Genomic DNA, 115,343 nt, shown 5'->3' on the forward strand with positions numbered 1-115,343 from the left:
GGTTACGACAAAGTCCGCTATCGAGGCTTGGCCAAGAACAAGAGCCGGCTCTATCTGTTGGCGGCCTTCAGCAATCTGCTGATGGCAAGGAAAGAGCTGCAGGTATAGGGGCAGTGAGCCCAGATGACGCCCCACAGGGGGGGAAGATCCAAAATGGCCGGAAAAACACTCTGAATATTCGGCCATATATCGTCGAGAGTTTGAATTACCTCAGAACCTTGGGGTTATTCAGACTCTCCCTAGGCCTCAATTCAGTTATAATACGGCCACCTTAACTCATCAGGAACACCTTCCAAGGAACAGATGATTCTCTCCGAAGATCAATACCAATATATGAATCGTAAGACCGCCGGGAAATCTTTCTAGAACGAATAGATAAACCGGTTCCTTGTATATCCTTCAAAAAGAATGTCATCCATTATTGCCCCAGTGCTGAGAACTGGCCACCCACCCTATGCACGATAATTGTAATTACCAAAATTTCTGCGGCCTACATCGACAACGAGTCAACTTCTCTAATCAAATGCCCGTCCTGCAGACGATAGCTTTTACTCATTTCCCTGGCTAACGCCGGATCATGAGTTACCAGAACAAAAGCGGTCTGATTATCTTTCACCAGTTCCCACAGTAATGCCTGCACCGAATCTGCTGATTCAGGATCCAGATTACCGGTAGGCTCGTCCATCAGCACACATGAAGGCCTTGGTGCTATCGCTCGTGCAATTGCCACTCGCTGGCGCTCTCCACCGGACAATTGACCGGGCTTATGAGATAGCCGATGCCCCAACCCCACTCTCTCCAGCCAGGTCGCGGCCTCTTTCTGGGCTCGCGCGGGAGACTCGCCTTTGATGACCAAGGGCATAGCGACATTCTCCAACGCGGTAAATTCAGGAAGTAAATGATGAAACTGGTAAACAAACCCCACGTGTGCATTACGCAGTTTAGCCTTGGCTTTTTCTTTCAAAGAAGCGGCTTTCTGGCCCGCGATGCTTACTTCACCGCTTGTAGGCGCATCCAGCGCACCGAGTATGTTCAGCAATGTGGATTTCCCGGAACCTGAGGCTCCAACGATGGCGAGCGTCTCACCAGCGACCACATCCAGATCTATCCCTCGCAGGATGTCGATAGTCTCTTTACCCTGCACGTATGACTTGCGCACATTCTGACAGCTAAGCACCAGTTGATTACTCATAACGCAGCGCCTCCGCAGGTTCTATTTTGGACGCCCGATAGGCTGGATAGATTGTGGCAAGGAAACTGATCGACAACGTACAGGCGCTGATTATCCCAACATCCGCCCATTGCAACTCAGATGGCAGATAGCTGATGAAATAAACATCCGAGCTCAAAAATTGCGTACCAAGCATATCTTCAATGCCAGCGATCATTCCGCTGATATTGGTGGCCAGAAGTACACCAAGCAATACTCCAATTCCAGTTCCGATCACGCCGATGAAGGTGCCCTGCACCATAAAGATTTTCAGAATTTCTCCCGGCGTAGCTCCCATGGTCCTCAGAATGGCAATATCCGCCTTTTTATCGGTTACCACCATGACCAGCGTCGACACAATATTGAATGCGGCTACCGCAATGATAAACATGAGCAAAAGGCCCACCATGGTCTTTTCCATCCGGATCGCCTGGAACAGATTGCCGTGTGTTCTGGTCCAATCGCTTGCGTAGTATCCACTGCCCAACTCACTGGCAATTCCCCAAGCGACCTTCTGAGATGCAAACAGATTTTCCATCCGTAAACGCAACCCTTCGATAGAATTCCCAAGCCGTTTGAGCTTGGCGGCGTCGTCAATGTGGATCATCGCCAAAGTACCATCGAGCTCTGCCCCTACGCTGAAAATTCCCACTACGGTTAAACGCTTCATTCGAGGAAAGACGCCTGCAGGAGTGATCGAGGCTTCCGGTAGAATTACGGTGACTTTATCGCCAACCCGCGCTCGAAGCGACCGGGCCAGAAGATCGCCAACAATAATACCGAACTCTCCGGGTTTAAGATCCGTCAGACTTCCCTGCATCATATGATTCTGGACAATGGAAACATCCTGTTCGGCGACAGGGTCAATACCGTTCATCAGAATCCCATGCACGTTACCTTCAGCTGTGGCCATCCCCTGGGCCTGAATAAACGGAGCCACCCCCTCTACACCGGGAGTCTCCCCGATCCTGCATTTCAGCTCCTGCCAGTTAGTCATTGGAGAATAACTTTTCACCACTGCATGAGGCACCATACCAAGAATTCTCTGCCGCAGTTCACGGTCAAACCCATTCATCACAGACATCACGGTAATCAATACCAGAACTCCCAGTATCAATCCGATCATTGATGTGAGTGATATAAATGAAATGAAGTGGTTATCGCGCTTTGCCGCGGTATATCGCAAGCCAATAAACAGGCTCAGGGGTTTATACATTAACTATCAACTTTTCAATGTTAATTAATCGATATAGATCCATTGGTTCGCTCGATTCCAGGTGCATCTTTCCCGAATCCGGGTAAATTTATCCAGAACTTCAAACAAGGAGTTCCAGACAAAAGGTCGTCTGAAATAGACCAATGTGATTTCCCAAAATGGCGTAAGACTATAATCTATTGGAATTCCAAGCACTACTACGGTTAGTTAATTTCGTCCTAGACTGTATAAGAGACAGTAAAAAAGCTTGGCGCTTCAAGATTAATGATGTTTTATATTCAGATTACACCGAAGGACTGTTCATGACACAAAGAGGTATGCCTGATAATCGTCGGGATTTTTTTCGCATCAAGGACAAAGGCCTTGTAGATTACGTCCTTTACGATGATCTCGCCCCGGGCTTTGAAAAGTTCTTCAGGCACCCGGCATACTTTGAGCTGATTAATGAGCTACAGGCATTGGATGTAGAGTTCCAGCACATGCTCACCCATATTCCTGATAGCGACCGAACAGCGGCAGCGCTTATCAAAATATTGAACAAGAAGGTCGACCTGATCGCCAGAACCGTGACCATGGTGGAATCAGAGATTTCTGAAGACAGTATTCAGGAAATGGATATCAGTGAAGGAGGAATGGCATTCTTTTCCTCTTCGGAGCTTCGAATCGGCCAAAAAATGGCAATTAAGTTCACCGCCATTCCTGCATATCTTTCGGTTGCCTCTCTGGCTGAGGTTGTATCTTGCGATCCTCTCACTACAGAAGAAACCTCTTCCTCTAGCAGATACCAGATACGCGTCAATTTTATTGATCTTGATGAGCACCAACGTCAGTTGATTGCCAGACATATATTGAAAACGCAGCAGCAGGCACGTCGCAGACAGTTATCAGAAAATTGAGACGACTGAATCAGGGTGAACAAAGCTGACCCTAAATGTTAGACAAACATGCGACAGTTCAAAAGTTTAAGGCTACACTCTAATAAGATTGTTAAGATTTCCATTATAGTACCCGGTAAGTACCGCATATTTAGTAACAAACTGTTTTAATAGGAAAAACCGATGCAACCTCAACACACATTCAAGCTGGGTCGAGCTCTGGCCTGTTGTCTGCTGGTAGCAGCCTCATTGACCACAAATGCCGACGAAATCAAAACTCCGGTAATGAACCAGGCTGACCGACAGATGGTTAACCTTCCCAGAACCGGCCAGGACATGAATTCCGTAGAATCCCAGTTCGGCAATCCGGTTTCAAGAAAAGGCCCGGTTGGCACCCCGCCGATCACTGTGTGGGAATATCCTGGCTATACGGTTTATTTTGAAGGCCAGCATGTGATACACACAGTTCTTAAGCCGTCCAAGTAACCCTGAAAGACATCAATATCGACCAATTATCATTTCGGAAGTATCAGTGAGCAATATCGTCTTACCCGCTGAATGGGCCCCCCAATGCGCCGTACTATTAACCTGGCCGCACGAACAGACAGATTGGGCAGATAATCTGGCTCAAGTCGAAAACACTTTTCTTGAGATAGCCAGAGCGATATGCAAGTACCAAAATCTCATCATCAGCTGCCAGTCTTTCGACAGTCTGGAGAGAATTGCCGACGCACTATCCGCCGCCAACATTCCTCCGGAAAAAGTGGGACTATTCTGCGTTCCGTCCAATGACAGCTGGTGTCGTGATCACGGCCCGATCACCGTCTATGACGGCCACACTCCCGTGCTGCTGGACTTCCGTTTTAATGCTTGGGGTGGAAAGTTTGATTATGAAAAGGATGACCAGATTACCACCAGTCTGCTAGAACTCGGCGCCTTCGATGGAGCTGCCATTCGCCATATTCCTTACATTCTTGAGGGCGGCTCGGTTGAATCTGATGGCAAAGGCACCATCATGACAGCCTCCGAGTGTGTCCTGACATCCACCCGTAATCCGGACGCCACTAAAGCCTCCGTGGAATCCAGTTTCAAGGAATATTTTGGCGCTAACCGAGTCCTCTGGCTTGATCACGGCTATTTGGCAGGTGACGATACGGACAGCCATATCGACACTTTGGCCAGATTTTGCGATGAAGAAACCATCTGCTACGTTCAGTGTAATGACACGGAAGACGAACATTACGACGCACTGAAGAAAATGGAGCAACAGCTCCAGGCAGCCAGAACCGCCGACAACAGACCCTACAGGCTGGTTCCTCTTCCTATGGCAGAAGCCTGTTTTGATGACGAAGGTCAGCGGTTGCCTGCTACCTATGCCAACTTCCTTATTATCAACGGTGCAGTATTACTCCCCGTCTACGGCGTACCTCAAGACCAGGAAGCAATCAGCCAAATAAAGTTCTGCTTTCCGGATCGAACAATTGAGACAATTGATTGCCGCAGCTTGATAGAACAACACGGCAGCCTCCACTGTGTCACCATGCAGCTTCCTGATGGCGTCATTTAAACAGTCAAAGACTTGATCGGTTAACCATGACAACATTAATCAACAGGACGATAGACCAGATTGGAACCATTGTTCTGGGCAAACATCAGCAAATAAAGCTGGCACTGGCCTGCCTGTTGTGTGAAGGACATTTGCTCATTGAAGATCTGCCCGGTATGGGAAAGACCACACTCTCCCATGCCATAGCACAAAGTCTGGGTCTGAGCTACAACAGAATACAGTTCACCAGTGACCTACTTCCTTCAGATCTTATTGGTATTAATCTGTTTGATCGCAATAAATCAGAGTTCACTTTTCACAAGGGTCCATTATTTGCACAGCTGGTATTGGCCGATGAAATCAACCGGTCAACCCCCAAAGCACAAAGTGCTCTGCTGGAAGCCATGGAAGAGAGGCAGATTAGCGTTGAAGGGACAACCTACCCTCTACCCCGACCATTCTTTGTGATCGCGACACAAAATCCGACGGAACAATCCGGTACGTTTTTACTGCCGGAATCGCAAATGGATCGCTTTTTCATGCGTATCCATCTGGGATATCCCACACCGGAAGCAGAGAGGGAATTGCTGCTTGGTCATGACAGAACCGCCTTACTCCAGGCATTAACCCCCAGCATGACCTCCGAGGAACTCATGAGCCTTCAACTCCTGGTACCACAGGTGAAATGTACTGACGCGCTGATTGACTATGTACAGCGTATTATCAGTTACACCCGGCAGGATGCAGAGTTTAAGGACGGACTTTCCCCGCGAGGAGGTATCGCCCTTCTTAGAGCGGCAAAGGCCTGGGCCTTGATAGAAGGGCGCGAGCACGTTCTTCCCGATGACATCCAGGTCGTTCTCCCATCGGTTATAGAGCATCGGCTCGGCGGCTCCAGCAAATCTGACCACTACCCTCTAAGCACCAAAGTCTTGAGAGAAGTGGAAGTAGTCTAGGAAATCACCGATATTACCCTTCGTCAGTAGCCCTAAACGCCAGGGAATCTCTGCAAATCCAACTACCAGATTTTCAACACTTTGCTTTCCTTTTCAGGCCCGCTCATTCATGTCCCGGACTTTCTGCTGTGCAGATAGATTGCTCCAACCAATATGGTTCATTGGTTAAATTTATCAATTCTCTCTTGGAATTGTGATACCTTTACCGCATTTATTTAGGGGGTACTGGTGCACACCATTCCCGAAACAACCACTTTTCGTTAGGAAGGAAATGTATTCATGAGCGAAACCCGGCACATCAAACTGCTGATTCTGGGATCAGGTCCTGCCGGCTATACCGCTGCGGTATATGCTGCCCGCGCCAACCTGGACCCTGTCATTATCACCGGCATGCAAATGGGGGGGCAGCTGACCACCACCACTGATGTCGACAACTGGCCTGGTGACGATGCCGGCGTACAGGGCCCGGAGCTGATGCAACGCATGCAGAAACATGCCGAGCGCTTTGATACAGAGGTTGTTTTCGACCACATCCACACCGCGGATCTGAGCAAAAAGCCATTCACTTTAATTGGCGACCAGAGCACCTATACATGCGATGCACTGATCATCGCCACCGGAGCCTCCGCCCAATACATCGGCCTTGAATCCGAAGAAGCATTCAAAGGAAAAGGCGTCAGCGCTTGCGCTACCTGTGATGGATTTTTTTATCGCAAGCAGAAGGTGGCTGTGGTTGGTGGCGGCAATACGGCTGTCGAAGAGGCCCTTTACCTTTCCAACATCGCCTCTGAAGTCTATCTGGTTCACCGCCGCGATTCGCTTCGCGCGGAAAAAATTCTTCAGGACAAGCTTTTCGAAAAAGAAAAGAACGGTAATATCCGCATTGTCTGGGATCACGTGGTCGATGAGGTATTAGGTGATGACTCTGGCGTTACCGGACTTCGAGTCAAGAGTACCAAAGGCGGGGACTCTCAAGATCTGGACGTCAGCGGCGTGTTCATTGCCATTGGCCACAAGCCAAACACTGACATATTTGACGGCCAGCTCGAAATGAAAGACGGCTACCTGAAAATCCAGTCGGGCACTGAAGGTAATGCAACACAAACCAGCGTCGAAGGGGTGTTTGCTGCCGGCGATGTCGCCGACCACGTATATCGCCAGGCTGTCACATCAGCCGGATTTGGCTGTATGGCCGCTCTCGACGCAGAAAAATTCCTGGATAAATAATGCCTCAGAGCCGACCTGCAGAGTTTAGATTCTTTAACTGAATAGAATCGCTTCAGCTCTGGACACAACTACCGGCTCCCCCTATCCTTCCCGACCGGAGTTGCATTACGCATCTCCGGTTTCCTTTTTAAAATAGCCAGACCTACTGATATTCTGTCTACAGTTACTATTAATAAAACTCTATTGACTCAAAATGACTGAACTCGCATGGCTTGACCGAGAGATAATGTTCCCGCATCCGAGTACAGCTCTGGAAGACCCCAACGGTCTGCTCTGTATGGGAGGGGATCTCAGCCCAGAGAGACTGCTCCGGGCGTACAGAATGGGAATATTCCCCTGGTTCAGCGATGACCAGCCCATTCTTTGGTGGTCCCCGGACCCTCGCTGCACCCTTGAATTTAATAACCTTCATATATCCAGGAGCATGCGTAGAACTTTCAATAGTCAGCGGTTTCAATTCTCATTTGATACATCATTTGAAAGTGTCATTCAGGCCTGCGCCGAGCCACGAAGTTACTGCTCTGACACCTGGATCACTCATGATATGCAACTGGCCTACATTTACCTGGCAAGGCTCGGATTTGCCCACTGCATAGAAGTCTGGGAGGGAGAAAACCTTGTAGGGGGGTTATATGGCATTGCCATGGGAAGATGCTTTTTCGGAGAATCCATGTTTTCCAGGCAAACCAACGCTTCTAAAGCCGCTTTTATTGTACTGGCCAAACACTTAGAGGCTTGGGGCTACAGCCTATTTGACTGCCAGGTTCCCAACCCCCATCTGCTCAGCCTGGGAGCCACATCTACCCCGAGGGACAAGTTTTTGACTATACTTGCAGAAAATATCGATCATAACCTGAGCCATGAGTGGTTGATCGATCGGAACCTCATTTGATAGAGCCAGAGGCTCTGCAATACATATGAGTAGCGCAGCGTCTCCCGCCAATAAAAAACAGGCTCCCGATGCAGAGCATCGCTATCCAATGATAGTTTCGGCCCATGTGCCCGAGAACCAGCGAGAGTAAGTTCCATGTCAAACATGCGCACACTGGTGTTTTACGCAACTCCGGAACATCCATGCAGTTATCTAGAGGATCGGCTAGCCACCACAATGTTTGTTGATCCAAAAGCCAATGTGGATCAGACACTTTACACAAGACTATCGCAGCTCGGTTTTCGCCGTAGCGGCCACCATTACTACAAACCACGGTGCAACGGATGCAACGCCTGCATTCCGGTTAGAATACCAGTCGAGAAGTTTGAACCAAGTCGCAGCCAGACAAGAACCTGGAACAAAAACCAGGACCTGGAAGTTATTCGATGCGAACCCCGCTTCTACCAGGATCATTTTTCGCTATACCAGCGCTACATCAATGAACGTCATCGTGATGGAGACATGTTTCCGCCCACGCTCGATCAATATGAATCCTTTCTACTTGAGTCACGCAAGGAAACTCAATTTGTAGAGTTTCGATATGAGTCGAAACTGATGGGAGTCGCAGTGACCGATACCACTGAAGACGGCCTATCATCGATTTATACTTTTTTTGATCCCGCCGAGACAAAACGGGCATTAGGCGTGTTCGGAATACTCTGGCAGATTGAAGAAGCCAAACGTAGACATCTACCCTACCTTTACCTGGGATACTGGATAAGAAACTGCGACAAAATGTCCTATAAAACCAATTACCGGCCAATTGAGGTACTGGTCAGGGACAATTGGGTCAGCATTTAACGCCTCTTCTCAGATTGCACTTTGCACTTTGGTTATAATTAAGGCAAAATTCGCACTCCTAAATTTAGGCCGTGCTGTATCGTTATATATTTCACAACCTTTATAACTGGTTAATATGTTATAATTGACCTATTGACGACAGCGCTTATGTATCATCATTAACGAGGATTCTGCTGAATGGCGAAAGAAGGCAATATAGAAATGGAAGGGACCATTATCGACACCCTTCCCAATACGATGTTTCGGGTTGAGCTGGAAAACGGCCACGTCGTAACCGCTCACATTTCAGGCAAAATGCGGAAAAACTACATCCGTATTCTGACTGGCGATAAAGTCAAAGTTGAAATGACTCCTTACGACCTGAGCAAAGGCAGGATCGTATACCGCGCCCGTTAATATCTCGCCTTTTCAGCATTAAAAAAGGGGCTTTTCAGCCCCTTTTTTATTTTCCCTATCCCATTAACTGGGACTCACCAACAAAGACCAGTCACGAGGACTGATCTTCCAAAGTGCGCTCCTGTACAAACTTGAAAACAAGCTTGTCTTCTGACACAGACACCAGAACGGATCCACCCTCATCTGACAATTCACCGAACAGGATATGCTCTGCCAGTGGCTTCTTGATGTGTTCCTGAATCAGACGAGCCATGGGACGTGCACCCATTTTCTCGTCATATCCATGAACAGCCAGCCAGGCTTTGGCCTCGGTATCCAAATCCAGCAATACACGCTTCTCATCAAGCTGCGCCTGCAACTCGGTGAGGAACTTGTCTACGACATGCGTGATGGTTGTGGTTGTCAGTGGTTTGAACTGAATAATGGCATCCAGACGGTTTCTAAACTCAGGTGAAAATGTCTTGGTAATAATTTCCATACCATCAGTCGTGTGATCCTGGTAATTAAAACCAATGGACCGGCGACTCATTTCCTCAGCACCAGCATTGGTTGTCATGACCAGAATGACGTGTCGGAAATCCGCCTTACGGCCATTATTATCCGTCAGGGTCCCATGATCCATCACCTGCAGCAACAGGTTAAAGACTTCAGGATGTGCCTTCTCGATCTCATCCAGCAATAACACACAGTGCGGATTCTTATTCACTGCCTCGGTCAGTAACCCGCCCTGATCAAAGCCGACATATCCAGGAGGAGCTCCGATCAGTCTGGATACAGTGTGACGCTCCATATACTCAGACATATCGAAACGAACCAGCTCCACACCGAGAATCTTGGCCAACTGACGGGTCACTTCCGTCTTACCGACCCCTGTAGGCCCAGCGAACAGGAAGGAGCCTTCGGGCTTACCTTCGGTCTTCAGACCTGCACGGGACAGTTTGATCGCCGTAGACAGCGCCTCGATAGCAGGATCCTGCCCAAATACCACCATTTTGAGATCCCGCTGCAGATTACGGATTTTATCCTTATCTGTAGCAGAAACAGTTTTCGGCGGAATTCTGGCAATACTGGCCACGACCGACTCGATAATATAAGTATCGATTATCTTGGCCCTATCTTCCTCGGCTTTAAGGCGCTGACTAGCTCCAGCTTCATCAATGACATCAATGGCCTTGTCCGGCATGTGACGATCATTGATATAGCGATCTGCCAGCTCAGCCGCAGAACGCAGGGCATCATCGGTATATTCTACCTCATGGTGCTTCTCAAACTGACGCTTCAGACCTTTCAGGATTTGATAAGTATCCTGCACATTAGGTTCAACCACATCAATTTTCTGGAACCTGCGTGCCAAAGCACTGTCTTTCTCAAAAATGCCGCGAAACTCCGTAAAGGTTGTGGAACCGATACAGCGAATTTCACCAGAACTCAGCAAGGGCTTCAGCAGGTTGGAAGCATCCATGACACCACCGGAAGCAGAACCTGCTCCAATAATCGTATGAATCTCATCAATAAACAGAATGGATTTATGCTGCCGCTTCAGCTCTTTCAATAATGCCTTGAAGCGCTTTTCGAAATCCCCCCGATATTTTGTACCTGCAAGCAATGCCCCCAAATCCAGGGAATACACCACAGCGTCTTTGATCACATCAGGAACATTGCCTTCCACAATCTGTTTTGCCAAACCTTCAGCAATGGCCGTTTTACCGACGCCTGCTTCACCCACCAGCAAAGGATTGTTTTTCCTGCGCCGGGAGAGGATCTGCATTACCCTTTCAATTTCTTTCTCACGGCCAATCAAAGGGTCAATACGCCCTTGCCTGGCCTGCTCATTCAAATTGGTCGCATACGACTCCAGAGGCTTTGAACCGCCGGACTCTTCCATAGCTTCATCCTGATGCTCATGTTCTTCGTCCTGCTCATTATCACCGGCGACCTTGGAGATGCCGTGACTGATGTAGTTCACCACATCAATACGAGCCACGTTCTGTTTCTTCAGCATATACACAGCCTGACTTTCCTGTTCGCTGAAGATTGCCACCAGCACATTGGCGCCGGTAACTTCTTTTTTGCCGGAAGACTGCACATGAAACACTGCTCTTTGCAGCACCCGCTGGAATCCCAAGGTAGGCTGGGTTTCGCGATCAGGGTCATTGGTGGGGATCAATGGCGTAGTTGAGTCGACAAATTCCGAGAGTTCCTCACGAAGCTGAGACAATTCCGCACCACAGGCACCCAGCACTTTAATGGCTGACTCATTGTCCAAAAGCGCTAACAGCAGATGCTCCACGGTCATAAATTCGTGGCACTTCTCCCGAGCGTTTTTGAATGCCGCATTTAAGGTCAATTCGAGGTCTTTACTAAGCATCTCTGCACCTCAGCTCCGAGCTAATCCGCTCTTTCAATTTCACATAACAGCGGATGTTCACATTCTGAGGAATACTGATTGACCTGAGCCGCCTTTGACTCGGCAATGTCCCTCGTGAACACGCCACATACGGCCCTTCCCTGGGTATGCACAGTCAACATGATCTGAGTCGCTTTCGGCTCAGGCATGTTGAAAAACGTCATCAAAACCTCCACCACAAAATCCATGGGTGTGAAGTCATCATTCAACATGATGACGCTGTATAGAGAAGGACGCTTAAGTGCTGGTTTTTCCGGCGCAACCGCCAGATTTCCATGGCGATCCCGATCCGGATCATTCTGCCCTTCGTCATCCTGTCCCTGATTTAATATTAGTAGACTATCTTCAAGTTTACCCATAGGTGAAATGAATAATTTGGTTAAATCTTCTTGAGATTTGTTTGACTGACGTAAACCTCAAATATACGGCTGACACTATACAATTTTCAGACCAGCGCGACAGAATTTAATTCACTTTGCCAACAATTTCTCACCGCGTCGAGTACTCGCCTCTCAGAATATGAATGTGGAGACTCTATCCCCTTTCTTCAAGCATTCCAGACGGATTTATTCGATTACTTTCAATGTAATTCGCTTTATAATACTATCGCTATGGGAAGCAAACTAGGTCAATCTCCTAAGGTAGTGGTACTTCTGCTTCCCATTTGAAGTTGCCAGGGAGTAATGGCCGCGGAAACAACTAACAAAAAAAATAGGGCACAAGCCCATTCTTTGAGACAAGGGAGTCGATCATGCCTCAAGGTAAAGTAAAGTGGTTTAACAATGCCAAGGGCTACGGCTTTATTATCGCTGATGAAGGAAATGGAGATCTGTGTAAAGAAGACCTTTTCGTGCACTTCTCCTCCATCCAAATGGAAGGTTATAAAACTTTAAAAGCGGGACAAGCTGTAGCATTCGAAGCACAACCAAGTGGAAAGGGATTCCACGCTGTCAATATCACGCCGCTGGATTCACCTCAGCGAAGTGAGATGACAACTGCCGAAGACAAATCATCGCAACGATCCGAGGAAGACAGTACAGCCGAGTCGTCTTCCGAAAAACCTCAGTCAATTGCTGCAAGCGCCTAGTCTTTAAACTCACGTTTTAAGCTAAACGCTCGCTATTGACCATCCGCTGTGCCTCCATTCTCGTGGGGGCAGAGCTTAGGCCGTGCCTAAAAACAGGCTTCTGGGCCATCTACAACCCAAAACGGTGCATACGGTTTGGTGCACTGCCCCCTTATGCTCCCTGTTATCCTATTTCCCCCATTTTCTATACATTTACCACCTGCAGCCGTCACCTCATGTGCTTAATCACCGCATCACCAAATTGAGAAGTGCTCAATAATGTGGCATCCGGCATCAACCGTTCAAAATCGTAAGTCACGGTCTTAGCTTCTATCGCGCCGGCCATTCCCTGAAGAATCAGGTCAGCGGCTTCAATCCAGCCAATATGACGCAACAGCATTTCCGCAGACAGGATCAGTGAACCGGGATTGACCTTATTTTGTCCGGCATATTTTGGTGCAGTGCCATGAGTTGCCTCGAATAATGCGACACTCCCACCAATATTGGCCCCGGGCGCAATCCCAATGCCTCCGACTTCTGCTGCAAGTGCGTCAGAAATGTAATCCCCGTTCAGATTCAGTGTCGCAATCACACTGTAATCTTCCGGACGCATGAGAATCTGCTGAAGAAATGCATCAGCAATAACATCCTTTATGACAATATCTGTACCTGTTCGGGGATTCTGAAAATGATGCCAGGGACCACCGTCGAGCGGCTCCGCGGCGAATCGCTCTCTGGCCAGCTCATACCCCCATTCCTTAAAGGCGCCTTCGGTGTACTTCATAATGTTGCCTTTATGTACCAAGGTCACTGAAGGACAATCATTTTCAATGGCATACTGAATCGCCTTTCTCACCAATCGCTTGGTCCCCTCCTCTGACACCGGCTTAATGCCAATGCCACAGTTATCAGGAAACCGGATTTTTGTAACCCCCATTTCCTCTCTGAGAAAATTGATTATCTTACGGGCGTCGTCACTGTTGGCCTGCCACTCAATACCCGCATAGATATCTTCTGAGTTCTCCCTGAAGATCACCATATCTGTTTTTTCCGGAGCAACGACTGGGCTCGGCACACCTTCGAACCAGCGCACTGGCCTCATACAGACATATAGGTCCAGCTCTTGCCGCAATGCCACATTCAATGAGCGAATCCCGCCTCCGACCGGCGTAGTCAAGGGGCCCTTTATGCCAACAGAAAACTCACGCAACGCTTCCATGGTTTCTTCTGGCAGCCATTCATCCGCACCATAGACCTGAGTGGCTTTTTCACCACAATAAATTTCCATCCATGCGATAGCCCTGCGCACTCCATAGGCTTTTTCGACAGCAGCATTGACCACTTTCAACATCGGCGGCGTAATATCGACACCGATACCATCCCCTTCGATATAGGGCACAATTGGGTGGTTAGGAACGTTTAGGGTCAGGTCAGCGTTGACGGTAATTTTGTCACCATCATCCGGCACTCGGATCTTTTGGTATCCCATGAGATTGACTCCTGCGGCATCATTCAACTCGCCTGCCCTGATAACAGGCACTGAAAATTATTTATTGTTTTATCGGAGATCTTTTTTGGCGCACGAAGACACACTTTTCCATGCATCCTGAATTTCGAGTATAGCAGCTGCACTATTATGAGGCCGTTCGCATCATTCTCATTTCGGGTTAAAGCAACTATTCGCAGCAACGATCCAAGAACAAAATGGACGCCCAGTGACAGGAATGAGAAAATTTCATTTCTGTTACCGGAACTTATAGAAGGTCTTCTTAGTGGCTAAGCTTGTTGCATTCAACAAACCCATGAACGTGCTCTCCCAGTTTACTGACACTCAGGGACGCAAAACACTCAAGGATTATATCCACGAAACCGGGCTTTATCCCGCCGGGCGACTTGACTACGATTCAGAGGGGCTACTGGTGCTGACCGACGACGGAGCATTGCAGGCGAAAATATCCCACCCACGCCATAAACAACCCAAAACCTACTGGGTTCAGGTAGAAGGGTGCATTTCCCAGGACGCCTTATCTCGCCTTGAAAAAGGCATTTTGCTAAACGACGGTCCGACAAAACCTGCTAACGCCACCATCATCGAACCACCCGAAATCTGGGAAAGAGATCCGCCGGTAAGACAAAGACGCAACATTCCAACCAGTTGGATTGCACTAACCATCATGGAAGGTCGAAACCGTCAGGTTCGCCGTATGACCGCCGCTGTCGGATTCCCGACTTTGCGGTTAATCCGTTACAGTATCGGCCCCTGGAGTATTGATAACTTGCCCTCCGGGGAATACAGGTATGAAACGATCCACATGCCAACCCCGACGCGGCGCAAATCTGGAGTGCAACAGCGCAAAAACGTTAAAAAAATGGCAGACTTCCGTCAAAGGAAAAAACGCTAAAGGAGTTCCTCATGTCAGTCTGGTGCCCCAGGGCCACTGTCGCAATTATCATCCCGGAAAGCAGCCGTATTTCTTCCAATGGCAGACTACTTTTTGTTGAAGAGTTCATTCAGGAGAAGAGGGTGATCAATCAACCGGCCGGCCATATTGAGAAAAACGAATCGATTCTTGAAGCCGTACACCGGGAAACACTTGAGGAGACAGGATGGACAGTGGAGCTGACAGGATTCACCGGCATCTATACCCTGCGCATCCCCAATCAGGATCTTACCTATCATCGCTATTGTTTTGTCGGCAACCCGGTCGATAAAACATCGAAGACGCTGGATTCAGACATTCTTGCCACCCACTGGCTGTCTCCAGAAGCGATGACTTCCGGTCAATTTGCCTTGCGCAGTCCGCTGGTCAGAAAGTGTGTTGAAGATTATCTTGCAGGTAAGATTTACCCCCTGGACTTAATCTACGAGTCACATAAGTGAGAATGAGACGGCTTCAACCTATAAAAACCTGCAATCTGCTCCCTTTGCCGGTATAATACCGCGCCCTTTTATATGGTATTTTCAGTGTCCGGGTGTTTTCAGTGTCCGGGCATATGCCGGTGCCAAGACAGTTGCCGGCGCGGGATTTGATACGGTTATTTTAATATGACGCCAATACGCAAACAGAAAGTGATCGTCGGGCTCTCCGGAGGCGTGGACTCTTCAGTGTCCGCTTACATCCTAAAATCCCTTGGATATGAGGTCGAGGGCCTCTTCATGAAAAACTGGGACGAAGATGACGGCACAGAGTATTGCACAGCCCTGGCAGACCTGGAAGATGCGAAAAAAGTCGCCGACAGGCTCGGTATCAAGCTTCATACCGCCAGCTTTTCAGCCGAATATTGGGATCGTGTATTTGAGCACTTTCTGGACGAATACCGTGCCGGAAGAACCCCCAATCCGGATATTCTCTGCAACAAAGAGATCAAATTCAAAGCCTTTCTGGAATATGCGCAACACCTGGGCGGAGATTTTATTGCCACCGGACATTATGCCCAACGCGGAAAATTCGGAAATGATATAGCTCTGATGAAAGGAGCCGACCCCAGCAAAGAACAAAGTTACTTTCTGCATGCTGTACCAGGCGATGCAGTCGCCAAAACACTGTTCCCGGTCGGTGGATTACTTAAAAAAGAGATTCGTCGCATTGCTACAGTGCAGGGATTTGTGACCGCAGACAAAAAAGACAGTACCGGCATCTGCTTTATCGGTGAGCGCAAGTTTTCTGACTTCCTTAAGACCTACATACCCGCTCAGCCTGGCCGTATCCTGACTGATCAGGGTGACGAAATTGGTCAACATCAGGGGTTAATGTACCACACCATTGGCCAGCGTCAGGGCTTGGGAATCGGCGGGCTCAAAGATTATGATGACGCGCCATGGTATGTCATCGATAAAGACCTGGAGAGCAATATTCTCTATGTCGCTCAAGGCAGCGACCATCCACACCTATTCCAACAAACACTGACGGCCAGCAAGCTTGAGTGGATCAACGGCGCTCCACAATACGGCGCCTCCCCGGGTCAATTCCGCTGTTTTGCCAAGACACGCTACCGTCAACCTGACCAGGCGTGCACCGTGCATTACCGTAAAGAGAAGGTGGAAGTTGTATTCGATCAGCCCCAGCGGGCAATCACTCCCGGGCAGTCCGTCGTATTCTATGACGGCTTGAGATGTCTTGGCGGTGGTGTAATAGAGACCCGGGCATCCCAGTTTAATTCAGGGTCAACAAATAACTCAGGCCCATCGGCCGCTCAATCCGGTGTTAATGGAGGATAGTCTTGTCAGGTAGCACTGAAGATCAAGTAATCGCACTAGCAGGTGTCTTTCAGGCTGCATTCCTGGTTGATGAGCTGGCAAAGAAAGGGACCCTTGGGGAAGACGCTTTTGCCACCAGCCTGAACAGTCTGTTAAAAATCGACGCCAGCAACACCGTCGACGTATTCGGTGATCGCTACGGTATCCAGCCGGGGCTGAGAGAACTTATCGCCGTCTTGGAAAAACAACAGAACCGTAGCAAAACCGAAATGGTGCGCTATGCTCTGACTCTGCTTTATCTGGAAGGCAAGCTGAGAAAACGTGGCGACCTGCTGGAGGTCATGGCAAAGAGAATCCAGCAGATACAGACCCAGACTAATCACTTTGAAGTGACACACCCCAACATCGTCGGCGCGTTCGCTTCTTTGTACAAAGACACCGTCAGCACTTTCCCACAAAGAATTCAGGTCACCGGCGATCCAAAATACCTCAGGGTCGATGAAAATGCCGACAAAATTCGCGCGATACTATTGGCCGGCATTCGCGCGGCAGTGTTGTGGCGACAGGTCGGCGGACGACGCTGGAAACTGCTGTTCATGCGCAAACAGATTCTTCAGGTGGCTCGACGTCTGGCCGGTTAGACGTCGTACGCGCCCTGATATAATAAACTATTTACTGATAACCAACCTCCGAAGGGAGTACCAACATGATACTGAACGAGCTTACCGCGCTCTCTCCTGTTGACGGCCGCTACGCCGGAAAAACCAATGACCTGCGTCCGGTATTCAGCGAATATGGCTTGATCAAAGCCAGGATCGAGGTGGAAATCTGCTGGTTGCTCCGATTGTCAGAGAATTCAGATATCCCAGAGGTACCGGCATTTGATGAGGAGACCCGGAAATTCCTGACCGCCATCTACGCCAATCTGACCCCGGAAAAAGCACAACGGGTGAAGGATATTGAAGCCACAACAAACCATGATGTTAAGGCAGTGGAATACTACATCAAGGAACAGTTCAAGGTGTCCGGCGCGCCAGCGATATTGGACAGCATTAACGAGTTTGTCCACTTCGCCTGCACGTCAGAAGATATCAACAATCTTTCTTACGCCCTGATGCTGAAGCGCGGATTACAGGACGTTACCCTCCCGTTGATGGAAAAAGTCGCGGATAAAATCCAGTCACTGGCATTACAATTTGCCGATCAACCCATGCTATCTCGTACCCACGGCCAAACCGCCTCTCCCACTACAGTTGGTAAGGAACTGGCAAACGTTGTGGCACGACTTAAGCGCCAACTACAACTGATCCGCAGCCAGAAAATGTTGGGGAAAATCAACGGCGCAGTGGGTAATTACAACGCTCATTTGAGTGCCTACCCGAATGTAGACTGGGAAGAAAATGCCCGCATTCTGATAGAAAGCCTGGGTCTTGAGTGGAATCCTTATACCACCCAGATCGAACCCCACGACTTTATCGCTGAAGCCTTTGATGCGGTCTGCCGTTTCAACACCATCCTGATTGATCTGGACCGTGATATCTGGGGTTACATTTCGCTGGGCTATTTCAAGCAGAAAGCTGTAGCAGGTGAAGTGGGATCTTCGACGATGCCTCACAAGGTGAATCCAATTGATTTTGAAAACTCTGAAGGCAACCTGGGCATCGCCAATGCCATCATGGAACACTTGAGCCGCAAACTTCCCGTTTCCCGCTGGCAGCGAGATCTGACCGATTCAACTGTCTTGCGTAATCTTGGGGTTGGGCTGGCACAGTCGCAAATCGCCTATCACGCCACCCTGAAGGGACTCGGCAAACTCGAATTGAATGCCTCTCGCCTAGAAGAGGACTTGGATAATAGCTGGGAAGTACTGGCTGAGCCGATCCAGACAGTAATGCGCCGCTACAACATTGAAGGCGCCTATGAAAAACTCAAAGAATTGACTCGAGGGAAATCGATTACCCGGGAAAGTCTGAAGCCGTTTATTGACAGCCTCGACATTCCTGCGGAAGCCAAACAGCAGCTGGCAACCCTCGAACCTCGAACTTACATCGGTAACGCTGCTGAGCAAACCCGGCGCATCGAACAGTTCTGAGTTCGGCGCCTAACCGGCCCTTTAGCAAGCTGTTGAAAACGTTGATGAGGCGGCCGATGCATGGCAAAAACGACCGAAAACGCGGAGTTTACAAAGGCGTAAATGAGCATTGGAGGTCGTTTTGAACGCTGCGGCGGCAACGCAGTTAGTTTTCCAGGGCTTGCCAGTATGGGTCGATAACTCCCCCCACTTTGTCAGGATCTCTTATGCTCCAATCTTTGGGCTCTGTCAGTATTGAAGAATTTTTATCGAACTACTGGCAAAAGAAGCCGCTACTGATCAAAAACCTGTTTCCGGACTTTGAGTGTCCGTTGGACCACAACGATCTTGCAGGCCTTTCCCTGGAAGAAGAAGTCGAATCACGCATTGTTTTTGAAAACCTTAACGGCAAACCCTGGCAACTTAAACACGGCCCTTTTGAAGCAGAATTTCTGGAATCGCTACCAGACGAAGACTGGACTTTACTGGTTCAGGGACTTGATCACTGGGTTCCGGAAGTTGCAGATTTGCTAGACCAATTTCGATTTCTACCAAACTGGCGCGTAGACGATATCATGGCCAGTTTTGCACCTGTTGGTGGAAGTGTTGGCCCTCATTACGACCAATATGATGTATTTCTGATACAGGCCGAGGGCCGTCGACGTTGGCAGATCGGCCCAGTATGTACAGCCAGTACAGAACGCCTGGATGGGACTCCCTTACGCATTATCAAGAACATGGAGATTACCGAGGATTGGGTACTTGAACCTGGGGATGCGCTTTATCTCCCTCCCGGTGTCGCCCACTTCGGTGTTGCACTCGAGCATTGCATTACGTTATCGGTCGGGTTTCGATCGCCCACCAAAGCCGAGCTGTTTTCTTCCTTCACAGACTATTGCTGTGATCAGCCTTCTGCGAACCAACACCTCACGGACCACACCACGAAACCGCTGAAGAATCCGGGTAAAATTCAGGATGACGCCATTAATGATTTCAAAACGTATCTAGAAGAAATCATTGAAGATGAACAGATGCTGAGAACCTGGTTTGGTGAATTTGTCACCAGTCCGAAACATGATGGAATCGTTGAGCCGGTGTCAGAGGAAGAGTACATATCTGAGCATGAGCTGGAGGAACTGTTTCTGGTTCCGGAAGTAAGATTCCGTTGGAATGAAGGCTCAAGATTCAGTTTTCTTCCTCTGAAGGACAGCCTGATCCTGGCGGTTGATGGCCACTCGTATCCGCTTAACAGCGCGAATCAACCCTGGATTGAGCTTCTGTGCTCATCCAACCAGGTCGATAAAGAAAAGCTCAGGGAGCTGATTTCGGACAGTGAACTGAAGTTATTGGCAACGCTATTCAATCAGGGTAGCTTGAGAATTAGTACCGACGACGAATTGGATGATTGGGGCGATGACGCTTAAGTACACCAAAATTACGACATGGCAGGAAAGCGAAAAAGAACTAAAGGATATTCGCAAAAAAGTCTTTGTAGAAGAGCAAAATGTTCCAGAGGATTTGGAATGGGATGAATATGATGCGCAAGCCACTCATTTCCTGGTCCGTGATATGGACGGACTCTGTTATGGAGTCGCACGCCTCATTCATGATGGCAAACACAAAGCCAAAGTAGGTAGATTCGCCGTACCTCAGGAGTTCAGAGGGCAAGGCATTGCCGGTAGCCTGCTTAAATTTGTCATCGGCTATGCCCGTTCTCAAGGCATCATAGAAGTGAACCTCAGTGCGCAATGCTATATTCAATCCCTCTATATGCAGGAAGGATTTGAACCGGTTGGAGAGCCCTATGATGAAGCCGGCATTCCGCATATTCGCATGAGACTGGTACTGGGAACGCTCAAACCCGAAACCCAGAACAAGTTATCCGAAGACGAAACCGTTTGTCGAGTCAACTCGCAGGAAGAGTATCTCAAGCATCTGTGCGCCCTGCTCAGACAGGCAAAACACTCGGTTCAGATACTGACTTACGACCTTGAAAAAGGCACCCTGGATATCCCCGACGTCCTCGACGCCATTTCCAACCTTGCCCGCAAAGGCAGAGGCACCTCCATTCAGGTTGTACTTGGAGACCCAAGACCGGCAGTTACCTACAGTAATCAGTTTCTGACTCTGGCAAGGCGCCTGACAACCTCGATTGACATCAAAACACTGAATGCCGAATTATCCTTCCCTGACCAGGTATTCGTTCTGATAGATGATCACGGCGTTGCCTTGCGCCACAGCCATGACAAATGGGAAGGTTTCTGCTGTTACTCTGATCCTGGGACAGTCAAAAGACTTAAAGATGAGTTTCAACGCCTGCTGAATCACAGTCATGTCTCTCAGGAACTGCGCCAGTTTTCGCTCTAGCCGGCATTGGCAACCAGCCAGCTTATGTCTCAAAAGAGAGAGTCCTAGTCCCGGGCCCTGATTTCCACATCATCCGGGCCTTCGGCTGCCTGGGTGATTAACTGACGCAACCATCGATGATCCGAGTTATTCTGCAGCAGGGGGCTCCAGGCCATTTTCAACTCAAAAGAAGGAATGGGAAATGGCGGTTCTTTAATCACCAGATTTGGGTTGTCCAGCATCAACTTCGCCGCCCGGGAAGGCAGAGTCGCAATCAGATCGCGTTGCTGGGATAGCAGCATAGCCACCTGATAATGACGGGTAAATACACTGATATCCCGCTTTTTATCCAGCTTGGCTAACGCTTCATCCACCCAGCCCAATCGTTGCACATCTTTCGGGTTGACGCCCACACCGACCCCAAAACCAGTCTTGCTGACCCAGATATGATGCGCGTTAAGATAAGCATCCAACGTAAAATCATATACAAGCGGGTTATGTACACTTAACAGACAGGAAAAACTATCCTCCCAGATTGTTCGTTGATGAAATGACTGGGGGATTTTATCAAACCGGTTGATCGCCATATCCACGCGACCCTGCTCTACATCAAGAAATGACACATCACTTGGAGTCAGGACATCCAGGATAACTCCGGGGGCTTCCGCGCGAAGCCGTTTCAACACGGCTGGAATCAGTGCGCTTTCAGCATAATCGCTGGCCATGATTCTGAACACTTTTTTGCTGGTCATGGCATCGAACTCTTCACGAGGCTGCACGACCTGATCAATTTCCGTCAGCACAGTCCTGATCAACGGCTGAAGCTCAAGAGCTCTTGCAGTAGCCGTCATTCCCTCGCTCGTTCGCACCAGCAAAGGATCGCCAAACATATCTCGTAATCTGCGCAGTCCATTACTCATTGCCGGTTGGGTAATACCGAGGTGATTAGCGGCTTTAGTGACACTTTTTTCTCGTAGTAGGACGTCCAAGTAAACAAGCAGGTTAAGATCTATTCGAGCAAGATTCATTCAATAAATACCAAAGCAGCATTACATACATTAGGTAAATTATGGACCCAATTAACCTGGAATGTCATTGGTTTATTGCAAACTATTGAAGTTAGATGGATTGTTAGTCTGTGAGATGAATAATTCAACAACAGGACAGAAGGCTGAAAGGAGAGGAGGCAGTCAACCAACTGCCCCTGTTTGACGGCTTGGTATGTCAGCCGTCAGAGACGCTGAATCGCTTGATTGTCATAGTCAGAGGCCTGTATAGGCGAATGCTGGCTTAAAAATGTCTTAAGCACTTCCGCATCGACAAAGCCACTATTAACGTAGCCCGGGTGAGATGACAAATCAGGATATCCATCCCCACCGGCAGCAATATAACTGTTCACCGCTAGGCGATAAACATGATCGGAATCTATCGGTTTATTCCCGACCAGGGCATTCGTCAGTTTGCCGTCGACAATTTCCAGAGCAACCCCTGCGAACTGAGCAAAAGCACCCGTATCGACAGGTTTGGACGCAACAATAGATAAATACTCCATCAGCTCTTTGCCCGTTAAATCAACTGAGGCAACGGTATTCGAGAAGGGCTGAACCATGAGTACTTCTTTATAAGTGATTTCGCCAGCCTCAATACTGTCCCTGATACCTCCAGAGTTCATGACGGCTAGATCCGCCTTGACCTTCTCCATCTGTGCCGTCGCAATCAAGTGACCAAGATTGGTGGGCTGAAAACGGACGACACTGCGATCCCCCTCCAGCCTGTCATCCACATTGCCTATCGGAATATTCAATTCATCCTGTCCCTGATCCTGAAAAGGCTGAAGGAAATCGAGCATGCCAGCATCTTCGGGAATAGCTTCTGCGACGAGCACTCTTTCCGATTTGCCTTCTGCATTCTTCACTTTCTTTTTGAGATTGACCGGAATGAGCTGGTAACTGAGTAGTGTCAGTTCACCATCTTGATACTCTAGGTCAGCTCGCCCCACATACTTACCCCATTCATGGGCCTGCATGATCAAAGTACCGTTCTGGGAATCAGGAAGACAGGGATCGCCGGCCTGGTAGGCCATATTGGAAAGATTTTCTGCTGACATACACACAGGGTCCTGCGAGTGCCCCCCTACGATGATGTCGATCCCGGAAACACGACGAGCCAGAGATACATCACCAGGGGCATTTACGCCATAAGCGGCATTATCATAATGACCCATGTGAGTGGCTGCGATCACGATATCCGATTTCTTCTTCAGCTCCGGCACCAAAACTGCCGCTTCAACCGAAGGCAGAGAAAATTCAATATCGCCCATAAACTCTGGATTTCCCAGCTTTTTGGTATCCTCGGTTATCAGTCCGATAACGGCGACTTTCAGTCCGTCGAGATCAAATACTTTGTACGGCTCAAAAAGCCGCTCTCCAGTATTGCTATCATAGATATTTGCCGCAAGAAAAGGAAAACCAGCCCATTCCTGCTGTTGGCGGATGATATCCAACGGATTATCAAATTCATGATTACCCACCGCCATAGCATCATAACCCAGATGCCTCATACCCTTGAAATCAGGCTCTGCGTCCTGCAGATCAGATTCAGGCACGCCGGTGTTAATATCTCCACCGGAAAGCAGCAATACCTGGCCGCCCTCTTCCTCAACTTCAGCCCTGATCTGATCAATCAGGGTTTTACGGGCAGCCATCCCATACTCGCCATGGGAGTTTTTCCAGAACCTCCCATGGTGATCGTTAGTATGAAGTAACGTCAGCCTGTAATGCGGATCTGCATCTGATTCGGATTGAATCGAGCTGCAACCGGTCACCAGCGCCGTAAAAGCCAGTGCCAGGACACCTGTACTTTTACTTTGAGCTGAGAATATGAACGTTAGGCGCTGAGCTGGATATTTCATGGTTTCACTCCCCGCAATTCCTTTTTTGCTGTGGATTATTGAAACTTAAACTCTGTATTTCTATGACGCGTCGCAAATTGTCTGAAGAAACAACTCGATCAGTTTCGCGTCATCCGCTTCCATACAGACAGTCACAGGAGACCGATTTTCCCAGTATTTGAGCAGATAGGTATACCCCTTCCGATTGATTGTCAATTGTCCGGCCCCTATTCCTTCGGGTACCACCCTGGCCGGACCACAGATCACATCAAACAATTCTGGCGCCACCACATAGGCCACCGCTGCAGCATCATGCATACAGCACCCAGGTTCATCCTGTCCGGAAGCTGCACCAATGTTGGAATAGTAATTGACATAGAAACGACTGGAATCCCAGAGCAGCTTACCAACCTCTCCCCCGTTATCCCGTAAATGCCTCAGTGACGTATCTGTGAGTATCACCTTATGAGTAACGTCCAGACCAACAACAACGACATTAGCCCCCGATCCCATCACAATATCCGCACTATGCGGATCAGAGAGGAAGTTGGCTTCGGCTACCGGTGATACATTGCCTGGTTCATCGACGGCACCGCCCATTATGACCAATTGCTTCAGCTTCTTCGGCAGCTCCGGATCCAGTCTTAACGCCAAAGCCACATTGGTAAGCGGCCCGATGGCAACCAAAGTCAGTTCTCCACCATATTCATTGGCTTTATCCACAATGAACTGAGCAGCAGACTCTGATACCGGTGCCCGGCCTCCGGAAGGCTGGATATCAATGTTGCCCAGACCGTCTTTTCCGTGCACAAAATCAGGATGAGGGAACGGTGGTTGAATCAAAGGAACCGCAGCACCCTTCGCTACGGGCACCTGAGGTGCACCAAAGGATTCAAGTAAAGCAAGCGCGTTGCTGGTAGCCTGGTTAACCGACACATTGCCGAATACAGTCGTAATACCAGCAAGCTCAATCTCGGGATGCCCCAGGGCAAAGGCAATCGCCATTGCATCGTCGACCCCGGGATCTGTATCAATAATGATAGGTTGAATCATTCAGTTACCTCACTGGCATAGGGAATACTGGTAGATGCACCAGCTCGGGTTACAGCAATGGCCGAAGCGGATATCGCCCGGTTTAAAGCAGCTTCATGGGACAGCCCTTGAATGACACTTGCCAGGAAATATCCGACAAATGTATCCCCCGCCCCTGTCGTGTCTACAGCCTGGACGGATTTGGCTGGCAACCGGATATGCTCGCTGGAGGATGACAGCAAAGCGCCTTCCCCTCCCAGCGTCATGACCAGTGTCGTTTCTGGGTATCGCTCGTTCAAAAAACGGAGCGCGTCCTGAGCCGAATCCGTACCGGCAAGATCAGAGGCTTCGATCTGATTGACAAACAGCAGATCAACAGCCTCCAATGGAAGTTGAGCAACGTCTGGAGTCATAGGTGCAGGGTTAAACGCAATATTCACCCCCCGCTCGCGGGCAGCCTCTATCGCCCAAACAATGCCATTACACTCATTCTGAATCAGCAGCCAGTCATCAGAGCCAAGTTGACTTACAGCTGATTCAATCCGCTCCCGGGCAAAACAGCGATTTGCTCCACCATAAAGCAGGATCGCGTTCTCTGCGTCCTGATCCACCTGAATAATGGCATGCCCGCTAGGTCCATCAACCTTTTCAATCCAGGAGGTGCCTACCTGATTTTCAGCCAGATAATCGATAATCCAGTCGTCAGACTGGCCGATAGCACCTAGATGTTGGACTGTAACCCCAGCTCGCGCCAGAGCGATAGACTGGTTGGCCCCCTTGCCTCCCAGCACCGTATCCAATTGAGCCGCACTTAAGGTTTCTCCAGGGCGGACAAAGTGAGGCACCTGATAAACATAGTCGATATTGATCGACCCGAAATTCAACACTTTCACAGGCTGTCTCCCGGTTTCATTGAGTAGTCCATGCTGTCATCCTTTTCTGATAACAGATCCTTGTTCTTGTTAATTACAACAAGACTTGTATTGACGATAAGCCTGTCAACGACAACATTAATAAAGACGACAGGCTCGTTGGTTACAAAATAATGTTGGTCACGAAAAAAAACTGCCAATCACCATCAAAGAGAAGCTACCTCTCTTTTACGTAAGGTACACCGATGGCTTTTGGAGCAACAGCCTTACCAAAGAACCCTGCCAGTAACACAACCGTCAGGATATACGGCATTGCTTCAATAAACTGGACAGGAATTACACCAATCCCGGGAAGCTCAGTCCCCTGCAGTCTGACCGCAATTGCATCAAGCAGGCCGAATAACAGGCAAGCCCCCAATACCGGCAATGGACGCCATTTGCCGAAGATAAGAGCGGCAAGGGCTATAAACCCCTGGCCAGCAGTCATATCTCTGACAAATTGCGCATTATGTGCAGCGGAGATATAGGTGCCTGCAAGGCCACATAATATCCCTGCAAATACCAATGCTGAATAGCGCAAACGGGTGACAGAGATACCCGCAGTATCTACGGCTTTCGGATTCTCCCCCACTGCCCGCAGGCGTAGTCCGTATCGGGTACGAAACAGAATCCACCAGGCCAAAGGCACCATCATGAAAGCCATATACACCAGAATATTGTGACCACTGAGCAGCTCAGAGTAGAGCCCACCCAATAATGGGAGATCCCGCAGGGTTTCTGCAAAGGGAAAGTGAATTGAAGTAAAGCGCGCTTCATCCGGCAATAGGGGCGTCTGCCCGCCCTGGCGGAACCAGCTCAGTCCCAGCGACATTGTCAAACCCGCCGCCAGAATATTAATGGCAACCCCGCTGACAACCTGATTACCCCGGAATGTAATACAGGCAACACCGTGCAACATCGCCAATGAAATAGAAACCAGAATTGCTGCCCCAAGGCCCAACCAGGCAGACTCTGTCGTATAAGCCACCGCTGCGGCTGTGAAAGCTCCGGCCAGCATCTTGCCCTCAAGACTGATGTCGATCACGCCTGATCTTTCGGAAAACATTCCCGCAAACGCTGCAAAAATTAACGGCGTTGACACCCTCAGGGTAGCGTCCAAAGTCAGTAAAATAGTATCAATCATGCTGCTTTCTCCCTGAAGAACTTCGCCAGCAGAGGTTTATAGAGGAACTCCAGAGCGCCACAGAACAAAATAACGAGCCCCTGCATGACCACAACGATATCCCGGTTGATATTGGACATTTCAAACGCCAACTCCGCACCACCCTGATACAGCACGCCAAACAGCAGAGCAGCCAAAATGATTCCGACCGGATGGTTACGCCCCATCAATGCCACCGCAATACCGGCAAATCCATAACCATAATGAAAATCGAGTATCAGACGATGCTGAACACCGGCAATTTCATTAACACCGACCATTCCAGCCATGGCACCGGCAATTGCCATGGCCAGAACCATGACATAAGCAGGCTTGATGCCGGCATATACGGCGGCATCACGATTGAAGCCAACGGTACGAATCTCGAACCCCCATTTGGTTTTCCAGATCAGCAGCCAAGTAAACAACGCACAGAGCAATGCCAGAATAATGGAAAGGTTCAGCGGCGAAGATTCAAACTCTATCCCTATTCCAGCCAATACATTATGAACGAACGGCATCCAGGAATTTTCATCCAGCAGCCGACTTTGCGGGGTCATCTGGCCCGGCTCACGCAGGACATTGACCATCAGATACACCATCAAAGAGGATGCAATAAAGTTGAACATAATGGTGGTAATAACAATATGACTACCACGATAGGCCTGGAGCCAACCTGGAATAAAGGCCCAGGCCGCACCGAACAGACCCGCGGATACAACGCATAACAGTAGTAGCACAGGCCCCGGAAGGGTGGTATCCAACGCCAGGCATAACAGGCCAACACCCAATCCGCCGATATAAGCCTGCCCCTCTCCACCGATGTTGAACAACCCGACGTGAAAAGCGATAGCGACTGCCAGACCGGTAAAGATGAAGTTCGTCGTATAATACAGCGTAAAGCCAAACCCTTCCTGATAGCCGAAAGCGCCATACAGTAGTATTTCCGCCGCTTCCAGAGGGTTTACGTCAATCAGGAGAAAAACCAGTGCTGACGCCGCCAATGCTGTCAGAACATTAAGTAGCGGCAGCAATCCAATGTTTACCCAACGAGGCAATGCATGATCGAGTCCCTTCATTCTGCCTGCTCCTCTGTCGAGGTGGAGGAAGAATCAGAGGTGGCACTCATCATAAGACCAAGCGTTCTCTCATCAGCATCCTTCGCGGATACCTCTCCAGTGATACAGCCATCACACATCACAATAATCCGGTCACTTAATGCCAGAATTTCATCCAGCTCAACTGATATAAGCAAAATAGCGCCACCACGGTTACGCATTTTCAGTAATTGGGTATGGATGAATTCGATTGCCCCAATATCCACTCCCCGAGTGGGCTGACCAACCAACAGGACTTTAGGTTCACAGTCCAGTTCGCGTGCAAGAATAAGCTTTTGCTGGTTGCCACCGGAAAAATTGGCACTTTTCAGCTTGGGATCCTGGGGACGGACATCGAACCCCGCCATCAATCCAGCACAGTGCTTTTCGACCAGTGCTGGTTTCAGCAAGCCTTGCTGGTTCCAGGTATCATCACGGTGGTAGCCGAGAATACTGTTCTCACTGGCAGACATGGCGGTTACCAGTCCGACTCTGTGTCGATCTTCCGGAACATGGGCAATACCTGCGTGACGAAGATCGTCCGGTCCGATACTGGTCCCCGGTGATATTTTCAGGTTGCCATAGCTGATCGTCCCCGCATCCACCGGCCTCATGCCGGAAAGCGCTTCCATCAATTCAGTCTGACCGTTGCCGGAAACCCCGGCTACACCCACAATTTCACCAGCGGCCACACTGAAAGAGACTTTTTTAACACGCTCAACATTCTGACTATCGACGACGCTCAGTCCTTCAACGGTCAAAACCGGCTCTCCGGCTTCATTCGAAGGTTTTTCCAGCTGGGTCACCACTTTGCGCCCGACCATGAGCTCAGCGAGCTCTTCGGGACTGGTGTCTTCCGTGGACAGATGAGCCACCATTTCACCATGACGCATAACAGAAACATTGTCTGTGACTGCCATGATTTCTTTGAGTTTGTGCGTGATCAGCAGAACCGTGACGCCCTGCTCTTTTAAACCTTCCAGGATCTGAAGCAGATCATCGGTCTCCTGGGGGGTAAGCACTCCGGTGGGTTCATCGAGAATCAGGATTCTGGCGCCTTTATACAAGGCTTTGAGGATTTCCACCCGCTGTTGCAGTCCTACTGGTAAATCGCCAACAACCGCGTCCGGATCCACTTTCAGATTGTAATCAGAGGACAGATCTTGCAGAACTTTTCGAGCTTTGGCCTGGCTATGGGTCAGCAACGCGCTGCCTTCATTACCCAGGATAACGTTTTCGAGCACCGTAAAGGGTTCTACCAGCATAAAATGCTGATGGACCATCCCGATCCCGGCCGCAATTGCCGCATGGGAATTTGGGATATCAGTGGTCTTACCAAAAACCTTTATCGATCCACTATCGGCTTGATAGAAGCCATAGAGGATGCTCATGAGAGTGGACTTGCCGGCACCATTTTCCCCGACAATACCGTGAATACTTCCCTTTACCACATTCAGGCTTACGTCTTTATTAGCCTGTACGGCTCCAAAGCGCTTGCTGACACGGTCTAGTTCGAGTGCATAGTCAGTCATGACAAACAGATTGTCCCGTGTAATTTTCTTATATTAACTATTGGTTTATATGAGGCAGGTAAGAAAGGCACACCGCTGGGCCAACCCAGACGCTGTGCCTTTCTTTCTATACATGAATATCAGCACTATACCTTGATATCAGTAATTACAACTGTTGTCCGACATATAGTCATGTACGCTGATTTTGCCAGCAATGATGTCAGCTTTAATCTGGTTGACCTTCGACTCCATATCAGCACTTACCAGATCACGGTTGTTTTCATCCAGAGCCCAGTCCACACCATTCTCTGCCAGACCAAGAACTTCCACACCAGGGGCCCACTGACCGTCTTTGGCCGATTTCCAGGTATTGTATGCCGCCACGTCAATACGCTTGACCATGGAAGTCAGCATAGTGCCTGGATGAATGTAGTTCTGATTACTGTCCACACCGATCGCATACTTCTTACGATCTTTGGCAGCCTGATAAACACCACTACCGGAACTTCCCGCTGCAGCGAACAGAACGTCTGCTCCGCTGTCGATCTGACTCTTGGCCAGTTCGTTAGCCTTGCCAGGGTTATTGAAAGCGGCGCCGGTTGAACCAATCATGTTGGTGAAAACCTGCACGTCAGGATTAACATGCTTAGCGCCCTGCTCAAAACCACATCCGAACTTGCGGATCAGAGGGATATCCATACCGCCGATAAAGCCAACCTTTCCGGTTTCTGACTTTAATGCCGCCAGAGCTCCAACAAGGAAGGAGCCTTCGTGCTCTTTGAACACAATTGAGCGAACATTAGGCTTGTCCACTACCATATCAATCAGAGTGAACTGTGTTTCAGGATACTTTTCTGCAGCAGTGGCCACGGCGTTAGCCTGACTGAAACCAACCGCCACTATCGGGCTGGAACCGCGGCGGGCAAGTTTAACCAAACCCTGTTCAACCTGTGCTTCGTTGGTCGGTTCTACTTCTTTGATCTCAACATCAAAGTCCTTCTGAAATTTCTGAACTCCCTGAAACGCAGCCTCGTTAAAGGATTTATCAAATTTACCTGCCTTGTCGTATACCACTGCCGGTTTAAAATCCGCAGCCTGAACGCTGGCTACAGTGGTGAGCCCCAATACGGTGGCAAATAAAACATTCTTCATCGGTTATCCTTATGGTCTATGCCTGTTATGTAATTATGAACCGGTTACGGCCATGAAATTTATCCTGTCAAAGACAAAGCTTCAGAAAGTGCCGGTTTTCATGGCAGTCAGCCATTTTCGCAAATCCTATTACAAAATGTTATCCAAGCCTATGCCTGAACAGCTATTTACAGTATTCCCGCATACGTACAAACCGAAACCAAGCTGCAATTTTGTCGTCATGAGACAAATTTCCCGTCGCTTTTAGATAATCTCCTTTTTATCCGCCGACTTTTATCCAAGCCGACACAGCGCTATTCTTGACTTATTCGCGATTTGCGGCCGCAGTATAACCTGCCATTTGACATACATGTCAGGAAATTTGCAAATGGAAGCTGAAATTCATTTCAAGTAGCCCTTATGATAACAAAGACCCTCACCCTGATTCGTCACGCCAAATCGTCCTGGTCAGACCCCAACCTGCCTGACAGGCAACGTCCTCTGAACAAGCGGGGAATACGGGACCTGGCAAAAATGAACCATTTACTGAGCCACATGCATCTTCAGCCTGACTTGGTCCTGTGCAGCACCGCCAAAAGGACATTGGAAACCATGGAAGGCCTGAAAAGTGCTCTGGCAGTTGATGAGGACAATCTGAAGTTTGTGGAGCACCTTTACGAAGCGGATGCTTCCCAATTAATTTCTGAAATCATCCTGAGGCCTGATGCAGTTGAACACCTCGCTCTGATAGGTCACAACCCTGGCCTGACAGACCTGTTGAATCAACTTTGCGGCATTCACTTCAGCAATCTGGCCACATGCGCCATCGCGCAAATGAGATTTGATTGTGTGCATTGGAGTGAAATCACTCAACAACAGGGCATTTTGCAGCTATTAATCTCTCCCAAGGCAGTGGATGCAGATAGCTGATGAACGAACTTTCTTTTAACTGGTACACATTTGCCCTTCAGTGCCCCTCGTTTAAGAGAAAGTGTGATCTTTGTGCAGCCAAATTGTTTTCTTCATCTATACTTTCATCAGAGCAATAAAATCCTAAGTCACGATAAACTAAGGCGATTTTAACTGTCCATGTCAGCTACCTATATCACAGCAATTATCGGCGGCATCATTATCACCGTTCTTATGCTGATTTATGCCTATCAATGGCGTGAAAAAAGCCGGGACGCAAGACAGCGGGACCTGAACACTCTGGGCGATCGGTCGCGCCGTTTAAGAGCAATAGCGACGGGCATTCCATCACAATACATGCCCAAGGAAATCGGCGCACTGCTGGTCGTCCGTGGCAGAGATACCTTGAAAGAACTTGCCGGATACGGAGCCAGGGATCGTCTCGATGAAAAACTTGAAGAATGGGAAATCATCAGGCAGGGCATTGAAAAAGGTAACCTTGTACCGATGCCAAACCCTCAGGATGAACCGGCACAGGTAGAACTTCGCAAAAATCTGCAGATGCTGTTCAAGTTCATTGAAATTCAGATCAAACGAAATCGCATCGATAAAAAACTCGGCAACAAATATCTGATGCAGACACAGTATCTATTGAGCAAGACGCTGGCCGACAGCCATGTCAATAAAGCCAAGCATGCGCATAAGGCTGGCAAACTCAGAGTGGCCATTCACCACTACCACGATGCAGTTCATGCCCTGGCCAAACTTGACAATAATCCACTGGCTCAAAAAGCGGTGACGAACTATCGCCACCATATTAAAGAGCTTGATAAGCTGGCAACACAACAGGCAATGTCAAAAACCCAACAGAAAGCGTCCAAAGAAACAGCATCCAACAAACTCAGCAGCCAGCTTGACGAAATGATTGGTGAAGAGGAAAAGTGGAAGCGTAAGCAGAACTATGATGATTAAACTACCTAACTTCATTTGCTTATTACCGGTTCTGTAATACCATCACATGGTTCTGAAATACCGGCAATGATGAAAAGGTTAACTCTTTGAAGATTAACGCATACAACCGTCTTTCCTTTCGGTTAGCCCGAAACACAGTGCTGTTGGCCTTGTTTCTGGGCATGATGCTGAGCCTTATCCAGGTCGTCATTGATTACGTTAACGAAAAAAACTCCCTGGATATTGAAATCCGGGCCATCATCACCATCAGCCATGCCCCAGCCTCGCAGATCGCCTATAATATCGATTCACGCCTTGCCGCTGAACTGCTTGAAGGCTTACTGGAACACCCCGCGATTATTCACGCGGAAATCATTGATACCGACAACCGGATTCTCTCCAGTCGCGAACGCCGGGCGCAGGAATCACCTTATCGCTGGCTGAACGACATATTGTTCCAGCCGACCCGTACTTACAGCGAGACACTGTTCGTTCCTCAGCTAAACGATTTCGTTCTCGGCAACCTTAACGTGGTTGTCGACACCTATCCCAGTGGGGCTGAGTTCCTCTCCCGCGCCACTTTTACTCTGGTTTCAGGATTTGTGCGCAGTCTGATTCTGTCTGCGGTACTCCTGATCCTGTTCTATGTCATGCTGACCCAGCCATTGGTCAAGGTCATCTCCTCTGTCAGTGAGGTCGACCCGGAAACCCCGGAAAAAGTCCGTCTGCCGGTACCCAAAGGTCATGAACTCGATGAAATTGGCGTGCTGGTTAACTCGACCAACAACCAGTTGCAGGCTATTGATGCCAATCTGGAAAAACTACGGAAGGCTGAAGCGAGACTGAAAACCTACTCCGAACAGTTGGAGCAGATCGTAGACAGCAGGACCAAAGAACTTTCTGAGAAAAACAAACAGCTTATCAAGAGTAATCACGATCTTCGTGTGGCCAAGGAAGAAGCCGTCCGCCGCGCCAAAGCCCGAGCCGATTTCCTGGCCAACATGAGTCACGAAATCCGTACTCCGTTCAATGGTGTCTTGGGCATGATCAGCCTCACCCTGGAAGAGCCGTTGTCCGAGAAACAGAAAGAACAGTTGAATGTGGCCTATAGCTCAGGGGTTTCCCTGCTCGAGCTATTGAACGACATTCTGGATATTTCCAAGGTGGAAGCAGGCAAACTGACCCTGGAGAACATCAGTTTCAGCTTGCGTAAAACAACCGAGGACGTGTCCCGGTTATTGGCACAGAATGCCCATGCCAAGCATGTAGCGCTATACAGCGATATTGATCCGGAATTTCCAGAACAGGTCTTTGGTGATCCCACACGAATACGTCAGGTCATCAGCAATCTGGCCGGTAACGCGATCAAATTCACCGATTCCGGCAGCGTCACTCTCAGCTTGAGAATCGCTCACTCACAACAAATAGAAATCCGAGTCAAAGATACCGGCATCGGGATCGAGCCGGACCGGATCGAAAGCATATTTTCTCCCTTTTCCCAGGGCGACACCAACATCACCCGAAAATACGGGGGGACTGGCCTGGGGCTGACGCTATGCCGACAACTTGTTACCCATATGGGAGGCGAAATACGTGTGGAATCACAAATTGGCGTCGGCAGTGAGTTTATCGTCAGTCTGCCTCTAAAAGTGGACGCCACCATCAGCGCCCCAACCATTGACGAAGGATTGCGCGAGTATCAGTTTATTCTGATTTACCAGGAAAATAACCAGACCTGCAAGAGTATCGGGGCAGAACTCAAGCACTGGGGACTAAACCACAGAATACTTCCCTTCCACCAGGTGCAGGATCTCAATCTTCGCAAAGAACCGTTTTCAGAAAACACCATTATTCTGTTTGATAGCCGCTCTGTCGCCCCAATACTGGTGGAGCACCAGGACATTGAGAAGGTGAAGTTAATATTGGTAGCCAGGCAGAACATTCCCTCTGAGACGTCTGCGCTGGCCATGATGCGCATAGAACAAATGATCAGTGCTCCAGTAAGCCGTGAAAGACTTTACGAGTCACTCTGCAGAGTCACCCAACTGACCAGCACACTAAAAGAAGTGGATGACCGTCTGATTGCCCCAGCGCGCAAGATTACTCACCATGTACTGCTGGTGGAGGACAATCAGGTTAATCAGCTGGTCGCAAAAACCATCCTTAAGAAACTGGGGTATGAAGTTTCTATTGCGCAAAACGGTAAAGAAGCCTTGGATATTATCGAGAACGAGGAATTTGATATTGTCCTGATGGACTGCCACATGCCCGTAATGGATGGCTATGAGGCGACCCGGCATATCCGGCAAAATCCCCGCTTTGACGACCTCCCTATCGTGGCGGTGACGGCCAACGTTATGCAGGGAGACAAAGAGCGCTGCATGAGTTGCGGTATGAATGATTACCTGACCAAGCCTTACGAGAAAAAGGCCTTAGCCTTACTGCTGGAGAAATGGCTGACACCTCCGGCTCACGCAGCAAATGAAACTGCCTGATGCCCTTCTGGAGCATCTCTTATCTGAGCATTTGACAGAACATCAGCCAAAATAGTCTAGCGGGAGGTCAGCTCATTCAGCAACTCTCTCAACCCTTCCCTAAGCCCCACTAGATTCTCATTCTTTATAGTGCTACGGCACAACAAGGTGCGAGGAACTTCCGCAGCCTCAACTTTCAGGCCGGTCCCCTTATCTGTCAGTCTGACCAGAACTTTCCGCTCATCATCGGTAGCTCTCTGACGGGACAATAACCCTTGCTGCTCCATTCGCTTGAGTAATGGCGTGAGGGTACCGGAATCCAACATCAATCTGTCTCCGAGGGTTTTGATTGTCACCTCTTCAGATTGCCCCTCCAGCTCCCACATCACCAATAACACCAGGTACTGTGGGTAGGTCAGCCCGAGCTTTTCAAGTAGAGGGCGATAAAGCGCTGTCATCATGCGTGAACTGCTGTACAACAGAAAACAGAGTTGATTATCCAAAGCCAGTAATTCACTGCGACTCTGATCAGCCAACGATTTCATTTTATTTACCGCTCTCTACACTCAGAAATTAATACCCATCCTTCCTACTCGCATGCTCAGGACTTTAGCCTCAGACATACTAACCAACACAGTCAATAGGCCAGTAATGCGCTAAGGCAGCTACTTCCCGAGAAGCTTCTGTAGAGGCTTTTCCAGTTTGGAAGGCTCAGCCGTCGGCGGGAAACGTTCGACGACTTTGCCATCGCGATCTACAAGAAACTTCGTGAAATTCCATTTCACGCCTTCAGAGCCAAGCACTCCTTTCGCTTCCTTTTTAAGAAATTGGTATAGAGGATGAGTATTGTCACCATTAACGTCAATTTTGGCGAACATGGGAAAACTAACCCCATAGTTAAGCTCACAGAACTCAGCGATCTCGCTGTTGGTTCCCGGATCCTGCTGCATAAACTGGTTGCATGGGAAGCCGAGAATCTCAAATCCCTCATCCTTGTGATCATTGTAGAGTTTCTCTAACCCTTTAAACTGAGGGGTAAAACCGCATTTGCTGGCGGTGTTCACTACCAGCAGGACTTTCCCTTTGTAGTCAGCCAGGCTCTTTTCGTTACCTTGAATATCTTCCACTGTGAAATCATAAATTCCCATGAAGCACTCCTTCTGATGATTGAACCTTGATCATTTTTATAGTTCGTACAATTATATTGTGCACAATATATTTAACCAACGACTGGTGATCAATTTTTTAATGAAGAAAATTAATCCTGGCTATAAGCCAGAATCTGGCTCAGTGCAGCCATGCCATATCCGGTATTTTCTCGCCATTCATTGAAAGCAGCCTGCACTTTCTTCAGATCTCTTTTGGATGTCGGGTTCCGATCAACCACACCCAGATTAATCAGGGCGCCACAAACATGGTCCGTCAATTTAAACGTATCTTTGCCCACCATTCTCAGAAAGCTGGGGGCTGACTGGCCACCCAACTGCTTCCCCTGCTTGGCCAAAGTTGTCCACAAAGTCACGATATCGTCAACCGGCCATTCAGCCAGAAACCGTCCGAATCCGCCTGCCGGCCGCCCCAGACTAATGACCATTTGGGCATTCACAGGTATCGCGCTCATCTTGCCCCAATGCCGAATAAGCAATTTGTTTTTCATACGCTCATCCAGGTCGGTATCTGACAACAGCACCATTTTTTCAGGCACAAAGTCGAAGAAGGCTTTTTCAAACTCCGGCCATTTCGAATCAACAAGACTGTGTTTCAATCCAGCACGGAATATTCTTCTGGTGATATTAGAGAGGTAATACGCATCAGATTTCCGGGACAACGCCTCTGCTGTCTCTACCTCAGGCAGCATTTTGGCCAGTTCACTTTCACCTCCAAAGCGTTCTTCCACTTTGGCGATACGATCCGCAATACTGATAGTTACTGGCGAAATATTCATCTTGGGATTCTTTACTTCTGTCATCAATCTCTTCCAACTCTCGTCAGTTCCTGTCAATCCTGCTGCGTATCATCGCTATCCTCAGGGATAAATTTAAGAGAGGCCGAATTGACACAATAACGCTGACCGGTGGGTTGCGGGCCATCCTCAAAGACATGCCCCAGATGGGCATCACAGTGACGACACATAATTTCCGTCCTGACCATCATGTGGCTATGATCCGATCGTTCATCTATATTCTGCTCCACTGAAGGTGCCCAGAAACTCGGCCACCCACAACCAGAGTCGTATTTCTGCTCGGAAGTAAAAAGCTCAGCGCCACAACAGACACAGGTGTACTGTCCTTTCTCCTTATTGGCATAATATTCACCGGTAAACGGACGCTCCGTGCCGGCTTTGCGGGTCACCCGATACTGTTCGTCGGTCAACTGCTCTTTCCATTCTTCATCCGATTTGTGAATTTTATCCATTGTCTACCTCGATTTTATTGTTCGCACCTATTGCCAAACGCCATAGGGTATTTAATATGTACGCCAGATTATCTTGATGGTTCAAGTATGTTAGAAGTCAAAAAATCCAATAAGTTGCAGCACGTATGTTACGAAATTCGCGGCCAGGTTTTGGAAGAAGCCAAGCGCCTGGAAGAAGAAGGCCACCGCATCCTTAAGCTGAACATCGGCAACCCCGCACCTTTCGGTTTTGATGTCCCTGACGAGATTCAGCAGGACGTCATCTATAACCTGAGCCATGCCCAAGGCTATGCCGACTCAAAAGGTCTTTTCTCGGCACGCAAGGCAGTACAGCATTACACTCAGCAGTGCGGTATCGCCAACGTGGACATTGAAGACATATACCTTGGCAATGGCGTCAGTGAACTTATTGTGATGTCAATGCAGGCTCTTCTCAATACTAATGATGAAGTCCTGATCCCCTCTCCAGACTACCCGCTCTGGACAGCAGCCGTCACTCTGTCCAGTGGGCGAGCAGTGCATTATAGCTGTGACGAACAGTCTGACTGGTTTCCCGATGTTGCCGACATTGAAAGCAAGATTACCGACCGTACCCGGGCGATTGTCATTATCAATCCCAACAATCCTACCGGGGCCGTCTACAGCCGGGATATTCTGGAACAAATTCTGGAGGTTGCCAGGCGCCATAAACTGATTGTTCTGGCGGATGAAATCTACGACAAAATTCTTTACGACGGTGCCCAACACATCAGTCTCGCCTCTCTGGCGGATGACCTGCTATTTCTGACCTTCAATGGATTATCCAAAAATTATCGGGCAGCGGGCTATCGTGCCGGCTGGATGATCGTCAGCGGAGCCAAGCTCCGGGCCGGAGACTTCATTGAGGGATTGACGATGCTGAGCTCTATGCGGTTATGCTCTAACGTGCCAGCTCAATTGGGCATACAGACCGCACTTGGGGGCTATCAGAGCATCAATGATCTAGTGGCTCCCGGAGGCAGACTTTATGAACAGCGTAATACCGCCTACGATCTCATCACACAGATTCCGGGTGTCAGCTGCGTCAAACCCAAAGGGGCCATGTACCTGTTTCCCAAGATTGACCCGAATGTCTTGAAAATCAGAAACGATGAGCTCATGGTGTTGGATCTATTGAAGCAGGAGAGAATATTGATTGTCCAGGGATCGGCGTTCAACCTTGACGATCAACAACATTTTCGCCTGGTGTTTCTCCCCAGAGTGGACGAACTGACCTCAGCCGTTGAACGAATAGAACACTTTTTGAAGGGATACGACCAATAAAGCACCGTCCCTTCTCAAATAGTTTTAACTTTGCATCATTTCGGAGCGTTTGATTTGCCGGATCTCCATATTGAAGAATTCTACAAGGACGTAGCTAAAATTCTGCTACAGATGTACAGAAGCTTCCCCCGTAAGTCACAGGTATTCGTGGAAGATATCTCCGGCCCGGATCAGCCCGATGAATATGGCATACACAGTGCCCGCCACCAATCCTGCTTCGCCGCCATGCTGTGGCTGTCGGAGGAAGGCTTTATCCGCTACCAGGACACCATCCGCCAGGAGGCTATTGATCAGGCGGTCATCACCCAGGAAACATTCTTGCGCCTGACAGGCCTTGCTGATATTGAACCAGCCGACTCGGTGCAGCCCACGACGGACACCGCAGTAGTAATGACCAATATAGAACTGATCCAGCTGGCCCTCAGGTCTGCCACCTCTACCAATCTAGCAACCCTGATGGAGCATGTACTGTTCAACCATCGCTAACGACTATTGTTCAGCTACAGCTAACGTCAGGGACCTTAAGTATATTTAATTTCCAGATCGGTTGATTTACCCCCCGATCAAACCTATTTTCGTGAGAGCCTAATCTGTATCTCTGAGGAGACTATGTTAAGAATCTTTCTGTTCATGGCTACGAATATCGCCGTCATTATTGTGGCGAGTGTTACCCTGCGTTTGTTGGGGGTAGAACCCTATCTACAGGGCTCCGGGTTGAACCTGACCTCCCTGCTGATTTTTTGCGCCGTATTCGGTATGTCCGGTGCAATGATCTCGCTATTTCTATCGAAATGGATGGCCAAGAGAGCGACCAGAACTCAGATTATTGAAAAGCCCAATAACGCCGCAGAACACTGGTTGTTGGACACTGTCAGGGAGCTGTCGAACGAAGCCGGCATTAAAATGCCTGAAGTCGGTGTATTCCCGGCCCAACAGTCTAACGCCTTTGCCACCGGCTGGAATAAAAACGATGCGCTGGTCGCAGTCAGCGCAGGACTGCTTAACCGCTTCAGTCGAGACGAAATCCGTGCCGTACTGGCTCACGAGATTGGACATGTCGCTAACGGAGACATGGTAACACTGGCTTTGATACAGGGCGTGATCAATACCTTTGTGATGTTCTTTGCAAGGATTATCGGAAACTTTGTAGACAAAGCCGTCTTTAAAAATGAGAACGGTCACGGCATTGGCTTCTTTATCACGACAATCTTCGCAGAGATTGTGCTGGGTATTTTGGCCCAGATTATCGTCATGTGGTTTTCCAGAAAGCGCGAATTTCGGGCAGACGCCATGGGAGCCAAGTTAGCCGGAACCGGCGCGATGATTGCGGCACTGGAAAAACTCAAGCTTGAAACAGAAGTGCCCAACCAGATGCCCGACACTCTAACTGCGTTAGGTATCACCGAAGGTATGAAGGGGGGCTTGAAAGCATTGTTCTCCAGCCACCCCCCTCTAGACCAGAGGATCGCCACCTTACGCCAGGCCGCCTGAATTATCCCAATCAGCCTGAAGGGCGTTCTTAAGAACTGATCAAAAAGGGCATGCCAATCACTTGGCAGGCCCTTTAAATTTCGACAGAAAACGCTTAGTAGTCCTGAGCCTGCAACTCGTAGATATAGCCGGTAAGCACAATTTTGGCGGCATCAGACAGACCGAGATACTGCAGGCCATAGCTATATTTATAAGGCAATTCCCCGGGGTCCAGTAATGTCTTATTTCGAATAGCGGCAGAGATCTTGAAGGTTTTTGATATTCCCGACACTGTCACAAGAAACTGCAACTTAATCTCTTCACCCACCGAGCCCAAACCTTCCACACTCTTCACACCTGCACCTGACTTACTGATGTCGGTAATGATGGCCTCTTTCGGCCACTCTCCCGTTCCCGGATCAAAATCACTGGTCACCGTAGCCGGTAAGTCCACCTTGAGTCTGGAAGCATTCCGAACTTCAACGGCAATCAACTCTCTTGGGTATTCAAGAAACAAATGAGGAAATGGCTGCATGGAAACATGCTTGATATAACTGCTGAATGCGAAGACGCTGGTTTTCGCCATCGACCGAACTGTAAAAGGCCGGTCTTTCTTCAAAAGAACCTGCTTACCTTCGACCACCGGCATGGTCACAATGACCCCCTGCCCCGGAACAAAACCAACCAGTTTGACGTGATATCGCCCACTGTGATCAACCCCTTCCAGATGCAGCGGATCGCCAATTCGCAGCCCCATTTTTTCAAATGGCAGCTGCATTTCCTGCTCGCTTGAGGGAGATTTATTCTCAGGTGAATCTGCCACTTTAACCACTAAGTCAGCCTAGATAAGTTTCTGAAAAATCTTCAATAAAACATGTTTAAAGTATAGGAGACCGTCAGAATACTGCGAACTATTTTGAAATATTAACCCATGCCTCCAGACCTTCCCAGGACAGAATTTGCATTGATTGACAAATCTCATCCAGCCTCAAGACACCCGATAATTTCTTTGCTTTTCAACCAATAAGAAATCCCGATTAACACCAGCATTCATCCCCGCCAGAGATTTCTCTGAATCATGGGAAGATCAAGACCTGTTCACAGTGCTAGACTACCCATAAGTGACTCAAAGTCACCTAAAAGTTCACACGAACGTCATATGCGATCATTAATCTTCAGCTAAGCAATAAAGGTGAATAAGATGTATGCCCTTAGCAAAGAGAAAAAGGATGATATCGTTTCTGAGAACGGATCTCTCAATGGTGCATCAATGATTGATGAGAACGGCAATGAAGTTCCCATTACCGAAACGATGATCCAGCAGGCATTGAGAGATATGGAACATGCCTGGGAACCCTGGCACGGCAAATGCCGGGTCATCAAAGAAAAGTGACCCGAGTAGACAGGCGACGCGTTAATTACGGAGTCCGGCCCTTATTTACTCTGGATATTAAAGCCAACAGCTGACAGCTTGCTCTGCAGCTCTGCTTTACCGCCTTTGAGCATAATTTTGACCTGCTCGAATCCCCGGCGGACCCGGTATTTTTTACGCAGTTCATCAAATGCCTTCCCTCTCTGCTCAGCGGGCAGCCTTAATGTCCGCCGGAGATTACTGTCATCATGCCGAACGTCATAACAGGTCCTGATGGCAGTGTGTAGAGCCCAGAAGGGGTCAGCACCTGCGGAAAACGCCAGCTTCTTTAACGGTGGCTCAGGCAGGAATTGCCCTAGCTTGTGCCTCTCCGGCAATCCTATGAACCGACACAGGCTTTTGTAAATCATCTCAGTGCCGGCCACTTTTCCATCCAGGGTATAACCGGCTATATGCGGGGTAACGAAGTGGCAAAGACCAGCCAGTTCCACATCGATAACAGGTTCTCCATTGAAGACATCCAACACAACACTGGGCGGATTTTCGGCCTTCAGCCGATCTTTCAAAGCGGCTTCATCCAGAACATCTCCGCGACTGGAATTGATCAGAATTTGATCCCCTCGAAGATTCTCAATAATGTCCCGGCTTAGCAAATGGCGGGTCTGAAACGGGCCATCTTCCACCAACGGGACGTGGATACTGATGACATCACACTGCAGCACTTCTTCCAAAGGAAACAGATTTTCCTCACCCGCCTGCTCCCGAGGCGGATCATTTGACTTAACTGTCATCCCAAGGTTTGCCAGCGCTTTTTCAAGGCGCGAGCCAATCTGCCCCCGCCCTACAATTCCTACTGACTTTTCTTCCAGATCAAATCCAAGATCATCGGCAAGAACAGATAATGTACCCACCACATATTCCACCACCGCACTGGCATTGCAGCCCGGGGCATTACTGTACATGATGCCTGCTGATTCAAGATAGTCTGTATCTACGTGATCAAGACCAATCGTCGCAGTGCCGACAAATTTTACCCGACTCCCCTCCAGTAACTGCCGATTCACTGGTGTAATAGAGCGCACTAGTAGTATATCGGCATCCTGAACATGCTCTGGTGTAATTTCCCTGCCCGGGTATGTCTGGATCTCGCCAACACTGGCAAAAAACTGTGGCACCAGAGGAATATTCTCATCGGCGACAATCTTCATCTCACTTCCTTTTAATTCGGATGAACTTTAATTGAACAGGCTATCGTCCGGATGAATCAGTTTCAGGCTATGTCCCAGATAACCTTCCAGATCCGGAATCAGGAAAGAGTCATCCTCACAGGCAAAGCTGATAGAGATCCCCAAAGCTCCGGCTCGTCCGGTACGCCCAATGCGATGAACATAATCTTCCGGATCATCCGGCAGATTGTAATTTATGACGTGGGTCACCCCTTCAATGTGGATTCCCCGGCCAGCCACATCCGTTGCCACTAACACACTGAAACTCCCCCGACGAAACTTCTCCAGCGTCTTCTGGCGTTTTTGCTGAGGTAATTCTCCCGAAATCATTTCGCTGGAGATGTTATTTTTATTCAGGGTTTCACATAATCTGCGAGTTTCATCCCGCCGGTTACAGAATACGATAACCTTTTCTGCGCCTTCCTCCCGAAGCAGGTTGACCAGAAGCTTCTGTTTGCGCGAACTTTCCACCATGTAGACACGCTGATCCACTGATTCGGCTGGTTTCATCTCGGATACCAGTATGATTTCCTGGGCATCCTCGGTCCAGCGACGGGCCAGGTTAAGAATATCCTCACTGAATGTCGCACTGAACAGCAGAGTTTGACGCGTTCTGGGTGTTGCCCTGACAATCCTTTTGACATCAGGAATAAAGCCCATATCCAGCATACGGTCTGCCTCATCCAACACCAGAACCTCTACCATATCCAGGTAGATGTCCCTGCTGGTTAAATGATCCAGTAGGCGGCCCGGCGTCGCGATCAACAAATCAATCGCCTCGTCCCGCAACTGCCTGCGCTGCCGATCAAGCTGCGTACCACCAATCACCGACATAATATTGACATTCATATGCCTGGCCAACTGCTTGGCATCCTTCTCGATCTGCAGGGCCAGTTCCCGAGTCGGGGCGACTACCAGAGCGCGAGGCTCGCTGGCAAAACGTTCTTCTGTTGGAATCGGGTTAGCCGCAATACGCTGTAGAATTGTAATCAGAAAAGCCGCCGTTTTACCGGTTCCGGTCTGGGCCTGTCCAATCAGGTCCCTGGCTTTTAATGTGTGTGGTAGTGTCTGCCCCTGAATCGGGGTGCAGTGGGAAAAATTCAGCCTGCTGATGGCTTTTTCCAGGAAAGGATGCAAATTCAAGCTGGAAAACGACACTTTTTGCTCTTCAACAGCTGTCGTTTCCTCTGTCATTGTTTTTTCTTCAGTGTCTATCTTATCTTCAACACTGGTCTCATCTTGGATGCCGGCATTACCGGCCACTTCGTTTTCACTCATATATTATTCTGAATTAGTTATTGATTAGGTTATTTAGTACCCATGACATTTTCTGCCACTGATACCGATATCGCGTTCAAATTTTTTCGATGCTGAACCGATCAGCCTCCAGAGACCGACCGTTCAAAAACTCCTGCAGAAACCTTAACATTAATTGCTCTGCGCGAGGAGGTAATCCTCCCTGTAGATACTTGATTGCCTGTTCGGCGACCGCCTTTTTGAACCTTACAGCATTATGGCCGCTTGCCCCGCTGAGGTTATCGAAGCTGACATTAAACTTCTCGCAACAGGCTTCAGTCAAAATCCACTCGATAGCCTGAGGTTTTACCTCAACTTTTTCAAATAAAGCCTGTTGCTCCGCGGTTCTGCCGTCAGGGGCATACCAGTATCCGTAATCCACCAGCGTGCGCCTTTGTTGTCCAGCAAGACACCAGTGAGCAATCTCATGCAAGGCGCTATTGGTATAACCATGAGCGAAATGAATTTCGTTCATTCCTGACAGGCTGCACTCATGCCCTGCTGGCACGTACAGAGGCTCATCACCTCCTGCCACAAGTAAAGTATTTTCTGCCAGCGCAAACATCTGGTTAAACAGCCCCTGCACACGCAGGGCTGCTGTTTCCACAACAATTTCTTTCCCTTCCTGCAGCAGAATCTCCGTCGCAGGCTGGATATCCGGTTCTTCGTAATTCAAAGGTAACTTCTGAGCCTAAATTAACGGTCAATACCAGACTGGTGATCAATTCCGGTTGATGGTTATGTCATCTGCGCAATACTTCTGCAAACAGACTCAACCCGCTGACTTCCTCTGAGCGTGACAAAATAAAACGCCAGATACCGACTTAGCACCACTTAAGACCAATTAAAAGTTGGTAAGTTTACATCAAGGCGGCTGAAGCTTTCACCTTTATGCACTAAACTCCCGACAATAAAGGCAGACTGGTCCGCGTAACCAACTGTAAACCGGGGAATTGGCGCACACAATTGGAACCGGAGCCGGATTAAGATGTCATAGACAGTATTACAGTTTACACAGCTATCAGGCTTTCTCCTATTCAAACTGGAACAGAGACCTATAAAAGATGATGTTAAGGACACTATTTGCCCTGTTGCTTTGCCTACCAGCGCTGGTATACGCAGAGTTCAATCTCGGTGAATCCTCTGATGCTCTTCAGGAACCAGACTTCCTTCCAGTCGATGAAGCCTACGTGTTCACCTCCTCTGTCGAGGGTAACGATCTGGTATTACACTGGAAAATTGCCGATGGCTACTACTTGTACCAGAACCGAATGAAAGTGACGCCTGCAACGTCTGACGCTTCTGTCGGAGAGTTTCAGTACGCCCAGGAAGGGAAAGAGAAGGACGATCCATATTTCGGCCTCGTCAAAGTGTTTTATCACGAGGCAGAGTTCAGAGTTCCCGTCAGCGCCGCCAGCGGACAGGAAGTAGAATTTACAGTCGGCTACCAAGGGTGCGCTGATGCCGGGCTTTGTTACCCGCCGCAAAAACGCCCTGCTCTGTTTATTGCTCCAGACGCAACAACCAACGGTATTTCCAGTACTGGCAGCGATACAACACCACAAAACGGTGGGTCAGGCTCAAAGGCATTTACGACAGAAGCCACCTCACTGACCGGCCTGTTTCTCGCAATCATTTCAGCCTTTGCCGGCGGCCTGATTCTTAACCTGATGCCCTGCGTTTTCCCTGTTCTCTCACTCAAAGCCTTTAAACTGGCCAAAGCTTCCGGCATCGAACGTCGCGAACACAAATTCCAGGCGCTGGCATACACTGCCGGGGTCGTGGCTCTATTTCTGTCAATTGCGACAGCCTTGATTGTACTGCGAGCGGGAGGCGAGAGTGTTGGCTGGGGGTTCCAACTCCAGTCGCCATGGTTTGTTGGTCTGATGGTATACATTCTCTTTCTGCTAGGGTTGAGCCTGTCAGGCTTCATTGAATTCGGTACCAGCCTGATGGGTGCAGGAGAAAGCCTGACAACGAAAGGCGGTAAGCGAGGCGCATTCTTTACCGGTGCGCTGGCAGTGCTCGTTGCCAGTCCATGTACAGCTCCCTTTATGGGAACGGCGATGGGGTATGCGATTACCCAACCACCCGCTGTATCCCTGACGATCTTCGCCAGCCTTGGTCTTGGTATGGCATCTCCTTTTCTTGCCATTGCCTACATTCCAACCCTGGCCAAAGCATTACCGAAGCCCGGCGCATGGATGGACACGTTCAAGCAAATTCTCGCGTTCCCACTTTACTTGTCAGCTCTCTGGTTATTGTGGGTTCTGGGCAGACAAACTGGCGTGAACGGGATGACCTGGGTATTGGCAGGACTGATTGCCCTGACCTTTGCCGCCTGGATTCATCGTCGCGCTCGCTCTCTTTCCGGTGCCGCCAAATGGTTTGAAAGAGCATTTGCGGCGTCTGCTGGTGTATTTGCTATCTGGGTGCTGACCACAACAACCACTCCGCAACGAATTGAACAGGCCGCCGCTTTTCAACAGGACGCCATAGAGCAATATCGCAATGAAGGTAAAACCGTCTTTGTAAATGTAACGGCAGACTGGTGTGTCAGTTGTCTCGTCAATGAAAATGCCGTTTTGAGTCAAAGCCCGGTGGCAGAAGTGCTGGCATCAGAGGAAGTGGCCTACATCAAAGGAGACTGGACTAACAGTGATCCTTTGATCACTGACTACCTTGCCTCTTTCGGCCGTAACGGAGTCCCCCTGTATGTGGTTTACCGGTCAGGCCAGGATCCTATCGTCCTCCCTCAGATACTGACCACGAGCACAGTGATGGACGCACTCTCCAGCATCAACTGATAAACCCACATAAACTAACAAAGCCCGCAGCGGATCAGGGCGACAAAATGGGGTACAACCTAGATTTAAACTATGCTGAGCTCTTTCGAATGTGGTAGTAAAAAAAGTCACCACGTTCTTCACTCAACAGCAGCTCATGCCCCAAAAATTCGCAAAACTTCGGAATATCACGCTGGGTAGAGGGATCCGTGGCCTTCACTTCCAGCACCTGACCCTCCTCGATATCCCTGATCTTGTTGTGCAACATCATTACTGGTTCAGGGCATAACAGGCCTTCGGCATCAAGTGTTGCCTCGACAACATAATCTTGTGGCTTGGTCACTTTGCACACTCTTTTTATCTACATAAACTTTTCGATTTTCATCCTGAAATTTTCAGGATTGTCCTATACTGATATTTAAGATTAATACTGGTAAGTGGTTACCATTGTTAATCTTTTTTGCGGGCACGAAGGATACCGTGACCAGATAGTACTTTCCAACGATAACGATAAAGGGATGACATTATGATTCGAGTCATTATAGAAAGATACGTCGATAACTCCCTCGAAGAGCACTACGAAACAGCGGCTAAAAGAATTCTGCAGGGCGCAGTCCAGGCGAACGGGTTTATTAACGGTGAATCTCTGCGGGATATGCAGGACTCCACTCACCGGGTGTTACTGAGTACCTGGGCAACGGTGCAGCACTGGCAGCAGTGGCATGGGTCTCCTGAGCGCAAGGCATTAATGGCTGAACTCGCCCCCATGCTGAATCAGGAAGAGAAAGTGACCCTACTGGATCACTATGACTAACCTAACCATTTCCCTGTATTCCTATCAGAACTTTTCAGGATTGGAGGCCAAAACTAGCTGACATTGCTTTTATCGGGAAAAGGGGCGGTTAATACAATCACCGTCACCTCTTCCCGGTCATGATACAACTGCTTCACCCTGACCTCAGCCTCCACTTCCGCAGACTCCAGCTTTTGCTGCAGTTTCTGCAGGCAAGCTTCCACCGCATCAAACCTGGACTTCATTGGCAACTTGAGATTAAACAGTGCGTATCGGGTCCAACCATGCACCAGCCAGTCCGCCATCCTTTCCAAAGTCCGCGTGGGTTTGTCCACGATATCACATACCACCCAATCCACTGGCTTGGGCGGCTTGTAAACGAAACCGTCAGAAGCAACATAGGCGACATCCGCATCCTGCATTAAAGAAGGAGCCAGAGCACCGTGATCCACCGCAGTCATCCGCAGCCCCTGGCTGACCATATACCAGGTCCACCCACCCGGCGCAGCTCCCAGATCGACGCCTCGCTGACCACGCTTGAGCACAAAGGCTTTTTCATAAGGCTCAAGCATGACCATAAAGGCTTCTTCAATTTTCAAGGCGGACCTGCTGGGAGCTTCTGGATCAAAACGCAGCCGAGGTATACCTTCTTCAAAATGACTCATGGCAGGTTTGGCACCTGCTGCCACAAGGAAATGCTGTCCCGTCAAGCAGGTGACAAAGCAAACCGGCAGCCGTGAATCTTTTTTCGCCGTCAGCAGTCCGGCCGCCTTCATGGCCGAACTCATCGGAGCTACCAGTTTTTTGCTCAAGCCTCGTAAAGACCCCTGCTCATCATCCCCTGGCGCTTCGATTCTGAGATACCCAAACCGACTGCCGCAATTCTGTAAGGCCTCGACCACCGGGGAGACACGGTCCTTCGCCGACTCTGCTTCCACCTCACCAATTACCAGATACAGCTGACGCACAAACACCATCTGATCGGACCGCAGATCTGCGTACAATTTGTTCGCATTTCCCTGAGAGACCTGCCAGTAAACCCATCCCTGCTGATCCTGTATCCTGCTGTAGCCATAGACAAGATACTGCCCGGCCACCTGCTGCAATTCCTGCAGACATTCTTTTTCGAATCCTTTACGGCAATATGCCAGCAGGCCTGTGGATTTAAGATTGTGAAGCATGCAAATCTACCAACGTGATCAGTTCAGATTAAAAAACATAGAGGAAGAAAACGGCAACGCGCATTATAAGCATCGACTGTATTTTTTTATATCGTTCTCTCTACTTGGACCCAGCAAGAACAAATTCCCTCAACGCCCTTACAGCCAGCGCCAGATTTTCTTCTTTCGTCAGTCCGCTGGATTTTCTCGGGGCAAGATCATGATTACCGTCTTCCGCCCAACACAATTTGATATTCTCGCCCAGGTATGTCTCCACCCCCTCTTCTTTGTTTCCGAAAGGATCCCGACTCCCCTGTACGATCAAACCGGGAACAGGAAGAGCGCTTAGGTGCTCTGTTCTCAATTTTTCCGGCTTGCCTGGCGGATGAAAAGGGTAACCCAAGGCAAACCAACCTTTCAGATGGGGAATTTCATTGGCTTTTTCACTGACCAAAAGACTTGCCATACGCCCCCCCATGGATTTCCCACCGATATAAAGGCAAGCATCTTGGGGACATTCATTCGTCGCCGCCATAAAACTTTCCAGCAACTTGGGTTGTCTGTCCGGCGGACGCTTCCTGCCATCTTCTCGGCGTTTGGCCATGTAATCGAATTCAAACCTCAGCACTCCGATATCATCACTGGCAACGCCTAACGCAATGGCCGACATAAAATCAGTATCCATGGGTGCACCGGCACCGTGTGCCAAGACAACAACATTTCGGGCATGACGGTTGCCGTCATATATACAGGTCATAAACAGCTCCTATATTCTGGTTTTGGAAGGTCAATCTGAAATTAAAAGCGCGAAATATTCTGCAGACAATTTACGCCACCTCCTGCACAACCATCTTCACAATTGCCAATGCGTCAAACCACAGATTCCCACAGTGACTCTCGTCAGCTTTCGCATCAATTGTTCCATGGAGCGCAGAAAGAATGCTCCTGCCGAAAAAATGTCGCTTTCAGATCCCTTGTTAATTAGCCACATTCCAAAGAAAACACTATCATTATCTTCAAAAACACCCCCTCTTGACTCATGTCAAAGTTGAGAAACCTTCAGTATTGATAATGGGTTTGGGCGGTATATTGAGTTGACATGTCTAATGCTCAGCTCTTATGCTTCGCCCCGCTGTCGAGGGGAGACCGCGGAAGACACCCTCTTCCAGCCGCTGATTTTGGCGGTTACCGGGCCACAGGAAGTGCTAATCTTTCCAGCAGCAAGATTTAGCGCCATTCAACCAAAACTCAGGGTATGGAATAATCAGTAATGAATACAGCAAGTGCTAACGAGACCTACAACTATAAGGTGGTACGCCAGTTTGCCATCATGACAGTTGTCTGGGGTATTGTGGGCATGGCCGTCGGTGTGCTCATTGCAGCTCAGCTGGTGTGGCCAGAGCTTAACACACAATATCCATGGTTCCACTTCGGTCGACTGAGGCCGCTTCACACTAATGCCGTCATTTTCGCCTTCGGCGGGTGTGCGCTTTTCGCCACCTCTTATTACGTGGTACAGCGAACGTCCCAAGCTCGACTGTTTTCTGATGGTCTCGCAGCATTTACCTTCTGGGGCTGGCAGGCAGTCATTGTGGCTGCGGCAATTACATTGCCCCTGGGTTACACGACTTCCAAAGAATACGCAGAACTGGAGTGGCCGATTGATATCCTGATCACACTGGTCTGGGTTTCCTACGCCATCGTGTTCTTCGGCACCATTGCCAAGCGTAAGATGAAGCACATCTACGTTGCCAACTGGTTCTTCGGTGCTTTCATCCTGACCGTTGCAGTACTGCACATCGGTAACAGCATGGCAGTTCCTGTGTCCGCAATGAAATCCTACTCTGTATACGCTGGAGCTATCGATGCGATGGTTCAGTGGTGGTATGGACACAACGCGGTTGGTTTCTTCCTGACTGCCGGCTTCCTCGGCATGATGTACTACTTTGTACCCAAACAGGCAGAGCGTCCGGTTTACTCCTACCGTCTGTCGATTGTTCACTTCTGGGCGCTGATCAGTATTTACGTCTGGGCCGGGGCTCACCATCTTCACTACAGCGCACTGCCTGACTGGGCTCAAAGCGCAGGTATGGTCATGTCACTGATTCTGTTGGCGCCATCCTGGGGGGGTATGATCAACGGTATGATGACACTGTCAGGTGCATGGCATAAGCTGCGTACCGATCCAGTTCTTCGCTTCCTCGTGGTGTCCCTGAGTTTCTACGGTATGTCCACCTTTGAAGGCCCGATGATGTCCATCAAGACAGTTAACGCACTGTCCCACAACACCGACTGGACCATCGGTCACGTGCATTCCGGTGCGCTGGGCTGGGTTGCCATGATTTCTATCGGTGCTCTGTATCATCTGATTCCCCGCCTGTATGGACTGAGAAGCATGTTCAGTACCGATCTGGTCAATGTTCACTTCTGGCTGGCAACCATCGGCACAGTGCTTTATATCGCAGCCATGTGGGTCAACGGCATCATGCAAGGTCTGATGTGGCGTGCAGTGAACGCTGACGGCACCCTACAGTACAGCTTTGTTCAGGCGCTTGATGCCAGCTATCCGGGATACGTTATCAGGGTACTTGGTGGCGCTGTGTTCCTGTCTGGTATGCTGCTCATGGCTTACAACGTATATAGAACTATCCGTCAACGTGACGCCGTGGCTGATGATGCCGCAGCTGTTCCGCAGACTGCATAAGAGGGAGACACATCAATGCAACATGAAGTCGTCGAAAAGAATCTGGGGTTAATGATCCCTCTCATTCTGATCGTCATCAGTTTTGGTGTTCTGGTGGAAATTGTCCCTCTGTTCTTCACCAAAGAAGTGACCGAGCCGGTTGAAGGACTTGAGCCTTTGAACGCTCTGGAGCTTGAAGGCCGGGACATTTACATCCGTGAGGGCTGCACCGTCTGCCATACCCAGATGATTCGCCCTTTCCGCGCAGAAACTGAACGCTACGGTCACTACTCCGTCGCTGGCGAGTCCGTTTACGAGCATCCTTTCCTGTGGGGCTCCAAGCGTACCGGTCCAGACCTGGCCCGTGTCGGCGGACGCTACAGTGATGCCTGGCATCGTGCTCACCTGTACAACCCTCGCGACGTTGTACCTGAGTCCAACATGCCGGCATTCCCTTGGCTGTTCACCAGTAAAGTCGACCCATCCGCCACTGCGGCCAAAATGGAAGCGCTGCGCAGCGTCGGTGTACCTTACACTGACGAAGATATCGCCGGTGCCGCCGAAATGGTCGATGGAAAATACGAGATCGAAGCGGTGGTCGCCTACCTTCAACAGCTTGGCACCGTCATTTCGAGCAATCGGTAAGAAGCAATGGATATCAATACTGTCCGCGGCATCATCACCATCCTTTTGATGGTGACCTTTATCGGTCTGGTTATCTGGGCATACAGCAGTAAACGGAAGAAGACTTTCGATGAAGCTGCCAATCTCCCATTTGCCGACGAAGAAACGGACAAAAAAACGTTAAATGAGACGGAGACTAAATAACGATGAATAGTTTCTGGACCGGGTGGATAAGCTTTATCGTACTCGGATCAATATTCGGATGTGCCTGGCTTCTTTGGGCGACACGCAAAAGCCAGCGTTTTCATACAGAAACAGAAGAAACCATGGGACACACCTTCGATGGCATCGAAGAGTATGACAACCCCATGCCCAAGTGGTGGCTCTGGCTTTTCCTGCTGACCATCGTATTCGGCTTGGTTTATTTGGCCCTCTACCCTGGCCTGGGCAGCTATAAAGGCTACTTCGGCTGGACATCTACCGGTCAGTGGGAAGATGAGGTTGCAGCAGCCAAAGCCAAGTATGACCCGATATATGCAGAACTGGCAGCGACGCCCATTGAAGAGCTGGTCCAGAATGACGACGCTCTGATCATGGGGAAACGGCTGTTCCTGAACAACTGTGCCGTATGCCACGGATCTGCCGCTCACGGCGCATTCGGGTTCCCTAACCTGACTGACAATGACTGGTTGTACGGTGGAAGCCCTGACAAGATCAAGGAAACCATTACCAACGGTCGAAATGCAGCCATGCCGGCATGGGAAAGCATTGTAGGTGTAGAAGGCGTTAAGGATTTGGCGCACTACGTTCGCAGCCTGAGTGGTCAGCAGAACATCGACGCGAATAAAGCTGAGGCTGGTGCCGCTCTGTTCCAGGCTAACTGCGTTGCCTGCCACGGCGCTGACGGTAAAGGCAATCATGCCCTGGGTGCTCCCAACCTGACAGATGGCATCTGGCTGTACGGCGGAACTCAGCAAGCAGTGGAAATGACGCTGAAAGCTGGCCGTAATGGTGTCATGCCAAGCTTCAAGCAAACTCTGGGCGATGAACGTATCCATTTGGTTGCCGCCTACGTATACAGCTTGTCCAAAGAGGAAAAGCAGTAATACACATCTTAGGAATCCACCAAGATTCCAGAAGAAAGGGCGGCCCGGCCGCCCTTCTCCAGTCGTTTTAGCGCTGTTTAGCGGGGGTTCCCAAAGACTCTCCAGACAGGTGGGCAGCGCTAAAGTGATTGTGATGAGAGCCCCCTATGAGCGACAAGATCCCGGTTCAGAACCTTGATCATGACTCGGCGGCTGTTTATAAGCCCAAAGCGGTCGAGCTATACGAAAGTCGAAAAAAAATATACGTCAAAGAAATCACCGGCTTTTTCCAGAAAATCAGAACCGTTTCACTGTGGATGCTGATGGGGATGTACTTCCTCTTCTGCTGGATTAGTGTTGATGGCCAGCAGTTGGTTCTCTTTGATCTCCCCAACCGTCAGTTTCACATTTTCGGCACGACCTTCTGGCCACAGGATTTCGTCCTCCTGTCCTGGCTGCTGATCATCTGTGCGTTTGGCCTCTTCTTTGTCACCACGCTGTTTGGGCGAGTATGGTGTGGATACACCTGTCCGCAAACCGTCTGGACATTTATTTTCATGTGGCTGGAAGAAAAAATCGAGGGAAGCCGCAACCAGCGTATCAAGCTGGATCAGGCTCCGATGAGCTCGCAGAAGTTACTCAAGAAAGGTGCCAAACATGCTGCCTGGCTATTCGTGGCTTTTGCGACCGGCCTCACTTTCGTCGGCTACTTCTATCCGATCCGGGAACTGGTACCAGACTTTTTCAGTATCAGCGCCACCTCCGGCTGGGCTTACTTCTGGATTGCTTTCTTCACCGTCGCCACATATCTGAATGCCGGCTGGATGCGTGAACAGGTCTGCCTGTACATGTGCCCCTATGCCCGTTTTCAGTCTGTCATGTTTGATCGTAACACCATGATTGTTTCTTACGATCCTAACCGCGGCGAACCCAGAGGCAGTCGCAAACGCAGTGTTGACCCCAAACAACAGGGATTGGGAGATTGCATCGACTGTGGGATGTGCGTACAGGTCTGCCCCACCGGCATTGATATTCGCGACGGACTACAATACGAGTGCATTGGCTGCGCCCTCTGCATAGATGCCTGTGACTCCATCATGGATAAATTGCAGTATCCCAAGGGGTTGATCAGTTACACCACAGAAAACAACCTCGAAGGAAAAAGCGCCAGTTTACTGCGCCCACGGACCATTGGATATGGGGTCATGCTGCTGGTGATTATTTCCGCATTCGCCGTCAAACTCGGCACCAGAAATCCGGTAGAGCTTGATGTCATCCGCGACCGTGGCGCCCTGTTCACCACCAATAGTAAAGGGTTTGTAGAGAATTCCTACACTCTCAGCATTATGAATATGTCAAATGACGTCCGCACTTTCAGTGTCAGCGTCTCCGGACTGGATAATCTGGCGATTAACGGTAAAACGGATTACACCCTGCAACCCTCTGAGTTGATGACCGTTCCCCTCGCCGTAGAGGTTCCACCAGACTCCATGACAGACCGCAATCACGATATTACCTTCAAGGTCCAGGCGCTGGATGTTGAAGATATAAGTGACGAATCGGAAAGCCGCTTCCTCGGCCCTGCCCCAATTCGTTTCTAGGCTGAGGGCACTTCCCGTACAATAGCGGGATGTGCCTGTTCTGGTCAGGGTAATGGTCAAACGATCTCCCATTACCCGCCATAAGGCTTCCATATGACTTTCTGACGAGAAACCAATGACAGAGATACAAAGCGCTCCCTGGTATAAAGAGAAATGGGTCTGGCTGCTGATTGCCATCCCGGGATCTTCAATACTATTCGGCATATTTATGATTACGATGGCCGTCAGCGGTAAAGACAGCCTGGTGCGGGACGACTATTACAAAGATGGCCTGATGATCAACCAGGAGCTGCAGAGAGACCAGAAAGCCTATGATATGGGATTGACAGCAAGCCTGCAGATTTCAGATCAAACCATCAGTGTGACACTCTCAGACCCAGCAACTGTGCCAGCCGGACAGTTATTGAAACTTCGTCTGCTGCATCCCACACTGGCCGATAATGATCTGGATATTATGCTGGTCCCCAATGGAGACCATTTCAGAGGCTCCTACTCTCAGGCTATCGAAGGTAAACGCTATCTCCAATTATCAGATCAGAACGACGTCTGGCGCCTGAAGGGCGAATCCTGGCTCCCCAGAGAAGACTCCATCCTACTGGAACCGAGTGTCAGCCAAACGAATGAATGACGCTTTACGTTGCTTCCATTGTCACAATCCGGTTCCCCCAGACATTGATATCAAGATTGAGGTCAATGGCGAAACCAGGCCTGTCTGCTGCCACGGCTGCCAGGCAGTTGCCAGACTGGTCCTGGATGGAGGGCTGGAGCAGTTTTATCAGTTCCGTGACGGCGAACTGGAGCAACCCGATGACATCTCCGGGGAAGAAGAGGAAAAGCTTGCTGTTTTTGATCGTCCTGAAGTACTGCAACGCCTTTCCAGTCGGATAGATCAGGACAAGCAGCGGATACAGCTTTCCATAGAAGGCATCACCTGCGCAGCCTGCGTATGGTTGTTGGAACAATATGTTCGTAAGCTTTCCGGTATCGATGAGTTCTGGGTCAATTTGACCACTCATCGGGCAGAGCTCGTGTGGAACCCTGAGCAAGTCCCGTTGAGCCGGATACTGAAAGCAATCAAATCCATCGGATTCACCGCTTACCCCTTTTCTGCCAGCCAGGAAGAAAAACAACTCCAGGATCAGCAGAAAAAAATGTTGATTCGTCTTGGTATCGCCGGCATCGGGATGATGCAGAACATGATGCTGGCCGTTCCCTCTTACTTTGGGTTGCTGGACGATACTCGGGAAATGATCGATCTGTTCCGGTATATCAGCCTGCTGGTTGCCCTCCCAGTCGTCCTGTACTCGGCTCAGCCTTTCTTTACAGCAGCATACCGCGATCTCAGAGTCAGGCACCTGACGATGGACGTTCCAGTCGCTATCGCGATTGCCATTGCCTATCTATCCAGTGTCTGGATAACGTTATTTGGCGGGCCGGAGGTCTATTACGACTCCGTCTGCATGTTTACGTTTTTTCTTCTATTGGGACGCTATCTCGAAAGCCTGGCAAGGATTAATGCCGCAAGAACCAATACTGCACTGCAAAACAAAGCCCCTGTTTTCATCCATCGCGTTGTCAACGAGCAGGAAAACACCATTGAAATGGTCCCCATGGAGGATCTTCAGGTCAATGATCTGATCCAACTGAAACCAGGTGATTTCATACCGGTAGACGGAACCATTGTGAAAGGGAGCACGAAGGTTAACAATGCCGCATTGACAGGAGAGTTTCTTCCGCAGCCTGGACAGGTTGGAGAGAAGGTTCTCTCGGGCAGTGTCAATATCGAAAACACCATTACAGTACGGGTCGACGCATTGGATCAGGATTCTCACCTATCCACGATTAATCGTCTGGTTGACCGAGCCCTTCAGGATCGCCCTCGCCTGTCCACCCTGGCTGATCGTATCGCCAGCTATTTTGTCGCCGGCGTATTGATTACCGCCTGCACTGTCGGCCTGATCTGGTGGCAGATTGACCCAGACCATGCCTTCGCAATTACTCTGGCGGTACTGGTCGTCACCTGTCCGTGCGCGCTCTCTCTGGCCACTCCTACCGCTCTGACAGTTGCCACTACCGCTTTGCGGCAATCCGGGTTCATCCTCAGCCGCGGCCATGTGCTGGAAACGCTCGCCAAAGCCACCCGAGTGGTATTCGATAAGACTGGCACCCTGACCCAGGGTGAGCTCAGCGTTGTCAGAGTCGATAACCACAGCGATTTTTCGGAAGAACAACTTCTGGCACTGGCAGGCGCCCTGGAGTGGGACAGCCCACACCCGATCGCCCGGGCATTCAGGCGTTATGCCAAAGCACCGGCCGACAACATCGCCCATATATCCGGTCAGGGGGTGTCAGGCGAAATATCCGGACAACAGTACCGCCTTGGTAATGCCCAGTTTTCATTACACTCCTCCTTGCATCAGGAGGACCAGGCAGACACTCCCGCGGACCAATATCAACTTGTCTATCTGAGCGATCAACAGTCGTTGCTGGCGGTTTTTCATCTGTCAGATTCATTGAGAAACGGCGCTCTGACGGCCACTGACAGATTTCGCGAACAGGGAATCAAGCTCAGTATTTTAACCGGAGACAGCTCCTCTCACGTGGAAACCATCGCCTCATCTGTCGGCATCACGGATGTCTTCAAGGGGCTGACGCCAGAGCAGAAACTTGAGAAGGCAAGAGAGTGGCAACAGGCCGGAGATACGGTTGTCATGGTCGGAGACGGCATCAACGACGTTCCTGCAATGGCAGGCTCTCACCTGTCCATCGCAATGCAGAATGCCTCTGATCTAACCCAGATAAAGGCGGATGCGGTTATCCTCAATCCTGATCTGAACACGTTGGTATTTGCTCAACAGAAAGCCCGCAAAACGTTTCGGATCATTCGCCAGAATATTGGCTGGGCTTTAATCTATAATCTGGTCGCACTACCACTTGCGGCCTCAGGTTTTATTGCCCCCTGGGCGGCCGCTATTGGTATGTCGGCGAGTTCATTGATCGTGGTACTTAACGCCCTTAGACTGTCTGACTCCAGACTAAAAACCAGCCAGTGACGGAGGCTGTCAGCCATTCATGCAAATACTTTTTGTCCTGATCCCACTATCAATTCTACTGCTTACCATTGCCGTACTGATATTCCGTTGGGCAGTTAAGTCCGGCCAGTATGATGATTTAAAAGGTCCCGCCCATAGCATTCTGTTTGACGATGACAAGCACATGGTGCCTACAGACAAGCCATCAACTGACCCGTCAGCAGACGACTCAACACCTGATTTACCACCCGACTCTTTGTCTCCTGGCACAGAATCACCAGATTCAAATGAGACTCCATCCGATCGGCAGGAAAAGTCTTCGTGATTGCCGATGTCGCTTTGTTCCTTTCTGCTGTCCTGATTGGTCTGATGGGTAGCGGTCATTGTCTGGGAATGTGCGGTGGCATCGCCAGCGCGCATTCATTTAACCTGGACAACCAGCCGCGTGGCACCAAGGCAGAATCCGGGACAGAAACCGGGATAAAGTCGACAGCAACAAGTAGCGCCACCATTGCGACCACTGCGACGGATACTGGCCGAAACGGTCTTATTGGCCCTCTGCTGGTGTTTAACTGTGGCCGCCTGACAAGCTATACCATCATTGGTTTCCTCGCAGGCGGCATTGGCGCAGCGCTTGCGTTAAATATGACGACCTTGATTGTACTTCGATCAATGGCGGGCATTTTGTTGATCATGATGGGGCTGTATGTCGGTCAGTGGTGGGCGGGATTGGTCCATATCGAAAAACTGGGTTCGCGTCTTTGGCAAAAGCTGTCGCCCCTATCCGAACGGCTTCGCCATCGACCGGGAAAAAGTTCAGGGTTCTTGCTCGGCATGATCTGGGGTTGGTTACCTTGCGGTCTGGTATACAGCTCTTTGGCTTGGGCCATGAGTTCTGCCAGTCCAAATATGGCCGCACTACTAATGTTTGGTTTCGGACTGGGAACGCTTCCCAGCATGCTTGCTGCAGGATTGTTCGCCTATCATTTGCGGCGCTGGCTCAGCCGACTTTCCGTCAGACGCATCTTTGCCGTGGGCCTGATAATCTTCGGATTGTGGAGTCTACCTGTAAGCTGGTCCAAGCTGGTGACCGGCCAACCTGACCATGGCGCCCTTCACTCCCAATTAACCTCTCCCGATACAAACCATTCAGCGCACTAGAGAAAACCAGTAATACTCCAGGTATTCTAACAGGTCGACGCATTTGCTGGGGAATCTGCTCTTCCCTCAGAATGACCTAAAATCACTTACAACCGATCTTTAACAAGGCCTGTTGATACACATCAAGGCCCGTCACTCATTAAACCACTACACTCCCTCTTATTTTCTGATAAAGCATCCTGTGGGAGGGGGCGTCGTCGTGGACAATATTTACTGGAATGAGCAACTGATTCGAAAATATGATTTGCAAGGTCCCCGATACACGTCTTACCCCACAGCCATGGAGTTTCAGCCAGGATTCAGTCATCAGGAAGTATTTGATGCTGCGAGCGTTTCCCGGCTTACCGGTAGACCGCTGTCGCTGTACTTCCATGTACCATTTTGCGCCAGGCTTTGCTACTACTGCGCATGCAATAAAATTGTCACCAAGCGACGCGAGCAGGCACAGCCTTATCTGGACGAACTTTACCGGGAAATGACTCTCCAGGCCGCGATGTTTTCACGGACCCAGGATGGCCTGGCACGTCCAGTGGAGCAGTTGCACTGGGGCGGCGGTACTCCGACTTTTCTCAGCCCGGCGCAAATGCGGGAATTGATGGGACGTACAAGGGAATTGTTCCAATTGCTGCCAGATGATAGAGGCGATTACTCCATCGAAATTGACCCTCGCGAAGCCGATGACGAAATCCTGACCGTCTTGAGAGAGATCGGCTTCAACCGAATCAGCCTGGGTGTTCAGGACTTTGATCCCAAAGTGCAAAAAGCAGTTAATCGTATCCAGAGTGAAGAGCTGACCCTGCATGTGCTGAACAAGGCTAGAGAACTCGGCTTCAGGTCTATCAACATTGACTTGATCTACGGTTTGCCGTTCCAGAACGAAGCCAGTTTCGCCAGTACGGTGGAAAAGATTATCGACTTTTCACCTGACCGCCTTTCCGTATTCAACTACGCCCACATGCCAGAGCGTTTCAAACCGCAACGCCGAATTGATGGTGCCACCCTGCCGACGCCACAGCAGAAACTCAGCATCCTGCGAAACACCGTTGACCAGCTCATCCGGCAAGACTACCGATTTATAGGCATGGACCATTTCGCCAAACCTGAAGACGAATTGGCCGTTGCACAATCCGAGGGACATCTGCACCGGAACTTCCAGGGCTATACCACCAGAGGTGATTGCGACCTGATTGCGATGGGTGTCTCCAGCATCAGCATGCTGGACCGTACTTACTATCAGAATGTCTATGACATCCCAGGCTATAGCGACATTCTCGCACAGGGTAAATTACCGGTTCATCGTGGGGTCACTCTGAATGATGACGATGTTCTAAGACGGGAAATCATTATGGAGCTGATCTGCAATTTCAAACTCCATTTCAGTCCCATTGAATCCCGTTACGGCATTTCGTTCCGGGAATATTTCCAGCGGGAGCTTCATGAACTGAAAAACATGGAGGAAGACGGCTTGGTTCAATTCGGCAGTGACGCCGAAGGGGAACATCTGCGGATTCATCCTTCCGGTCGTCTACTCATCAGGGGAATCTGTAAAGTGTTTGACCACTACCGCATTGAGAAAACCACCAGTTTCTCAAGAATCATCTAGGATCAGAAGATACCTCAGGAATTTGCTGGCAGGCACTCACCGGTGCCTGCGGGATATCGAAGTAGAAAATACATCCGCCAGACTCACGATTCTGGTAGTGGATACTGCCACCATGCTTTTCGACAATTGCCTTGGAGATATTCAAACCAAGGCCCGAACCATCTTTGGATCTAGTGGAAGAAGAGTCCGCCTGGGAGAAACGTCCAAAGATTTTTTCAGAAAACTCCTCGGGAATCCCCGGCCCGGTATCGCAAACCTCAATTCGAATGCAATCCCCCTGCCTGGAAGCGTGAATATGGACCTGAGTGTCGGGTTTGGAAAACTTTGCGGCATTTGACATCAGATTCACCATCACCTGGGTCAGATACTCACCATCCCCCCAGAGCACGAGATCATCATCAACATGATCCAACACAAATTCCACATGATACTGGTTAGCAAAAGTCTGGTGAGTGCGACAAATGTCGTTTAACCAATCATGAACCGGAATACAGGCACATCTGAGCATGAAGTCCCCCTCTGTGATTTTCTTGAAGTCCAGTATTCGATTAACCAGCTCCAGCAGCCGCTGACTGTTGCGCTCAGCAATGTCCACCAGATTGTAAGACTTGTCATCCCACTGTATCGGCTGAACTTTTATAAGGCTTAGTGCACCCTTGATTGCTGTAAGCGGCGTGCGCAACTCATGACTGACCGTTGAAATAAACTCGTCCTTAATACGGTCAATTTCAGCTCGCTCCGTAATATCCCTCACCATCACCAAATGATATAGCTGGTTTTCAAGCCCATAGTCAGATACAGAAATGTCGACCGCTATCTGCGCGCCGTTTCGGCGCACGCCAAAGCTCTCCATCACATTTCCAGCACCACTCTGCAAGTCCTCCAACCTGAGATGGAAATTTTTTCCTTCCAGAGAGGGAATCAACTGACTGATTTCCGCCCCCACCAACTCATCCATTGCTCTGAGAAATATTGATTCCGCTGATCGGTTCGCCTGAACAATGACGCCCTCGACATCAACTACGAGCAAGGCGTCAGGCGTATTATCCACTATGGCTTTCAATGAATTTTCGGAGTCTCTCAGAGCCGTTGTCCGCTGCCGAACGATCGTTTCAAGTGCCACAGTCCTGCCGGTGAAGAACAGCGCTACCATACCACTCATCACCGAAAACAATAATCCCAGCACATAAACCAGCCAGGCACTTAGAGAAAGACGACTGATATAGTTGTCACGTGTGGGGGCCACCACAAATACCCATTCCCGATCCGCCACAGTAATCGGGATCTTCCACAGCACTTCAGATTCAAAGACGTCGCTTTCCTTTACCGGCAGAGGTTCGAATTTGCCCAGTTGAGTGATTTTAGACTGGTATAACACTTCGGATTCCTTGCCGGTTTCCTCTGTATCCAGAACACGAACATAGAATCCACTGAAGCCCTGGCTTTCAAAGAATTGTTCAAGCAATTGACCAATTTTAGTCACCGCCGTGAAATAGCCTTCAGCCTCGACACTGTCACCACTGAACTTGGGAAAAAAGATCAGAATTCCCGGCTGCTTTCCATCGTCTTGAACGAGATTGATCCTTTCGGTAATCACCGGCTTCATTATTTTCGACGCTTTTTCCAGAGCCGCCTTTCGTACCGGGTTCGCGGCGGTATCATACCCCAGAGCATTCTCGTTGCCCTTGTAGGGCATTATGAACTGCACCGGAACTGCAACTTCATCCCTTGAAGGTACCAGACGGCCGTCAACTCGTTTTCTAATGCCAGTGTCCACGCCATAGTCTCGCTGCAGGACAAACTCCACGTACTCCCGTAAACGGGAGTTAACCACAGGATTCCAGGACAACGCCTGAAGGTTGTCATAGCGATCCAGTAACCATCCAACCTGCACCTCAAAAGCACCACGGGAACTTCTTTGCAGCAATCCCAGATGTCTCCCCACGGTTTCAAGAACCCCGATCTGCGCTTTCATGGACTGCTCAAAAGTAATCACCATGGCAGAAGCTTCCGTTTCAAGGCGCAGCCGTGCGTTGTTTTCTTCGGAACTTCGGGCGTAGTAGAAACCTACAGTAGCCAGAATAAAGGTAATCACCAGCGTCAGCGACACCACCAAACGTCGGGACTTCCACATGCTCACCGGGCGAAGAGCCCAAACCAAAATCAAAGGTCCGAAGATAGCCGCACCAATCGAATCGCCCAACCACCAGACCGCCCAGTTCTGGGGAAAAGATTCTACAGGCATCAAACCCGCTGTCGTCAGAGCCGTACACCCAACCGTGGCACTCACCAAACAGCTTACAGGTCCCGTTAGTATGATAAACAGAAATATGAGATACAGATCGGAGAGCGTATTAGGATAGCGACCATACCGCATCACCAGATAACGACTCAGCATCGCCTGAATCGCGGCCCCCACGCCAATCAGAGAAAGTAATGCCACCTGATCCAGAGCCACTCCGGTGTTGGAGTTTTCCAGCGTCACTGTGTAATTGACAAGAAAAGATCCAAGCCAGATCCCGAAACCTTGCCGATAACCTCCGATCAATACCGCAGCCAGCGCGATACCGGAAGGAATCCAGACAGCTGTGGCATAAGCACTGTCCGCCGCGAAAGCCAAACCCAGACGCCCGGTCACGAAATAGACAACGGCAGTCAGTAATATCCACGAATTCTGCGGAGGTCGTGTCGTTTCCGACTCGGTCATTGCAAGACTCTTATCAAATGAATGAGACTTTTATTAAATGAAGATTCCTGTCACGTCTTTGTGTAAACATTTAACAGCATCCCTGTCTATCGATCATGCGGGTATTAACTTCTTATCTGCCACGTGAATCGGCATGCTATTAGTTTAGACCCGGATCGAATATTTTCCTGTCGACCCAAGCGATTAATTACGCAACCCGATCGCTCAATACTTGAAATAGATACTTGAATGACCCAGGCAAAATCCAGTTCCGATTCTGGCGAGATTATCATCTGACTTCAGGCTATGATGCCTCCATGAAACTAGATCACAACACATGTTATTCAGCGCTTCTCAGCCGCGATTCAAGGTTCGATGGAAGATTTTTCGTCGGCGTTTCTTCCACCGGTATCTATTGTCGACCTGTTTGCCGAGTGAAAACGCCCAAGCAGATCAATACCCACTATTTCACCAGCGCCGCAGCGGCCGAAAAAGCGGGCTATCGCCCCTGCCTGCGTTGTCGGCCAGAGCTGGCACCTGGGCTCGCCCCTTTGGATAGTGGCAATACTCTTGCCCAGACGGCCAAAGAGATGATTGATAAAGGGGCATTACAGGAACATTCCACCAACCAGTTGGCGGCCAGGCTGGGGATCAGCGATCGCTACCTGAGGAAGATTTTTAATACAGCCTTCGGCGTCAGCCCGCTGGAATACAACCACTCCAGGCGTTTACTGCTGGCCCGGCATCTTCTGCTGGACTCAGGTCTAAGCATTAGCGACATTGCGCTGGCAGCCGGATTTAACAGCATCAGACGATTTAACAGCGCCTTCAAGGAAACCTATCGCCAGGCTCCATCTGCTTTTAAACGCCAGCCAGGAAAGCATGGCAACCATGTAGAGGAATCCATTTACCTCGAACTGGCTTACCGGGCTCCCTTTGCCTGGGAAGCATTCCGGGACTTCCTGAAACCACGCCTGATTACCGGCGTTGAAAACGTGGATGAGCATAGCTATCGCCGCACCCTGCGTTTTATCGATGGTAACGGAACAATCCTTCAGGGATGGCTCGAGATACGCCACTTACCAAAAAAGACCCGATTTGGCATCACCTTGTCACTTTCCCTGCTTCCCCAGCTAAGCTGGCTAAAAAACCGTATTCATCACTTTCTGGATTTATCCAACAATCCACTAGAAACGGCGACATTTTTTCAGGAGAAATCCGAAACCGTGGAGGAATGGGAGGAAGGCTTGCGTGTACCAGGCTGCTTTTCAGGTTTTGAAACTGGCGTCCGCGCGATTCTTGGCCAACAAATTACCGTGGCAGCGGCCATCAAAAAGCTAGGACAGTTCACTGAGGCATTTGGGACTCCCATTGATACGCCATTTCCCGAGTTAAACAGAGCTTTTCCTGCACCATCCGACATCCCGGATATCTCAATTGATCAGATCGCTTCATTGGGCATCATTCGTCAACGAGCTCAGGCAATAAGACTGCTGGCAGAAAAAAATTTCGAGGACTCCATGCTCCTGGAACCAGGACTACACACAGACACCCAGATCCAGCAGTTGCTTGAAATCAAAGGGATTGGCGAGTGGACAGCACAGTATATCGCCATGCGCGGCCTGGGTTGGACAGATGCTTTTCCCGCTGGTGACGTTGGAGTGCTGAAAGCACTTTCCCAACGCCACGGGAGAGAAATAAAAACGCCCGAAGCAAAAACCATGTCAGACCAGTGGCGTCCATGGCGCAGCTATATGACCATGTACCTTTGGCGCCAGTTGGCTAACTGATAACCGGGAACCAGAACCACTAAAGTCGTGATTTACTCAGGCAAAACAGAATGAATACAAAATCGGATCTACAACAGCGCCTTTACCAGGATATAGACTCTCCCCTTGGAAGAATCAGGCTGGTGACTGATGGCCAGGGACTGACAGGCTGCTATTTCCATGGCCAGAAATATTTCCCGGTTCTGACCGAAGGCTGGGAACCTGGCCATCACCATGTGCTGGAACAGACACATAGCTGGCTCCTGCGTTATTTTCATCGCCAACCCGGAGAAGACTTCCCCTCTATGGAAGAACTTTCTCTGACTCCGAAAGGCACCGATTTTCAACAACAGGTCTGGCAGGTACTACTACGCATACAGCCCGGCACCACCTGGATCTATAGTGATCTTGCTGTTGAACTGCATCATCCGTCAGCAACCCGCGCCGTGGCAGCGGCAATCGGTAAGAATCCAATTTCCGTTATTATTCCCTGCCACCGGGTGATCGGCAAAAATCGGTCTTTAACAGGTTACGCCGGTGGACTGGACAGAAAACATGCATTACTGGAACTTGAGGGAGCCTTCTCTCAGTCTTTGCTCTGATCTGAAAAGTAACTATCGTCAGCCTGACTAAACAACAATCTGGCTGATATTTACCAATAGAAACTATCAACATTAGAAGCAACCAACAAGCCGTTAAGGCAAAAAACGATCTATCGGACGACCCTCTACCTACTGATAGATTGCCTATTGATAAAGACATTCATTGATAGCATGTGCATCCAAGAGTGAGATTTTCAAGGTGACAGCAAAAGACAGCCTGACGTTAACCTTCCTGGCTTCTATCTGGGGAGCGTCCTTCCTATTCATGCGTGTATCCGTACCGGATTTTGGCCCTATTGTCATGATCCAACTTAGAATTGGCATCGCCGCAATGTGTCTGTTGCCATTCTTAATCTGGTACTACCGGGACAAAATTGAATGGAAGAAGTTGCCTCATTTCGTTGTCCTTGGTATTACTAACTCTGCCCTCCCCTTTACTTTATTGGGTTTTGCCACTGTCCACGTCAGCGCCGGATACACCTCCCTGCTCAATTCCAGTGTCCCCTTATGGAGCGCTATTGTCGGCGTTATCTGGCTGAACCCGCTGGCAGACCGGCGGTATCATGCTTGGCTTTGCGGGTGTGTTTATTCTGGTGCTCGGTAAAGGCGAGCTTAACTTTTCCGGTCCAACACTGGCCATTATCGCCTGCACTCTGGCAACGATGAGTTATGGTATTTCAGCCAACTACACCAAGCGCTACCTGACCGGTGTCCACCCGATGGTCCTTGCCACTATGAGTCAGGCTACTGCAGCCATTGCCATGTTACCGCTGGCCTGGTACTACTGGCCATCTCAGCCTGTTTCAAGCACTGCCTGGCTGTCTGTGACCGCGCTGGGCTCAGTGTGTACAGCCTTCGCCTACATTCTGTTTTATGGACTGATCTCACGCATTGGCCCTACTCGCACGGTTTCTGTGACATTTCTGGTGCCGGTATTTGCCATGCTCTGGGGATATCTGTTCCTGGCTGAACAGGTGACAACCTACATGATGGTTGGTTGCCTCGTTATTCTGATAGGCACTGCCTTTACCATCGGACTGATTACTCCCGCCAAAATAAGATCGATCGGTTAAATTAACCCTTGCTGCTTTCTGGCTCTACTTATAGTTCCCCAGAGTTCTAATTCTAGTCTCTCATTATGACAAAGCCTCTCACGCCGGTGGTGAGGCTTTTTACCTGAATATTCTCCCCGCCTACCAAAAAACAGGTTGCGAAGTCACTCTTTTGCATGCAATATACGGAAGTCCATATATACGGAAATCCATATATGAAACCAACAGAGTTATTTAAAGCCCTGGCCGATGACACCCGACTGAAAGCGGTCAGCCTGATTCTGATCAACGGCGAATTGTGCGTCTGCGATCTGGTTACTGCCCTGAATCTCAGTCAACCAAAGATTTCCAGGCACTTAGCCCAACTCAAAGCATCAGGTATTCTTCTCGACAGAAAACAGAAGCAATGGGTGTATTACCGTCTTAACCCTGCAATTCCAGCATGGTTTGATCAGGTACTAAAGCTGACGGTAGCTGGCAATGAGGCATTGATTACGGAGGCCAGACAACGTCTTTCCAGCCAAAACTGCTGCGACGAACTCCCCGTGGATATTTCTAACCCGGACTCTTCATCCGGCTGCCGGACGACTCTCTGAGAAGTCCGGCCAAACTGAAGATCATTGACACAACCAGGCAGTAAACCGTCATTGAATATCAATAATCAATATTCGAAAAACCGAATATTAGGAGCTTTACCATGAAGCGCATGCATATTCACCTCACCGTCAAAGATCTGGACCAGAGCATACAGTTCTACAACAGCCTCTTTTCCACAGAACCGGCTTTGGTCAAGGACGATTACGCTAAATGGATGCTGGATGATCCCAGAATTAATTTTGCGGTATCTACCCGCAGTCAAAAGACCGGGTTGGATCACTTGGGTCTGCAGGCAGAATCAGAATCGGAACTGAAACAAATCGGCAGTAATATGAAAGCGGCCGACCAGCCCATGGTGGATGAAGAAGGAGCCACCTGCTGCTATGCACGCTCCAATAAACACTGGACCGTTGATCCTGACGGAATTGCCTGGGAAGGATTCCATAGCCTTGAATCAATTCCAACCTATGGAAAGGGTGGGCCGATAGCAGACAAATCGCAGGATGAAGCCTCCGAACAAAACGCTTGCTGCATCGGGAAACCAGAATCGGTATCCGCTAACCGCTGCTGCTGATTTGCCAAAGGGGGCATTACGCCCCCCTTGACCATGAACCTTTACAAGCTTTTTCAAAGACTTTTCAGGAACAGCTTTTCCACGAACAGATTCACAAGGTAATTCAATGAGTATTCGAGTAGGCATCAACGGATTCGGCCGTATGGGTCGGCTGGCTTTGCGGGCAGCATGGGGTAACCCTGAAATTGAGTTTGTTCACATCAACGATCCGGCAGAAAACCCGGAAGTCCACGCCCACCTTCTTCAATTTGACTCCATTCACGGACGCTGGGACCAAACGGTCACCCATGATCAGAATCAACTGATCATTAGTCATCACCCTATCCGCTTCACCCAGAACAAAAACATTGTCGATACGGACTGGAGCCAGTGCGACATCGTGCTCGAATGTTCCGGCGTCATGCGGAAAAAAGAATTACTCCAGCAATACCTTCATCAGGGTGTAAAAAAAGTCATCGTCAGTGCACCGGTCAAAGAGGAAGGCATTCTTAATATCGTCATGGGCGTCAATGACGAAGTCTATCTACCAGACCAGCATCACATAGTCACAGCCGCATCCTGTACCACCAACTGCCTGGCCCCTGTGGTCAAAGTCCTGCATGAGTCTCTGGGAATACATCACGGTTCCATGACCACCATTCACGATCTCACCAATACCCAAACGATTGTGGATGCACCTCATAAAGACTTACGCAGAGCCAGAGCCTGCAGCATGAGCCTGATCCCCACCACTACGGGATCCGCAACAGCCATTACCCGGATCTTTCCCGAACTCGAAGGTCGCCTGAATGGCCACGCCATCAGAGTCCCGCTACTCAATGCCTCTTTAACCGACTGTGTATTTGAAGTAAAAAAGCCGACCACTGCCGAAGAGGTGAACGCCCTGTTCCGACAGGCCTCAGAGAAACAGTTAAAAGACATTCTGGGCTATGAAGACAGACCGCTGGTGTCAATCGATTACCGCACGGACCCACGCTCTTCCATCATTGACGGACTTTCCACTCTGGTCATCAATAGTACCCAAGTGAAAGTATATGCCTGGTATGACAATGAATGGGGGTACGTCAACAGGATGGGTGAGCTCGCAGTTAAACTGGGTCGCCATTTAAACAGCCGGTAGCAACGAGGAAGAAGGCTAAGGGTTTTATGCTGAGCAACTTGTCAAATGACATCCGCCAGTACCTGATCATTACAGGAAACTACTGGGCATTCACGCTGACTGACGGCGCCCTGAGAATGCTGGTGGTGCTGCACTTCCATGGACTGGGGTTCTCTCCTCTGGATATTGCCCTGCTGTTTCTTTTTTACGAATTCTTTGGAGTCGTCACCAATCTAATTGGCGGATGGCTGGGTGCCAGAATCGGGTTGAACCGCACCATGAATATCGGTCTGGCCCTGCAGATTGTGGCACTGCTCATGCTGACGACACCTGCCAGCTGGCTAACCATTCCCTGGGTGATGGTGGCGCAAGCGCTTTCTGGTATCGCCAAAGACCTGAATAAAATGAGCGCCAAAAGTGCCGTAAAGTCTCTGATTCCCAAAGAAGCCCCAGGACAACTGTTTAAATGGGTCGCCTTTCTCACCGGCTCCAAGAATGCACTGAAAGGAATTGGCTTCTTTCTCGGTGGACTCTTACTCAGCACCCTGGGTTTCCAGGGGGCGCTGACAGCCATGGCGTGCGCGCTATTTCTTTGCTGGATATCCAGTATCCTCCTGCTGCAAAAAGATCTCGGCAAGTCATCCAGCAAACCCAAATTCCGAGAGATTTTTTCCAAGAGCCGTGCGGTCAATATCCTCTCTGGGGCTCGGCTTTGTCTGTTTGCCTCAAGGGATGTCTGGTTCGTTGTCGCCCTGCCCGTGTTTCTCAGTGAATCATTCCACTGGAACTTCTGGCAGACAGGCGGCTTCCTTGCCCTGTGGATCATTGGTTACGGTATTGTACAATCCCTGGCCCCCAGGCTTCTCTCACGTTCAGGCTCAAAGCCCAGGCATAAAGAGTCCGTTGTCCTCTGGGCAGGCCTGCTGGCCGTCATACCCGCAGCAATGGGAGGTGCACTTTACCTGCATCTGAACCCTTACTTTGTGGTCATCGGCGGGCTTTTGGCATTTGCCATCGTATTTGCGATCAATTCTGCCCTGCACAGCTTTCTGATTGTCCATTTTGCCTCCGAAGAAGGCACCTCATTGGATGTTGGCTTTTACTACATGGCCAATGCCATGGGACGCCTCATCGGGACGGTGCTTTCCGGCACCATTTTCCAGGTTTATGGCCTCACTGCCTGCCTGCTGGTCTCTGCCGGATTTCTCGCCACCACCACATTGATCTCGCTGGCACTGCCGGACACAACAGAAAAATGACAGGCATGGGCTCCACGATAGGTTATAATCCCACCCGAAATGACAATGATCGCAACAACCTGTTGCAGGCCGAACCAAATCACAGAAACCCAAGCTGTCCATGTCGAACAATATCCCTCCCCTTGTCTACGAACCGCCAACCATTCCATGGCTGGATATCCGACATGTCGACAGAGATATTATTGTGCTCAATAAACCCAGCGGTATTCTCACAGCTCCCGGTAAAGGCCTGGCATTACAGGACTCCATCTGGCGACGAGTACAACAACGATACCCGTTAAGCCAGGTGGTCCATCGTCTTGATCTGGCGACATCCGGGGTTCTGGTTCTGGCCTTGAGAAAGAAAGCAGAGATCGCGCTAAAAAAACAATTCATGGAGCGAAGTGTGCAGAAAATGTATGTCGCCAGAGTGGCTGGCGTCATGGAGAAGGACGAAGGGCTGATTGACTTGCCTTTGATCTGCGACTGGGACCAGCGCCCAAAACAAAAGGTCTGCCATGAACACGGCAAACCAGCACAAACCCGATTCAGCGTCCTCTCCCGGGATGCTGACTCAACGCTGGTGGCCCTGTATCCGATTACAGGCCGATCACACCAGCTTAGAGTACACCTGCTGTCTATCGGACATCCGATTTTAGGCGACCGTTTTTACGCTCCACCAAATGTGGTTGCCCGCTCACCCCGCCTGTTACTTCATGCCCAGGCATTGTCTTTCAATCACCCCTACAGCCAGCAACACCTGAATTTTGAAGTGCTCCCCTGTCGGCAACTCCGAAATGCATGAGCACTTAGTTCTGGGCCATAGACTCGATTATGGGTTATACACTCAATTTTGAGTTATATATTTGGCACGCTTTTCAGATAGTTATCCAGACAAATTCCGGGTAAAACTCCCTATTCCGACCGACCGGTTTAGCGATATGCAAATCTACCGAACGCTCAAATCGATATGTCTTTTTCCTGACATAATATAGGCCTAATGGCCGGTTGCCGCCTTTTCTTAACGCTGTATTATTAACCATTACTGCGCAAGGCGATAATGGCAGCTTCCAAAATTCTGCTCACATGTACACGAGCAAAATCATACTGACAATCACTTCCCCAAAATAAGAAGGGAGGGATTGCTATCGCCACCCGATGGATAATACAAACATAATCGAGAATGGAGTCCCGCGGTAAAGCGAGTAGGCATAAACCAGAATGTTGAAAAAAAACCTATTCCGTAAGGGTGATCCATGGAAAAGACGATACAGCGCCCACGCAAGGAACAGAAGTCGTTCATCCGGCGTGTAGCCAAGCAATTATTCAAACGCCAAGAGTCAAATAGCCGCACAATTTACGATGTCGGTATGCAGGATAATGCTGTCTGGGAAATGAGTGCTTCAGATGCACTACTTATTCCTCTGACCAGCACGACTCAAATACCTGCAGAATTTCATTCTACCTCAGCCGCTGATGATTCCGACCATTCAAAAGCCCCTACAGCTGATACCCAGCTACTTGATCAGACCTACGCTGATGTAAGTGATCTGGCGTTGGACGAGTCCAGTCTTATGCCTGCATTTGAAACGCCGGCAGCCAATGACGACGACAATTCCCAGGACAAAGATAACGCCAGGAAAGAACCTGTTCGCAAATCTACAGCGAAAAAAGCTGCCTCCTCTAACGCTAGACCGGCTGCCAGTATACCCAAGGCGAATAAACCAATAGCCAAAAAATCATCTCCAACCAAGCGGAGCAAACCTGCGTCCATGCAGGCCAAGCCGGCCGTCAATCAAACAAAGCCGATTGCCAGACAGGCTCAAGGCAGAACGCCGGACGAGGACGACTCAGACAACATCCCTCAACTGACCAATCAGGTGACCTCACCCACCAGACCCACCAGCGTAGAAAAAGCCGGGGCAAGGTTGACCCACTTTTTCGAGCCAGGAGCCAAAGACCGGCTTCTTCCGGAGAAACAGCCCTCTTCCGAAGAAAGAAGCGGATTTCAGGCAGCCGCGAAGAAAATCAAAGCCGCACGTGCAAGTAATGAAATTGTGCTGCTTGTGGAACCCAATCCCAAGGTTCGCTCAGCTCTGGCCAACATGGTCAAAACCATGGGTGTACGCTGCCTGCCAGTGGGCAGCGCCAAAGAGGCGCTGAATTTTCTGCACAGATTCCGCCCATCAGTCATCCTGCTGGACCAGAACCTCACTGATATGTCCACGCCCGAAGTCGTGATCTGCATGCGGGGCTTATATCGTACCCGTCCGGTCCCCATTGTTCTGATGTCAGAAGAAGACACTGAGCTGTTTTCAGACTGGAGCAAGCGAATGGACATCAATCACTATCTTGCCAAGCCGTTCAACATCTACGGTCTGGAGAGAGCGATCGGCCGGTATGCGAAGGTGAAACCACCCAAATCCGACAAACCCTATGCAGGCTCAGTCGGCTTGATTGTGGAACGCCCGGAGCTACGCCATTACATCAGCCGCTTCCTGGTTCGACACAATTACAGCATCAGCGTCAGTTGTGACCCTGATAAATTAAAGCACGCCACAGAATTTGCCCAACAGCAACCACTGGATGCCTGGCTGGTTCAATGTAACGATGAGGACTGGTGTGCAGACATTGTTGAGGACCTGGAGACCAATTTCGACAGCCCGGTCTTTATCGGTTTTGATGACCTGGATCCCACAACCTGTGATGACCGACAAAAGCTCTGTTGGAACGGACGGCTGCTGGATAAGCTCGGCAAGCTCCTCACTAATCGTAAAATACAAGCCGCTGGGCAGGTCGCATAAACTTTCTTGTATCGGACACACATTATTTTGAGCAAAAGCCAATCATAATGGAGTGATCGATAAAGAACGTAAAAAACCAAAGCCTGCAATAAAAGCAGGCTTTTTCATTATGATAGGTCGCTACCACAGCAGGCAGCCCCCCTATTTCAGAGAAAAACGTATTAAAAAGCACTCAAAGTGCTATCTAAATCTTGCCATAGGGTCTGCTTTCGTTTAGAGTAGCGGCCCTCGGAAATTGAGGACTGGCTCTCCAAGCTTTTTTAAAGCTAGATCAGTTACTCTCCAAACAGTTTTAGGTGAGGTGTCCGAGTGGTTGAAGGAGCACGCCTGGAAAGCGTGTATACGTTAACGCGTATCGAGGGTTCGAATCCCTCCCTCACCGCCACTATTTTTCTTTATATTTCAATCGGTTACAGGGTTTACAATTGGGCTTCGGCCCAATTTCGGCCCAAATCAAACCGTTTTAATCCCAAAAACCAAACTCCTTTCTAGCTGGGCGCAAAAGCCTGCAACATACCCTTGTTTTTCAGCCCCATCTGAGCCGCCCTGAAGTATTTGCCCTATCCAATTGTTACCGACTTGATGAGGCTGAGCCTTCACCCAGGCAACAAACATTTGAGCGTGCTTTCTGCCCAACTTGCATGCCTCTGAATATCCCTGGATCGATTCTATTTCAGCTTCTTTGTGATTCGGTGCAAATGGCATATCACAAAACCTCTTATTTTCCATACTCCCTTTCCATCACAGCCCACTACGTCGGAGAGGTTAAATGATGCATTTTATAACGACATTTTTTGTCGTTTCATTTACACCTTTTGGACTATCCCCCACCCCAAACAATAGAACCTCTTGCGAACCTTCAGGCCAGCCGAGGGGTTCAGCAAAATGTAATTTTTTGAAACGGGTGAACTATGTGGCGCTGGGAAAGAAAGGACGGACGATTCTATGAGGTGGTACTTACGCGCGACCTTTTTGGAAACTGGCTGGTGTTAAAGCTGCATGGCGGAAAGAAATCTGGAAGATCCCAATTGATTACAACCGGATGCCCAACCATCGAAGGCGCCCTACAGATAGTCAGGGCAATTAACAGTCGCCGGATACAGAACAAATATGACCTGGCGATAAATGACCCTAATTACCCTTCGTTTTGCAAGGAGAAGTAATTTGATAAACGTTTTGCGAGTGCCCGCAATTCTCACTCTATTGGCCGTAATAGCCTTTTGTCTGGCAAATGAATTGAGCCCCCTTGCCCTGCCTGCTGCTGGCGGCATTTATTGGTTGATCAAGACCGATCAAGGCGGCAAGTCAATAGAAGGTATCTACGCGGTTCTATTTACGTTCGCCCTCCTTAGCGGTTTTTCCTGGATTATGGTGCAGTTTTATGAGTGGCTGTTTTTTTCTTAGAAGTCGTCTTCTGTAAGTTCTGCATACATCCCGGATATTTCATTGCGAAGCTCGGTCAATTGATCGAGCTTTTTACGTTTGGCTTCTGCCGACATTATCCGGTTCCGGCGCACAAGATCCATTTGCTTACGAATATCCCCAAGGCGTTGGCGAGCTTTGCCCAGAGCTTTCCGGTACCGCAATTTTTCAAAGTTGCTTTTCGTCAGCTCCTGAGCCTCTTCAAAGCGCCCTTCTTTTCTGAAGGCGGTAATCGTTCGGTAAAGCTGATCCACCTCATTCCACCGGTCATAAACATCCGTGGTGTACTGAGTGGACTTGTTTGTTTTACCGCGATAAAGGGCTTTGATAACCGGCAAGTCCTCAAGCTTCCAATCTGGAGACTCTGCACGCCCTGTCATGGTGTTAGCAAGCATGTCGGCAGCGCCCAGGGCGTACATCCCCATAGTTCCCAGATACCCATTAAACAAATGCTCGAGTTTTTTCGGGGACATTCCAGTCCACTCACCAAGCACACGCATTGTCATGCTTGTGTGCTCATCGTAGCGGGCCTCTGGCAATTTCCCTTCGTCCACCATTCCTTCAATCGGCTTATCAAAGAAAAACTGACGATTAGCGACACTCTCAATAATCGGCATGGCAAACTGAGGGGTCGGATTGATCGCCATGGTCTCCCAAAGATTATGGCTGATAGACCACATCAGCTTCTCGCTGTCTTGGTTTCCGGCCATAACGTGATAAATGCGCTCTGGTACTGTCCCGAAAATGATCCCGATTTCAAAAGGCTTAGGTATGCGGTAGTGATCATCCCCTAACCAGAAATGCCAGTTGGCATCCTTATCCCAGTCTGGCAACTCGTGGTAGCGCTCATCGTCATCATTCAGCATTGCCAGGGCAAAAGAAAACATAGCCAACTTAAACCCCGCATTCATCAGCACGCGCCTTGGATGCTCTTTGGCTGCTCTTGCCAGCTTGCTTATACCCTGAAGCCGGGCATTCATGAATGGCACCAGGTCAATCAGGTAATTCATAAGCTGAAAGTTTCCGCGTAGCGAGTAATCCATCAAATCCTTGGACTCAAACGCGGCCTGCAGAAGCGATTTGCCAGACCTCTTGGCGGCCTTATAAGTCGCCAATCTGTTAGCGTTCTCCACCCGGTCGCCAACTTCCCGGTATACCTGCCAGCCCTTCTTAATCGCACCATAGACCTGATCAGGGGTTCTAAGCAGAGAGTTAACGTATTCGTCCGCCTGACGTCCTGACAGTCCCTTTTTGTCGAGTGCCCGCCTTATGATCTGAGCTGACGCCTCGGGATCTGTACCATGAACATACCCGCCTTGGAAAGAAGCGCCAGCAAACATCAGTTCGCGATATTCCGGATCCTCCTTAAAAGCATCTCTGAGCCCCTTGATTGAATCAGTGCCCAGCTTGAAACCATCGGGATTAATTGCCCAGGCGTGGGCGGCGTCACGGATAAAGTTTCGAATGATGAAATCTGGCGAAGAGGTAATACCCGTTGTTAACAGGCGTTTCATATACCTTCCCACTTTTGTCACCGGGTCATTAAATCCAGATGATGAAAGATGGGTGACGGCTCTTAATAGTGCGGGGTCGTAAACCTTGTAATACTCGTCTTTTCCGTCACGCTGAACCCTGACAACGTTTTTATCTGATTTCTTGCCGACATAATCAACTGAGCTTTCCCCTTCGAACGCTTCCAGATAGTCACTATCCTGAAGATTATCGACCGTTTTCAGCAATGCACTGTTCTTCATGCTGGCGTCTGTCAGCTTCATCCAGTTGGTCAGAATATTCTCAAGCAAATCATTGGTAGCCATGTCGCCACCCCGCAAGGATTTAATGCCTGCATTTTGGTGAGATAGTCCGCGTTTCGTTCTGGGAGCCAGCAAGGCAATATTGCCGTCGTCGCCCTCTTCCTGGCGGTAAAAGGGGATATACCAATCAGATTGCCACTTTTGGCGAGCGTCAGCGTTAATCAGTCCCGCCTGCTCAGCCATGTCCAGCATAGCGGAGTTGAGCTTTTTATACTCTGAGTGCATTTCCCTGAATAGGGCTTCTTTGCCGGAGGCGCGATTTTTTAGGGCTGCAATGTCTTCCCGGGTAAGGTTGTTTTCTCGCCCTTGCTCCATCAATTCTTCGGCGCGATGAGCCCCAACCCATGCAAGGAAATCATTCAGGTTTTCGCCTGCTTTGCCCAGGATCTCCAGAAGCCCCTTGGTCCCCTCTTTATATTGAAGGGCACCTGCTCGCCACTGGGGAGCGCCATAATGCAAAATTGCATGCATCACATCCGCGACGCCTGTAGCTAACCGAGCGCCGACGTAGCCACTATCTTCGGGGTTGGATACGCCTGCAGAGTCTTCAGCCCGCTTGATGCCTATGAGGCCGTCAAACATCCCTTCATAGGTTCGATGTTTAAACAGGGACCAGACTGATTTTTCATTTTCTTTGGTGACTGCGCGGTCGAGAGATTCCCGTAACTTGGCCTCTTGTTTTGGGTTCAGGCCAAATTTATCTAAAACGGAGGAATCGCGATCTGGAGTAATTGAGAATAATGGCGCATCAGTTCCTTTGTTTTTTTGATTGCTTTGATACACCTGGGACGCTTCAAACGCCATGACGTGCAGAGGCCCGCCAATATCTCTGTAGTCAAAGATTATCCCGTCATACCCTTTGGCCCTCAGTCGGTCAGCAAATTGTTTTGCCGCCTCCTGACTATCGAACGAAGGCACATCCTCCGTTTTATAAACCTTGGGTTTTCGAATATCCAGATAAACGCTATCAACAGTTGAGCCATATCTGGATGCATCAGAATTGCTAGTGGTAAACCAAACCCCCAAAGCTGCAGAAGGGTGATTGGTGGCCTTCCCTATTTGGTCTCGTCCAAAGTTTCCGATTGAGAGCCCGGCTTCTGATCCTCTGAAGACTCTAACAGGTCGTCCGTGTTTACCCCTAATCCGTGTTTGTAAGTGCCAATCAGGTGCGGGTTTTCCCGCAAGATTTCGGCCAAACTCTTCACTGGCTTCCCGTTGTCTTCTTCCAGATCCAGGTTCACTACTTCTGCTTTGCTCATTGTTTTCACCTTTCGACATAAACCTAATGTCATCATTGTCACGATACAACGATTCCCCGCGCCCTTCCATAGCTGCGCGCGCGTTGCTCAACAACAAAAGAAGCTCGCTATTTGATAGATCTGCTGTTTTCAGGAATCCGTTACGGCGTAACCACTGTCGGAACCGACCCATTAGCTCCTGAACCGCCCGCTTAATGCTGGGCTTATTTTGTTCTGCTATGTGCGCCAATAACTCATCCATCATTACCTGGATCTTTGTATCACGAGGTAATGAGTCCAGACCTACAGCATACTTTTTAAGATCGATATTGTTTGCTTTGGCAATCTCATTAAATCCGCGAGCCCCGCCAATTGCCATAAAAAGCTTACGCAATTCCCTGGCCAGATCTTGCCCATACAGTGCCCGTAACCCATAATGCCCATAGCCCTCATGAAACAGAACTTTCTCAGCTTCTTGGACACTATGCAGATTTTGACGCACCAAATATATGCGGCCGCCATGGAATACTCCTCTTATGTCGTTGGGGTCTGCGCCATAGCTTTCAGCCTGATACTCCCGGAAGATCATTAAACGATTCCACAAGCTTCACAATGTTAGATCCGCCGCTCCAGTTGCGAGTAATCCGGGAGATAGCTTTTTCTGCATCCACCTTGGCGACAGCACTATTGCCAACGATTCCTGTAGTGCCGGCAATATCCGAGGACAGGCTAAAGAAGGCTCTTTCAGTTCCTGAAACCCTGCCTCCACGCTCTGCATCACTCTTTATTTCGCCATCTTCCTTATACAGATAATCCAGCACTTTTATATTTGCTGATCGAAGAAAGTTGGCTATATTTTGAAAGCTTTGCTGTGAGACACGCGAATAGTTGAAGTCTTTTAAAATAACTGCGGCCGCATTCGATTTATGAATTGCTTCCAGTAGCCGGTTGCTTTCCCCTGTGTGCTTTAGTGCTACCAGCCCCTTAGAATCAATACTTAATATCCCCGTAGGGGCATTATCATTGTTCATCAGAATAACTGCTTGTTCCGACGATACACCTTTAACCATTTTTCTAGCAACATCTGGCGAGGTCACAGGCTCCCCTATGGACTCACGAGAATACAGTACTCTTTCTGTTACAGGCTGCTTAAAGTTACGGGGGGCGGGAGTCGCTTCAATAGTCGCGCGATCATACTCTCCCTCTTTAAAGAATGTGGCTTTGCCTCCTTTTCCGATTACAACGTGACCACGAAAATTTACCCCGGTTCCTTCAAGCAGCTCACTAACTACAGTGGTTATTTTATAGTCACTGTCTGACGGAATGGTTTTCCCAGATGGATGGTTGTGCGAAAACCAAAAGTTTTTTGCCCCCTTAACTGAGACAATTGAGCCCGCCAGTATGCCGGGATCAACATCAGCCGAAGCCCTTAGACCTTTAGTGTGACGGATAACTTCTAGAATTTTGCCACCAATTCCCGTAACTACTGCAATCATGGTTTCCTGACCATGCTTACGATATGGAGCTACTATATGAGCAATATCCTCGGGCGTGTTGGCACGGACCAAGCCAACATTTATGGTTTGGGTTTCTGTGGATCTTGCGGCTGTAGCAAAAGTATCTTTAAGGCTTTGTTTGCGCTCTTTTGCAGGTAGGGCGGCGGCGGGTAATAAGTTTTCAGCTGCACTGGAAGCGTTTCCACTACTTGACCTTTTGCTTGGTAACTTGCCGGTTTCTCGCTCATGGCTTCCGGTAATTTCCTTGTTAGTAGTTGCGGCGACTTCCTCATTATGCATTTTTACCGGGAGGTCATGAAGCGGTTTAGATAGATCTCCACTCTTAACCCAGTTTTTAAAGGTGTGTACGCCCAGGGGAGTTATCCCGCCCAGACCTGTCCAGCCCTTCGGATAGTTGCGCATGTATGCGCGCCGCGCTGCTAACTGATTGGGGAATCCCACCATAACCTTGTGTTCGTCAAAGTTTCCGTCTTTCCCTACCTGATCAATGACAAAAACCTGAGAACTGTCTGAATCATCCCCCAAGAATACGTCCACGTGCTCATTGTCAGCACCTGTTGTGCGCTTGATATAACCATAATGGGACTGGAGCTTTCTTTCCCACTTGGTTCCATTAGCAGACGTGCCGGACCGGATTGAGCCCTTTGGCTGCTCCACTGATATATCAAGACCTTGAACCTTCACATGTCCATGCTTAAAGTTGCCAGCTTCTTTCTGAGCTTCCGTAGGCTCCGGCAAATCATTCAGCGGAGACGTGGCCGCTTCGTTGGCTAACGCCTCAACTTCCCGCCTTCCTACTTGATCGGTTCCCTCCTCTGGTATTACTTCGGCCTGAGAGAGATTATCAGTCTCTGATTGATCATCCTTAAGTGCTTCCGGGTCGTGTGAAGCATCAAACATCGGCGATTCACTGGTGATCTCGGGGGCTTGCTTAGGTTGTAATGCCCAATGCTTCGCGCCAGTTTTCACCGGTTCTAATTCCTTCTCTGTGCCCGCCTTCCGGTTGGCTCGCATCGCCGCAAGCTTGGACGGATAGACATCTGCCAGCTTTTCGGCTGGTTTACTATCTGGGGCTTCTTGCCTCTGCTTTTCATTAAACGCCTTGATCTGCAGCTCAATTCTGGACGCAAGATCATCAGTGCGATCAACAGGGGTTCGCTCGAAAGGAATCGTGTTATTTTCGTCAGTCAGGGCCAGTTTGCTCTCACGCTGAGGCATGTCGGGCTTAACGAAATCGACTACATGCTTTGATCGCTCAATCTGTTCAGCCTGTTCCTGGCGTCGCACCTGCTCATTTTGCACACGCGCCTGAATTGGCTGAGGCTCAAGCCCCATGCCGTCAGTAAATGGGTTCGGGATCACCGGGCCTCGGAAATCTGAAAGCAACCCTTTTTGCTCTGTTTCATTTGTGGGCATTGCTGCCTGTTGCTTCAGGAGGTCAGCGCGACGTTTGGCTTGTTCAAGGATCTGCTTTGGTCCGCGAGTTGGATTCAGTATCTCGTTGAGTCCGCGCGCCCCGTGATCGAAGTTTGGTTGTGCCTCACTTGGTTGCGGCAACCGTATATCTTGCGGAGGTGCAGGAGTGATGGGCTCGACTGATGATTGAAGTAACCCGCCTGCGCCAGCTTCAGCCTGATCTAAGGCGTCACCTCCCTGGGCTCTCGCCTCGGACTGCGCACGCTCAATATTTTCAAGCGGTGAAAAGGTTCCTAAGGAGCCCCCCATAATTCCACCGGCAGCCATTCCACCAACGGCAGAGTTAAGCACGTCCTCGGAAAGTTTCTGGTTAGGGTCCGCGTGCGTCAGCAACGCATAGTTTTGCGCCAGGGACTCTGCACCGGACTGCAAAAACTCCTGCCCGCCTTCGCCTGCAGCTCCTGCACCGATTGATCCCAGCCTGGTGGATGACAGCGGGAGACCTTGAGTCAGCTTACCTGTGACAGCTCCGAAGGGGGCGGATAACAGTAAAGTGGACAGAAAAGTTAGAGCCGAAGCCTTTTCACCTGCCGCGTCCTTTATCAGCCCTCTGGCCTGATCTTCATCACCGAAATACTGAAACGCTGCATTATACTCTGGCTGTTCCATGAGCTGATCATGAGTCAAGGCGTCCACACGAGACTCTACGTTTGCGCCGGAAGACCCTGCAGCAACAGTAGCCTCTCCCACCCCATAGCCCAATGCTCCAGCTACCACGGGCGTGAGTTTTGGGACTAATTGAAAACCTTTAGCGAAAAGACCGCCCAGCCCCATCCCAGCTGCTGTACCAAGCGCACTCTGACCAAGTGATAACTTAACTGTATCCCAGGATGCATCCCCAAGCGAATAGCTACCGCTCTCATCCTCATGGATAAATTGTTTAGCAACCTCTTGTTTCGCATAGTCGGATAATCCGTCAGCCCAATACTCAACCGCTCGACGCCCCAAATCCTGCACAAACTGGCCTGAATCCTCAAATCCTGCTTGTTTCGCAAGCCAGCCAACTCCCTCAGCAACAGATGCCCCCCCCATCATGATGGACCGGCCATGATCCCCCCATGTTAAACCGTCCTCGGCTTTCGGGTCTTCGCTCTTGGCGTCGTAACGGGGAACACTACCAACATCAGACCAAGGCGACATAGTAGACTGAGGCTGGCTATATTGATTAATTAGTTCGTCAAACTGACCCATGTTGTACCTTGTTATTATTCTTATTAGTAGTTAGTTCTGGCGCTGATAGTAGGCTCTTAGCTGATCGACCTGCTCCCTGAGATCGTCTGGTAGCTCTTCATAAAATATCGCCATTTCATCTACGACCGGTCTGGCTGGCAGCTCGCCTTTTTGGAGAGATGAGATGAACTCAGACTTTGCCCGATCAAACTGATCGGGAGAGCGTCGATATTTGGCATTGAACTCATGAAATCTATTTAGCTTATCTCGTGAAACCTTCCTCTTTTCGGCAACTTCATTGGCTCGTATTTCTTCACGCTCCTCTTTCTTGGCAATTATTGTCGCTGGATCTTGGGCTAACATTCCGCCTTGCGGCTGTTCATTTGGGCTAAGCATGGGTACTGGCTTATCTTCCGAAGCGGTGACATCAGCTTTATCGGTTCCGCGCGATTCGAGTAGAGATTTCACCCGGTTAATGGTTTCATCATCAAATCGACCTGAGCTTGTAAACTCTGCTAGAAAAGTCCTTTCCTGACCTTCGGGAACTTGCTTCAACATCTGCGCCAATAGATTTTCGTCCAAGGTTGCTGGTCGTTGCTTCTGCTGAGGCGCATTAGGGTTTCGTGTCAGGCTCTCAAGCTCGCCCATTAACGAAGCCTTTCGCCTTTTAAGGCTCTCCCATTCTTGGGTTTGTTGGGGTGAAAGGGTGCTGGGATTCCCCAATTCATCCGTCCCCCCCATAGCTTTAATTAAGTTGGACTCAATCCCATTAATGTGTGAAAGCTCTTTTTCCAGTGTTGAAATACGCTGCGACTGCCAGGCGGGCAATTCGTTTCTGGATGAAGTAGAGGCTTTGATAGATAGCAGCCCTTTTTGCCGTTTCATCTCATTGTCATGATTCAAGCCGGCCATTTTCTCGTCGTGTGCCTGCTGGTCGTCTTGGCGGACCATGGCGTTATTGTGCTGAATACCGGTAATCTCTACCTCTTGATTAAAGCGACCGCTATCCAGTAATTGTTGCCGCTTCAACTCTGCATCCTTACGTAATTTGTCGCCAATTCCCTGGGCAGCGTTACCAGCTCCACCCAGAACCATTTGACTCAACAAACCGCCCGCGCTCATTGCTGCACCTCCTGAGTATTAACTGGGGCAGTCTGTCGCCCACCTCTGGCCTTTTGCTCCATTTGCTCAAGCTTGGATAGTAGCTGGGAGTACGCCTGGCGCTGATTCTGGCTTAATGCCTCCTCGCTTGCTTCGCTCGCAAACTGAACCATCCCATCATAAAAAGCGTTTTCAGTGGCCTGGGCTTCATTCTCTGGTGTTAGTACGCCCATTTTCTGGGCCACCTCAGACATTCCCTTGGCTAACTGCATGCCTGCTTGAAACAGGACGTTAGGCGGAATCATCTTTCCTGATAGCACAGCGGTTTGTGAGGACATGGTAAGTAAGCGGCCAATAAACATGGCCATGCCTTTGGAGGGATCACCGGCTTTGATAACTGACTGAAGGCCTTCTATCCCTTCGTCTGAATACAAATAATTCAGCATCTGACCGGCCACAATATCGAACTGCTCCTGTGTACCGTTCGTGTCATCTTGCGGGGTTTGGGCTTGTTGTGGATTCTGCTGGGGCTGGGGTTGGGTAGAGGGCGCCCCTTGATCTGGACGCTGTGAAAGTAGACCGTTTTGCATGGGGACGCCTATTTTATTGTTATTATTATGTGGCGAAACTCAATAGCCCTTTATTGTAATTCGACAGGTCAACATTTGCACTTACCGAATATCCGGACGCATTCGGCGCGGGCGTGCTCGTTGGAGTACCAAAAGCGGCAATAGCTCCTTTCAATCCACCGGACTGCCCGTCACCCTTTCGGGTTTCGCCGCCTGGGCCAGGGTTCAGGGTTCCCTTAGCGATCCCCTCGACGGTTGCGCCCGCTACACCACCAAAGGCACTCCCTACAGGGCCGCCAAGCAGCCCGCCCACCGTTGAGCCAATCCCCGCACCGGTCGAAACATCACCTTTCTTTGCCCCCTCGGCTTTCGTTCCAAAGTCGTTATCATCAGATGTGATCGCACCATCAACAGCCTGCTCAGCGACAGAGGACGCAACTTTTCCCGCTGCGCCAAACTTGCCAGTAAGACCGCCAAGCAGTCCACCAAAGACGCCTTTTGTACTCGCCTGCTCAGCTGCCGTTCGACCTTCATCAAGTGCCTGGCGTTCGTGCTCGTTCAGGTTCTCGCCACTCTTCTCACGTCGCTCAAGATTTGCCAGAGAATTAAAGCGGCCGTCATCGTCATAGTCTTCCTGGTGGCTTGATAGTGCCGGGTCAACGTCACCGGTTGCGGGCTGACCACCGCGCCCGTTACGTGCATTCCGGTTTGCCCTCTCCATTGCATCCCTTGCCCGCCCCAGATTTGTTTTATCGCCTGTTGCCGGGTCAACATTGCCGTTAGGAGGCTGACCACCTTTCCCTAAGCTGCCTTTTGTATCACCTCTTCCGGCACTACCGCCCATTGCCGGATCTGGACCAGTAGGCGCTTGACCGCCTCGGCCATCCCGCGCATTTTGATCAGCTCGGCCTGTGCTCCCTTCAGCACCGCTTCTACCCGATGGGCCGGTGCTATCTCTTTCACCGGCTCTGTCAGCAATGCCGCCCATTAAGAAGCCCCCTGAGTAAGCAATCCTTTGGTCAATGAGCCGTACTGAGTTGACTTGGAATTACCCGCGCCCTGTGCGTAGTAACGCTCGTTCTCCCAGTCATTGCGCATTCTATACAGCCGCTCCTCGTGTTTTTGCTGGTCCTTCTGCTGCAAGTAGGTCAAGCCTGCGCCCGCCGCTCCCGCGATAGCATCGGCTGCCCATTCATTCTCATTGACATAATCCCAGGCTTTACTCGCACCTGATACGATTTCGTTAAACAGTCCCATGGGTTCCCCTTATGCGGCTATTGAAGGCAATGGCGATTGTCCAAAGTTGTTGGTCCACATTGGCTGGGCAGAGTACAGGCTCTGAGTAAACTGAATATCGGCGTCACGCATAGCAATGACCTGATCAATCAGCTTTTGACGATCAGAGGCCTTAATGTTCGGATCGGTCATGATGTCCTTAACGTCCTGCGCATACCCTGCCAAAGTGTTCTCCATGTTCTTCAGGTACTGCCCGCGAAGATTGCTGGCAACTTCTTTGTCCAATAGTCCGGACTGAATCTGATAATCCAGCTTCGCCATGTAATCAGCATGCATGCGCTGTTGGTCCTGATTATAAAAATCCGCCTGCATTGCCTGGTTGAACTGATTGGCCTCATTCTCCATACCCGCGTTTGCCAGACTTGTGGCGCTTTGCTGCTGAGCATTGAACTGATTGGCTTGGTTCTCACTATCCATATTCGCCTGGGTCATGTTCTGCTCATTGGAGGCGTTGAACTGATTCGCCTGGTTCTGGGAATCCATGTTGGCCAGATTCATGTTTTGCTCATTGGTAGAATTGAACTGGCTTGCTGTGTTGGTCGCGTCCATGTTCGCCAGCGTCATGTTTTGCTCATTCGTCGCGTTGTACTGTAGCGACTGATTGGAGTATGCCTGGTTTGTTTTACTCTGATCGTGGTATGTCGCAGCGTCCTGCTGAGCAATTGGCAAGGCCGCATCGATAGCCGCGCCATGAGCCGCGCCTACCGCCATAGTACTGTTAAGCAGACCGCGACTATTGGCGGTTCTCAGTGCATTTTGCTCTGCCCGCTTCATGTACGGGTTGTCTTGACTTAGCAAGCCGGTGAGCTGCCCCGATACGGTGGAATATGGATTTACCTCTCTTTGGTCGGCTTCATAGCTTGAGGCTGTGCCAGTGTTCGCTTCATAAGTCGCCGCATTCCCTTGCGCACCTTCATAACTTGAGGCCTCCCCCTGTGCGCCAGTGTACTGCCCAGCCTGCGCCTGTGTGGCTTGGTAGCCTGTCGGCTTTACTGAATTGTCAGTGTTTTGTGTGGTTGTTGGCATTGCTCCAGCCCCCTTATAGCTCGTTCAGATCAGCGCTAGCGCTGTCAAGGATTGTCAAAATTTGGGCTTTATCCGTAGCGCCCTGGGTGGCTACCTTTGCGCCTCTGACAACCGCCTCTATTTGCGGGTCGATAACCCGCCAAAGATCCCTTGCACTTTCTATAAGTTCCGCCACCTCAGTCACAGATAGCCCAGTGGCCCCAGCTTCTGCGCATATGTATGGGTAATCTGTGGTAACCGGCGAATCCGGTCGGCCGTCAGAAATCCATTTATCAAGCTCAAAGCTCTTTGAAATGTAAGTGGCATCCTTGTCAGGCGAGGAGAACCGGAGGCGACATTCCGTCGCGAGAGAGTCGAGCCTTACCAATGCGTCAGACCTGACTTTCTCCAGATCAGCCGCCGGCGGATCAACCAAATCAAATCCGGGGTTTGCTTTGACTATCTGCTTGCCCTGATTCTGCCCCTCAAATAGTCGGCGATATTCCCCCACTGAGATTTCTTCAGCATCTTTCGGCAAGTTGTTAAGCTCGTGATCCTCATCATTAAAAAAACCCTTTTCACTGAAGCTGTAAAAGTGCCTCATGCTTAATACCCCACGGCTATATAGGTGACTATTTGAGAGTCATCGATTGAACTTGCGCGATCCAGTGTGAAAGCCGTTCGCGACCAACTTGAGGCAGGAATCATCGCAGTAGACCCAGCGGTTTTCCGCATAGTTACCACTTGCCCGCAAGCATTTGGAAACGCTGTAGGAAACGAGAAGGATTGCGCGCCGTCGTTACTACTTGTTACCGCTCCCCATTGTAAATAAGTTCCTGTCGGCAAGCGCACATAGCCATCAGAGCTATGGCTGGCTGACACTGAGCTGTCCTGCAGGAAGTCAGAGGCGTGTTTTCCGTCGAGCTTATCCGCATCAATCCCAGAACCAGAACCATCAACAGTCAAAAGTTTGGTTTTGATCGCATTGGCTGAGAGCGAAGCGGAAATAGACTTGTTGGCACTCCCATCAATAGACGCGGAGCCCGTAACATCACCTGTTAATGAAATAGTGCGGGCTGTATCCCATTTCGCGGCAGATGCTGCCACCGCGCTGATTCCCAAATATAGAGTGTCCGCCCAGCCCTTATCCATGACGGTTTTCCAGCCCGACCACCCAGCATTGTTATAACTGCCAAGCCTGAACAGGTAATTGCCATTGCTGGTCTGTCCCGCGCTGTAGGGCGTGAGAATCTGCATGGCAGCCCCATCTTGCGACGATGAATAAGAGGGAATATTTATTAACCGTCCATTCGCGACTGGCCAACCGTCCGAACTTTGAACAAACGTGACACAAAAGCCCGCTTGCGCAAACGTGCGAGGGGTATTGCTCGCATTATTAAAGGGAGATGAATAATTGGGCCAAGTGGACAGACTTCCATGGGTATGACTGTCGTTCGATACTGAGGTTGTGATCGTTAGATTGGCAGAGCCGTCAAAAGTGCCTGAGCCGGTAACGTCGCCAGTTAATGCAAGTGTGCGCCCGCTCGCCAACTTGGTGGCCGTGGCTGCGTTCCCGGTAATGTTTCCAGGCATAGCGCCCGAACCGTCGCGCACTACCGCATCCCCCGCCCCAGAGCCAGCATTCAGGATTGCCGCCGAACCAAGGCCCAGCGTTGCGCGGGCTTCAGTTGCGCTCGCATCATCCACCAGCGACTTGCCAAAAGTGGTAATAGCAGAATCAAGGAAAAAGGCACTGGCCTGCAGGCCGTCAACCGTATCCGCATCGAGACCAGAGCCCACGCCGTCAACAGTTTTGATCTTGGCCAGTACGTCGGCTGCGGTATAAGTGGCGGCCAGCAAGAAGCTACTGGCTTCAAAGCCATCCAGTGTGTCGGCATCAAGGCCTGATCCAGCGCCATCAACTGACTTTATTTTAGTCAACACATCCGAGGCGGTATAACTTGCAGCGGCCAAATAATAACTGCCGTGCTGGCCATCTAAGAGATCGGCGTTAAGCCCTGACCCCGCGCCTTCTCCTTTTGTTGCGGCCGTCCCCAGGTCTGGAATATCTGCCGCTACCAGGTTGACGGAGGGGCCAGACTTTCCGTTAACTTCAGACACAAGATTGGCGGGCAAAAGATTTGCAGATTCGTAAGCCAATGAATCATTAATGGACAGCTCCCAGCCTACATCAACAGAACCAACACCCGGCAGTGTTCCCGCCACGGTAATTTGCCAGTATTTCCCCTCGTCACCAGAGACAGGCGGATCAATCGGGAGGGTGCCGCCTGAAGCATCCCAATAGCCAATAAATTTTTTAGCACCTGAGACGGTTTGTTCTGCAACTTTTGCCCAATGTTTAGCGGAATATTCGCCCGTTTCTACTGCGACATTCTGATTGTTTTCTGCCCATTGCTTGGACTTATCAGCATAATGCTTTGAAGAAAACTGGCCAGATTCAACCGGTGCGCCCACCGCATTCTCAGACCATTGCCGGGCCTTGTCAGCGTAGTGCAAGGCAGAATAATCAATGCCCTCAACCAGTGAACCGATAGCCTTACTTGCCCACTCCTGAGCTATACCTCGCTCGGTCCCTGCATCATTAGCATGGCCAAGCGCTATCCCTGCCTGTGTTGCGGCATCATTTCTATGCCCTAATGATTCGGCTGCATAGCCAAAGGAATCATCTCTTGCATCTTCAGAGAGCCCCTGTGCTACTTCGGCCGCCGCTTGGGCTGCAGAGGCTGAGTCTGCGTGCGCCTGCGCCTGTTGCTCTAACTCCTGAAGCTGGCCAAGGTTCGCAGCATGATCAGGGTCTGTCCCGTTTACCACATAAAACGGTTCAGCGAAGCCCTGGCCGTCTGGTCGGACCTCTGGCAATAACTCAAAAGATGTTTGAACGGCGCGCAGTTCGTTGGCCACGTCCTCCGCCCGTGCAAGATCGCCAGGCAACAAGGTGTTACCGTAAATGTAATAACTCATCTCTGCCAGTTCCTCAGAGTGTAATAAATCAGAGCATCAAAAAAGGTGTGCGGCCTCTCGCTTGCGCTATTGCCATATATAACAAAGGCCACGTTTCGACCAGTGCCCGCAATTTCTGCAAGCGCCTCAGAGTTCACCTGGGCGGACCAAACAAACTCATTCCAGTTCCCTTCGTCCCACGCGGAGCCCCCGCCGATGATGTCCAGCTCGTCCACTCGATGGGCACCACTATTCGGATCGTTGTAGTTAAAAAGCGGTTTAACTCTCAAGCTGACAGCCCCGGCCGCTTGAATGTTGAAGATTGCTTTTAAGAAGTGCTTTCGCTTTTGAGGGGTTCCAAAGTGCGCAAAGGCAAACCTGAAGTAATACTCAATAGGCTCACCGTCAAAGCTGGTCCCTTTATCAAGACGCATCACCCAGCCATCCTCAGTCCCTGCCACTATGATTTCTTCTCCACTCGGCAACTCACCACGCTCGACACAAAATAGCTTGTGGTTGTATACCTGGCGCGAATAACCGACTAACTGATTACCTGAAAATGTGGCGGTTAAAATTTCGGATCCAGTTAGAGAGGCTATCGGGTTGAAATACCAGCGAAGCTGGTTTTTACGGCCGCTCACAACGGCATCGGTTAGCAAGCCCCGGCGATCACGCAAAAACGGATTAACGCCCTGGCTGATCGTGCCCGAACTAAAATTACCGTAGGCCTGTGTCGCCTGAAGGCTGGTAAGCCCCCGGTCATCCAAGTAATACAGATCGTTATAGGACAGCGCGGAATAGGCAACACCTCCCACTTTGTCATCGTGATTTCGTAAATCCTTATTAGCCCAGTCTTCCGGGCCGCTGCCGTATAGAATGGAAATCCTGTTCCGCATCATGACAACTAATGAGCCGCCGACAGTCAGATGCAGGCCTGTCAAATAGTCGCCAGCACCGAAGCCACCCGCCCCATTGATTGGGTCAAAGTCTGCAGGTTCACCAACGGCAGAGTAATAAACCATTCCTGTTTCGTACCCAAGGAACAGGTAGTTATTAACGACTGCCAGAAACTTGGGAAAGTCAGTTTCTCCAGGAACGGTGATCTGGGTAAAAGTGGTCCCATCGAACGTAAATGCAGGGTTTGCCCCGTCAGCTCCCAACATTAATTCAGCGGTTGCGGTTGCATGAAAGTTATTACTAGTAAATGAGTAAGTGCCGCCAGGATTCAGCGCGGGCGTTGCTACTTCAGTCCACCCGCTGCTGGATTCTTTGAACATCTTGCATTCAGTGCCGTCTGAGGTGTCACGAAAGCAAAACACCTGACCACCAAACACCCAGACCCCGCGAACAGGGCCGGAGCCTGGGGGCTTGCTGATCGCTGCCCGCCTTACAGCGGCTTCAGCTTCATCGGAGGTATCGGAGGGCGACAACTGTCCATCGTAACGCTCATAACCTTCTATCCGAGTGTATCCGCCCAGAGTATTCAGCTCGTAATTTTTACATGCCAGCATTCGCCCAGGTTTAACACTTAGCGCCGGTGTTTCCAGATCCAGGCCGCCCTCACACCTGATAATCGCCTCTCGCCTGTTATCCCTCATCACACCACCACAACGGTCAGGGGATCAGCATCACGAGATGCGCCATAACGATACTTGTCAGGCAACTGGCTTGCCTTTAACTGCTCATAGCCTTCGGGATACTCTATCTGTACCCGCTCCAGCACTTCCGGCGCTGATTCATAGTGCGCGTACTTAATCAGCGCACGCATCCAGATCAGATCATGAAAACTCTCAGGAATCAGCGGGATGTCAGTATTCAGGGCCAGTACTTGCGGCCGCCTGTAGTATGGGGCAATCAGGGTGTAAGCCTTGTCTGGTGTTGGGAAAACTTTCAAGCCGCCGTCAGGCATTATTACCACTTGATAGGGTTGCCCCTCCCCCGCTGTGCTGAGCTGGTCCCAGTTCTCCCACTCAATCACTTCTACAGGACTGCCATTGATTGAGAACTTGTCACGCTGCCAATAGTGATACTCAATCGGTGCGGGATAATCATCGCTCCCAGCCACAAGGGAAACCGTGTGATTTACCCATAGGAATTTCCAGTCAAAAAACTGTCGCTGAATATCAATGTTGGCTTGCTTGATCCAATTGACGAGCCTGGCGGCTTCACCAGTTTGACCGGTGACACTGGAAGGACCAGCACCACCCATCAAACCAGCTTCCCGGGCAAGGTCGGCACATAGAGTGAGAAAATTTGCCATTATTCAGCCTTCGGCTTTTTTGCTCGACGAGGTTTAGGCTTCGGATCTTCACTAACGACTGGCGTTAAGGGTTCAACGCCCACCGGAGTTTCTGGCTCCTGCGCGGATTCTGGTTCAGGTTCCGGCTCTCCCTCCTCATCTTCGGTCTCGTCGTCCTTTTCCTGACTGTCACCCTCATCCTTTTCCGGTTCTGGATCAGGCGCTTTTCTGGGTCTCGGCTTTGCACCCTCCAATATCTCCCCGGTTTCCCAACTAATCTCTATCCCCTGGGCATTAAACGCCTTACCGTCCTGTGTGTATTTCACTGGGCCGTGACTTGAAACAAAGCCGTATTTCTTATTTTTATTCAGCATCACTTGCACCTTTGATTCGGAATGTAACGGTCATTCAGGCGCTTGTTCCGCGCCAGCCCATCCTTTACACCCTCGGGTTTAAACTTGTTGATTCCGGTTGTACGATCATGCTCCCAGTCTTCCCAACTATCCGGCTCGGCACGCTCCTTGGAATGCTTGCGCTCATCTTCAAAAAACATAGACACCTCCACACAAGGGGCTTACGCCCCTCAACAGATTAAGCCCGGTCAGAGCCTTTTTTCATGCGCTGGGACTTCTCGTGTGGGCTGTACATGTTTTTGACTTTGGTCGTCTCCTTTCTGATCAGCCCTTCATTGATTGCGCTTTCGTTCCCTTTTGCGCCTTTTGTGTTTTTGCTCATAACAGTTACCTGTAAAGGAATTAATGAAAGGCGGGACTATGCCCGCCAGGTTATGCGGCTGAGGACCACTTCACGATACGGCTGTTTTCCTCAACGGTATGGCAGATGCCGAAGCCGCCCATGTAGTACCAAGCCATACCGCGAGAACGGCCATAATCGCCCGGAAGCTTGGCGCGGATTTGCTCAGGCTCCACAATGGCTTCGGCCACTGTGTCGTCGCCAAAGAAGTGAGCCGCGTCAGACTTGCCGTTGGTCCAAGCCTCAGTAGGAACGTTAGTTTGAGTAAAAAATCGGGTGCTCTCATAACGGCCGATTTCGCCTGCAGCGATACGAGCGAAACCGCTTTCGATATAAAAGCTGATCGCCTCCAGGTCGTCCTTGAGCTGGCGGAAGGTAGTCGGACGGCCCAGCGCGCCATAGTTCTCACCGTCCATAGGAGTGATGTCCCGCTCCTGCATGTAGTCCACGATTTTCTTAACGTGGTCCTTGGTCATCGCGGCGTTATTGGTGCCTGCGGGTGCGCCATCAGTTTCAAACACAACATCTGTGGCACTGTCGGCACCAGCACCGGCGGGGTAACAAACCAGCTTGGTTTTGTCGAATTCCGCGTGCGCGGCTTTATCCAGGGTTTTGCGAGCGTCGTTTTTGAGCACCTTGTCTATTACGCGCTCACAGGAGTGCTTAGACAGAATGTCCAGCTTTCGGGTGTAAGGGACTGAGTTACCGTATTCAGTAATGGTCAGGGTTTCCTGATCAATGCTGAAATTAGTCTCAGGCATTGGTTGGGTTTCAACCAGTGCAGCCCCGCCGGTGGCTACGTCGCTGTATACGTTCCAGTTGTATTTCTCACCGGTTCCCGCCTCTTTCGCGTCCTCTACAGAACACATATTTCGATAGCGTGTAAGCGGCTGCAAAGAGGTGCGCAATGTTTCTGATAGTTGATCAGAATACATAAACCCACCCAGGTTATCGGTTGCCCAGAGTTGTCCGGCCATGGTGAATTACTCCACTTTTATTATTATTGTTTTTAATCTTCCCTGGGAGCTTGACCCCGCATTCTGCGGATGTCATTGAGAGCGTCCGTGCGTGTTTTGCGTTTTACAGGAGGTGGCCCCGGTCGCTTGGCGCCATTGCTGCGCGGCGTAGCAATCGACTTCTTACGGTTAGTCCGTGTCTGTTTATCCTCAGTCTTCTTGGTCGCTCCAGTCTTCTCAGCAAGCCATGCGCGAGTACGATCACCCGCCTCCGTCACCACTTCGATAGGTGATAGGTGGGGGTTTTCCTGCATTACTTTGACTGTGAATTGGTCGGCTAATGAATACAGACTCGGATCACCGGCAATATCAGCATACTGCGTGTCAAAGAACGCCTTAGCGTCCGCAACTTCCCGCTGTCTAGTTCTCTCGGTTTGTCGCCTTTCGATGGTCTCTGCTATCTGTTCCGGATCAAAGGTAGGCTGTGTTTGTGGCCGCCCTTGAGACTGGATCTGAATTAGCAGTTCGTCTGCGCGATTATCGTCCCCATCTACCAGGGCTTCGTGATATTGGCGCGTAAGGGTTTTAAGCTCTTTCGAGCGGGCTTCATCAACGTCCTGGGTGGATGGTTGACGGGGCTGGACTGCTTGGCCTTGAGCCTGTTTCAGGCGCTCACTGGCTTCTGCCAGGTAGGCGTCAGCAGCAGCAACTTTTTGAGCGCGAGCAATTACCTGTTCACGAGTAAATTCTTGCTCAACGCCATTTATCTTAAGTATGTATTTTTCTGACTGGGGAGTGGTCGCGTCTTCGGGGCTCTCTTCCTCTTCGCCCTCGTCCTCTGACTCTTCTTCCTCTGAACCTTCAGGATCGTCATCATCCTGAGTGTCTTGGTCGTCACCCTCATCGTCTTCCGGTTCCTGATCGTCCTGATAGCCTTCATCACTTTCGTCCTCACCTTCAGAGGATAGATCAGCAAGCTCAGCATTTAGGGCATCAGCACGGCGTGAAAAAGCCGTTTCGGCATCTTCATCATATGCCCCGGCCTCTTCCTTTTCATCGTAACGAGATTGTGCGATAGCGTTAACGCGACTTAAGCGATCACCGCCAAAAACGCCCGCATTGTCGCGGGTGGCTTCTGTGGTCATGATATGCTCCCTTATTATTATTTTTATTTGAGCATTATTGTGAAAAGGCCAGTTATCCGGCCTATGCGTAAATTTTACCCAAGTCCTTCTTCATTATCCATATCTCTAAGTTGAGTCTCGGCAACCTTGGCGCGCTCGACAGCTTGCAATAGCCAATGAACAGCATCCTTTGCACGGCGGGCTTTATACAGGGCGGATTCATTGGGCGCGTGAGTCTGACCGTTAAGCAGCTCTGTAATACTCTCCTGTATCTCCTGTTTGGCAACGCCGACTATATAACGCCCTACATCAGTCTTTAGGAAATCTTCAACATCACAGCCAAGCCTAAACTCAGCAAACAGGTATTTTTCAGAATCAAACAGCTCGTGCGGTTCAGAATGTGTCATAACCCTGCCTTAGATTGGTGGCTTGCAGCGCCTTTTCAGCCTGCTCCAGCGTTAGTTTGGTGCCTTCTATCTGACGGGTGGTCGCCAGTTTCTCGCGCTCAAGCCCAAGCTTTTCGTACAAGTCTTTTAACTTCAGATCGTTGTTGGCTGCAATCTTCGCCATTTCAATTTCGTATTTCATGGCCCTGTCAGCTTCAGCCATTTGCATATCAAGCTGTAAGCGCTGCTGATCAAGCTTTAAGCGCTCCATGGCAATTTGATCAACGGGCGGTTGCTGCGGCTTCACTTCCTCGGCTGGCTTGAAGAATCTTTGGCCGTCGCGGTAACCCGACTTACCAAAGATTTCCTTAATAACCTCATCCTCATCCAGGCGAGGTATTGCACCAGGCAGAACGCCCCCCAGAATCTGCAGGCCCTGACTAAAGCGCTCAAGCTTCACTTGCGGGTTTGTGTTCCCTCTACCCATATTCACGGTTACAGTAAGTTCTGACCGCAACAGATCGTCAGTAAGCTGATCGATTCCAAATTTCTGGAAGAGTTGAGCTTTCTCGGCCGCAATAGCCAGGATGGTCTCATCCGTTTCATAGAATTGCTCCATCCTGATTAACTGCCTCAAAACTGGCTCCATCCATGTTTCGGCAAAGATCAGAAAACCATATTCACTGATGGCATCCGCCCCGGCGCTCATCAAATTCATTCCGCCGACGGTCTCGTTTAGATTCCGGTTGTTCTGCACTGACTGCTGACTGAACGTTCCGGTAATCTCGTCTATAGAGAGGTCTAAGCGGTCCTGTTCTTGGTAGGAGCTGCTGGTAACATCGTTGGTATCAACTATTCGAATGTCATTATCGGGATCTTTGGTAACTACAGAGCTGCCCGGAGAATTTCGAGACAGAGCCTGTAAATCGGTTTCTGATCCCCGCCTAACAAAATAGCGTTTGTTAAGAACCAGTTTGACGTTATCAAATCGCTGGTTGGCGACTTCGTTAACATCTTCCTGTAGGTTCTCGATCAGTTTGGTGGGGGACGCCGGATAATTCTTGTGCGCTTCGATCAGGCTGATCCCTAAAACGATTGGGCGCTCTCCAGGCATTAGATGCGGGTAGCGCTCACTGATCGGGATAGGGTCAGACAACAATAAGCGGTCGCCTATTGTCCAGTATACAAAGTCGCCCTCCCCGGGAAGTCTAATAAAGTTTTCATGCAACCAGATCAACTCAAAGGTGTTTATATCGCTGCCGTCATCCGCCGGGTCTGTTCGCTTGGTGCCTTCGCGCTCCATTCTGGTTTTGTCGTCCGCCGCTTCGCGCCCTGAACTGATGTAGCTTGCAATCGGGTAATTACGCCACCCATTGCGCTCAGCGAAAGCCTGAGCCTCCCCCGCGTACATAGGGACCAAGCGGACAACATAAGGGGATGTATTAACGGGGTCTCGCCAATCTGCCGACGGATCAAAGCGAATGTTTTCAGGGGGGAGTAAATCAACTATCGGCTTATCGACTGAAACAACCGTCTGGCCGTCCTCGTCCGTCTCTTCATATTCCCAAGACTGATAAGACGCCATCACGCCATATACGCGCCCATCCTGATAGGCCCCCATGACAGTTAGAAACCATTTCACGCTGTGAGTCAGGCGATATTGCAAAAGCTGCTGCAAAACGTCAGCGCTTGCATTCTGCATTTGGTCGTTGTCATTAATTGGAGTGACTGAAACCAGATCCTGAGTACCAAACACGGCGCGGGCAAGCTGAGCCTCGGCGCTGATGTTGTTGGTTCGTGTCTTAGGCCGGAAAGTCTTGGACCTCAGCCGGTAAGCATCAGTGTGATACTTCGAGCCGGATGCATGCTCATTATTCTGGTGAGAGATGGCCTTTTCCCACTGCTGGCGAATGTTCGCATCAAGATAGTCAGTAGATGACTGATAGGCGTCTCGCGCCAATCTCAGCCAATAACCCTCATTCCTGTCGGCCTCGTCGATTTCAGTTTCGCCCTGGGCAGCCTCAAGCTCTGCGGCAAAGTCTTCATTCAGTTCAAGGTCATCAATCATGACTTGTCCACCTTGACTACATCGCCCCGCACATTTCGAGCAAGTGACAGTAGTTGCGCTTCATCCATCTGGCCGCGACGCACGCGGTAACGTTCTAACAGCTCACCGCCCGACTGAACAACCTTGCGCTGTGTCGGGTCGATCTTGTCCAGATGCAGATAAAAGCCCCAGGTGCCGGATAGGCGCAATGACTGAATCGTGGCTATGTTGTTGCCAGTGTCAGCATTCACCGCCCAAAGATAGCCGGGATAATGTTTTTCGAGGGTTTCAGCAATAGATTTGGCGGTGTCCATGTTGAGCTGTTCGCGCCACAACTCGGCACCGTCTTCGATGATTAAGGCACTATTCATTATTATTATTCTCTGTTGCCTTGTTGCTATCGACGTTATGTGTGTGCTCGCCTGGCGGTTGGGGATTTTGGTAGAAAGTTCGCCGCCCAAATTGATAGGTAGGCTCTTTCTGCTTTGGTCCCGCCGTCCGGTAAACTTCAGCACGATAATCAATACGTTTCGCCATTATACCACCTCGGGCTCGTAGTACGAGCGTTGGTTAGATGTCTGCATAAAGCCCCGCGCCATTTGCTCAAAGGCGTCATTGCCGTGTGATGCTGAGTCGTGCCGAGGGCGATCCTTGAATACTCCCAGCTTGTCGTCCCATTCTTTCCTGTAGTGATCCAGATGCTTGATCCCATCCTTACAATGTTCTTCGTCAAACCAACAGAGAGGCAAAATGTCACGCACTGCCTGAATTGCTTCCAGCTTGTCGGGTACTCGCGGGACCACCTCAACCCTGAATCCTGCATCTTCGACAATTTCCCGGCGGCTTTTGTTATCCCCTCGGGTCAGGTCTACAACCTCGGCGTCGTGTGGTAAGTAAATGGTCGAGTACAGATAATCAAACTCGCGAAGTTTTCGTAGATAAAATTGGATCGATTCGCCGCTGTTTTCGTAGTATCGGATGAGCCTGTACTGTCCGTGCGCATACTGCATAAACCAGATCGACGTTGAGTCGTTGCGCCCCAAATCCCAGAACGTGAAGACCGGTAAACGCTCGTCATACGGAAGGGTTCGAATCTGGCCGCGCTGCCGGATCTGGCGCATCTGGCGCATCTGGCGCATCTGGCGAGCGTAATATGCCCCCTCAACAGATTGCTCAAACGCTTCCTTTGCGGTGCTCGGATACTCCCGCTTCATGTCCTCCTGAAGGACTTCAGACTTTTTGGCATACCAAGCTTTTTGATGATCATCCAGCTCGATGCCTTTCTCTGACTCCAGGCCGTCGAAGTACTCCTTTAGCTGTTCGCCAATCACAACGCCGTCAGGGTCCATCCTGTAATCAGAATTTCCCCACCACGGAAAGAAATGAAACTTAAAGTCGAGCGGGGTCAACTTTGAATCAGAAAGCTCCAGGTTTTCCGCTGTCTGGCAGTATTCAAAAAAGTAACCCTCCTGCCCTTCGGCTGTAGATTCCAGCGTTAACACCCCATCAAGTGGAACAGCCTCAAACGCGCCGGTAACAATCTCCTTAGCTTTGTCGGGAAACTTTCGGCAGATCTTGCCGAATTCAGAAACATGAAGTCTTTGAAGTGTCCCGCCTCGGTAACTGGTGCTGACTTTGATAGTTGAGCCATTGGAAAAACGGTAACTGCTGGTCGTATCCTCGACAGGCACAGGGAACAGCAGCCCCATCATGTCAAAGATGTTTTGCCACACCTTTGATCTGGCTAACCGGTCGTAAGCCAACTTAATCTTGTTGGTAAAAATGTCAGTTGCGTCAGTAAGGGTGTGGGCAATACAACCTGCCGCGAAGTTGTCGATAAACAAACAATCGTCGAGAGAGTCGATCATCTCGAAAGTTGTAAACCCAAGCTGCCGGGCCTTAAGGATAATGTTGCGGTTATGGCCGCGAATGTATCTTTCACGCTGAGCATAGTTAGGCCGAAATCTGACGATTTTCCCGACCTTATTCTTGACCTTATAGAGCACATTAAGCCTGAACCACTTGAGGGCGACCGCTCTGAGTAGGTCATCTTCTGGCAGCTTCTTAGCGTCATACAGCCTGATATAGTGATCAGCCTGCTTAACTTCCTGAGCCCTATTCATCATCACCGTCTGCTGCGCGTGCCAACAAATCTGCAAGGCTCCCTTTATGGGTGACCTCAGTTTCAACTTTCTCAGTGAATAGCTTCAGGTGCCGCCCCAGCTTGTCCAGTGCTGCCAACTTGTCGAGTGCTTTATAGGTCCGCTCGATGACAGCGGCCTGATCGTTTGCCTCTATCGTCTTTGTCTTCACTTCTGCCAGGCTGGCCGCCACTTCATCGGGCAGCTTATGGAGGGGGATCGGGTTCCCCTCCTCGTCCTCCAGGTGCTTGATATTGGCAAAGGCAACCTTCGCGATTTCCTGTAATACAGTGTCTGCCGTGATCTGAAGGCGCTTGCTCTGGGCCTGCTTAAGTACTGCAATGTAATCAGCTACATGCGGGCGCTGCAGAACGATATAGCCGTTCTTCTGGTGGTTAGCCGCATTCTTCATCTTGTAGCCCGCACGGCGCGACGCACCACCAGCGTTAAGATCTACGATGTATTCCTCTGCGAATCGCTTTTCGAGATCTGACAATCCTGTCTCTTTATCTTTAGCCATAGCTCATCCCTTACAGGTTATGGGGGCCAATGATCACGGAAACGTCATCAACCCCTTTGGTTTTTGCGTAGATGTAAGTGTTTGGGGCTGGCGATAGGCGAAGCATTGTTGACCGGGTAAAGTCCGGCACTTCGTCAATCTTCGCCAATGCTGTCGGGTCGCCGTCTTCGAACGATGCCAGCAAGGACACCGAGCCGCCGCCGTCGTGGAAAATGATTTGAACCTGTATGCCGCTGTCTTCGACCAGATAGCCTGTGCTGGTCTGATCTTGTGCGACATGATCCAAAACCTTATCAATTGTCATGGTCATGCTGATTTATCTCCATATGGGTAATCTGATGGGCTGGCGAACAGTCCGCTGTGCAGCTCCGCCCGCGACATTCGGGGCGGCCGTCCGAACACTCCAGGAATCGGACACGCCACCAATATCAAGGTTTGCAACAACAGCCGTTGCTTCTGAGCTGGACGATGTGAGCCTGATTCTCACCGTGTCATCTAACTGGACCGAACTGCCGACATTGGTCCACGCCCCTCCATTGACTGAAAACTCGGCGCTGGGATCACTGCCAGCCAACAGGGATATGGAGATGATTTGGGCGGGATCGATGCCGGTTACAGTGATTGGCTGACTGACGTATGACGAGGAAAGGGCCGCGCCAAACACGTCTTGAAAAGTGAAAGGGTCCGGGGTCAGATCCACGGTTGAGGCGGTCACGTTTACCGTCAGTGTCACCGTGTCGGCAGCATTCCCCGCTGAGTCGCTAACGTCATAATTGACCAGATAAGTGCCGGGTGTTCCGGTGTCTACAGCGTCACCACTTACCACAACACTGCCGCTAACATCGCCGTCAACGTCATCAGTCGCAGTGAATGACGGCGGGGTGTAGGTGTCCCCTTCGGTCAGATTAATTTCAAGAACTCCGCCATTAACGACCAGTACGGGAGGCGTCGTATCATTGGCCCCGATAGCTTCCAAGTAAGCTTGGCAGGCTCGGTATCCAACAGTGTCCAGGTCAGCATCAGTCTTGAAGTGCAGCCCATCGCCACTTACGGAAACGTCTATGTCAGTGTTGGGTATCGTGATGTATGCATGAGGGTTATTGGTTGCGACGTTAATCTGAGCCTGACGAACTGCCGCCTGACCAGTGGTTATCCCGTTGCCATCACTATCAGAATGAATGGTTTGTAAGGCAACGATTATCGTGATCGCTCCGTAATCGTTCCACATGTCATCGACCAACTGATTCAGCGCCGCCTCATACACCGCTATATCAGTATCTGCGTTGGACTCTCCCTGATGCCAAAACACGTAGTCGACGCCACCGAGAATGGCCGCACGACGATCAAATGAGTTTCTTAACGCCCCACCTTTCGCCCATTGCTCGATCCCTGTTGCACCCATTGGGCCAGGCAAAAAGCCCAAAGGCTGGTTTGTTGCGGCCATCGCGTGGTGGGCAAAGCGAAGCATAAATGAACCGCCCGCGTTGCTATCACTGGAAGCAGCATCAACCTGGCCCACGTTGCTGTCCCAGGCGTCTTCTAATTCCTGATAACCATCGGCATTAGTGAATAACAGGTGACGCTCGCCACTATCGCCCCGCTCGTATGTCTGTGGATTATCCCCGCGCCCAGACATGTTTGACTGACCGAGCCCCGCCGCCACCGGTACGACAGAATAAAAATTGGCCGTTGCTGTAATCGCGTGATTGTCCGCCAGGCGCACCTCAACAGTGTGCTGCCCATAGGGAAACGTAACGTCAAACGAATACGGCCCAACTTCAGGCGAAGCCCCGGTGATCCATGCGCCACCGTTCACGCTGTATTCAATCGCGGTTGTGGACACGTTCAATTGACCGAACACTGGAAGCGTAGCGTTACCGTTGACCGATTTCCGAAACACGAAATCCTGAATGGTAAGAGGTTCAGTCGCTGCAGTAACAAACCGCACATTATCCAAGCTTGGCGCGGTTCCGCTGGTTCGCATCCCCATACGGGTCGCAGTTTCAGCAAATGACGAGGAGTGAATGAACGCCTCAACACCGTCCAGATAGGCGGTTATGGTGGACCCTGACAAGTTAACCGATACCTGATAATCATCATTTCGGCCAAATGTAGGAAAGGCATAACTCTGGACAGAGGTCCACGACCCTGATTGACGGCGGTATAAGCGTAATTCAGCGGCCGATGACGAGAGGATGTATATGCACACAAGCCAAAAGTTGTTTACATCGATGTAACGGCAAGCCAGACCGTAAAAGCCCGCGCTATCCCCGCCACAATTGAAAGTGGCTGACAACGTGCCGTTACTTGCGCCAGCGTCAAAACTGGCTACCCATTTGGCCCCGGTTGGGCTGGACCCGGTAGCCTGAAGCTTTCCCCCTGTCGCGGTAAACTGCCCGTTTTCCTCTGTCCATTCAGGAGGCAATGCCAGATCGTCAAATGAAAACAGCGTCACGCCTTCCGGGAAAGCGTGAGACGCCGCGCCCGTCGCGGTCTGTGGGGCTTGTGTCGAAATGATTTTCGCTGAGCCATCGGGCGGAGAAAACGAGGCCGTGCCTGTTGCGGTCTGGGGTGCCTGAGTGGAGGTGATGATGTTTGACGCCGCTATGTAGATCCATTGGCTGTCGTCGCCCGCGAAGTTCGTCAACGCCCCGTCAGTTGAGCCACCGCCCAGGGAATCGACAATAGTCAGGCCTGATCCTTCATCCACTGGATAGAACCGGTTACTTGCAGGGGTGTCGGTGTCTTTTAACTCAAGCTCATGCAGCGTAAACGCCCCGTAAGAAGCGGTAGCCCGGCGACCAATCCAATCGAAGGCAAACGAGCCTGAGCCGTCAGTGATCTGAGCAACGCTAACAGAATCAATAAACAGCTCAGCGCCATAGTTGAAGCCGTCAAACGTCATTACTGCATGCAGATCGTAGACTCTGCCCACTTCCCAGGTAATGCCCGAATCAAAATCAATCCTGTGAGATGTGCCACCGCCCTGAATCCGTACATCTGGACTACTGCCAGGGTTAACGTAAAGCCGGTTGTTTGAGTTGCCGGAATGACCAAGCAGGTATGTCAGGCTCAAGCTGGCCAGCTCAAACTTTACCCGCAATTCCCAACGGTTGGACGACGGCACCCACTCAGGAATGACAATGTGATCATTCGAGCCGTCAAACTGGATCGCATACTCTGCCATAACAGCCCCTAACGCTTAGACTTGGTGCGTGTAGCTGCTGACAGATACTGGACCGCCAGAAACCAGGTTGGTTTCATCCATTTCTAAAGATTCACCAGACCCTGTACTCCCTACAGTTCCGGCCGTAACCACGCTTAAGCCGTCAGACTTTACGGTTTCATATTTCGCTGCCTGCCCATCAGCATCAGCGCTTGAGTCGTCAGCGATTGCGTTAAAGGTAAGCTTGCCGTTGACGGCAGCCGGGGCGGATGTTGCCGACAGTGCGCATGTAGCCAGCAACACGTCAGCGGAGGTCAAGAATCGGATAAATCCGCCATCAAGTAGGCGGGCCATAGCGTCGGCTTGAGCGTTTTTAGCCTCCGCTGAAAGGGTAACTTCAGTTCCCATAAAACCCTCTTATTATTCTTATTTTGGGTTATAAGTTATTGTTTTTGTTATAGACTCTCTGTCATTTGTTCCCCGCGCCGCTCCTTACGCAGATTTCGATAACCGGCAGCCCTCATGCGGGCTTTAAATTGCCGGTACATTGCCAGTGATGTGATGCCCGGATCTGCTTTGAAAAGCTCTATCTGAATATCATCATCACTGTAAGTAACAACCAGGCTTCCTACATAAGGCGCCCGGCTGTCATAACACGCTTGCGGAGTGGCCCCCGCATCGATTGGATAACCGCGAAAAAACGACATGCGCCGCCTTTCCCCGTTTCTAATCACCTCCCCTCGATCTTCTTCATGAATGTGATACATGTTCGCCTCGCTTGCCGTACCACATCACCGGCTTATTGTTATTGTTCGATCTTGCTTACGTAATACTCTGACTTGAGATGCTCCAGCATGCCGACCATTTCAAAAGCTCCTGCGCCAGTATCATCCCAGCCACTCACAACGGCGCGAGAGTTTATGCCGTAAACAAATCCAAAACCTGTAATAATTCCTGATTTGGCATCCTTGAGGATGTCCTCAAGCAGTTCTACAAGCTCTTGATTAGCGGCCCCCATCTTTCTCTCCTTCCATTACTTTTACCCTCAGCTCGTGATATTCAGCGTATCGCTTATCTCTGCGCCGCTGGTAGTACCAGTTGACGGCAAATGTCGCGAGCGCCAGCGCAAAGCCCAGAAGTGCAAGCCACTGGTTAAGCGTTAAGGTGCCGTATATCGCCACGCCTGAATTAACCGCATATGACGCGGCCGTTGCTGACTTGTCTGGCATGCTCACTTTTCCCTCCCTAGCCATTTGTTTTTATCACTGCTTCCCTTGGTTGTGCCCACCCAGTAAGCACAAGCCGACGTGAACACGCCCATGACTTGACCAACGATCAAATAGACCACTTCACTCGTTTTCTCGTTGGGATCACCAAACGCCAACAGGTAGAACATGCCGCTAACCATAACGATTGAAGCAAGCGTTAAAGCGGACGGCATCCAGTGGGTTTTATGGTTCGCGCGGGCGTCTGATCGATCCAGACGGCGGGATTCTTCCATCTTGAACATGAAATCTTGCAGAGACTCCGCCTCTCTGATTTCAAACTCTCTCAGCTTCAGGGCGGCTTGTGGGTCGCTTTTTAAGGCTTTCGCTACTTCGTCGGGCTTGCTGTTTACTCCAAACAAAGACGCTACAGCGGTCCCCAGAACCGCTCCACCAGGGCCACCCAAAAGCGTACCGATGGTGGGAGCCACCTTACCAACAGTTTTGCCGATGTCTGACCAGTTCATGAACGTCTCCATGCTCTAACATCGAAACAGGGGCAATCTTTATGGACGCCCGGCAAGTCACGGTGACCAAGCACCTTAGCGCCAGGATAGACATGTAATTGGAAATCGATCAGCTTACGGAGGGATTCAAATTGTTCGGAAGTGAAATTGTCTTCAGGCTGGCCGTCCTCATCAAGGCCACCAACCAGGCAAATGCCCACGGACTTGTCATTGTAGCCAAAGGCGTGCGCTCCCTGGCCGTGCATGTTGCGGCCCTGTTCAATGCCGCCGTCACGCTCAATTACCCAGTTATACCCGATGTCAGACCATTTGCGCTCGTCAACATGCCACCGGCGAATGTCGTCAACGGTAACCTTCTGATCTGCTTTCGTGGCTGAACAGTGAACAACAATGTAGCCGGTTTCTGCTCTGCGCATATTCATCACCATTTTTTATTATTTTTATTGGATGTATAAATATGACTAATATTCTCTAATCAAAAAGAGAGATTTTAGGCATAAAAAAACCCAGCTCTGGGATCAGGGCCGGGTTTTCTCAATTGTGGTAATTTTAACCGGGTTTTTGCGTAAATGGAATGACACAATCTCTGCGCCATTTAAAGCAATCTCTTTCTAACTACTCTGTTTGTGTTGAGTCAACGCCCCCAGAATACTTCGGCTTCCTCTCGAAATCTCGAATGACTTTACCATAGAACCTCTCGTGAGCATCGGCGATTATCATTATTCTGCTTGTTGCTCCAAAAGAGGTAAATATTGCTAAAAGTAGAATCAGCCATCGAACTATAGAGGCTAGATTATATCCCGGCGGCAAACCTAGATGAGGCATTGCAAGCGAAATCCCAAATGCCATCAGCGTAATTATCATAAACATAAGCGCAACGAAAATTTCGTACACATATATGTGTACATGCTTATTCATGAAATCTATCTTTCGATCCCGTACAGACCTCTTTATCGCTTTCCATTGATCAAATTTTTTTGATATCCGAATTGACTTAGGCAACAGCCAATAGAATGCAAAGGCAGAAGCGATGCCGATAAGCATTCCTATGAACACAGACGTGAACCACCAGCCCGGATCTGCCAGCAGATTTTTAATTTCCATTATCTTTCTCTCCTTACACTGGCGCCCTCAACAATGGCAATGGTATTTCGAATTCTTTTGCAATCCATCCTGTGGCCAGGACAATGGCCGCGATACCAACCCCGGTCAACATGCGAAATACCAAATATCTTAATCTCTCACGCAGATCCAGTTTAGCCACAAGTCGCTCCTCCTTGAGGTATTCACTGTGTTTTGAGTAAAGTTTTTGATATTTCTTATTAAGCCCGTCAACCAAATCCGTATATTGACCCATAAGTGTCCTATATCTTTCCTCAGGCGTCTCTTTGTTGTATGCAGCACCATGCTTCAATGTAGTTCTCAAAAGGTTGTCCAGCTGCTTACCATACTCTTCCGGTATTAAAATTGAGCCTGACTTCCAGATCTTCTCTATTTCCTTAACCTTTCCGACTACCCTATTTGCCATCTCACTCGCCATAGCCTCACCATTCCGTGATTTCCTATAACCTTTTAGGAAATGTCGCACAGCAACACCTCGCTCAAGTATTTAGTATAGCTGCCATCACTCGCACGGATGCCTGAAGATAATTGCAATGGATGCCTAGTGATAGCGGCCCGGTTGGGTCGCCCCTCCTTTATGGCCGCTCAGCCGTTCGGATGATTGGCCAAACTGCGCGCAATTGATAACATGTTGCCTCAATTTGGAATGGAATTGAGAACGCCGATTCTCGTTAGTATTAGACAAGGAAACTTCTCGTGAGCAGGGCTGCAAAAGACTTAAAGTACGCCAATATTCGCCGGGCGGTATATGAAGAAACCGTCAAGTATGCTGGCAACCCATCCCTCAAATTAACCGAAATCAATGAACACGCTTTACAACATCACGCCAAATGGCCTGACATAGGAAGAGAGCCCCCCAATGGTGGCTGGGACTGGCGCAGCTTTATGATGGGCAAATACAAAAAAGAATCTGCTCGCTTTGAACTGGCAATCTGGCACAGGGATCAGCTTTGCGGGTTGAGTGCTGGGCTTCCATCAGGAAGTAAAATTTTGTTAAAGATTGAGTTAATTGAGGGAACCACCGCATCACCAAACCCGCTTAAAAATAATATTGTGCCATTAACTCTAACCTGCGCTGAATTGTATGGCATTGCCATCGGTTCTGAAGAGGTCCGAATTACAGAGCCGGTCAGCGGGCTCATAGGGTACTATGAGAGCTTCGACTACACTTATGTAGCAGGCAATAAGCGGGAATCAGACTATTTAGTAAAAAGGATAGAAGATTAAATATGAGCGGGCAAAATAACGAAAATCAGAAGGATATTGACGTTGCTGAATCTTTACAAAAGATGCGTAAATATGCTACTAAGAAAGGGCACCAAGTAAGAAAAGCTGTCCCGGTTCCAAAAGGTGCAAAGGGCATGATTGCCGGGAAGCCCAAAGATATTATGTAAGTTTGTGAAGGAGGGTTTATGCCCAACAAACAACAGAATGAGTTAGATATGGAAGCGTTACGGAAGCGCATGGCGGCTCATGCGGCTAAATCTAACTATCTTCAAGTACCTTGTCCTGATGATTTGGACTTGAGGGGTGTGCTTGCGGGAAATCCAAAGAAGCTAACCAAAGAGCTGTCATCCGGTAAGCGGTCCGCTCCCACTATCACTAATACTTAATCACTCATATCAGTAAGAGAGCGCTTACAGAAGCACGCCTACCCTCTCTTACTATGTTTTTCCGAGTAGCGCCTTAATAATGCGGTTAGGGCGCTCACCTTCCCCTTAACATGCTCTTCCAAAAGGAACCGCTTGCCCTTGTACTTGATCACTGGCCAAGGAAAGGACGTTGACGACTCCTGACCGCACTTAGAACACTTCACATCCCAGGTTGTGGGGTGCGTATGAATAATTTGCTCTTCCATCCATTTATCAGTTCTTTCCGCGTGCCGGTCAAGCGTCCTGAGAACCCCACCGCACTCGCAAAGCTGCTCAATGAATTCGACTTCAACGGTTTTTGACTTGGTTTCCACTGTAGAAAAGCTCAAAACTGTACATTCAAACAGTATAGAGCTTATTTATTCAGGCGGGATCTGGCAAGCGTTGATCGTTTACAATCATTTTTGCTATCTGTTTTGAGAGCTTTTCAATTAGAAAAGCTTTGGGTACTTCCTGCATCGCAGTCTTGGAAATGGTGTAGCCGTAGCGATTACCATCCGCCGTGAACTCATAATGAATGGCCCTATCAATCGTTTCTCTGACCACAGGTGACATTTCGATATTTATCAGCATCTCAGGAATATATTCATGATGCATCATAAGATCTGTATCAGTGATAACTCCCCACGCATGGTTCGAGATCATGGCGGCTCTTGTTGGCGGCTCCCTGAAGTCAATCTTTTGTGGGTCCAGCCCCACAAAAAACTCTCCAGCCACCCTACGAACATCAGCCAGAAGAGATCTGACATGTCGCGATCTTGAGACTTCCTGTCTCGCATTCTCTGCATGGTAATCCCTTGATCCCTTCAGCTCTGCTATCTGCTGCTTTAACTCCCGCTTTTGGTTTCTTCCGAATCGTTTACTCATAGGCCACCCATTATTATTTTTCTTCTATCCAACCCCAGCCCCAGGACTGAAGCATGACCAATTTCTGATGAGGGCTTATATCCTCGTCCTGCCTCTTATAAGCTTCTACCTCGAAAGGGTTTCTCTTATACCCATAGGCAACTTGAAACCACAAATATGTGACATAGAAGTTCCACCACCCCAGGCGACGAACCTGCTCAACGTGTATAAGTTCGTGTTTAAAAAGCTTCGGAAACCAGCTCGCCTCCTTGCATTGCTCGACGCTATGCTTGAAGAATATAAACGGGTAGATGGTGACAGCATCCACGCCCAGAAGGCGCGGAATCCATGATCTGTATTTAATGCGTAGCTTCATTATCCGTATCCCGCTTCCCAATGGTCAGCCCATTAACAATTGAAGCAATGCGACTGCCAATTTCCCTAACGACGCGAACCTTTGCCTGATTCTCATCCAGTCCCGCGTTAAGTCCCTCCTCTACCATTAAGGATATAGCGGCAAATTGTAGTGACTGGTACGCCAGGGAAAACCCATCAACTCCCCACTCGGAGCTGTCCCTAAATTGGTCAAGCGCGTCCTGCCGCAACTTCTGGGCTGTTAGATTGTATGCCTCGATGTATTTTGCTTGGGTCTCTGGTGACATATCGGTTTGTTGGTTGCTCTCACTCATCATACTTTCCTCAGCTTTTCGCCAGCTTGTTGTAATACAGCACTTTCCAGCTCCTGCAGGCGGGAGCGGACAGACTCATAAACTTTGCGATATTTGCGGTTACGGAACCGGTGACGATCGATCCGTGCCATTGTGGCAATTCGGTTATCTGTCAGCCGATCAAACCCTTTACCCTCGCACTTGTAACAGGAATAGGTTACCTCCTGCGTCTTGCTTTTCTGGATGCGGCGACCTTTGCAGGCTTTACAGCGGGTTAACTCTGGCTCGACTTCAACAGCTACCACCACACCCGCAAGCCGGTCAGCTTCACCTTGTTCGACCCGGGAAGCTTCGCCCATTGCTAAAAACATGCTTGCGGTCATGCTTGTAGCAATGCGTCGGGATTCACGGTCAGACGCGTATTTTGCAAGTGCAAGGTAATACCCCGCGTTGCGCTCAATCCCGGCCAATGACATCGACGTTGTTGCCGTCCGGTCAGACCCTCTTGCCATATCACACCCAAGAAAAACCGGCTCACCGGGTGAGTGGGAAACTGTCTTTGATAGTCTCTCTGCAATCTCGCTCATAATCTCCCCTTCAGGCTGGGTACTCTCTTCACAATGTCGATGGTCACCGGGTAAAGCGCCTCAACCTGTTTCTTTTTGATTTTGAATGTCTCGGTTTCCTTCCCTTTCGTGTCCACAAATGAGACAGCCCCGTCTTTCCAAAACACCTGAAAATCACAGCGGTAAGTTACTCCGCCAGGCAAATCAAAGGGAACTTGTCGCAGAAAGTACTTTACTGCTCCGATTGACTTTGCCGCCTTCAGGTACTCGTAGTAGCCACCCTCCAGCTTTGACGGGAAGCGAATCCCGTCAATCACCGTTGAGTGGGCGTTATACTTACCCTGCCTTTTGGCTTTGGGCTTCATCATTAGCTGCTTGTATTGCTCTATGCTGATGCTGCTCATATGCCTTTAACCATTTATCAAGATGACAACGAAACCACCCGCCTCGGGACTTTTTGGGAGCCTTGATACCCATAAGTTCACCGGTGCGCATGGCTTTAAGAAATGTTGAGTAAGGAACACCCAGATAAGTCGCGGCGGCCGTATCCGGCATTGATGCGTTTTCCCACCCAGATTCTGCATTGGCTCTCGCGCCTTTCAGTCCGATTGATGGCGCGCAGTAAGGCAATGTTTCTATTGCTCCACCTTTTTCCAAGAATGCGGCCACATCTTTCTCAAGCTCAGCCCTTGCCATTTCTCGGGCCTCTCTTCCGCTACTGATGGTCTCGTCTGCCACTCTCCAGCCGCCATAAATGTTATTTACTGACATAGGTATCCCCTTGGTATGTGTCTATCGATTCCGCGCGATTGCGCCCAGGTGAGTAATTCCGCCGGCGGGACATCCGCCCAGCTTTCATATCCGAGTTGGTTTTTGATCATGAAGCGAGACCAGCCGTGTAGGTGCTTAACCCGTTGTTCGTCCCACCACTCGCGGGGAGCTATTGCGGACTCCCCTTCCTGATGTTGGCGGACATGGACTGAGTGAAGCAGGGGAATTGCTGAATACTGCGGCTTTATCCCGGTGCCGGCCCCATTCGCTACCCGGCGAACATGGGCAGCTTCAACCGGGTCGTCTTCTGTTCCATCTCTGCCGGTATAGGCGCACTTTTGAAGGCGCAACCACTGCAAAAACTTTTCGTCAGAGCCTGCCGCCGCCCAGACTTCAGGAGCCCTGAAGAAACTGGACTGATACAAAATCTTGGCTTGCTGGCCGAAAGGTTTCGCACTGTCAATCATGCGTTGCTGCATCTGAGACTGGGCAGCAGCATCCGTTAGCCTGACCATTGCGCCAGCCGCCCCAGGCACACCAAACAATTTGAATGCATCCTGAGCATCCCCCGGTTCAACATCTACCGAAATCCTTAAGGTGCCATCAGCCATGGTTTTGACGGACCTGGACACGAAAGGAATGATGTTTTCTTCAGTCATCCCGCACCTCCAAAAAGCGAAGGTTGCCCTATGCGATCGGAGGTCATCGGGTTTAACCAAACACACTCTACTGCTACTTTGGTGCCTTTCTGGGCCGCCGCTCTCGCAAAGCGTTGGTGCTTATGCCAGCCTTTAAGCATGTCGTTGTATAGTTCTGAGTCGTACCCGCTTATCAAGACATAACCCGGTACCTTTTGAATTTCGGCTAGCAGTTGCTCGTGCTCATCACAAGTCATCTCATGCCTGTAGTACCTATGCCCGTTCATGACACGAGTCTCAGGTAGATAAGGCGGATCCAGATAGGTAAGGCTGTCAACAGTCGCGTGCTGCTCAATCACTTCTCGAGCTGGGCGATTTTCAATAACAACACCTTGAAGCCTTTCGCAGAAACTGCGGATGTTGCTTGGGTACTTTTGCCAAACGTGACCTGCCAAGCTCCACTCTCGATTAGAGTCCGATCGGAAGCCTGAACGACACTTTGTGGCAGCGGCTGAACCAAACCCGGCAGTTGCTCGAAAAAGGGTTCGTCTTGCCCTCTCAACCGGATCAGTAGATGAATCATCTTGAGCAATTTCATATTCCGATCGAGCAAAAGGGGTAAGCTGACATGCAAATTGCAATTCTTTGGCAAGATCAGGATCTCTCAAAACTCTAAATACATTCACAACGTCTTCATCCAAGTCGTTATAAACCTCGGCATAGGAGCGCGCTTTTTGCATGAGCACACTGCCCCCACCTCCAAACGGTTCGATGTATTTCTGATGCTGCGGGAAAAAACCGACTAGCCACTGATACATTCGAAATTTTCCTCCGAAGTAACGCATAACCGGACTCGTAACACTCACTCTTCGCTCTCCACTAACAGATAAGCTGTTGGGTAGGTGTTTGGGCATCTCGTGGCCTTGCCCTGGGCAACCAAAAGTTTCAGCGCCCCGTTTACCCGCTCAACGCCAATATTCAGATCCATTCCGATTTCATCCGAAGTTGAGGATTCAACCGGATCCAAAAACTCAAGTACTAAACGCTGATCTTTTGTCATTCTTCTTCTCCTGCCAGCAGAACCAGAGAGCACACAACTAATGTTGAGGCCCAGGCTGAATATTCTTCACGAATGTTGTAATACTTCCGGCTGAACGCTGCCCGACATCCTCTAAAGAACGGCCAGAAGAACAGAGCCAGAGTGATCAATGTCATAAGCAGGGGCAGATAACGACCCCGAAGCTTTTTCATTAGGTTCATGCAGTCTTAGCCTCGGTTGGTTCTTGTTGTTGTCCAAACTGCTCAGTGAAGTTCGCAGCGACCAAGGCGGCTGCTAAGGGCGGGCATACAGAGTTACCGCACATCCGGACTTGAGCGGCTTTGCTTAATTTCTTGCCGTTGGGCAAGCGGTCGTGAATGTAGTCAGAAGGAAAACCCTGGGCTCGGTATAGTTCGTGCGGCTGAAGCATGCGCATTCCGATATCGACAATCCGGTAAAGCTCGCCCTTGACAACAACTAAGCCTATGCGGTCCTTAGTGGGGATTGTGTGCATAGGATCGGTAAGCTCTGCCCACTGTCCGCCTTCAGAGTAATATTTCATTAGGAAGGCGCGGACCTCTCCAACGTGATTACCTCCAGCCGTTACCGTGGGCAAAGGCGCATCGACCCTCTGGCCGTCTCTACAGGTTCCCCGTAGTTTTACGAGGTTGCTTGTGACCAGAGCGTGACTATCCCGCGTAGGGACGGTGTGCAAGGGGTCGTCCGCCTCACTGCCGATAGATTTGCCGAAGTATTTAGACAAGAAGGTTGAAACAAGTTGGGTTTTCCCCTGCCCCCCGGCCATTACGGTGCCAACCGGGTCGCTTGCTTTACTTCCAACACTCTGCCCAAAGTCACGCTGAATATGAGCTGTCACCAGTGAGTGATGATCAACTGTCGTAACGGTTCCTGTGGGCTTTTCAATCTCTGAGCCCACAACACCGGTGTAGTGTTTCGCAAGAAACGCACTGACCATTGCAAAGTGTCCACCCTTCACTTCAGCGCATTGGGTTCTCAGTGGGTCATTGGCCGCCATGTTTCTTTGATTGCTCGCGTTTGCATGCTCGGTGATAAATGGAGCAACCGAGGGTATGACAATTCCGGCACCATTTTTTGAAGTGAGAGTGTGCAGTGGTGCGCTTTCCCGCTGCCCCCTGAACCCCTCGCCGCCATGATTAACTTTCACAATAAACGGATTGGGGCTATCCACTACAAAGCGCTGAATACCCTTGGCAATTCGCTTCAGGGTGTTCTCAGCCAGTGGCTTGTTACGCTCAAAAATCGACGGGCATGGAATTGACCAATCAATAATGTCCGCTGCTGTTAACCAAGGCTTCAGCTTTCTGCTTTTTACAGCCTCTGAGTTTGGGTCTCCATGGGTGACCTTCGGCCAGACAATCGGTGCATCATCACAACGAGCGACTAGGAATAATCGTTTACGAATTGTTGGCGTACCGTAATCACACGCCCGCAACTGGCGGTATTCAACCCTGTAACCCTGGCGCTTAAGTGCCCTTACAAAACTCTTGAATGTTCTTCCCTTCCTCCGCTTACAGGGGAAGCCTTCTTGGTCCAGCGGTCCCCAGTCTATGAATTCCTCAACATTTTCCAGACAAATAACGCGAGGCTTTACCGTCGCAGCCCAACGAATTGCCACCCAGGCAAGCCCCCTTATCTTCTTCTCGCGCGGCTTCCCTCCTTTGGCCTTTGAATGATGCTTGCAGTCTGGTGAAAACCAAGCCAGCCCAACTGGCCGACCCGCACACACTTTGCGCGGATCCACTTGCCAAACGTCTTCACAGTAATGCTCTGTCACTGGATGATTGATCTTGTGCATCTCGACCGCTTCAGGGTCGTGATTGATTGCAATATCCACCGGGCGACCAACCGCAATTTCAATTCCCGTTGAAGCACCACCACCACCGGCAAAGTTGTCAATAATTAACTCGCCCTCAAAGCCAAGCCCTAACTGGGGAATATTTCGGTAATTAGTAAAACAGGTCATCTTTCTTACTCTCTTCACCAATAGAATGCGTGGTCACGCCCGCCCTGTGAGCTGCAATCCCTAAAGCCTCGATCCAGGCCATATGCCCGCCCTTTCGGGGAGCTTCAGAGATGCAACAGCCGCTTGCATTTCAGCGAAGCTGACAAGGAGGTCACACACGGTGCCCGATAACGCCCACGCTGCAGGGAATTTTCAATGTCCGCCGTTCACCTGCCCTCGACGGTCCCGGTAATGCTGGCCGGGCTCCCAATCAATTAGTTGATTCCGGTCGAGCCAAAGCCGCCGGCACCACGTTCGGACGTGCAGGAAAATTCGTTTACAAGGTTGAAGTTGGCCCGGACAACGGGTGTGATGATTAGTTGAGCGATTCTGTCGCCATGGCGAATAATCGATGGAGCGTTATATGAGTCGGAATTTGGCCGCTTGCATAAACACACCTTCAACTCACCTTGATAGTCTGAGTCAATCAGGCCGGTCCCATTGCCAAGCACCAATCCCTCTTCGACACCCAACCCAGAGCGTGGAATGATGACAGCCGAAAGATTCGGGTTATTCAGATGAATTGAAATTCCGGTGGGGATTAACACCTGTTCACCGGGGCGAAGCGCAACGTAATCAACCTCTGCAAGCCATGCGCACAGATCCAGCGCCGCTGCCCCCTTAGTTTTGTATTCCGGCACCGTCGCCCCGGGGCGGACTTGGCGTAATTCAATTTCTGTTTCTAGCAACATGTGGTTCTCCAGAGATTCTCTGTTAGGCAAGCGAAGCAATCAGCTTCGACAGGTTTTCGCGCGCCAGCTCCCGGCGACGTTCTGTAACTTCAGGCGGAACCGGCAAAGCCCGCTGTAAATACTTGTGTGACTCGATTGCTGCCCCCTTGGTAATCATTCCCTCAGTGTTTCGATTGAGCCCTTTGGCAAGCTTGATAAACTTCCCCAGGGTCGGCGGCATCTCTGCCCCTTCTTCCAGCAGGCTATGAAATGCATTTCCTATCTGATGCTCTGAATATCCTGAAAGCGCAGCGCTCCAGGTTTTGTAAGCTTCGCCGCTAACGTCTCCAAACTGTCGCACCCAGGACGCCCCGTAACTCTCAGTCATACGCCGCCAGAAACGGAGCATCACCGCCTCGTGCCTGAGCTGCTTGGATCTGTCGATATTCTTCTGCCAGCTCTCGCTCTCGTTCTGCGGCGACGCAACCAGCGCGATCAACTGTTGATTGCTTAAATCCTTCGGGCTGTGCATGTGTTCTTCTCCCGTTTGCGTCCCACTCAATTGCTGCTTGTAAATAACCTTCGAACTTCTCGGGCGCGAATAAGGTTTGGGGGCGTAGGTATTCGGACATTTCCGAATCGTTGGCCCATTTGCTGACGCGGTGGTCAGTAACTATGTTGAGCTGTTCAAGGGTGAAGCCTTCTCCAAGTCGGCCGTTGATAAACTTCAGACTTGCTTTTGATGTGCGAAAGCTTCGGCCAGTGGATTGATTGAGATGATCGATAACTCGCTTGGAATCGTCGGAGGGGATAGGTTCGGCTTCAGCCGGACTATGTCTCTTATTCTCTTTAATACTTGAATGTGAATGTGAATGTGAATGGCATTGCTGGGGCATTGCTTCTTGAATGCTTGGGGCATTGCTCGTTGCATCACTTGAGCTGTTCTTGTTTGATTTCTGATCATTCTTCCATCTTGCAGCGGCTGCCTTGGCTGCTTTTGCCCTACTTTTTTCCATCCGTTGAGTAGCTTTTTCCCTCTCCTCATCAACTCTTGCATGCTTAAGGGTTCCTTCATGAATGCTAAAAAAATGCTTCAAGCATTCCTTGTTGCTTTCCCATTTCTCAGGCGACATCTTGCAAATATTGGCAAGTACCTGATCGTTATCTGGCAAAGGGCCGTTCATCCAATAATCAAAAATCAACAGTAGATACGCGCCGTGCTGTTCAGTCGTCAGGCGCGAAGTTGCTGCAAGGTAATCACCGATGAAAAACGGCATGAATACGTCAGGCTTCATAGACCACCCATGAACTGCAGGAAGCAATAAACCCCACCAACCAGAGTCCCTCCA

General features: G+C 50.0%; 120 protein-coding genes and 1 tRNA gene. 49 read left to right on the forward strand and 72 right to left on the reverse strand.

Annotated elements, in window-relative coordinates:
• Positions 1-490: 490 nt before the first annotated feature.
• Together F566_RS0124725 and F566_RS0124730 are read right to left on the reverse strand one after the other, a co-directional pair.
• Positions 491-1,192 (reverse strand): ABC transporter ATP-binding protein, encoded by a 702-nt coding sequence (locus F566_RS0124725; protein WP_020409722.1) that lies wholly within the window; start codon positions 1,190-1,192, stop codon positions 491-493.
• Positions 1,185-2,426 (reverse strand): lipoprotein-releasing ABC transporter permease subunit, encoded by a 1,242-nt coding sequence (locus F566_RS0124730; RefSeq protein WP_020409723.1) that lies wholly within the window; start codon positions 2,424-2,426, stop codon positions 1,185-1,187. Before F566_RS0124730 ends, F566_RS0124725 begins: the two co-directional genes overlap by 8 nt.
• A 302-nt stretch (positions 2,427-2,728) precedes the next feature.
• Here F566_RS0124730 and F566_RS0124735 point away from each other — a divergent pair, with 302 nt between their 5' ends.
• The 8 genes from F566_RS0124735 (at position 2,729) to infA (ending at position 9,158) form a co-directional block, all read left to right on the forward strand.
• Positions 2,729-3,322: a PilZ domain-containing protein gene (locus F566_RS0124735; RefSeq protein ID WP_020409724.1), complete on the forward strand. Its 594-nt coding sequence runs from the start codon at positions 2,729-2,731 to the stop codon at positions 3,320-3,322.
• Positions 3,323-3,484: 162 nt separating this feature from the next.
• Positions 3,485-3,787: a hypothetical protein gene (locus F566_RS0124740; RefSeq protein ID WP_020409725.1), complete on the forward strand. Its 303-nt coding sequence runs from the start codon at positions 3,485-3,487 to the stop codon at positions 3,785-3,787.
• Positions 3,788-3,833: 46 nt separating this feature from the next.
• Positions 3,834-4,868, forward strand: coding sequence for an agmatine deiminase family protein (locus F566_RS0124745; protein ID WP_020409726.1), 1,035 nt, complete (start codon positions 3,834-3,836; stop codon positions 4,866-4,868).
• Positions 4,869-4,894: 26 nt separating this feature from the next.
• A complete protein-coding gene (locus F566_RS0124750) occupies positions 4,895-5,803 on the forward strand; it encodes an AAA family ATPase (RefSeq protein ID WP_020409727.1) in 909 nt (302 codons plus the stop codon).
• A 279-nt stretch (positions 5,804-6,082) separates the two neighbouring features.
• Entirely contained in the window at positions 6,083-7,030 is a 948-nt protein-coding gene (gene trxB, locus F566_RS0124755; RefSeq protein ID WP_020409728.1) for a thioredoxin-disulfide reductase, read from the forward strand.
• Between the two features lie 193 nt (positions 7,031-7,223).
• Positions 7,224-7,922, forward strand: coding sequence for a leucyl/phenylalanyl-tRNA--protein transferase (aat, locus tag F566_RS0124760; RefSeq protein WP_026180300.1), 699 nt, complete (start codon positions 7,224-7,226; stop codon positions 7,920-7,922).
• 135 nt (positions 7,923-8,057) lie between these two features.
• Complete coding sequence (locus F566_RS0124765) at positions 8,058-8,762, forward strand: arginyltransferase (RefSeq protein ID WP_026180301.1); 705 nt, start codon at positions 8,058-8,060, stop codon at positions 8,760-8,762.
• Positions 8,763-8,939: 177 nt separating this feature from the next.
• On the forward strand, positions 8,940-9,158 hold the full coding sequence (infA, locus tag F566_RS0124770; RefSeq protein ID WP_020409731.1) for a translation initiation factor IF-1: 219 nt from the start codon (positions 8,940-8,942) through the stop codon (positions 9,156-9,158).
• A 91-nt stretch (positions 9,159-9,249) separates the two neighbouring features.
• Here the strand turns inward: infA and clpA are convergent, their stop codons facing one another.
• Both clpA and clpS read right to left on the reverse strand, forming a co-directional pair.
• Entirely contained in the window at positions 9,250-11,526 is a 2,277-nt protein-coding gene (gene clpA, locus F566_RS0124775) for an ATP-dependent Clp protease ATP-binding subunit ClpA (protein WP_020409732.1), read from the reverse strand.
• A gap of 20 nt (positions 11,527-11,546) precedes the next feature.
• Positions 11,547-11,924 (reverse strand): ATP-dependent Clp protease adapter ClpS, encoded by a 378-nt coding sequence (gene clpS, locus F566_RS0124780; protein ID WP_020409733.1) that lies wholly within the window; start codon positions 11,922-11,924, stop codon positions 11,547-11,549.
• A 392-nt stretch (positions 11,925-12,316) separates the two neighbouring features.
• On the opposite strand from clpS, the gene F566_RS37985 reads away from it, so the two are divergent.
• Positions 12,317-12,652, forward strand: coding sequence for a cold-shock protein (locus F566_RS37985; protein ID WP_020409734.1), 336 nt, complete (start codon positions 12,317-12,319; stop codon positions 12,650-12,652).
• A 208-nt stretch (positions 12,653-12,860) separates the two neighbouring features.
• Here the strand turns inward: F566_RS37985 and icd are convergent, their stop codons facing one another.
• Complete coding sequence (icd, locus tag F566_RS0124790) at positions 12,861-14,120, reverse strand: NADP-dependent isocitrate dehydrogenase (protein WP_020409735.1); 1,260 nt, start codon at positions 14,118-14,120, stop codon at positions 12,861-12,863.
• 283 nt (positions 14,121-14,403) lie between these two features.
• On the opposite strand from icd, the gene F566_RS0124795 reads away from it, so the two are divergent.
• From F566_RS0124795 to F566_RS0124825, 7 genes are all read left to right on the forward strand, one after another.
• On the forward strand, positions 14,404-15,033 hold the full coding sequence (locus F566_RS0124795) for a pseudouridine synthase (protein WP_020409736.1): 630 nt from the start codon (positions 14,404-14,406) through the stop codon (positions 15,031-15,033).
• 11 nt (positions 15,034-15,044) lie between these two features.
• Positions 15,045-15,512 (forward strand): NUDIX hydrolase, encoded by a 468-nt coding sequence (locus F566_RS0124800; protein ID WP_020409737.1) that lies wholly within the window; start codon positions 15,045-15,047, stop codon positions 15,510-15,512.
• A 165-nt stretch (positions 15,513-15,677) separates the two neighbouring features.
• On the forward strand, positions 15,678-16,850 hold the full coding sequence (gene mnmA, locus F566_RS0124805) for a tRNA 2-thiouridine(34) synthase MnmA (RefSeq protein ID WP_020409738.1): 1,173 nt from the start codon (positions 15,678-15,680) through the stop codon (positions 16,848-16,850).
• Positions 16,851-16,852: 2 nt separating this feature from the next.
• Positions 16,853-17,470: a high frequency lysogenization protein HflD gene (hflD, locus tag F566_RS0124810; protein ID WP_020409739.1), complete on the forward strand. Its 618-nt coding sequence runs from the start codon at positions 16,853-16,855 to the stop codon at positions 17,468-17,470.
• A 65-nt stretch (positions 17,471-17,535) separates the two neighbouring features.
• On the forward strand, positions 17,536-18,921 hold the full coding sequence (purB, locus tag F566_RS0124815; RefSeq protein ID WP_020409740.1) for an adenylosuccinate lyase: 1,386 nt from the start codon (positions 17,536-17,538) through the stop codon (positions 18,919-18,921).
• Between the two features lie 206 nt (positions 18,922-19,127).
• Positions 19,128-20,324 carry a cupin domain-containing protein gene (locus F566_RS0124820; RefSeq protein WP_020409741.1) on the forward strand — a complete coding sequence of 399 codons (1,197 nt, stop codon included), beginning with the start codon at positions 19,128-19,130 and terminating at the stop codon, positions 20,322-20,324.
• The gene (locus F566_RS0124825; RefSeq protein WP_157497070.1) at positions 20,314-21,267 is read left to right on the forward strand and encodes a GNAT family N-acetyltransferase; all 954 of its coding nucleotides are present in this window, start codon (positions 20,314-20,316) and stop codon (positions 21,265-21,267) included. The genes F566_RS0124820 and F566_RS0124825 overlap by 11 nt, the downstream gene beginning before the upstream one ends.
• 44 nt (positions 21,268-21,311) lie before the next feature.
• On the opposite strand, the gene F566_RS0124830 is transcribed toward F566_RS0124825, so the two are convergent.
• The 8 genes from F566_RS0124830 to F566_RS0124870 form a co-directional block, all read right to left on the reverse strand.
• On the reverse strand, positions 21,312-22,274 hold the full coding sequence (locus tag F566_RS0124830; protein ID WP_020409743.1) for a LysR family transcriptional regulator: 963 nt from the start codon (positions 22,272-22,274) through the stop codon (positions 21,312-21,314).
• Between the two features lie 203 nt (positions 22,275-22,477).
• On the reverse strand, positions 22,478-24,157 hold the full coding sequence (ushA, locus tag F566_RS0124835; RefSeq protein ID WP_020409744.1) for a bifunctional UDP-sugar hydrolase/5'-nucleotidase UshA: 1,680 nt from the start codon (positions 24,155-24,157) through the stop codon (positions 22,478-22,480).
• 60 nt (positions 24,158-24,217) lie between these two features.
• Positions 24,218-25,189 carry a nucleoside hydrolase gene (locus F566_RS0124840; protein WP_020409745.1) on the reverse strand — a complete coding sequence of 324 codons (972 nt, stop codon included), beginning with the start codon at positions 25,187-25,189 and terminating at the stop codon, positions 24,218-24,220.
• A complete protein-coding gene (locus F566_RS0124845) occupies positions 25,186-26,061 on the reverse strand; it encodes a ribokinase (protein ID WP_020409746.1) in 876 nt (291 codons plus the stop codon). The genes F566_RS0124840 and F566_RS0124845 overlap by 4 nt, the downstream gene beginning before the upstream one ends.
• 196 nt (positions 26,062-26,257) lie before the next feature.
• A complete protein-coding gene (locus F566_RS0124855; RefSeq protein ID WP_020409748.1) occupies positions 26,258-27,223 on the reverse strand; it encodes an ABC transporter permease in 966 nt (321 codons plus the stop codon).
• Entirely contained in the window at positions 27,220-28,320 is a 1,101-nt protein-coding gene (locus F566_RS0124860; protein ID WP_020409749.1) for an ABC transporter permease, read from the reverse strand. Before F566_RS0124860 ends, F566_RS0124855 begins: the two co-directional genes overlap by 4 nt.
• Positions 28,317-29,870, reverse strand: a complete 1,554-nt coding sequence (locus F566_RS0124865) for an ABC transporter ATP-binding protein (RefSeq protein ID WP_020409750.1) — start codon at positions 29,868-29,870, stop codon at positions 28,317-28,319. The genes F566_RS0124860 and F566_RS0124865 overlap by 4 nt, the downstream gene beginning before the upstream one ends.
• Before the next feature lie 138 nt (positions 29,871-30,008).
• Entirely contained in the window at positions 30,009-31,001 is a 993-nt protein-coding gene (locus F566_RS0124870; protein WP_020409751.1) for a BMP family lipoprotein, read from the reverse strand.
• Positions 31,002-31,400: 399 nt separating this feature from the next.
• On the opposite strand from F566_RS0124870, the gene F566_RS33950 reads away from it, so the two are divergent.
• From F566_RS33950 to F566_RS0124885, 3 genes are all read left to right on the forward strand, one after another.
• Positions 31,401-31,910: a SixA phosphatase family protein gene (locus F566_RS33950; protein ID WP_020409752.1), complete on the forward strand. Its 510-nt coding sequence runs from the start codon at positions 31,401-31,403 to the stop codon at positions 31,908-31,910.
• Between the two features lie 159 nt (positions 31,911-32,069).
• Positions 32,070-32,861 (forward strand): hypothetical protein, encoded by a 792-nt coding sequence (locus tag F566_RS0124880; protein ID WP_020409753.1) that lies wholly within the window; start codon positions 32,070-32,072, stop codon positions 32,859-32,861.
• 86 nt (positions 32,862-32,947) lie between these two features.
• The gene (locus F566_RS0124885; protein WP_026180303.1) at positions 32,948-35,335 is read left to right on the forward strand and encodes an ATP-binding protein; all 2,388 of its coding nucleotides are present in this window, start codon (positions 32,948-32,950) and stop codon (positions 35,333-35,335) included.
• A gap of 56 nt (positions 35,336-35,391) precedes the next feature.
• On the opposite strand, the gene F566_RS0124890 is transcribed toward F566_RS0124885, so the two are convergent.
• From F566_RS0124890 to msrB, 4 genes are all read right to left on the reverse strand, one after another.
• Positions 35,392-35,859: a MarR family winged helix-turn-helix transcriptional regulator gene (locus tag F566_RS0124890; RefSeq protein WP_020409755.1), complete on the reverse strand. Its 468-nt coding sequence runs from the start codon at positions 35,857-35,859 to the stop codon at positions 35,392-35,394.
• A gap of 120 nt (positions 35,860-35,979) precedes the next feature.
• Positions 35,980-36,462: a glutathione peroxidase gene (locus tag F566_RS0124895; RefSeq protein ID WP_020409756.1), complete on the reverse strand. Its 483-nt coding sequence runs from the start codon at positions 36,460-36,462 to the stop codon at positions 35,980-35,982.
• A gap of 110 nt (positions 36,463-36,572) precedes the next feature.
• Entirely contained in the window at positions 36,573-37,283 is a 711-nt protein-coding gene (locus tag F566_RS0124900; protein ID WP_020409757.1) for a DNA-3-methyladenine glycosylase I, read from the reverse strand.
• Positions 37,284-37,312: 29 nt separating this feature from the next.
• A complete protein-coding gene (gene msrB / locus F566_RS0124905; RefSeq protein WP_020409758.1) occupies positions 37,313-37,729 on the reverse strand; it encodes a peptide-methionine (R)-S-oxide reductase MsrB in 417 nt (138 codons plus the stop codon).
• 87 nt (positions 37,730-37,816) lie between these two features.
• Here msrB and F566_RS0124910 point away from each other — a divergent pair, with 87 nt between their 5' ends.
• The 3 genes from F566_RS0124910 (at position 37,817) to htpX (ending at position 40,522) form a co-directional block, all read left to right on the forward strand.
• A complete protein-coding gene (locus F566_RS0124910) occupies positions 37,817-39,031 on the forward strand; it encodes a pyridoxal phosphate-dependent aminotransferase (protein WP_020409759.1) in 1,215 nt (404 codons plus the stop codon).
• A gap of 54 nt (positions 39,032-39,085) precedes the next feature.
• A complete protein-coding gene (locus F566_RS0124915; RefSeq protein ID WP_020409760.1) occupies positions 39,086-39,517 on the forward strand; it encodes a hypothetical protein in 432 nt (143 codons plus the stop codon).
• 123 nt (positions 39,518-39,640) lie between these two features.
• Complete coding sequence (htpX, locus tag F566_RS0124920; RefSeq protein WP_020409761.1) at positions 39,641-40,522, forward strand: protease HtpX; 882 nt, start codon at positions 39,641-39,643, stop codon at positions 40,520-40,522.
• 94 nt (positions 40,523-40,616) lie between these two features.
• Here the strand turns inward: htpX and F566_RS0124925 are convergent, their stop codons facing one another.
• Positions 40,617-41,324 (reverse strand): flagellar brake protein, encoded by a 708-nt coding sequence (locus F566_RS0124925; RefSeq protein WP_245555300.1) that lies wholly within the window; start codon positions 41,322-41,324, stop codon positions 40,617-40,619.
• 378 nt (positions 41,325-41,702) lie between these two features.
• On the opposite strand from F566_RS0124925, the gene F566_RS33955 reads away from it, so the two are divergent.
• Complete coding sequence (locus F566_RS33955; protein ID WP_020409763.1) at positions 41,703-41,894, forward strand: PA1571 family protein; 192 nt, start codon at positions 41,703-41,705, stop codon at positions 41,892-41,894.
• 41 nt (positions 41,895-41,935) lie between these two features.
• Here the strand turns inward: F566_RS33955 and pdxB are convergent, their stop codons facing one another.
• The 3 genes from pdxB to F566_RS0124945 all read right to left on the reverse strand — a co-directional run bounded on the left by pdxB (position 41,936) and on the right by F566_RS0124945 (position 45,071).
• Positions 41,936-43,081 carry a 4-phosphoerythronate dehydrogenase PdxB gene (gene pdxB, locus F566_RS0124935; protein WP_020409764.1) on the reverse strand — a complete coding sequence of 382 codons (1,146 nt, stop codon included), beginning with the start codon at positions 43,079-43,081 and terminating at the stop codon, positions 41,936-41,938.
• 27 nt (positions 43,082-43,108) lie between these two features.
• Complete coding sequence (locus F566_RS0124940) at positions 43,109-44,377, reverse strand: DEAD/DEAH box helicase (protein ID WP_020409765.1); 1,269 nt, start codon at positions 44,375-44,377, stop codon at positions 43,109-43,111.
• 76 nt (positions 44,378-44,453) lie between these two features.
• Positions 44,454-45,071 (reverse strand): elongation factor P hydroxylase, encoded by a 618-nt coding sequence (locus F566_RS0124945; RefSeq protein ID WP_020409766.1) that lies wholly within the window; start codon positions 45,069-45,071, stop codon positions 44,454-44,456.
• A gap of 388 nt (positions 45,072-45,459) precedes the next feature.
• On the opposite strand from F566_RS0124945, the gene F566_RS0124950 reads away from it, so the two are divergent.
• Entirely contained in the window at positions 45,460-47,202 is a 1,743-nt protein-coding gene (locus F566_RS0124950) for a protein-disulfide reductase DsbD family protein (protein WP_020409767.1), read from the forward strand.
• Between the two features lie 70 nt (positions 47,203-47,272).
• Here F566_RS0124950 and tusA read toward each other — a convergent pair whose 3' ends face one another.
• Positions 47,273-47,533 carry a sulfurtransferase TusA gene (gene tusA, locus F566_RS0124955; RefSeq protein WP_020409768.1) on the reverse strand — a complete coding sequence of 87 codons (261 nt, stop codon included), beginning with the start codon at positions 47,531-47,533 and terminating at the stop codon, positions 47,273-47,275.
• A 174-nt stretch (positions 47,534-47,707) separates the two neighbouring features.
• On the opposite strand from tusA, the gene F566_RS0124960 reads away from it, so the two are divergent.
• Positions 47,708-47,995, forward strand: coding sequence for an antibiotic biosynthesis monooxygenase family protein (locus tag F566_RS0124960; protein ID WP_020409769.1), 288 nt, complete (start codon positions 47,708-47,710; stop codon positions 47,993-47,995).
• Positions 47,996-48,048: 53 nt separating this feature from the next.
• Here F566_RS0124960 and rlmM read toward each other — a convergent pair whose 3' ends face one another.
• Positions 48,049-49,155, reverse strand: coding sequence for a 23S rRNA (cytidine(2498)-2'-O)-methyltransferase RlmM (rlmM, locus tag F566_RS0124965; protein ID WP_020409770.1), 1,107 nt, complete (start codon positions 49,153-49,155; stop codon positions 48,049-48,051).
• A 100-nt stretch (positions 49,156-49,255) separates the two neighbouring features.
• Complete coding sequence (locus F566_RS0124970; RefSeq protein WP_020409771.1) at positions 49,256-49,891, reverse strand: alpha/beta family hydrolase; 636 nt, start codon at positions 49,889-49,891, stop codon at positions 49,256-49,258.
• 513 nt (positions 49,892-50,404) lie between these two features.
• Between F566_RS0124970 and ccoN the strand changes: the two genes are divergently transcribed.
• The 10 genes from ccoN (at position 50,405) to hemN (ending at position 60,923) form a co-directional block, all read left to right on the forward strand.
• Positions 50,405-51,838, forward strand: a complete 1,434-nt coding sequence (ccoN, locus tag F566_RS0124975; RefSeq protein WP_020409772.1) for a cytochrome-c oxidase, cbb3-type subunit I — start codon at positions 50,405-50,407, stop codon at positions 51,836-51,838.
• Positions 51,839-51,853: 15 nt separating this feature from the next.
• Positions 51,854-52,462: a cytochrome-c oxidase, cbb3-type subunit II gene (gene ccoO, locus F566_RS0124980; RefSeq protein ID WP_020409773.1), complete on the forward strand. Its 609-nt coding sequence runs from the start codon at positions 51,854-51,856 to the stop codon at positions 52,460-52,462.
• Positions 52,463-52,468: 6 nt separating this feature from the next.
• Positions 52,469-52,645: a CcoQ/FixQ family Cbb3-type cytochrome c oxidase assembly chaperone gene (locus F566_RS0124985; protein ID WP_020409774.1), complete on the forward strand. Its 177-nt coding sequence runs from the start codon at positions 52,469-52,471 to the stop codon at positions 52,643-52,645.
• Between the two features lie 2 nt (positions 52,646-52,647).
• Positions 52,648-53,547, forward strand: coding sequence for a cytochrome-c oxidase, cbb3-type subunit III (gene ccoP / locus F566_RS0124990; RefSeq protein WP_020409775.1), 900 nt, complete (start codon positions 52,648-52,650; stop codon positions 53,545-53,547).
• Positions 53,548-53,693: 146 nt separating this feature from the next.
• Entirely contained in the window at positions 53,694-55,127 is a 1,434-nt protein-coding gene (gene ccoG / locus F566_RS0124995; RefSeq protein ID WP_020409776.1) for a cytochrome c oxidase accessory protein CcoG, read from the forward strand.
• 115 nt (positions 55,128-55,242) lie between these two features.
• Positions 55,243-55,755 carry a FixH family protein gene (locus tag F566_RS0125000; RefSeq protein WP_020409777.1) on the forward strand — a complete coding sequence of 171 codons (513 nt, stop codon included), beginning with the start codon at positions 55,243-55,245 and terminating at the stop codon, positions 55,753-55,755.
• The gene (locus F566_RS0125005; protein ID WP_245555301.1) at positions 55,733-58,180 is read left to right on the forward strand and encodes a heavy metal translocating P-type ATPase; all 2,448 of its coding nucleotides are present in this window, start codon (positions 55,733-55,735) and stop codon (positions 58,178-58,180) included. The genes F566_RS0125000 and F566_RS0125005 overlap by 23 nt, the downstream gene beginning before the upstream one ends.
• A gap of 19 nt (positions 58,181-58,199) precedes the next feature.
• Positions 58,200-58,484 (forward strand): cbb3-type cytochrome oxidase assembly protein CcoS, encoded by a 285-nt coding sequence (gene ccoS / locus F566_RS36470; RefSeq protein WP_020409779.1) that lies wholly within the window; start codon positions 58,200-58,202, stop codon positions 58,482-58,484.
• Complete coding sequence (locus tag F566_RS33965; protein WP_020409780.1) at positions 58,481-59,320, forward strand: sulfite exporter TauE/SafE family protein; 840 nt, start codon at positions 58,481-58,483, stop codon at positions 59,318-59,320. Before ccoS ends, F566_RS33965 begins: the two co-directional genes overlap by 4 nt.
• A gap of 199 nt (positions 59,321-59,519) precedes the next feature.
• Complete coding sequence (gene hemN / locus F566_RS0125020; RefSeq protein ID WP_020409781.1) at positions 59,520-60,923, forward strand: oxygen-independent coproporphyrinogen III oxidase; 1,404 nt, start codon at positions 59,520-59,522, stop codon at positions 60,921-60,923.
• Here hemN and F566_RS0125025 read toward each other — a convergent pair.
• Entirely contained in the window at positions 60,916-63,630 is a 2,715-nt protein-coding gene (locus tag F566_RS0125025) for an ATP-binding protein (protein ID WP_020409782.1), read from the reverse strand. The two genes, hemN and F566_RS0125025, sit on opposite strands and share 8 nt — an antisense overlap.
• Positions 63,631-63,926: 296 nt before the next feature.
• Between F566_RS0125025 and F566_RS0125030 the strand changes: the two genes are divergently transcribed.
• The 11 genes from F566_RS0125030 to F566_RS0125075 all read left to right on the forward strand — a co-directional run bounded on the left by F566_RS0125030 (position 63,927) and on the right by F566_RS0125075 (position 73,729).
• On the forward strand, positions 63,927-65,399 hold the full coding sequence (locus F566_RS0125030) for a DNA-3-methyladenine glycosylase 2 family protein (protein WP_033416885.1): 1,473 nt from the start codon (positions 63,927-63,929) through the stop codon (positions 65,397-65,399).
• A gap of 50 nt (positions 65,400-65,449) precedes the next feature.
• Positions 65,450-65,980: a methylated-DNA--[protein]-cysteine S-methyltransferase gene (locus tag F566_RS37990; RefSeq protein ID WP_020409784.1), complete on the forward strand. Its 531-nt coding sequence runs from the start codon at positions 65,450-65,452 to the stop codon at positions 65,978-65,980.
• A gap of 199 nt (positions 65,981-66,179) precedes the next feature.
• Positions 66,180-66,584, forward strand: coding sequence for a DMT family transporter (locus F566_RS37400; RefSeq protein WP_211210705.1), 405 nt, complete (start codon positions 66,180-66,182; stop codon positions 66,582-66,584).
• Positions 66,544-67,053, forward strand: coding sequence for a DMT family transporter (locus F566_RS37405; RefSeq protein ID WP_020409786.1), 510 nt, complete (start codon positions 66,544-66,546; stop codon positions 67,051-67,053). Before F566_RS37400 ends, F566_RS37405 begins: the two co-directional genes overlap by 41 nt.
• Before the next feature lie 194 nt (positions 67,054-67,247).
• Positions 67,248-67,628 carry a metalloregulator ArsR/SmtB family transcription factor gene (locus F566_RS33975; protein ID WP_020409787.1) on the forward strand — a complete coding sequence of 127 codons (381 nt, stop codon included), beginning with the start codon at positions 67,248-67,250 and terminating at the stop codon, positions 67,626-67,628.
• Between the two features lie 101 nt (positions 67,629-67,729).
• A complete protein-coding gene (locus F566_RS0125050; RefSeq protein ID WP_020409788.1) occupies positions 67,730-68,203 on the forward strand; it encodes an ArsI/CadI family heavy metal resistance metalloenzyme in 474 nt (157 codons plus the stop codon).
• A 106-nt stretch (positions 68,204-68,309) separates the two neighbouring features.
• Complete coding sequence (locus F566_RS0125055; protein ID WP_020409789.1) at positions 68,310-69,323, forward strand: ArsJ-associated glyceraldehyde-3-phosphate dehydrogenase; 1,014 nt, start codon at positions 68,310-68,312, stop codon at positions 69,321-69,323.
• 26 nt (positions 69,324-69,349) lie between these two features.
• Positions 69,350-70,561, forward strand: coding sequence for an organoarsenical effux MFS transporter ArsJ (arsJ, locus tag F566_RS0125060; RefSeq protein ID WP_020409790.1), 1,212 nt, complete (start codon positions 69,350-69,352; stop codon positions 70,559-70,561).
• A gap of 100 nt (positions 70,562-70,661) precedes the next feature.
• The gene (locus F566_RS0125065; protein ID WP_020409791.1) at positions 70,662-71,345 is read left to right on the forward strand and encodes a pseudouridine synthase; all 684 of its coding nucleotides are present in this window, start codon (positions 70,662-70,664) and stop codon (positions 71,343-71,345) included.
• Positions 71,346-71,796: 451 nt separating this feature from the next.
• Positions 71,797-73,344 carry a response regulator gene (locus F566_RS0125070; protein ID WP_020409792.1) on the forward strand — a complete coding sequence of 516 codons (1,548 nt, stop codon included), beginning with the start codon at positions 71,797-71,799 and terminating at the stop codon, positions 73,342-73,344.
• A gap of 295 nt (positions 73,345-73,639) precedes the next feature.
• Positions 73,640-73,729, forward strand: a tRNA-Ser gene (locus F566_RS0125075).
• A 68-nt stretch (positions 73,730-73,797) separates the two neighbouring features.
• On the opposite strand, the gene F566_RS0125080 is transcribed toward F566_RS0125075, so the two are convergent.
• Entirely contained in the window at positions 73,798-74,073 is a 276-nt protein-coding gene (locus tag F566_RS0125080; RefSeq protein WP_020409793.1) for a hypothetical protein, read from the reverse strand.
• A 396-nt stretch (positions 74,074-74,469) separates the two neighbouring features.
• On the opposite strand from F566_RS0125080, the gene F566_RS0125090 reads away from it, so the two are divergent.
• Positions 74,470-74,748, forward strand: a complete 279-nt coding sequence (locus F566_RS0125090) for a hypothetical protein (protein WP_157497072.1) — start codon at positions 74,470-74,472, stop codon at positions 74,746-74,748.
• Here the strand turns inward: F566_RS0125090 and F566_RS33985 are convergent.
• From F566_RS33985 to F566_RS0125250, 32 genes are all read right to left on the reverse strand, one after another.
• A complete protein-coding gene (locus F566_RS33985; RefSeq protein ID WP_020409796.1) occupies positions 74,745-78,407 on the reverse strand; it encodes an LPD38 domain-containing protein in 3,663 nt (1,220 codons plus the stop codon). The genes F566_RS0125090 and F566_RS33985 overlap by 4 nt on opposite strands.
• Complete coding sequence (locus F566_RS0125100) at positions 78,382-82,002, reverse strand: JAB domain-containing protein (RefSeq protein WP_020409797.1); 3,621 nt, start codon at positions 82,000-82,002, stop codon at positions 78,382-78,384. Before F566_RS0125100 ends, F566_RS33985 begins: the two co-directional genes overlap by 26 nt.
• A 30-nt stretch (positions 82,003-82,032) precedes the next feature.
• Positions 82,033-83,103 carry an APOPT family protein gene (locus tag F566_RS0125105; protein WP_020409798.1) on the reverse strand — a complete coding sequence of 357 codons (1,071 nt, stop codon included), beginning with the start codon at positions 83,101-83,103 and terminating at the stop codon, positions 82,033-82,035.
• A complete protein-coding gene (locus F566_RS0125110; RefSeq protein WP_020409799.1) occupies positions 83,100-83,672 on the reverse strand; it encodes a hypothetical protein in 573 nt (190 codons plus the stop codon). The genes F566_RS0125105 and F566_RS0125110 overlap by 4 nt, the downstream gene beginning before the upstream one ends.
• A gap of 25 nt (positions 83,673-83,697) precedes the next feature.
• Positions 83,698-84,639, reverse strand: a complete 942-nt coding sequence (locus F566_RS0125115) for a hypothetical protein (protein ID WP_020409800.1) — start codon at positions 84,637-84,639, stop codon at positions 83,698-83,700.
• On the reverse strand, positions 84,639-84,908 hold the full coding sequence (locus F566_RS0125120; RefSeq protein ID WP_020409801.1) for a hypothetical protein: 270 nt from the start codon (positions 84,906-84,908) through the stop codon (positions 84,639-84,641). Before F566_RS0125120 ends, F566_RS0125115 begins: the two co-directional genes overlap by 1 nt.
• Positions 84,909-84,917: 9 nt before the next feature.
• Positions 84,918-85,973: a hypothetical protein gene (locus F566_RS0125125; RefSeq protein WP_020409802.1), complete on the reverse strand. Its 1,056-nt coding sequence runs from the start codon at positions 85,971-85,973 to the stop codon at positions 84,918-84,920.
• 13 nt (positions 85,974-85,986) lie between these two features.
• A complete protein-coding gene (locus F566_RS0125130) occupies positions 85,987-86,556 on the reverse strand; it encodes a hypothetical protein (protein ID WP_020409803.1) in 570 nt (189 codons plus the stop codon).
• 2 nt (positions 86,557-86,558) lie between these two features.
• A complete protein-coding gene (locus F566_RS35785; protein ID WP_020409804.1) occupies positions 86,559-88,934 on the reverse strand; it encodes a gp53-like domain-containing protein in 2,376 nt (791 codons plus the stop codon).
• The gene (locus F566_RS0125140) at positions 88,931-90,511 is read right to left on the reverse strand and encodes a hypothetical protein (RefSeq protein WP_020409805.1); all 1,581 of its coding nucleotides are present in this window, start codon (positions 90,509-90,511) and stop codon (positions 88,931-88,933) included. The genes F566_RS35785 and F566_RS0125140 overlap by 4 nt, the downstream gene beginning before the upstream one ends.
• Positions 90,511-91,173 (reverse strand): phage adaptor protein, encoded by a 663-nt coding sequence (locus F566_RS0125145; RefSeq protein WP_020409806.1) that lies wholly within the window; start codon positions 91,171-91,173, stop codon positions 90,511-90,513. The genes F566_RS0125140 and F566_RS0125145 overlap by 1 nt, the downstream gene beginning before the upstream one ends.
• The gene (locus F566_RS35790; protein ID WP_020409807.1) at positions 91,173-91,526 is read right to left on the reverse strand and encodes a hypothetical protein; all 354 of its coding nucleotides are present in this window, start codon (positions 91,524-91,526) and stop codon (positions 91,173-91,175) included. The genes F566_RS0125145 and F566_RS35790 overlap by 1 nt, the downstream gene beginning before the upstream one ends.
• Positions 91,526-91,705 (reverse strand): hypothetical protein, encoded by a 180-nt coding sequence (locus F566_RS0125155; protein ID WP_020409808.1) that lies wholly within the window; start codon positions 91,703-91,705, stop codon positions 91,526-91,528. The genes F566_RS35790 and F566_RS0125155 overlap by 1 nt, the downstream gene beginning before the upstream one ends.
• A gap of 38 nt (positions 91,706-91,743) precedes the next feature.
• Positions 91,744-91,887, reverse strand: a complete 144-nt coding sequence (locus tag F566_RS37015) for a hypothetical protein (RefSeq protein ID WP_020409809.1) — start codon at positions 91,885-91,887, stop codon at positions 91,744-91,746.
• Between the two features lie 50 nt (positions 91,888-91,937).
• Entirely contained in the window at positions 91,938-92,882 is a 945-nt protein-coding gene (locus tag F566_RS0125165) for a phage major capsid protein (RefSeq protein WP_020409810.1), read from the reverse strand.
• A gap of 32 nt (positions 92,883-92,914) precedes the next feature.
• Positions 92,915-94,006: a hypothetical protein gene (locus F566_RS35795; RefSeq protein WP_020409811.1), complete on the reverse strand. Its 1,092-nt coding sequence runs from the start codon at positions 94,004-94,006 to the stop codon at positions 92,915-92,917.
• 74 nt (positions 94,007-94,080) lie between these two features.
• Positions 94,081-94,392: a hypothetical protein gene (locus F566_RS0125175; protein WP_020409812.1), complete on the reverse strand. Its 312-nt coding sequence runs from the start codon at positions 94,390-94,392 to the stop codon at positions 94,081-94,083.
• Positions 94,379-96,439 (reverse strand): portal protein, encoded by a 2,061-nt coding sequence (locus F566_RS0125180; RefSeq protein WP_020409813.1) that lies wholly within the window; start codon positions 96,437-96,439, stop codon positions 94,379-94,381. Before F566_RS0125180 ends, F566_RS0125175 begins: the two co-directional genes overlap by 14 nt.
• Positions 96,436-96,789: a hypothetical protein gene (locus tag F566_RS0125185; protein ID WP_020409814.1), complete on the reverse strand. Its 354-nt coding sequence runs from the start codon at positions 96,787-96,789 to the stop codon at positions 96,436-96,438. The genes F566_RS0125180 and F566_RS0125185 overlap by 4 nt, the downstream gene beginning before the upstream one ends.
• Positions 96,782-96,955 carry a hypothetical protein gene (locus tag F566_RS37020; protein WP_020409815.1) on the reverse strand — a complete coding sequence of 58 codons (174 nt, stop codon included), beginning with the start codon at positions 96,953-96,955 and terminating at the stop codon, positions 96,782-96,784. Before F566_RS37020 ends, F566_RS0125185 begins: the two co-directional genes overlap by 8 nt.
• On the reverse strand, positions 96,955-98,544 hold the full coding sequence (locus tag F566_RS0125195) for a terminase (RefSeq protein WP_245555302.1): 1,590 nt from the start codon (positions 98,542-98,544) through the stop codon (positions 96,955-96,957). Before F566_RS0125195 ends, F566_RS37020 begins: the two co-directional genes overlap by 1 nt.
• A complete protein-coding gene (locus F566_RS34005) occupies positions 98,534-99,079 on the reverse strand; it encodes a terminase small subunit (protein WP_020409817.1) in 546 nt (181 codons plus the stop codon). Before F566_RS34005 ends, F566_RS0125195 begins: the two co-directional genes overlap by 11 nt.
• 10 nt (positions 99,080-99,089) lie before the next feature.
• The gene (locus F566_RS0125205; RefSeq protein WP_020409818.1) at positions 99,090-99,389 is read right to left on the reverse strand and encodes a hypothetical protein; all 300 of its coding nucleotides are present in this window, start codon (positions 99,387-99,389) and stop codon (positions 99,090-99,092) included.
• A gap of 6 nt (positions 99,390-99,395) precedes the next feature.
• A complete protein-coding gene (locus tag F566_RS0125210; protein ID WP_020409819.1) occupies positions 99,396-102,266 on the reverse strand; it encodes a sialate O-acetylesterase in 2,871 nt (956 codons plus the stop codon).
• Between the two features lie 15 nt (positions 102,267-102,281).
• Positions 102,282-102,653 (reverse strand): hypothetical protein, encoded by a 372-nt coding sequence (locus tag F566_RS0125215; RefSeq protein WP_020409820.1) that lies wholly within the window; start codon positions 102,651-102,653, stop codon positions 102,282-102,284.
• Between the two features lie 47 nt (positions 102,654-102,700).
• Complete coding sequence (locus tag F566_RS0125220) at positions 102,701-102,952, reverse strand: hypothetical protein (RefSeq protein ID WP_157497074.1); 252 nt, start codon at positions 102,950-102,952, stop codon at positions 102,701-102,703.
• Between the two features lie 98 nt (positions 102,953-103,050).
• Positions 103,051-103,263 carry a hypothetical protein gene (locus tag F566_RS0125225; RefSeq protein ID WP_020409822.1) on the reverse strand — a complete coding sequence of 71 codons (213 nt, stop codon included), beginning with the start codon at positions 103,261-103,263 and terminating at the stop codon, positions 103,051-103,053.
• Positions 103,250-103,474: a holin gene (locus F566_RS34010; RefSeq protein ID WP_051085428.1), complete on the reverse strand. Its 225-nt coding sequence runs from the start codon at positions 103,472-103,474 to the stop codon at positions 103,250-103,252. Before F566_RS34010 ends, F566_RS0125225 begins: the two co-directional genes overlap by 14 nt.
• A 2-nt stretch (positions 103,475-103,476) precedes the next feature.
• The gene (locus F566_RS0125235; protein WP_020409824.1) at positions 103,477-103,977 is read right to left on the reverse strand and encodes a hypothetical protein; all 501 of its coding nucleotides are present in this window, start codon (positions 103,975-103,977) and stop codon (positions 103,477-103,479) included.
• Positions 103,974-104,393 (reverse strand): N-acetylmuramoyl-L-alanine amidase, encoded by a 420-nt coding sequence (locus F566_RS0125240; protein ID WP_020409825.1) that lies wholly within the window; start codon positions 104,391-104,393, stop codon positions 103,974-103,976. Before F566_RS0125240 ends, F566_RS0125235 begins: the two co-directional genes overlap by 4 nt.
• 199 nt (positions 104,394-104,592) lie before the next feature.
• On the reverse strand, positions 104,593-105,081 hold the full coding sequence (locus F566_RS0125245) for a hypothetical protein (RefSeq protein WP_020409826.1): 489 nt from the start codon (positions 105,079-105,081) through the stop codon (positions 104,593-104,595).
• Between the two features lie 13 nt (positions 105,082-105,094).
• Entirely contained in the window at positions 105,095-105,517 is a 423-nt protein-coding gene (locus F566_RS0125250) for a hypothetical protein (RefSeq protein WP_020409827.1), read from the reverse strand.
• 278 nt (positions 105,518-105,795) lie between these two features.
• On the opposite strand from F566_RS0125250, the gene F566_RS34015 reads away from it, so the two are divergent.
• Positions 105,796-106,326 (forward strand): hypothetical protein, encoded by a 531-nt coding sequence (locus F566_RS34015; protein ID WP_020409828.1) that lies wholly within the window; start codon positions 105,796-105,798, stop codon positions 106,324-106,326.
• Between the two features lie 2 nt (positions 106,327-106,328).
• Positions 106,329-106,493: a hypothetical protein gene (locus tag F566_RS37025; RefSeq protein WP_020409829.1), complete on the forward strand. Its 165-nt coding sequence runs from the start codon at positions 106,329-106,331 to the stop codon at positions 106,491-106,493.
• A gap of 621 nt (positions 106,494-107,114) precedes the next feature.
• Here F566_RS37025 and F566_RS0125275 read toward each other — a convergent pair.
• The 14 genes from F566_RS0125275 to F566_RS35805 all read right to left on the reverse strand — a co-directional run bounded on the left by F566_RS0125275 (position 107,115) and on the right by F566_RS35805 (position 115,289).
• Complete coding sequence (locus F566_RS0125275) at positions 107,115-107,618, reverse strand: hypothetical protein (RefSeq protein ID WP_020409832.1); 504 nt, start codon at positions 107,616-107,618, stop codon at positions 107,115-107,117.
• A 13-nt stretch (positions 107,619-107,631) separates the two neighbouring features.
• Positions 107,632-107,973, reverse strand: coding sequence for a hypothetical protein (locus F566_RS0125280; protein ID WP_020409833.1), 342 nt, complete (start codon positions 107,971-107,973; stop codon positions 107,632-107,634).
• The gene (locus F566_RS0125285) at positions 107,957-108,289 is read right to left on the reverse strand and encodes a hypothetical protein (protein WP_157497076.1); all 333 of its coding nucleotides are present in this window, start codon (positions 108,287-108,289) and stop codon (positions 107,957-107,959) included. Before F566_RS0125285 ends, F566_RS0125280 begins: the two co-directional genes overlap by 17 nt.
• Positions 108,286-108,852 (reverse strand): hypothetical protein, encoded by a 567-nt coding sequence (locus F566_RS0125290; protein WP_020409835.1) that lies wholly within the window; start codon positions 108,850-108,852, stop codon positions 108,286-108,288. The genes F566_RS0125285 and F566_RS0125290 overlap by 4 nt, the downstream gene beginning before the upstream one ends.
• A complete protein-coding gene (locus F566_RS0125295; RefSeq protein ID WP_157497086.1) occupies positions 108,849-109,199 on the reverse strand; it encodes a DUF1064 domain-containing protein in 351 nt (116 codons plus the stop codon). Before F566_RS0125295 ends, F566_RS0125290 begins: the two co-directional genes overlap by 4 nt.
• On the reverse strand, positions 109,168-109,602 hold the full coding sequence (locus F566_RS0125300; RefSeq protein WP_020409837.1) for a hypothetical protein: 435 nt from the start codon (positions 109,600-109,602) through the stop codon (positions 109,168-109,170). The genes F566_RS0125295 and F566_RS0125300 overlap by 32 nt, the downstream gene beginning before the upstream one ends.
• Complete coding sequence (locus F566_RS35800; RefSeq protein WP_020409838.1) at positions 109,593-110,261, reverse strand: hypothetical protein; 669 nt, start codon at positions 110,259-110,261, stop codon at positions 109,593-109,595. The genes F566_RS0125300 and F566_RS35800 overlap by 10 nt, the downstream gene beginning before the upstream one ends.
• Complete coding sequence (locus F566_RS34025; RefSeq protein ID WP_051085429.1) at positions 110,258-111,154, reverse strand: DNA adenine methylase; 897 nt, start codon at positions 111,152-111,154, stop codon at positions 110,258-110,260. The genes F566_RS35800 and F566_RS34025 overlap by 4 nt, the downstream gene beginning before the upstream one ends.
• Positions 111,103-111,300 (reverse strand): hypothetical protein, encoded by a 198-nt coding sequence (locus F566_RS0125315; RefSeq protein WP_020409840.1) that lies wholly within the window; start codon positions 111,298-111,300, stop codon positions 111,103-111,105. The genes F566_RS34025 and F566_RS0125315 overlap by 52 nt, the downstream gene beginning before the upstream one ends.
• On the reverse strand, positions 111,297-111,500 hold the full coding sequence (locus F566_RS0125320; protein WP_020409841.1) for a hypothetical protein: 204 nt from the start codon (positions 111,498-111,500) through the stop codon (positions 111,297-111,299). Before F566_RS0125320 ends, F566_RS0125315 begins: the two co-directional genes overlap by 4 nt.
• Positions 111,497-113,284 carry a DNA cytosine methyltransferase gene (locus tag F566_RS0125325; protein ID WP_020409842.1) on the reverse strand — a complete coding sequence of 596 codons (1,788 nt, stop codon included), beginning with the start codon at positions 113,282-113,284 and terminating at the stop codon, positions 111,497-111,499. Before F566_RS0125325 ends, F566_RS0125320 begins: the two co-directional genes overlap by 4 nt.
• A gap of 254 nt (positions 113,285-113,538) precedes the next feature.
• Complete coding sequence (gene dut / locus F566_RS0125330; protein ID WP_020409843.1) at positions 113,539-114,015, reverse strand: dUTP diphosphatase; 477 nt, start codon at positions 114,013-114,015, stop codon at positions 113,539-113,541.
• Between the two features lie 22 nt (positions 114,016-114,037).
• Positions 114,038-114,382, reverse strand: a complete 345-nt coding sequence (locus F566_RS0125335) for a hypothetical protein (protein WP_020409844.1) — start codon at positions 114,380-114,382, stop codon at positions 114,038-114,040.
• Positions 114,375-115,289, reverse strand: coding sequence for a conserved phage C-terminal domain-containing protein (locus tag F566_RS35805; RefSeq protein WP_020409845.1), 915 nt, complete (start codon positions 115,287-115,289; stop codon positions 114,375-114,377). The genes F566_RS0125335 and F566_RS35805 overlap by 8 nt, the downstream gene beginning before the upstream one ends.
• Positions 115,290-115,343 lie beyond the last annotated feature (54 nt).

It is taken from the genome of Hahella ganghwensis DSM 17046, from assembly GCF_000376785.1.
Classification (GTDB): domain Bacteria; phylum Pseudomonadota; class Gammaproteobacteria; order Pseudomonadales; family Oleiphilaceae; genus Hahella; species Hahella ganghwensis.

Coding starts and splice junctions, on each gene's coding strand:
- F566_RS0124725 (WP_020409722.1), bottom strand. CDS start 1,192: ATGAGTAATCAACTGGTGCTTAGCTGTCAGAATGTGCGCAAGTCATAC.
- F566_RS0124730 (WP_020409723.1), bottom strand. CDS start 2,426: ATGTATAAACCCCTGAGCCTGTTTATTGGCTTGCGATATACCGCGGCA.
- F566_RS0124735 (WP_020409724.1), top strand. CDS start 2,729: ATGACACAAAGAGGTATGCCTGATAATCGTCGGGATTTTTTTCGCATC.
- F566_RS0124740 (WP_020409725.1), top strand. CDS start 3,485: ATGCAACCTCAACACACATTCAAGCTGGGTCGAGCTCTGGCCTGTTGT.
- F566_RS0124750 (WP_020409727.1), top strand. CDS start 4,895: ATGACAACATTAATCAACAGGACGATAGACCAGATTGGAACCATTGTT.
- trxB (WP_020409728.1), top strand. CDS start 6,083: ATGAGCGAAACCCGGCACATCAAACTGCTGATTCTGGGATCAGGTCCT.
- aat (WP_026180300.1), top strand. CDS start 7,224: ATGACTGAACTCGCATGGCTTGACCGAGAGATAATGTTCCCGCATCCG.
- F566_RS0124765 (WP_026180301.1), top strand. CDS start 8,058: ATGTCAAACATGCGCACACTGGTGTTTTACGCAACTCCGGAACATCCA.
- infA (WP_020409731.1), top strand. CDS start 8,940: ATGGCGAAAGAAGGCAATATAGAAATGGAAGGGACCATTATCGACACC.
- clpA (WP_020409732.1), bottom strand. CDS start 11,526: ATGCTTAGTAAAGACCTCGAATTGACCTTAAATGCGGCATTCAAAAAC.
- clpS (WP_020409733.1), bottom strand. CDS start 11,924: ATGGGTAAACTTGAAGATAGTCTACTAATATTAAATCAGGGACAGGAT.
- F566_RS37985 (WP_020409734.1), top strand. CDS start 12,317: ATGCCTCAAGGTAAAGTAAAGTGGTTTAACAATGCCAAGGGCTACGGC.
- icd (WP_020409735.1), bottom strand. CDS start 14,120: ATGGGATACCAAAAGATCCGAGTGCCGGATGATGGTGACAAAATTACC.
- F566_RS0124800 (WP_020409737.1), top strand. CDS start 15,045: ATGTCAGTCTGGTGCCCCAGGGCCACTGTCGCAATTATCATCCCGGAA.
- mnmA (WP_020409738.1), top strand. CDS start 15,678: ATGACGCCAATACGCAAACAGAAAGTGATCGTCGGGCTCTCCGGAGGC.
- purB (WP_020409740.1), top strand. CDS start 17,536: ATGATACTGAACGAGCTTACCGCGCTCTCTCCTGTTGACGGCCGCTAC.
- F566_RS0124820 (WP_020409741.1), top strand. CDS start 19,128: ATGCTCCAATCTTTGGGCTCTGTCAGTATTGAAGAATTTTTATCGAAC.
- F566_RS0124825 (WP_157497070.1), top strand. CDS start 20,314: ATGACGCTTAAGTACACCAAAATTACGACATGGCAGGAAAGCGAAAAA.
- F566_RS0124830 (WP_020409743.1), bottom strand. CDS start 22,274: ATGAATCTTGCTCGAATAGATCTTAACCTGCTTGTTTACTTGGACGTC.
- ushA (WP_020409744.1), bottom strand. CDS start 24,157: ATGAAATATCCAGCTCAGCGCCTAACGTTCATATTCTCAGCTCAAAGT.
- F566_RS0124840 (WP_020409745.1), bottom strand. CDS start 25,189: ATGATTCAACCTATCATTATTGATACAGATCCCGGGGTCGACGATGCA.
- F566_RS0124855 (WP_020409748.1), bottom strand. CDS start 27,223: ATGATTGATACTATTTTACTGACTTTGGACGCTACCCTGAGGGTGTCA.
- F566_RS0124860 (WP_020409749.1), bottom strand. CDS start 28,320: ATGAAGGGACTCGATCATGCATTGCCTCGTTGGGTAAACATTGGATTG.
- F566_RS0124865 (WP_020409750.1), bottom strand. CDS start 29,870: ATGACTGACTATGCACTCGAACTAGACCGTGTCAGCAAGCGCTTTGGA.
- F566_RS0124870 (WP_020409751.1), bottom strand. CDS start 31,001: ATGAAGAATGTTTTATTTGCCACCGTATTGGGGCTCACCACTGTAGCC.
- F566_RS33950 (WP_020409752.1), top strand. CDS start 31,401: ATGATAACAAAGACCCTCACCCTGATTCGTCACGCCAAATCGTCCTGG.
- F566_RS0124880 (WP_020409753.1), top strand. CDS start 32,070: ATGTCAGCTACCTATATCACAGCAATTATCGGCGGCATCATTATCACC.
- F566_RS0124890 (WP_020409755.1), bottom strand. CDS start 35,859: ATGAAATCGTTGGCTGATCAGAGTCGCAGTGAATTACTGGCTTTGGAT.
- F566_RS0124895 (WP_020409756.1), bottom strand. CDS start 36,462: ATGGGAATTTATGATTTCACAGTGGAAGATATTCAAGGTAACGAAAAG.
- F566_RS0124900 (WP_020409757.1), bottom strand. CDS start 37,283: ATGACAGAAGTAAAGAATCCCAAGATGAATATTTCGCCAGTAACTATC.
- msrB (WP_020409758.1), bottom strand. CDS start 37,729: ATGGATAAAATTCACAAATCGGATGAAGAATGGAAAGAGCAGTTGACC.
- F566_RS0124910 (WP_020409759.1), top strand. CDS start 37,817: ATGTTAGAAGTCAAAAAATCCAATAAGTTGCAGCACGTATGTTACGAA.
- htpX (WP_020409761.1), top strand. CDS start 39,641: ATGTTAAGAATCTTTCTGTTCATGGCTACGAATATCGCCGTCATTATT.
- F566_RS33955 (WP_020409763.1), top strand. CDS start 41,703: ATGTATGCCCTTAGCAAAGAGAAAAAGGATGATATCGTTTCTGAGAAC.
- pdxB (WP_020409764.1), bottom strand. CDS start 43,081: ATGAAGATTGTCGCCGATGAGAATATTCCTCTGGTGCCACAGTTTTTT.
- F566_RS0124940 (WP_020409765.1), bottom strand. CDS start 44,377: ATGAGTGAAAACGAAGTGGCCGGTAATGCCGGCATCCAAGATGAGACC.
- F566_RS0124950 (WP_020409767.1), top strand. CDS start 45,460: ATGATGTTAAGGACACTATTTGCCCTGTTGCTTTGCCTACCAGCGCTG.
- F566_RS0124960 (WP_020409769.1), top strand. CDS start 47,708: ATGATTCGAGTCATTATAGAAAGATACGTCGATAACTCCCTCGAAGAG.
- rlmM (WP_020409770.1), bottom strand. CDS start 49,155: ATGCTTCACAATCTTAAATCCACAGGCCTGCTGGCATATTGCCGTAAA.
- F566_RS0124970 (WP_020409771.1), bottom strand. CDS start 49,891: ATGACCTGTATATATGACGGCAACCGTCATGCCCGAAATGTTGTTGTC.
- ccoN (WP_020409772.1), top strand. CDS start 50,405: ATGAATACAGCAAGTGCTAACGAGACCTACAACTATAAGGTGGTACGC.
- ccoO (WP_020409773.1), top strand. CDS start 51,854: ATGCAACATGAAGTCGTCGAAAAGAATCTGGGGTTAATGATCCCTCTC.
- F566_RS0124985 (WP_020409774.1), top strand. CDS start 52,469: ATGGATATCAATACTGTCCGCGGCATCATCACCATCCTTTTGATGGTG.
- ccoP (WP_020409775.1), top strand. CDS start 52,648: ATGAATAGTTTCTGGACCGGGTGGATAAGCTTTATCGTACTCGGATCA.
- ccoG (WP_020409776.1), top strand. CDS start 53,694: ATGAGCGACAAGATCCCGGTTCAGAACCTTGATCATGACTCGGCGGCT.
- F566_RS0125000 (WP_020409777.1), top strand. CDS start 55,243: ATGACAGAGATACAAAGCGCTCCCTGGTATAAAGAGAAATGGGTCTGG.
- ccoS (WP_020409779.1), top strand. CDS start 58,200: ATGCAAATACTTTTTGTCCTGATCCCACTATCAATTCTACTGCTTACC.
- F566_RS0125025 (WP_020409782.1), bottom strand. CDS start 63,630: ATGACCGAGTCGGAAACGACACGACCTCCGCAGAATTCGTGGATATTA.
- F566_RS0125030 (WP_033416885.1), top strand. CDS start 63,927: ATGAAACTAGATCACAACACATGTTATTCAGCGCTTCTCAGCCGCGAT.
- F566_RS37990 (WP_020409784.1), top strand. CDS start 65,450: ATGAATACAAAATCGGATCTACAACAGCGCCTTTACCAGGATATAGAC.
- F566_RS37405 (WP_020409786.1), top strand. CDS start 66,544: ATGCTTGGCTTTGCGGGTGTGTTTATTCTGGTGCTCGGTAAAGGCGAG.
- F566_RS33975 (WP_020409787.1), top strand. CDS start 67,248: ATGAAACCAACAGAGTTATTTAAAGCCCTGGCCGATGACACCCGACTG.
- F566_RS0125050 (WP_020409788.1), top strand. CDS start 67,730: ATGAAGCGCATGCATATTCACCTCACCGTCAAAGATCTGGACCAGAGC.
- F566_RS0125055 (WP_020409789.1), top strand. CDS start 68,310: ATGAGTATTCGAGTAGGCATCAACGGATTCGGCCGTATGGGTCGGCTG.
- arsJ (WP_020409790.1), top strand. CDS start 69,350: ATGCTGAGCAACTTGTCAAATGACATCCGCCAGTACCTGATCATTACA.
- F566_RS0125065 (WP_020409791.1), top strand. CDS start 70,662: ATGTCGAACAATATCCCTCCCCTTGTCTACGAACCGCCAACCATTCCA.
- F566_RS0125070 (WP_020409792.1), top strand. CDS start 71,797: ATGGAAAAGACGATACAGCGCCCACGCAAGGAACAGAAGTCGTTCATC.
- F566_RS0125080 (WP_020409793.1), bottom strand. CDS start 74,073: ATGGAAAATAAGAGGTTTTGTGATATGCCATTTGCACCGAATCACAAA.
- F566_RS0125090 (WP_157497072.1), top strand. CDS start 74,470: ATGACCCTAATTACCCTTCGTTTTGCAAGGAGAAGTAATTTGATAAAC.
- F566_RS33985 (WP_020409796.1), bottom strand. CDS start 78,407: ATGATCTTCCGGGAGTATCAGGCTGAAAGCTATGGCGCAGACCCCAAC.
- F566_RS0125100 (WP_020409797.1), bottom strand. CDS start 82,002: ATGGGTCAGTTTGACGAACTAATTAATCAATATAGCCAGCCTCAGTCT.
- F566_RS0125105 (WP_020409798.1), bottom strand. CDS start 83,103: ATGAGCGCGGGCGGTTTGTTGAGTCAAATGGTTCTGGGTGGAGCTGGT.
- F566_RS0125110 (WP_020409799.1), bottom strand. CDS start 83,672: ATGCAAAACGGTCTACTTTCACAGCGTCCAGATCAAGGGGCGCCCTCT.
- F566_RS0125115 (WP_020409800.1), bottom strand. CDS start 84,639: ATGGGCGGCATTGCTGACAGAGCCGGTGAAAGAGATAGCACCGGCCCA.
- F566_RS0125120 (WP_020409801.1), bottom strand. CDS start 84,908: ATGGGACTGTTTAACGAAATCGTATCAGGTGCGAGTAAAGCCTGGGAT.
- F566_RS0125125 (WP_020409802.1), bottom strand. CDS start 85,973: ATGCCAACAACCACACAAAACACTGACAATTCAGTAAAGCCGACAGGC.
- F566_RS0125130 (WP_020409803.1), bottom strand. CDS start 86,556: ATGAGGCACTTTTACAGCTTCAGTGAAAAGGGTTTTTTTAATGATGAG.
- F566_RS35785 (WP_020409804.1), bottom strand. CDS start 88,934: ATGAGTTATTACATTTACGGTAACACCTTGTTGCCTGGCGATCTTGCA.
- F566_RS0125140 (WP_020409805.1), bottom strand. CDS start 90,511: ATGAGGGATAACAGGCGAGAGGCGATTATCAGGTGTGAGGGCGGCCTG.
- F566_RS0125145 (WP_020409806.1), bottom strand. CDS start 91,173: ATGGCAAATTTTCTCACTCTATGTGCCGACCTTGCCCGGGAAGCTGGT.
- F566_RS35790 (WP_020409807.1), bottom strand. CDS start 91,526: ATGCTGAATAAAAATAAGAAATACGGCTTTGTTTCAAGTCACGGCCCA.
- F566_RS0125155 (WP_020409808.1), bottom strand. CDS start 91,705: ATGTTTTTTGAAGATGAGCGCAAGCATTCCAAGGAGCGTGCCGAGCCG.
- F566_RS37015 (WP_020409809.1), bottom strand. CDS start 91,887: ATGAGCAAAAACACAAAAGGCGCAAAAGGGAACGAAAGCGCAATCAAT.
- F566_RS0125165 (WP_020409810.1), bottom strand. CDS start 92,882: ATGGCCGGACAACTCTGGGCAACCGATAACCTGGGTGGGTTTATGTAT.
- F566_RS35795 (WP_020409811.1), bottom strand. CDS start 94,006: ATGACCACAGAAGCCACCCGCGACAATGCGGGCGTTTTTGGCGGTGAT.
- F566_RS0125175 (WP_020409812.1), bottom strand. CDS start 94,392: ATGACACATTCTGAACCGCACGAGCTGTTTGATTCTGAAAAATACCTG.
- F566_RS0125180 (WP_020409813.1), bottom strand. CDS start 96,439: ATGATTGATGACCTTGAACTGAATGAAGACTTTGCCGCAGAGCTTGAG.
- F566_RS0125185 (WP_020409814.1), bottom strand. CDS start 96,789: ATGAATAGTGCCTTAATCATCGAAGACGGTGCCGAGTTGTGGCGCGAA.
- F566_RS37020 (WP_020409815.1), bottom strand. CDS start 96,955: ATGGCGAAACGTATTGATTATCGTGCTGAAGTTTACCGGACGGCGGGA.
- F566_RS0125195 (WP_245555302.1), bottom strand. CDS start 98,544: ATGATGAATAGGGCTCAGGAAGTTAAGCAGGCTGATCACTATATCAGG.
- F566_RS34005 (WP_020409817.1), bottom strand. CDS start 99,079: ATGGCTAAAGATAAAGAGACAGGATTGTCAGATCTCGAAAAGCGATTC.
- F566_RS0125205 (WP_020409818.1), bottom strand. CDS start 99,389: ATGACCATGACAATTGATAAGGTTTTGGATCATGTCGCACAAGATCAG.
- F566_RS0125210 (WP_020409819.1), bottom strand. CDS start 102,266: ATGGCAGAGTATGCGATCCAGTTTGACGGCTCGAATGATCACATTGTC.
- F566_RS0125215 (WP_020409820.1), bottom strand. CDS start 102,653: ATGGGAACTGAAGTTACCCTTTCAGCGGAGGCTAAAAACGCTCAAGCC.
- F566_RS0125220 (WP_157497074.1), bottom strand. CDS start 102,952: ATGTCGTTTTTTCGCGGTTATCCAATCGATGCGGGGGCCACTCCGCAA.
- F566_RS0125225 (WP_020409822.1), bottom strand. CDS start 103,263: ATGGGGGCCGCTAATCAAGAGCTTGTAGAACTGCTTGAGGACATCCTC.
- F566_RS34010 (WP_051085428.1), bottom strand. CDS start 103,474: ATGCCAGACAAGTCAGCAACGGCCGCGTCATATGCGGTTAATTCAGGC.
- F566_RS0125235 (WP_020409824.1), bottom strand. CDS start 103,977: ATGAACTGGTCAGACATCGGCAAAACTGTTGGTAAGGTGGCTCCCACC.
- F566_RS0125240 (WP_020409825.1), bottom strand. CDS start 104,393: ATGCGCAGAGCAGAAACCGGCTACATTGTTGTTCACTGTTCAGCCACG.
- F566_RS0125245 (WP_020409826.1), bottom strand. CDS start 105,081: ATGGAAATTAAAAATCTGCTGGCAGATCCGGGCTGGTGGTTCACGTCT.
- F566_RS0125250 (WP_020409827.1), bottom strand. CDS start 105,517: ATGGCGAGTGAGATGGCAAATAGGGTAGTCGGAAAGGTTAAGGAAATA.
- F566_RS37025 (WP_020409829.1), top strand. CDS start 106,329: ATGAGCGGGCAAAATAACGAAAATCAGAAGGATATTGACGTTGCTGAA.
- F566_RS0125275 (WP_020409832.1), bottom strand. CDS start 107,618: ATGAGTAAACGATTCGGAAGAAACCAAAAGCGGGAGTTAAAGCAGCAG.
- F566_RS0125280 (WP_020409833.1), bottom strand. CDS start 107,973: ATGAAGCTACGCATTAAATACAGATCATGGATTCCGCGCCTTCTGGGC.
- F566_RS0125285 (WP_157497076.1), bottom strand. CDS start 108,289: ATGATGAGTGAGAGCAACCAACAAACCGATATGTCACCAGAGACCCAA.
- F566_RS0125290 (WP_020409835.1), bottom strand. CDS start 108,852: ATGAGCGAGATTGCAGAGAGACTATCAAAGACAGTTTCCCACTCACCC.
- F566_RS0125295 (WP_157497086.1), bottom strand. CDS start 109,199: ATGATGAAGCCCAAAGCCAAAAGGCAGGGTAAGTATAACGCCCACTCA.
- F566_RS0125300 (WP_020409837.1), bottom strand. CDS start 109,602: ATGTCAGTAAATAACATTTATGGCGGCTGGAGAGTGGCAGACGAGACC.
- F566_RS35800 (WP_020409838.1), bottom strand. CDS start 110,261: ATGACTGAAGAAAACATCATTCCTTTCGTGTCCAGGTCCGTCAAAACC.
- F566_RS34025 (WP_051085429.1), bottom strand. CDS start 111,154: ATGCCCAAACACCTACCCAACAGCTTATCTGTTAGTGGAGAGCGAAGA.
- F566_RS0125315 (WP_020409840.1), bottom strand. CDS start 111,300: ATGACAAAAGATCAGCGTTTAGTACTTGAGTTTTTGGATCCGGTTGAA.
- F566_RS0125320 (WP_020409841.1), bottom strand. CDS start 111,500: ATGAACCTAATGAAAAAGCTTCGGGGTCGTTATCTGCCCCTGCTTATG.
- F566_RS0125325 (WP_020409842.1), bottom strand. CDS start 113,284: ATGACCTGTTTTACTAATTACCGAAATATTCCCCAGTTAGGGCTTGGC.
- dut (WP_020409843.1), bottom strand. CDS start 114,015: ATGTTGCTAGAAACAGAAATTGAATTACGCCAAGTCCGCCCCGGGGCG.
- F566_RS0125335 (WP_020409844.1), bottom strand. CDS start 114,382: ATGACTGAGAGTTACGGGGCGTCCTGGGTGCGACAGTTTGGAGACGTT.
- F566_RS35805 (WP_020409845.1), bottom strand. CDS start 115,289: ATGAAGCCTGACGTATTCATGCCGTTTTTCATCGGTGATTACCTTGCA.